Here is a 114,640-nt window from a genome sequence, read left to right on the forward strand (position 1 = left end):
GCCGCCGGCTACAACTTCCGCCGCCTCATCCGCTGGCTCAGTCTTTTGCTGTGCCTGATGCTGGCTGCCTTCAGCACTCAGCTTCGCCTCGTATCAACGTGAAATCGCAATAGTTCACGGTCGACTACATCGCTGCCTATCGATACTTCGTGGATGCGTGCCGAAAACTCGCGCCGCGGGCTCGCTTCGTCTGGTCGCCGAAAGGTGAAGACGGGCTCGCCGCCTATTATCCGGGTGACCGCTATGTCGACCTGGTCGGCGTGTCCGTCTGGGGCCTGGAGAGGTGGGACCGTGCGCAATACGGAAAGCCGCGAGGCTTCGCCAAGACCTTCGACCAGAAATATCGTCGTGTTGCGGATTTCGGTAAGCCGGTCATCATCGCGGAATTGGGGGTGGCAGGGCGGAAGCGATATCGTCAGAACTGGATGTCGGAGATTTCCGCTCTATCCAGAGGGCGCAACCCTTTCCCGCTGCTCGCAGGCATCGTCTACTTCTACGACAAGGAACCGTATCACTGGCCGGGCGGATACGGCTCGCCGGATTGGCGTTTAGCTGCGTCCGAACTTGCATTCTAAAGCATCGGACCGAAAAGTGCGAAGCGGTTTTCGGACGAATCCGATGCCTAAACAATGAGATAGAGGGGCGTGGCCATCCAATTTGAGCGCACGCCGCTCCAGCCTGTCTGCAATCGCAACCCCAGCCGCCATGTCCGAAGGTCATGGCGGCTGGGTGCCCCAACGCCCAAAGGGTCCGATTTCAAGAACCGGTTACCTGCTGGCCGACAGCCTCGATTGGATCTTCTTCAAGCTTGCGCTCACATAGTCGCCCGGCCGCAGCTTGCGATACTCGTCACCGGCTTTGATCGGTGCATTCTTGAAGGCGTACCATTCCCCATCCGGCTCGCGCTTCTGGAACACCACGCCGCCCTTCTTGCGATGGCTGAAGCAGGTCAGCGCGGGCGCCGAGCCACTTTTGGCGTGCCAGTCGGCCTTGAAGCAGAGCTTGCCGGGGTCGGTCAGGAACCAGCGTCCCACACCGTAGGAGCCCGCGCTGCCGCGCCCAGTCGCTGCGATGAATCGGCGCTGTTTCGAAAGAAAATAGCCCGCCCCGTCCTTCCAAAGCCAGGATCGGTTTGAGTAGAGCTGAAACAGCTCGTCGGTCGTCAGCGGCGTTGCCGATCGCGCGGCAATAGTCTCTTTGCTCTGGGGGGCCGCGGCAGCATATGACGCCATTCCCATCGAGCTGCCGATCGCAACGAGCGCCAGCAATGTCCTTAGTTTCCGCATTTTGTATTCTCCTGAATAACGAATATGTTCGGCTGGCCGCCTAATTCGTGACCTGTCCGGTGACCACCCGCCAATCGGGCCGGCCATAACCGCCAGGCCAGGGATAGATTTCCCGGTCGTTGAAGTAGATCACAGCGCTGAGGCTCGGGAATTCAGGATGCTTCTCGGCGACTGTTGCAGCCCAACTGCGCACATACGCCGCGTCGCCCTCATAGCCCAGCTCGGCAACCATGATGGGTTTGCCGAAGCGCTCGGCCAGCTGGTAACCGGGTTCGAGCGCCTCTACGAAAGTCCGGTCCTTGCCGAAATGGGCGAGGTCGTATGGCTGGTAGCCGAAGACGGAGAGGCCGACGATGTCGACATATCCGTCACCCGGATAGAAGTTGACCAGCTCCGGATTGCCCTTCGGCGACCACATGTATCTGGCGTTCTTCAGATGCTCGCGGCACACCGTCACCATGCGCTGATAGGCGGCGACATAGCCCTCTGGCTTCCAGTGCGCCCAGGTGAACTGGTTGTCGGTCTCGTCCATCTCCTGGGCCCAGCGAACGATCACGGGGCTCTTCAGGCTGGCGGCGGCCGTGCATACCGAGGCCATGTTGGCATCGTAACGACCGCTCAGGATGCCGCTAAGCAACTCGCCCGAGCTCACGCGCCAGTCGACGGACCACGACCAGGGTTCGATCGTGATCAGGAGCGATCGTCCCCGCTGCAGGGCATATTCATCGGCGATGGCCAAAGTCGACAGGTCGACGTCTTCCCAGGGGAGGAAGAGATGCTCGATCTTCACACTGGCATCGCTGCCGAAATCGCCATGCGGATCATAGGCTCCGAAATCGACGGACGTCTCGGTGATGACCGGTCGCTTGTCGGTCACCCGATCGCCGGTCTCAGTCCCGGCAGCAGGGATGCCGAGCGGCATCTGCGCCGCCAGGACGGCTCCCGAGAGAGCCAGCGTGGCAAGAGAGAGTGCAATCACTCTCGATGTATTCCTTAGAAAGGTCCTCATAGGGGTACTCCTAACGATATTCATTGGTTTGCATTGGAATTTGCATGGGAGGATTGCATTGGCGGCAGGAGCTCCGATCTGATCCGCTCCAGGTCGGTCGAGACGAGATCCTGGCCGACGAGCTTGCTGAACTCATCGCCGTCTTGAGGAGGGGCGTGTCTGAAGACATACCAGGCTCCCGACGGCTCTCTTTTCTGATAGACGGTGTCGCGGAGCTTCATGTGGCTGAAGCATGTCTTGTCGGGAGCGACCCCGGTCGATGAATGCCATTGTGCCTTCAGGCAGAGACGACCGTCGGTGATGATCCACCGGCCCTCTGCCCAACTGGCCTGCGCTCCGGAGCCTGCCCAGGCAGTGAAACGACGTCCGTCAGCTTGCATCCATCCGGCGCCGTCGGGCCATCGCCACGACTTGTCGCGATAGAGCATGAAGAGTTCTCCGCTGGTCATCGGGCGTGCATCCGGTGGGGGCAACGAGGCCGTGCTCGCCGCCTCGGCGACGCTCCCGAAAAGCACTGCGGCGAAAAGCAGTGATGTCGCCGCCAGCCTGCCGGAGATCACTGCCGCGCCCTTTTCGAACCGTGAGTTTTGCATAGCTTCAGTCCTCGCTCACAATGGCCTCTGGACGACAGATGCCGGGCTGAGCCCGTCGCCGGAGCTGGCAGCGGAACGCTGCGGCACAGGTCGGCCGATACTCGTTACTTGGAAACCGGCCGCCTGTGCCGCGCCCCGCCCAAACGCGTTGCGCAGATCGATGAGGATCGGAAAGCGCATCACCTGCCGAAGGCGTTGAAGCTCGATCAGGCGGATGCTTTCCCATTCGGTGACGACGATGACAGCGTCTGCACCGCAGGCGCATTCGTAGGGATCGTCGAAGAGGTCAACATTCTCGAGAATGCGTGCGGCATTCTCGAGCCCGACCGGGTCATGTGCGCGGATGTTGGCGCCGAACCGCTGCAGCGATTCGATCAGCGGCACGGACGGAGCATCCCGCATGTCGTCGGTATCAGGCTTGAACGTGAGGCCGAGGACCGCAATCGTAAGTCCCTCGACGTCGCCGCCGACCGCCTCGACGACCTTGAGCGCCATCTTGCGCTTGCGGGCTTCGTTGGCCGCGACTGTTTCCTCGATGATGCGCAGCGACACGCCGTAATCCTGCGCGGTGCGAAGCAGCGCCAGCGTATCCTTTGGGAAGCAGGAACCGCCGTAGCCCGGCCCAGCGTTCAGGAAGGCCTTGCCTATGCGATGGTCGAGACCGACGCCCAGCGCCAGCTCGCTGACATCGGTGCCGACCTCCTCGCAGAGATCGGCCAGCTCGTTGATGAAGGTGATCTTCGTCGCCAGGAATGCATTCGACGCGTATTTGATCAGCTCGGCAGCGCGTCGCCGGGTGGCGATGATGGGCGTATTCGCGTCGGCCAGCGGCGCATAGACAGCCAGCATCATCGTTCGTGCATATTCGTCCTCGGCCCCGAGGATGACCCGGTCGGGAAAAAGGAAGTCGTCGATCGCCGACCCTTCGCGCAGGAACTCGGGATTGGATACGACGGAAAAGCTTTGCTGCGGACGGACGGTGGCGATGATCTTTTCAACCACATCGCCCGTGCCGACCGGGACGGTCGACTTGACCGCCACAACCGCGTGGCCTTCGAGCGAGCAGGCAATCTCCTTGGCCGCCATGTAAACGAAGGAAAGATCGGCGTCGCCGAATCCGGGGCGAGGCGGAGTTCCGACCGCGATAAAGACGACGTCGGCTCCTTTCACTGCTGCGCCGAGCTCTGTCGTGAAGGAGAGCCTGCCAGCCGACCGGTTGCGCCGCACGAGCATCTCCAGGCCGGGCTCGTAGATCGGCAGCTTGCCCTGCTGGAGCTGTGCGATCTTTTCCGCGTTCTTGTCGACGCAGATCACCTCGTTTCCCCATTCGGCGAAGCATGTGCCGCTGACGAGGCCGACATATCCCGTTCCAACCATTGCGATTTTCATTTTCGGGAGCCCCTTGCGTCTAATTGGCGGAAGCCGGCCCTTGCGGGAGCCACTTTGGATTGAATGTCGTCCGGCTCAGGCCCTCTCCGCCGATCCCTGCGCCTGCGACGGAGTATTTGACTTCGAACAGGCTCAGGCGGCCGGTGCCCCAGGCGAGAGACTCGATGCCGTCCCTGCCGCGTTCGACTGTTGCGATCCCCGGGAGCAGGAAAAGCGCAAGCAGGCTGGTTGCCATGGCGGGCCGATAGGAGCGCCTGGGGGCCTTGACCTGGTTCTCGCGGCCATGCTGCACGAGGATGACGAGCAGCAGCAGCGCGTAGAGCACCGCATTGGCGATCGCAAAGATGTAGAAGCCGCGGGTCTCGCCGGCGTCGCCGATCACCAGCACGGGGAGGACCGACGCGATTGAAAGGAAGCCATACGGGGCAAGGATGCGCATAGGGAGCGGATCCACCTCGGAGCCTCCTTTAGGCGTGATGCGGAAGTCCACGAAGGAGTCCGTCAGCCAGTCGCGAACTGCGGCTATCGTACCCGCCAGGGCCCAGGGCCAGCGCGCGAAAAGAAAAAGCGTGCTTTCCCAACTGAGCACCTTTGCGTCGAAGGGTCGGAACGTGCCGGTCGCCCGCCACCGGTACGCCAGGGCGATGAGGACGAGTGAGAGCGGGGTGAAATGGGCGAGGAATTCGGGATAGCTGACGGCGACGAAATTCTCGCCGCGCATCAGCGCGATGATCGGCAGCGCAAACATCAAAGCCATGAACAGCGAGAAGAGCGGGTACCAGAGCTGCGAGAACACGAACTGGAATTTCAGCGTCGTCGTCGGCAGGCGCGGCACGAAGATCGGTGAATATTTGAGAAGGATCATCACCAGGCTGCGCGACCACTGAAACTCCTGGGTCACGAGATCCGCGAATGTGCGTGGTCCGTCGCCATGCGCGATTGCGTCGAGCGCATGGGCGCCCCGCCAGCCATAGGCGTTCATCATCAGCGTCGTGGAATGATCTTCGGCAAGTTCCGGCCCTAGCCCGCCGATTTCCTTCAGCGCTGTGCAGCGCACTCCGTAATGCGATCCTATGCAGAGCGGAGCGAGCCCCGCATTGTAGCCGGCCTGCAATGAGCCGTGCAGGCTGGCTTCGGCATGGAGTCGGCCGCGCGCCGACCAGCTTTCGGCTGCATTGCGGTCGCAGATGCTCGGCGCAGACACATAGCCCACATTCGGGTCCGCAAAGGGGCGCAGCATCTCGCGGAGATAGCCGGACTCGGGAACGTGGTCGGCATCGAGCTGGACCACGAAGTCGTAGCCTTCGTACCCGTAGTGATCATAGAAGAAGGCAAGATTGCCCTCCTTGCAGCGGGTGCGCCGCGGCCATGCTGAGCGATGATAGTCGCTTCTGCCCTTGCGCGTCGAAACCTGGACTCTGTTGCGCCTGCACCATTCCAGTGCTTGGGGGGAGGGGTCTTCATCGGCAAGCCAGGTATCGTGCGCCACGTCTTGAGCGAGCATCGCCTGCAACGTCTCCGCGACCACTGCGAAAGGTTCGGAAGGGGCCTTGGTCACCACCATGGCGACCCGGCTTCCTGCGGGCAGGCGCAATGGCCCGTCTGGTCTGCGGCTGCGATAGAAGATCGCCAGGAAATATCCCGGCAGCAACGTCACCCAGGCCAGCACCGCGGTGACGGTCAGAAACCCTGACAATCCAACAAAATGTGCGGGGTCGAACCACCAGATCCAGAAATTGACGAGCGCTGCCAGCCAGGCCAGCGCGCCGAGCAGGAATTCGACGCGATGGCGGCCGGTGAGGATGCGCACCATCAGCGGCGTCTCCGGCGGCTGGTCGCTCGCGGCGGCTAATTTGCTGATCGCCGTCCTCACGTCCGCCCCTCCAGCCCGAAAAAGGGCGCGGCCGTCCGCACGATTGTGTCGAGGTCGGAATAGCGCGGCGAGAATCCCAGTGCTTCGCGGGCGAGGGTGGGGTCGGCATAGAGCGCCGGTGGATCGCCGCGGCGTCTCGGATGCAACTCGATCGGCACTTCGCGCTGTGTGACGCGGGAAACGGCTTCCAGGATCTGGCGTATGGAGGATCCTCGGCCCGTACCGAGGTTGACCGCCAGGTTTTCGCCGCCGCGCACCAGATGGTGGAACGCAAGCACATGGGCATGCGCCAGGTCCGATACGTGGATGTAGTCGCGGATGCAGGTGCCGTCCGGGGTTTCGTAATCGTCACCGAAGACGGCCAGATGCGAAATCTTTCCCGCGGCAGCGAGCAAAGCTCTGGGAATGAGATGCGTTTCCGGGTCGTGCCATTCACCGAGCTCGCCGTCAGGATCGGCGCCGCAGGCGTTGAAGTAGCGCAACGCCACGTAGCGCAGGCCATAGGCTGCCGCGAAATCGCCGAGCATCTGTTCTGCGATCAGCTTCGTCCTGCCATAAGGATTGACGGGAAGCTGTGGCGTCGCTTCCTTGATGGGCAGGCCGGGCGGCACGCCGTAGGTCGCGCAGCTCGAGGAGAAGATGACCTTGTCGATCCCTGCTTCGCGGCATGCGTTCAGCAACGACAGCGTACCGGCGACATTGTTCCGGTAGTATTTGCTGGGGTCCTCGACGGATTCCCCGACATAGGCGGAAGCCGCGAAATGTATGACCGCGTTCGGCTCGTACCTGGTAAAGGTCTCTGCGAGGTGAGCCGTATCCAAAATGTCCCCCTGCACGAAGGGCCCCCAACGCACGGCCGATCGGTTGCCGGTCGTCAGATTGTCGAAGACGACAGGCTCCACATCGCTGCGGCTGAGCAACTTTGCCGTGTGGCTGCCGATGAAGCCGGCACCGCCTGTGACCAGGACCCTTTGCGGGGACATCATGCGGTCTCCGCAAGCTTGCGTGCTTCTGACGTCAGGAGACGATCGAAATAGGTGATCGTCTGCTCGAGGCCGCTGGAGAGCGGGATTTTCGGCAGCCAGCCCAACTCCCGCTTCGCGATTGAGATGTCGGGCCGCCGCTGGCGCGGGTCGTCAATGGGCAGTGGGAGGTGGACGATGCGTGAGGGCGAACCTGTCAGGCTTATGACCTGTTCCGCCAGCTCCCGAACCGTGAACTCTGCAGGGTTACCCAGATTGACGGGGCCGGTGAAGGATGGCGGCGAAGCCATCAGCCGCAGGAAACCGTCGATGAGGTCGTCGACAAAACAGAATGAACGGGTTTGCGAGCCGTCGCCGTAGATCGTTATGTCGTCGCCGCTCAGCGCCTGCACGATGAAGTTCGACACAACACGGCCGTCGTCGGGACGCATGTTCGGACCATATGTGTTGAAGATCCGCGCAACCTTGATCTCGACTCCGAACTGCTGGTGGAAATCGAAGAACATGGTTTCGGCGCAGCGCTTGCCCTCGTCGTAGCAGGAGCGCGGACCCACCGGATTCACATTACCCCAATAGGATTCGGGCTGAGGATGGACGTGCGGATCGCCGTAGATTTCCGAGGTCGATGCCTGGAAGATCTTCGCCTTTCGGGCCTTGGCCAATTCGAGAAGATTGAGCGCGCCAAGCACGCTGGTTTTCATCGTTTGTACGGGATCGGCCTGGTAGTGAGGCGGCGATGCGGGGCAGGCGAGATTATAGATTTCGTCGACATCGGCTGCCAGAGGAACGGTGACGTCGTGGCGGATGACCTTGAAGTGCGGCCTGCCTCTCAGGTGAGCAACATTGCGATGGCGGCCCGTCGTAAAATTGTCGGCACACAGAACCTGATGGCCTTGATTCAGCAACTTTTCGCAAAGATGGGATCCGAGGAAGCCGGCGCCTCCCGTGACGAGAATGCGTCTCGGGGCTGCACCCGCCCGTAGCAAGCGCAGGCTGTTAATGGCGTCTTCGGCAGATTGCTGGTTCGTTTGCTGTCCAGTTTTCATTGTCAGATCCACAAGTAATATTTCTGTTCACTTTTGGCATGCAATAGTTAGCGACAACGCGCAGAACGCTTGTTACGGCGCTGTGCGAGTTTAGTCTGCCTATGACGCAGTCTCTATTTATGAAAGGAGAGAAAGAGTTCTGAAAGTGACTATCCAGAACGTTCCCTACCGCCAGGGTCCGTTCTATGCAGGTGTCAGCGGATTGTCGTTAGCGCCGTATCCGGAAAGTTTTCACTGGATACATATTTGCAGGTCTCTTCAACCTGAACGCGCGGAATGGCCTCCTTGTCCGACTTGTCACCTGTCGGAGGGCGTTACATAATTAGAGTTGGCGGGGGGATTCGTCGGAATGAATACGCCAGTTGCCGATAGAACCGCCGAAGAACCAAGGGGCTACCTCGGAAGAGATGCCGGCGCTGGAGCGCGAGCGGCGTCGTTGGCCGCGGGAGCCTTCAGCGAGTGAGGGCCTGGGACCGGCAGGCCCGCCCGCGCTTACCCCATTGTCCTTTTCCACTCGCGGCCTGCCTAGCCAGGATCAGTTCGCCGCATGGCAGGCTCTTCTGGCGCCTCTTGTAGATATCCGGCTACCTGACGGCATCGGCCCGGAAGACGGGTTTCCGGCCGATCATACGGCTTGGAACCTGGGCAGCATGCTCGTCGTGCAGCAGCGCACGCCAGCACATAGCTATGCCCGCTCCGAAGCAAGGCTTCGGTCCAGTTCGATCGATCACTGGTATCTGGTGCGGCTGCGTACAGGCCTGAGCTGGACGGAGGTCGATGGCCGCGTTGCCGCCGGGAAGCCTGGCACGCTGGAGCTTCGGTCGCTTGCTCGTCCGTTTCGGGGACGTGCGACGGAATCCGAAGGTCTTTTCCTTTATCTGCCTCGTGAGAGTTTCGAGCACGCAGCACCGGCGCTCGAGTCCAGGAATAATTCGATACTCTCGGGCAACGTCGCCAATCTCCTGATCGACTATATCAACGGTATGGAGGCAAAGCTCCACACGCTCTCCGAAGAGGATCTTCCACGGGTGGTTCAAGCCACTCGCGATATGATCCTGAGCTGCCTCTCACCGTCGAAGGACCAGGCCCCGGCAGCCGAGCAAATGGCCGGCGTCGCTCTTATGGAAAGGGCCCGGCGATACGTGCAAAGCAATCTCGGCGCAGTCGATCTGACGCCTGAAGCCATGTGCCGGGCGCTCGGCATTTCCCGGACCCGCCTCTATGAGCTGTTCGAGCCAAGCGGAGGCGTCAATCATTACATCCAGCGGCGCCGCTTGCTTGCGGCTCATGCAGCCCTGACGGACCGCAATGATTCCCGCCGCATAATCGATATAGCTGAAGCGGTCGGCTTCAACTCCGCGGCTAACTTCAGCCGCGCCTTCAGCAAGGAATTCGGCTACAGCCCGCGCGAGGCGCGCAACGCCGTGCCTCACTTCGCTCATCCGGTTGGTGCTGCTGAGCGAAATAAGCCCTCGTCTTTCGAAGAATGGCTCAAGATGCTTGGCAATTGAGAGAGCTGAGATTCAGTCGATCAGGAACGTCAGCGCAGGATGTAATTTTTTGAGGTTTGGAAGCGACTTGGATTGCCACGGGACATCGGACGTCCCGCGTACGGTCAGTTTGATATTTGGATGCTTGCGGGTCTCGATTGTGAATTTCGCAAGCAGGTTGATTCCAGATGAATTAAGAAACTCCAAGCCTCTCAGGTCGATTGTAATAGAGTCTGGATTTGAATTAAGGATACCAGTCATCAAATCGAGAACTGGCACGTAATCTTTCGAGCTTGCCAGTCGCATTACCCCATCGAAATAAATATCGGTACCCTCGTTCCATACCCGGTATTCGTCAGTCTTGATTTCCATGGACAATTATCCCAGTTCGCTGAGCGCGTGTACGACCGGAATGGCGGCATAGGTTTCCACCCAGACGCAGTCTTCCTCCTTGGTCGGGCTAAAGATCCAAGCCAGACGCGCTCCATAATCATTCATTAGCGTGAGTAATCCAAGCCCGGATCCAGTCGCTTCGGCATCTGCCGCATTCGCTTCGATGCGCTTGATCAGCAGATCACCAGGATCCCCCACCGTTATCTCGGAGAGCAGGTTCTGAAACTCCGAAGCGATCTTGTCGGCCACCAGATTCGATACTTTCACCTTGAAAGTTTCCGAATCCATTGCCGCTTCGACCACGACCTCGCCCGGGGCGCGGAATTTGATCGCGTTTTCCACCAGTTCGTTGACCAGATATCCGATACTGTGCCGAACCTCCTTGTAGTCGTTGCGAGATGACCGAAAGCGCAAGGCGAAGAGGTCGGCGATGAAATCGGCGGTGGTGGCGCAATGATGCCAGCTGAGGTCGAGCGGCCCATCGAACAATCGCAGACGGCTTACATTGTCCTTCATACCGATCGCGATATCCATGGGCCCAAATAGTGTCGTCATTTGTTCACCTGTGCTTCATGACGAGGAGGGTGATGTCGTCGTGAATCTTACGGGTTCCGATGTGCGCCATCAGATCGTCTATGATTCCGGCCTTGATCTCTTCTGCCGTCCGGCTATGCCGCCGGCGCGCACTTTCGCAGAGGCGATCGAGGCCAAAGAGCTTTCCCTCCGGGCCCGTCGCCTCGGTTACGCCGTCCGTGTGAAGCACAATAACATCGCCGCTGTTGAACGGAATGTCGCGGGTCGCGACGAATGGCGAGATGTCGTGCTCGAGGCCAACAGGTAAACCGAGGTCGACCGTCTCGATGCGTTCGACGCCTCCGTCTGAACGAACCACGAGCACATCCTCATGCTGACCTGACAAGATCACTTGCCCGTTCTCGAAGTCGAGGAAGGCCAGGGTCAATGACTTGTTGGAATTCGTGCGTTCTATATTCTTGTAAATTGCGCGGTTGAGGCGTTCGAGGAACTGGCGCGGGTCGCCTTCACCCGTCTCGAGAAGCGCGCGCGCGACGGATTGGACCATCAGCATCAGCACGCCGCTCTCAAGCCCGTGGCCGGTCACGTCGCCGATGCCGATTTTGACGCGCGATCCATTCTGCAGCACGTCGTAATAGTCCCCGCCGACCTCGTCAGCGGGTCTCATATAGGCTGCAATGTCGACGGAAGGGATCGCCTCCAGTTCGCGAGGCTTCGGAAGAACCATCATCTGGATGTGTTTTGCGACATCAAGCTCCGCGCCGAGCCGTATGTTTTCGTCGCGCAGTTTGTCGTTGAGTTCCAGAATTTCCTGGTTTGCGTGTTCGAGGTCTTTCGTACGTTCGTCGACCAGTTGCTCGAGGTTTTCCGTGTGAAAGCTGATCTGCTCTGCCATTCGATTGAAGGCAGTGCCGACTTCACCGACCTCGTCGCGAGTCGGAATGGCTACCCGGACTGAATAGTCCTTGGACTGAAGGCGCCTTGCGGCGCCGGCAAGAGCGCTGAGGCCCGCGGTGATCCGCTTTGAGATCCCAAATACCGCTGCGAAGACGATCAGCAGGGAAATTATGACGGCCAGAAGCTGATAGAGAAGGATTCGGTTTGTGGCGTGAGAAATGCTCTTCTGGGCCGCAAACAGCGAGGCATATATCTCTCGCTCGGGAACGACCAGCCCGACCAGCATTCTCTCGGACCTCACTGGGTCTCCCGAACTCCATAGATTGGTCGGCTTAAGCCGCTTGAGCACGGTAATGTAGGGTACGCTCTCGCCGCCCTGATTGAGCTGGATGTGCTGGATCACTCCGTCATTGTTCTGGTCGAGCGGCAGTGACACGATCGCCGGCTGATTGCTCCGGTGCAGGGATCGGTCAAACACCGATGGGCTGGAGTTGCTGATACCCAGCGTCTTCTCGCCGTCGGGCGAGACAGCGAGGACATTGCCGTTCTGCATGGCAAGAAAGGCAAAGCCGGTATCGGCAATCTTCACGCTTTGGACGATATCGGCCATCTGGTCGAGCGTCAGGTCCGCCCCGACTATGCCGGCAATGTCCTTGCGATCCTTGGTCCAGACAGGATGCATGAAGCTGACGATCAGCTTGCCCGTCACGCCATCCATATAGGGTGAGAGGGTAGTAATGTCCTCGTCCACGGGCTTCAGCGTTGGATCCTTCAGCCAGGCCTGCCACTGTTCGTAAAGCTGGGGGAAAAAGAAATCCCACCAGTTCGTTTTGTTGTGGCCCGGATAGACGCTATCGAAGGTCACACCTTGATTGCTGTAAGGCGTCGAGCGCAGGATCGGTGCGCTCCTGGGTCCGATCCAATAAACCTGCAGCTTGCGTGCGCCGGTTGCCTGGACGCTTGGACCGAAAATATCGAAGGCCGTCGTATCGCGGACCTGGGCCGCAACTTCGGGGGGCAGCTTTCGGCTGGCGTCCAGAAGGTAGCCCCAGACAGTTACCGCAGAAGCCTCGCCTGGCTGGTTCTGCCACCAGTCACTTGCGGAATTGTAGGTGAGAGGGGTTGAAAAGGACGGGTCGTTGGCGATCGCGTCGCCGACCTTCTCCTTGAGCTGCGGGTGATCGGTAAGGGTTTGCATTGACCCGGCGAGAATTTTGACCTCGGTGTGCACATGGTCGATCAGGAGGTCTGCACGTTCTGCGGTCGTCTCGCTGTATTTCTGCAGATATTCGCCGGTGGCTTTGGTCAGACCGAGGCCGACCTGTTGCGTCGCATCCCTGGACAGGCGATTGACATTCCATAGAGCGATCCCGCCGCTGATCAACAGATCGAACAGAACCGCGCCACCTACCACCAGTACGAATTTCGCTCGAAACGAGCGCAGTCCGAACCGTGGTAACCGCTCGTCCTCACCCCTCATAGCGGCTTTTGTCCCGATGCGACCCAGATCGGCCAGCCCGCATAGCCCTTCGGATGAAGGGCCGCGAAAATGTGGTCCTGGAAACCCCGGCGGAACTGTTCCACGAATTCGGGACTATCACCGCGTTGCTGTGACATGTCGCCGGCAAACGTATTCTCCCACGATTGCACGACGTCTGCGAAGGCCTGCGAGTCATCGAGATTCGTCACCATGAATGACTCGGCTCGAATATTCTGGAAGCCAGCCTCGATCAGATAACGATGGTTCTTCGGCCCCATCTCAAGATCCATCTTGAAATGAGCAAATAGTTTTGAGAGTTCGTTGTAGGTCCACTGGATGGCTTCACCCCGCGGCTCGCCGAGGCAATGGGATATCTTCTCGTTGGTGATGTAAACTCGGCCCCCCGGCTTACATATCCTGTACATCTCCTTGAGAATGAGCGCAGGCCGGTTGAATATTTGGAGTGAGTGTCTGCATGTGACGAAGTCGAACTGGTCGTCTTCGAGGAGCATCTCCGATGCATCGCCGTAGGTGTATTCGATTCCGCGAACGTCGAATTCCTCTGCCACCTGCCGAGCATAGGCGAGGCTGGATTTGGAGTGGTCGAGGGCTACGATCCGCGACGGGTTGAATTCCTTCTGCACAAGCAACGCGAAGTCACCGATACCGCAGCAGATATCAGCCATTGCTATGCCGGGCCGCATGCCATGCCGAGGCAGGATTTCGCGCTCGTGTCGCCAGGTCATCTTTGTCTGTGTGCGCAGAATCGGAATGAAGCCGCCTTCTTCGAGAAAGCTCTGCCCAGGATAGAAGGCATTGTCGTATTGCTCGACCCTGATATTCGGCTCGACTTGGCTCAACCGATTGAACTTCCGCGTCGCCCACCCGACGACGCTCGAGGTGACGATGACGAACTGGAGGTCAGGTCGCGCGCGACAATTGTCGACGATAACCCTGGCGAATGCGTGGAACGCAGTGTTGTTCATCTGGGCGAGGCGCTTGACGTTTACATAGAGCACGCCGCGTACACGCTCGATGGATTCCTTCAAGAGTGTAAGGCTGGGCGCGAGCTCGTCGATCGTCTGAGGCCGCACGAGACCTGAAATGGAAAATTCCTGGTTGTTGGGATCGAAATGCGTCTTGAAACGCGTCCAAGGACCGTGCGCATAGAGGGTCAATTTTCGAGACCTCCGAGCGGAAGATCCACTGTCAACGTGATGGAATCGGCGTCAGTTGTCTCTAAGCTGAGTCCTGCATTGTAGTCGAGAGCGAGTTCTAAAAGCACTATGTCCCTGCTCGGCGCGACGTCTCCCGACAGCGACACGAGATATCGCTCCCGGGCGCTCGTGTCTTGAATCTGTGACACCGCGTACTGGTAAAACTGCCGCTCTTCTTCAGTGCAGGGGAACGTCAATTCTATCCTGTCCCTGTCTCCATCACGGGACAGTTTGCATGCGAGGACACCTGCCGGATGTCGCGTTCGAAACGCGACCTCCAGCAGCTCGTTGAAGGCCGAGGAATATAGATTCGAGTACAGCACCGAATCCGGTCGGTTATGGCTGATCGTCCGAGCCAGGTAGCTCGATATGTGATCGCAGTGCTGCCAATCCGAGATGAAAGATCGAAACTCGATGTCGAACTCGATCATAGGACGAAATGACCCCTCCTGGGCCGTGCTTTGCGAACCGACACTTTTGGACATCTTCTTCCTGTCTCCGTCCTCAAATTACTGAGCCCAGCCGCCCTCTCAGCCTGTGCCCCATGCCATTGGCGTTCATGAGCGGCGGGCTAAGCTTACAATGCTCGACCTTGCTGTTCTTTGACGCGCAATTTCGCCTGTGAATTCCGAATGAAATCGTGTGTCGCCTGCGCGCTCATGGGGCGACCGAGGTAGTTGCCCTGGAGGCAATCGCAGCCTTGCTGAGCGAGCCATCGCGCCTGGCCGGTGGTTTCGACTCCCTCGGCGGTGACACTGATGCCCAGCCCGTGCGCCAGCGCTATGATCGATCGAACAATTGCCTGGCTCTTTCGGTCGGTTTCGAGGTCGTTGATAAAATATTGGTCGATCTTCAAACTATCGAAAGGAAAATTCTTGAGATATGTAAGAGAAGAATAATGCGTCCCAAAATCATCGAGAGAAATCTTCACGCCGAGGACGTTAAGGGTATTGAGGGTATCGAGGTTGTCTACCGTTTTCTCAAGCAAGACGGTTTCGGTTATCTCTAACTCCAGCCGGTCTGGCTGAATGCCGACCGAATCAATAGCCTGAGCAAGTGCGTCCGTGAGAGAGCCGCTCAGAAACTGCGCGGGCGAAAGGTTTATCGCGATCGTCAGGGAAGGGGGCCATGTCATCGCTTGACGGCAGCCCTCCTCAAGCACCCAGCGGCCGATGTCGTCCATGAGGCCGTCGGATTCGGCGATCGAGATGAACGCGCTTGGTGGAATGACACCGATTTCCGGGTGATTCCATCTCAAGAGAGCCTCGAAGCCCACCAACGACAAATGCGGGCTAAAAAGCGGCTGATATTCGAGAAACAGTTCCCTGCGCTCGAGCGCTATTCGCAAGCTTCGTCTAAGGTTCTCGCGCTGCTCGATCAGAAGCAGCATTGAGCGATTGAATATTCGCGTACACCCGCGTCCGTCGCTTTTCGCCGAATAAAGGGCGATGTCCGCCGCCTTCATAAGTTCCTCGCTCTGGGTCCCATGCTCGGGTGCCAAGGCAATGCCGACGCTGGCTCCGAGGAAGAGCGGGATGCCGTTGATGACAAACGGGACTTTAAGCGTGTTGACCAAAGCCTCGGCCAGCTGTTCGGCCCCGGCAGGCTGGCGCTTCCCGGATTGGATCACGGCAAACTCGTCGCCCGCATACCGATAAGCGGAATCTCCTTCCGACAAGGTGTTCCTGATTCTGTCGGCCGCGAGTTGCAGCAGCACGTCGCCGGCACCATGGCCCAGCGTATCATTCACCGATTTGAAATTGTCGAGGTCAAGTTGCAGCAGTGCTGTCGTTCGTCCCGAGCGATCGAGCTCCGATAATGCTTGCTGCAGCCTCTCGCCGAAGCGTCGCCGGTTTTGCAGCCCTGTGAGTGCGTCATGCGTGGCTTGATGGATGAGCATGACGTGCTCCTGCATCTGAGCCGCAGTTTGCTCGCCAGCTTCCGCTTCTTTGACCTCAATGATGCCTATGCCGTCGCCGGCCCTGAAAATGAGGGCAGACAAGGGCGGGTCGCTCGGCAATCGGCGCAAATCGACCCTTGTCGGCGAGCCGCCCCCCAGCACGCGATGAATTTCATCGCGCCGCTCGGCTTTATGCAAGCCCGGATAGATGTCCCAAAGGGAAGCTCCCGCCGCCAGGACATTCCCACGAATGCTCTTCAGCCGGTTCCCACAATGAATGAGGCGAAGGTCTCGGTCGTAGAGCGATATCAGATCGGTCGTGTTCGACAGGATGTTTCTGAGGAGGGCGTCGATCTCGGAGGAAGTTTGTTGGGAGAAAGGCCCGGTCCCCTCCGGCTGTACGCCAGATGCTTTCGGACCAAGGAGCCTTCTCCAAAAGCCGTACAAATCCGCATCTCCTCGTCCTTATGAATAACATAGATAGAAAAATGGTTGCAAACGTCGCCGCATCTGGTTCCGTTTGCTTCAGTATTTTATCGGCCTGACCAAGTCCTTCTGGCGCGCTTTCATCGAAACCAAGGGAAGGCTCTCCTAGTCCTGAGGGTTTGGGTCGATCGTGGCCCTTACTGCTGCCAGCCCACGCTGTCCCTGTGGGTCGCCGGCGGCAGCAAGCGCCTCGAAGACCTGCCTGGCTTCGTTGATACGTCTTAGCGACAGGTAGGCGTATCCGCGCATGGCCATCAGATCGAGGCGCTCAGGTGCTATGCGTGCGCGTTGATCGAGTGCCAGGATAGTTTCTGCATAGCGCTTCTTCTCAAAGAATCCGGTGGCGCGAAGGCTGAGGATGGATGCTTCGAGATCCAGCGCCCGCTCCCTGCTTTGAGGGGTCTTGGCTGCTGCCACCGCCGCCTCGTTGGCCAGACCGGCTCGAATATAGGCAAGACTCTGGCCCCAAGCGGCATCGCGGCGCACCGCCTCAGAGTTGGTTTGCAACGCTGCCTCGAAAGCTGCGACGGCCTCCATTGGACGATCGATCTCCATGAGGCACCAACCCCGAGAGAGTGCCACCCGTCCTGTGGCTGGTGAATAGAGGTCGGTTTTGCTGCATCCTTGGAGATTGGGCTGTGTTGCAGCGCCCCGGCGGTTGTGGGGCGACGTTTCCGTCTGAACCGTTTCCTCGGGCATGACCATCTTACCGCCTTCCACGGTCGCAACAGCTTTCCTTCGTGCGGCAGCTGTTGCAGCCGTCTTAACCTGAGGTTCGGCAATGGTGGCGATACGTTCTGACCGGCTGGCCCATTGTCTTTGGAGTTCCGCGACACCTTGCTTGTCCCCTAACGCCATGCGCACTACGGCCAATCCATAGGCGGACGGTTCGTCATCCGCCTTCCATTGCAGAGCCGCAGAAAACCATTTGGCCGCTGTCTGGTCCTGATCGAATGCGTGAGCGTACCATCCCAGCTGTTGGGCTGCGGCAGCGTCTTTGGCCTTCGCCACCACTGGCACGATTCGCTGCAAAATTATCGGGTCGATTGGTGCGATCGGCTCGACCGCCAACAGGTTAGTCACCGCGGCGAGATAGGTGTTGCGTAGCTCGTCGGACGTATCCTGCCATTTGTAGAGAATGTTCTCGGCCTCTCCCGGCTTCTGGAGCGCTATCAAGGCCAGAGCCAATCCCTGCGAAGTCTCGGCGCTATCCTCGACCTGGCGAGCCTTGGCGAACCAGGTTTGGGCATTGGCAGCATCGTCGTGCCGCAGATAGTACCAGCCGAGTAGCAGCGCATCGGAAGCAAGTCCGCTGTTCTGTCCAAGCACTTCGAGCGCCTTCAGATCCGCTTCCGGAACAGGCGCGGGTGGTTCGGCTACGCCCGCCGCGACGCTGCGGCGTACCATGTCGGGTCGAACCTTCGCGAACTCGCCTTGTCCGTCCGCCCCCGGCCGTTCTGTCGCCAGCAATTCGTCGATGGCATCGCGTTGCAGCAGCGGCACCGCCTTCTGCACGGTCGCCACCCGCTCGCCCGGATTATCGCAGTTGCGCAGGATATAAAGATAGGCCTCTTTGGCGCGGTCGGGGCGGCTGGTCATCGCGAATGCCTCAGCGACGCGCCAGAGCGTATCGACCTCGCTGCAGGTAAGCAGGGCAGGGCTGTTCGCGGCAATGGTCACCACGGTTTCGTACTGCTTGAGCTCGGATGCGTTCACGAGCCTTTCGCGGGCCTCGGCGACAGCCAACCGGTCGAGCAAATCCTTTGGCGGTTGCCAGTTCGGCTCCCGCGTCTGCCGATCGGCGATGGCGCTACGCAGCTGGGCGTATTTGCCTTGCGAATAGAGCGTCCACAACACGTCCACCCGCGGGTCGGCTTGCGTTGGCGCCGCGAGGGGATCAGCCGGTGGCGTCCAGTTCGGATAAAGAGCGCGCAAACGTGCGATCTCTGCCTGGAGTCGTTTGGTGTCGCCCTGCCGGGCGAAATACCTCAAAGCGGTCTCATCTACGCTGCCGGCCTCGCTCGAAGTCGCTACCGGTGCTGGCGGCCGCTCGCGAGGTTCCGCCTGCGCGAGATTTGGCCTCGGAGCCTCAGGAGCCAGGCCATCTTCGACATGTTGTGTGCGATCGATTTCCCGTGTCGGCGGCGATCCCTGGCTTTCGCGGCCACCGACATTGGCGTCCTCGATTGATGAGAAGACCGTCTCGTCGTTGTCCTTGCCTAGCAGCCAGTAGGCCCCGACCGCGCTGACAACGAGTATCGTCAGCAGTATCGCCCTTGCAGGGGTCATCGACAGCCCCCTTGTCGCTCCGCGATATAAGCGAGACCGAGCAGATGCAGCGTCGAAGGATAATAGAGCGTCGGGGCAAAGGATTTGAGCGCGGCCGGTACGGGCGTACCCTTCGTCGCGCATGCCGCCAGTGCCGTTATGATCCTGTACCCCGGATCGGTCAGGGCCTGGCGGCCCTCGCCGGTCTCAACATCCGTGATGTCTACAGCGCCGGCCGCGTTCATTTCGGCGAAAGGATCGAGCAGGCCGGGATCGGTGACCCCGGAGCGCAGCAGATAGAGCGGCACCCTTAGGGCATTGTACCCGAATTCAGGAGGAAATCCTTTGGCGGGCTTAGAATCTGCCTTTAGCGAGAGCCAATCGGGCGGCAGCCTCTTCGGGCCAATCAGCGAGAGGGCGACAAGGTTCAGTCCGTCTCTTGCAATCCCGTCCCAGCCTGTCTGCGGGTCGAGTTCCGCAAAGACTGGGAAGGCTTCGAATATCCAGTAGGAGATGTTGATCACAGGACCGTCCTCGCGGTCCTTCGCGCTGAAGCCGGAAGCCCCGGGCAGGATCAGCCGGCGACCTTCATGCTGATAAACAACGTTCGCAGAAATCGCTTTGACTATCTCGGTCGCCGAGTCGACCAGGTCAGGCTCACCCCATTCCTTTCCGGCCCGTGCAAGCGCGTAGGCGATGAGGATGTCGCCATCGGCTGCGTTATTGACGTCAGTCACATGAGGGGAGGCGGCCGGGTCCCATTTCCAGACGGCAAGATGATCGTTTCTAAGGAGTAGCTCAGTTCGCGTGAACGACCATATCAATTCGAAATCCGATCGGTTTTCCGCAAGGTAGGCAAGCAGCAGACCGTATCCTTGTCCTTCCGAGTGGCTGATGTTGCCGTTGCCGTCGTCCACGATGCGACCGCTTGGATCCAGGAATTTCTGTTTGTATGCGTTCCAGTCGGCGGCAGCGATCAGCGGAGTCGCGGCTCCGGCCCGCACCGATGGATTGAAAACGATCCCCATCACGCAATAGAATGCACAGGCAAGAACGTGCCTCATTTGTGTCTCCCCAGTCCGGACAAGAAACCCGCCGTGGCCAGACCAAGAAGGCAACATGCAATGAAGAGTGCGCAGGCATAGGAGAGCGGGTTGGCCGACAGCCAGTTTGCCGCGATCAAGCGGTAGTTCGTCAGCGAGAAAGGTTGTGTTGGAATAAGCTCAACACGGCCGTTTGAGATCGTGCCCAGGTCATGAGCAACGTTCAAAGTGACGATCTGACCGGAAATGCGATTCCACACGTTTTCGGAGACAAGCGTGAACGTGGCGTCCCTGAGGGCAGTTGGATTGGGGGCTGTGACTGCCGTCCAAGTCCGTCCGCCTCCCGGGCTCGCCTTCTGAGCCATCACCATCCGTGTGTCGCGGCCCGGTGAGTAGGGCGGTGCGTCGCGCGGCAGGAGCCTGAATGAACCTACGGTGAGATCGAACGTTCGGCTGAACCAGTCCTGGAGCGCGCTCACCCTGCCATGCCAGCCGCGCCCAGACAGTTCCTCCCGCCAGCGGGCAAAAGTCGCATCCGTGTCGGGCTTGTCCTCCTGTCCAGTATTGTTCGTCCTGCCGTTGCCCCAGATGGCCTTTATTTCCTGCGAAACCCCCAGTTGCGAAAGGACCTGCCCTTGAATATCGCCGATCGATCCCACAAAGATCGCATTCCGATCCACAGCTGCTGACAACGGCATCGTTTCGATGGGGATTGGCCGGCCCGCGACGACGGACATGCGGGCTAGAAGCGTTGCCGCTGCCGACAAGGCCTCCGGCTGCGTGCTCTCGACGAATAGCGCAACCGGCTCTTCTGAGCGGTTATAGGGGAAGCCCGTCCCTGAAATGCCGGCAAGCTCGGGCCGTCGCGCGATGCGTGCGAAATTTGGCATTTCGAATTCCGAGGTGTCGAAGAGGACGAAGCGGGCGTCTTTGCGCGCAGTGGCTGCGGGGGCACATGCCGCATCTGCCTCAGTCATCAGCACCGCCTCGATGCCGATCACGTTTGCCCCGGGGCGGAAATGCCGCATCGTAACTCCCACCGGGAAATGGCGCAGGATGGCGCCTCCGGACTGAGTTATCGGAATGGTGGCCGCTATGTTCGAATTGACGTAAATATCGATATGGCTGCCCGGCAGCACTTCAGGGGAGTAGGCCGCATCGAGCAGCAGTGTGAATTCCCCATAATCATTGGCATAGAAGTCCGAAGGGACCCCAAATCCGAAATCGGTCTTGAACCGCCGCCCTGCAAACTCCTGCGTCGCGACACCGAACTCGGCAAGGGTCTTTCTGCTTCGCTCGCGGAAGATCGGGGCGTCCGGTGACCGCCAGCTGTGGGTGGACAGTGTGGGCCGGAGGACGGTGTCGGGTAGATTGAGGGGAGCGAATATGCCTGCGATCGCCGCGTCGACCGCCTGCCAGTTGGGGCCGCTTACGACGAGGATCGATCCGCCGGACGAGGCGTCGTCGACAAAGCTCGCTACTGGCGACGTCGCGGCCGCATCTGGAAGATTGGGAACCATCCCGGAAATTTCGGCGGCCGTTCCGAGCACGATGGTCATCCTGCCGGGGCCCGGCTCAAATGCTTTTTCCCGTGAGACGGTCACCGATTGGTTCGGCATGCCTGCCGCAATGGCCACGCCTTCGGCCAGTCTGACGATGGAGGTCGAGACCGCGGAGCGATCCAGCTCAGGCACGACGATGTTGAATTGCGTTGATCCTTGATCATCGACACCGATCGTAGCGAAATCCTCCAGCCGATGAATTCCTGAGCCTGGGTTTGCGAAGCTGAGATAGGTCCTGGCTGGAGCAATTTCGGTCCACAAGTCGTAGGTGGATTGGATGGAGCAATCGGTTCTGTGCCTTAGCGATGCCGCCACGGAGATGACGTTGTCGCCCGATCGTAGCAATCTGTCGGGAATTGGCACTTGCAGGTCCGATATCGTTTCGGAGGAGCGAACTGGCTCCTTGATGAGTGAAACGCCGTTGATCTCGATCTCCAGGGTGGAAGCCTCCGGCGCTACCACGACGGCATTCTGATAGCCGAGATGGAGGACGGTTTTGGAAACAGCCTGCTCGCCTGTCAGCTGGAACGACCAGCTGCGGCGATCGATCTCCCCTGACAGCACCAGTTTGTTGAACGGCACAAGGTTCCTTCGGGCGCTTGCTGTTGACGCCGCTGGGCTTGGCCCACTGCTGGAGGTGGGCTCCAGTGCCTGATCGCCTTGATCAAGTGTCTTCTCTGCTGCCGTCCCCCGGTCACCGCTAAAGGGACCGGGGGTTGGTGCGATTTGCTCGGACGGCTTTTCAACCGGCCTTTCGGGCGACATATCAAAGGGTTGCGTCTGAGCTGACGCTGCGCCGGCTGAAAAGGCGAGCAACATGAAGGCCGAGAGGATGCGCTTCATGTCGCCTCTTTGGGTTGTGCCTTCCTGGCCAGTGCGGCGGGCTCGCGCGACAGCATCCAGCGGCCAAAATAGACGCTTCCCCTATAGGTCTCGTAAATCGCGAGGCCAAGGAACCACAACGTACCTTTCGCCAGACCCGGATTGCCCCGGCGCGACAGCTGGAATTGCGTCCATTGATCCGAATTGGCGAAGATCAGATCGGCCACCAGACGGTGATGGAAAGGCGCATTGGGTGCATAGCTGACGCCGATCTCAATCGCTTCAGCTTGCTTCTGCGTATTTCTGATCGTCAATGGCAGGGTATGAAGCTCCCCGTCAAAGTAGGTCTTGAACCGCAGTGTGGCTGCGTCGCCTATGTTCAAGGGAAGAGGCTTTTCCGAGAAAAACCGCGCCCTCATGCCGTGGACGGATACGTCCTCGATGGTGCCCTGCACCCAGTTTTCACCTAGGCCTATCTCGCACCGCCGGCTGACCGTGACGCGGCGGGTCGAAGCCCGCTGCCCGCGCTCCGACACGACCCCAAGCGCGCAACCTGCGAAGATCAAGTTGATCAGATTCCACCCTCCGACGACCAGGGTGACGTCTGTTTTGAATGGCTCGGCGTAGACCTTGTAGACAGTCATGGCTACAGCAGCGAGCAGGATCCCGAAAATCAGAAAGAAGGGCAGCGCGATCTCGGAGAGGCGGCTGTACGCCACCGATTCATCCTTCGCCGTGACCTTGAAGGAAGGCTTGCGTGGATGAAGTATGACGGAAATCACTGCCGGCAGCAGATGGACCGTCTGGGCGTATTCATAGAGCTCCGAGATCCACGGCCATCGGAATGCACCGTAGAGATAGTTCTGCATCATCAGGTTCACGATCATGTAGCTCAGCGTGTAGGCGAGGAACTCGCCGCCCGACGCCGTGAAAATCTCGAGATCGAAAAACAGATAACAGAGCGGAGCGACCAAGAAGATCGCACGCGGAAACGGGAACAGCCAAAAGAGCGTGGACGACATGTAGCAGAGCCGCTGCGGTAGCGTCAGGCCGCGCTTCAGCAGGGGGAATCTGAAGCGCAGAATCTGCATCATGCCCTGCGCCCAGCGGCTGCGCTGACCGATGAAGCTGGCAAACGTCGCCGGCTGGAGGCCAGCAATCAGCGGCTTGTCGACATAGAGACTATTCCAGCCTTGCGCGTGCAGGGCGATTGCTGTCTCGCAATCCTCCGTGATGCTGATGCCGCTGAAGCCATTTGCGTGTTCGAGCGCCTTGCGGCTCAAAACCGCAGCTGACCCGCAGAAGAATGCAGCGTTCCACTTGTCGAGGCCCCTTTGGATGATGCCGTAGAACATCTCGTTCTCAGACGGCATCTTCTCGAACGTCCTCAGGTTGCGTTCAAGCGGGTCGGGATTGAGAAAGAAATGCGGCGTCTGGACGAGGAAAAGTTTCGGATCGTCACTGAAATAGCCGACAGTCTCCTTCAGGAAATCCCGCGCCGGGGCGTGGTCGGCATCGAATACGGCGATCAGATCACCACTGGACAGGGCTAGACCATTATTGAGATTGCCGGCCTTGGCATGCTCATTCTTCTCGCGCGTGAGATAGATCGCATCGAGATCTTGGCAAAGCTGTTTCAACCTAGCGTGGCGCTCTTCGGCCTCGCGGGCTTGATCCACCTTCGTTGCGTTTCGCTTTTGTACCGTCCCCCCATCATCAAGCAGCCAGACTTTGACCTTGTCCGTCGGATAATCGAGTGACTTCGCCGCCGCGATGGTGTTGGCCAGCAGCTCGGGTTCTTCATTGTAGGTCGGAATGAAGACGTCCACGCTCGGCCAGTCCTGCCCCGGCTTCTCGTTGAGGGCGCGCGAAGCGCGCGGAGGCAGAGGCATGGCCACCACGAAGAGGCTGAGCGCCAGCATCATGACGCTATACATTTCGGCGCAATAGAGCAGGAAGCCGGGGATGAAATCCTGCGGCTGGTTGATCGGCGGCAGCGTGCCGGTCGTGCGCCAGTATACGTAGCGCAGAACCACCGCCGTTCCGAACGAGAGCGCGATCAGCCGCCAGATGCCTTCCGACCGGACGAGCTTCAGCACCATCATCGCTGCAAGCACCGAAAGGCTCGCGATGAGCTGCGTCTGCAGGCTGATCGGCAGCGTGATCAGCGTGATGACGACAGCTGAAGCGATTGCCCACAGGGTAAGCACTCGGAGCTTTCGCATGCCGAACTCCCGCTCTCGATAAAATCAATCCATGACCAGCAGGCAACGAGAGGCGGCGTGTGCAGCCCGCTTTCCATGCCGGATGATATTCGGGGGAAACGCCCTTGGTTCCGTTTGATTTTCGTTATCGTAAAGAAACCCTGACCTCATCGTCTCGGCCTTAGTCGATGGGGGGCGGCGGTGGAACGACCGGTCCGCTTGCAGCTGGTGCCGGAGTAGCGGCCTGTTGCTCAGGGGGCGCTGCGGCGCCAGGCGGAGGAGGGACGAGCGGGCCGCTGGGCTTCGGCGGTTCGGGCGCCGCTGCAGCCTGACCCGCCACCGTTTTTGGTCGGTCCTTTTTCGCAATCGGCGAGGTCACCGGCACAGCTACCGTCTCGAACCGGGCGGCGCCGAGCGGATATATGTCAGGGCCGCGAGCACCAAGAGACTGCGGAGGCGGCGCGGGCGTTCCGTAGGGATTCCAGCTCCTGTCCGCAAAAAAAGCGTCGATAGTATAGCCGTACATCACTGAAAGAAGAGTCTGCTCCGTTGCGCCAGTCTCACAGAGCCGGACACGTATGTCGATAAAACCTTGGTTGGAGAGGAGGGTTGCATCACCCTTGATGCCCTGCCAGCCGTAGAGGCAAAGGTCCGGTCCGCTGCGGCCCACGCCATAACCAAACGGGCCATAGCGGTTCTGCACGTAGTAGGGCGACTTTCTCATTGCGATGCCGGGCAATGATGCCCGCATCTCCGCGATCGCCCGCAAGGGAGCTAGCGCGCCGTCGGCATGCTGTTTCAGCCGCACGTGAATGCTGTTCTGTCCCGGTGTCCTTGCATGGGTGGCGAGCATTATGTCCTGGCCGGTGCCACGCTGGACGACTGCCATGATAGCCGGTCCGCCGGGCGGCGGTTTCACGAATGCCTTTTCGGGAGGGACCGCTTCATGCGTAGCCGACGTCGAGATTTCCGGCGGACCGGCGCAGCCGGCGACAAGCATGGTTCCTGAGGCCCACAGTGCGATGCCCCACAACTTGCTTGGTAGTCTGACCAACCGCAGGCAAGATGCTGCCAACTGTTGCTCGCAAACAAACTTTGCACTTCGCTTCATCGTGACAGATGGGACGGTCAGCCTCGATAAACGGCATTGGCGAATCACGAATCCGGCAGGACTCACTTCGTGTCGAAGATGAGGAAGTGCTCCGCCCTGTCCAAGCTTGATCTGCTCGATCCACAGCTTTGTCGGACAACCGGCGGCAGGGAATTGAATTGCGCTTCAGTGAAGCGGATAGCTGATCATGGCCGCTGAAGCTGCGCTTCGATGGCTGCCTTGTCGATGATCGACCACACCTCTTTGATTTTCCGCGCGTCGAATTCGTAGAACACGTTTTCCGAGAACGAAACCTTGCGTCCATTGACCTCTAGCCCAAGGAAACTGCCCTTGGGCGTGCACTCGAACCTCAAGCGGCTCGCGATGCGCGGAGGCTCGCAAATCAGCAGCTCTATGTTGAAACGAAGGTCCGGGATTTGGTCAAAATCCCTCTCAAGCATTTCGCGGTAGCCGGACAAGCCGATTCGTTCGCCATTGTAGCGCACATCATCGTGCACGAATTTTTCCAGCGCTATCCAATCCTGTCTGTTGAGGCAGCGGATATACGCGCGGTAGGTGGTGGCGAGGCTGCTGTCGGTCAAAGCACTTGCCTGTGTCGGGGGGGGGGGAGCGGCGGGGCCCATTCCTTGCCACGTCGCGGGCGCGAATGGGGGAGCCTTCTCGATCCCTTATGAGCTCACTCCGCGGGCTGCAGGTGGGGCAAGTCTTCTGAGGTCGACGCGCGAAACAGCAGCCAGAGACCAAGTGCGAGCACAATCACCTCGATGAACGTCATGAAGACCAGAATCGCGAAGTTCAGTATGTCGCCAGCCGACACCCAAGTCGCTGGCCCCGAAGTGGTCTGGATGACGGGGACGCCGGCTTTCGGAACATTGAGAAAGTAGAGAAAGAGTTGGGTCACCTCGAACAGCATGATCACCATGGAGACGATGAGGCCTACCGTGCTCGCTCCAACGCCAATCCCTACGGTCCGCCGGACGTCAGATGCGGATGGGCAGCGGGCAGGGTCGGCAATCCGGCCCGCCAGCAGGATGTAGCGGAAAGACCAGAACGTGGTGAACGCCAGGATCAGCAAACTTATGATGGTCAGGTACTTCAGCACTCCAAGCTGGCCACGTGTTCCGATACCGGCATTGCGGTCGGCTATCAGGGCGTAAACTGCCAGCCCGATGCATATTAGGAGGATGGCAAGCTGTATCCAGAAGCCGACCCAGCCGGTTCGCCAAAATGCCTTGGCGAGGCGGTTGTCCGGCGCCGATCTCAACATTTCCGCAGCACCAAAGTCATCGTTCGTGAAACTCCTCCCTGCGACGCTTGGCGCCGGTACGACTGCGGCGATGCGCGGCGGCCGCGTCGGCCAACTTATACCGCACTTCCCCGTTGGTTAGACCTGCCGGGAATCTCTCCGGTATGCACGGAATCCCAAAATGTGCCGGCGACACGATTGTGGATGGTGAAGCGCGATGCGGCGAGCCGTCTATCTGAGAGCACGAAGTGCATTGAGAATGACCGCAATGTCGATGGCTTCCTGAACGAGCGCGCCAGCCACAGGCGGCAGGAACCCGAAGGCGGCGGCGACCATAGCAACGACGGAAAGGCCAAGCCCGGCAAGCACACTTTGCAACGCTATGCGACGCGTGCGATGAGCGATGTTCACGGCGACAGTCAGATTGTCGAGGCGATCGACCAGGAGCACGACATCGGCGCTCTCGGACGATGCGGCCGAGCCGCGTGCTCCCATCGCGACGCCGACATCGGCGCTCGCCAGAGCGGGCGCGTCGTTGACGCCGTCACCGACCATCATGGTGGGCGCTCGTTCCCGCTCTCGTACCACGATTTCGACCTTCTTGGCCGGATCAAGCTCGCCGAAGGCATCGGAGAGGCCAAGGCTGCCGGCTACCGAGTCGACCACATCCTGGCGGTCGCCGGAAGCGATCACGACCCTGTGGATTCCGGCCCCGCGCAGGGCCTCGAGCATGGCAGATGCGTCTGGCCGGACCTCGTCGATGAGCGTGATGATACCCGCAAGAGCTTCGTCGACCGCCACCGCGACGACGACATTGCCTTCCGGAATACCCGTGCGCAGCGCGTAGGGGTCGCCGCGTCGGGCTCGGTCGTGGACAAACCGGCTCCCTCCGACCACGACATGATGTCCATCCACCATGCCCGAGAGCCCGGTGCCGGCGACCTCGCTGATACCGGATGGCGAGGAAAGGGCAAGGCCGCGCTGGCGAGCGTCGACGACCAGCGCGTCAGCGATCACATGCCCGGACGCCTGGTCAAGGGAAGCGGCCAGCCGCAGTACCTCCTCTCCCGTCCAGCCCTCTACGGTCCTGACGTCGCCCACCTTGGCCTGGCCGAAAGTTAGCGTGCCTGTCTTGTCGAGTATCGCTGTCTGGATCTTCGCCAGCGCTTCCAGCGCGCCGCCGCTCTTGATGAGCACACCGGCCTTGGCTGCTCGCGACATACCCGAGATGATGGCCACCGGCAGTGCAAGGATCAAAGGGCAGGGCGTAGCAACCACAAGCACTGCGAGAGCCCTGATCCGATCGCCCGACAGCCACCAGGCTGCTCCGGCGATCAATAGCGTCGCCAGCAGGAACCAGATCGCATAGCGATCGGCAAGACGCTCGCTTGGCGCTTTGCTTTCCTGAGCCTGCTGAACGAGCCTTACGATATTGGCATAGGTGCTTTCGGCCGCCGCCCGTGCGGTCCTGAGCTGGAAGGCATCGCCTACATTGGTCGAGCCGCTGAGTATCTCGTCCCCTGAGTGCTTTTCGGCCGGCATGCTCTCGCCGGTCAGCGCGGATTGGTCGAGCAGTGCGGTTGCGGAAGCGAGCGATCCGTCGACAGGCACTACTTCGCCATGACGGACCAGGATTCGATCGCCAGGCATGAGAGTCTCGATCGGCGTCTCTTCCAGGAGGCCATCCAGGTAGCGCATCGCGGTATGCGCTACACGACCGAGCAGGGCCGTCATCTCCTGGCGCGCTCGACCTTCCGCATAGCTTTCAAGGAACTGGCCGCCCGCATACATGAGCGCTACGACATTGCCGGCCAGAGGAACGCCGAAGGCCAGAGCCGCAGACATCGAAAGGGCGGCTATCAGATCAAGGCCCACTTCGCCGCGGCGCAAGCTCGTGGCGATTTCCAGGACCAGGGCTGCCAGTATCGGAAGCGTGCCCGCCGTCCACGCCCATCCTGTCCAGGTCAGACCGAGAACCGAAGCGATCGCACCCGCAGCCAAGCCGGCCACTGCGACGCCTACGAGGAGCGCTCTGTAGGACAGCAAGTTGGATAATGGACCGTGCATCGCAAGTGACCTCGACTGCCCCTGAGAAATCAGGACGATTGCATTCGCTCTGAGAACCGGCCGACCACGTGTCGTCCAGCCTTCTACCGCATGGCGAAGAGTTCCTGGTGGAAGCGCTGCGTCACGGGAAAGCCCTGTGCGGCGAAGTCCCGTTTCAGCGCAGCGCCGAAGCCCACCGGACCGCAGAACCAGATGCTCGCCTCGCGCCATTGAGGCACCGCATCGCGTATACGAGCGCCTGTCAGAAAGCCGTCACGGGCGTCGATCAGAACATGCAGGCGGACGTTGGAGGATTTGGCATCCGCCGCGAGTCTGTCGAGAGCTTCCTCGTCCACATCGGCGGTGCTGTGGAAGAGATCGACCGTCTGCGACATCGGCCAGTCAGGCGCCTGCTGTTGCAACGCCATATGCTTCATGCGCGCAACAAATGGTGTGATCCCGATCCCGCCGCCCACCCAGATCTGATGGGGACAGTCGTCGTCGAAGGTGAAGCAGCCATAGGGACCCTCGACCTTTACCTTCTGGCCGACGCTCAGCTTCTCGCGCAGTCGGCTGGTGTGGTCGCCCAGTGCCTTGGTGATAAAGGTGATCCGCGGATTCTCGCGATGCCAGCCGGAGGCGATCGTGTAGGGGTGTGCTCCTTCCGAAGCGTCCGAGGTGCCGAAGGCGAACTGGCCTGGTCTATGGCCTGGCCAGCCGATAGGCACCTCGATCTCGGTCTCGAGCGCCTGTACGCCGGGATAATATTTCAGCGACGAGATTCTGCCTTCGACCTGCCGGCCGGCGCCGACTCGGCGCAACAGGACGACCGCCGCCGCGAATGTGCCACAGGCGAGCAGCAGCGCCATTACCCAGCCGAGAGGCGACGTCCAATAGCTGAACTTGATCAACACGACCGCGTGAACGACCAGCACCAGATAGGCAAGCGCGAGAAGCCGGTGCGTCTTATAGAACAGCCGGTAGGGGAAACATCGGATAAGAGCCAGCCCAATCAGCAGCACGGTGGCATAGAAGGCCCATTCCCCGACGCCTTCCGCGGAGCCGCGCAGACTCGCAAGAAACGCTTCGATTTGATTTTCAATCACAGGTCTTTCGCCGCGTGCCGGCCGTTCCAGGAAGCCCCAGCCCACCGCCCACTTCGGCCCCTGGGCCCAGAGCCAATGAATGATCGCAACGACAAGAGCGGCGATGCCCAACCATTTGTGCAGGCGGTACATCTTGTCCAGGCCGCCAAGCCAGCGCTCGGGCCAGCGCGGCCTGAGCGACAGGATCATCGCTACGCTCATCGCACCGATCGCGATCACGCCGCTATATTGCATCACTGTCGCACGAAGCGCGAAGAAGCCTGCCTGCTGGAACACCGTCGGTTCCGCCAGCAGCCATAGAGCGGTCAGCAGTGCGAACGTGCCCCAGAGGGCGTACTTGATATTCCGCATGGCGACTCTTTTCCGTCTCGAACGGGCAGTGGATTGCCGAAGACGCTCCTCCGGTGTTGAAAGTCGCTGCCGCTCGGAGTGTCCTTGACCTGCATCAAAGGGCGCCTCATAGGACAACCAAAGCTACCGCGCGGCGACAGCTTGGATTTTCGTGGGCGCCTTGCGCGCTTCACCCCGCAGAAGCAGCACCAGCGGAATGACGGCGAGCGCGGCGTACGCCATCAGAAGGAAGTTGTTGGAATAAGCGATCGCTGACGCCTGCTGCGTAACCTGCTGGTCCATCTGGGCGCGTCCGGCCGGATCAGCCAGGTCGAGGAGATCGGCGTAATTGCGCACCGCCAGGCTGAAGGGATTGACGTGCTCGACGAGGTTGCTGTGCATTATCGTCGTGTATCGGGTCAAAAGCATCGTGGTAACGGATATTCCGACACTCGACCCGAGATTGCGCATCAGGCTGTATAAGGCCGTTCCCTGAGTTCGAAACCTCGGCGCCAGCGTGGCGAAGGTTGCAGTGCTCAACGGCACGAAGACCAGGCCCAGCCCAAACCCTTGAACGATGCCGGTTTGAATGATTGCGCCCTGAGATACGTCGGGCGTGAACCCGGCCATCTCATGAAGTGCGTAAGCCGTCAGCAGGAGCCCGGCAATGATCGGCAGTCGCGGTCCTGTACGGCCGACGAGCTGGCCGACAAGCAACATGGACGCCATGGTTCCAAATCCGCGCGGCGCAAGCACCAATCCGGCCTGAAGCACCGGAAAGTTCATCAATCGTTCGAGGAAGGGCGTAAGCAGCGCAAGCGTTGCCAGCAAAATCGCGCCTATCGCGAAGATGAGCACCTGCCCCACGACGAAGTTCCGATCCCCGAACATTCGCACGTCCAGGAAAGCATTGTCGGTCGTAAACACGTGGACCAGGAACATGTAGAGGGCGAGCAAGGCAAGCCCAGCCTCGATCATGATCTCGGTGGACGCAAACCATTCGAGTTGTTCTCCCCTATCGAGGAAAAGCTGAAACGACCCGATTGCCAACGCAAGCCACGCAAAGCCGAAGACATCGAAGCGCTGCCTGTAACTTTGCGGCGGCTCGCGCAGAAAGACAAACAGGCCGGCCATGGTGATCAGGCCAATAGGCAGGTTCACATAGAACACCCAGCGCCAGTTGTAGTAGTCGGTGAGCCAGCCGCCGAGGCTCGGACCTATGATCGGGCCGAGCATGACGCCAAGCCCGAAAATAGCCATGGCAGAGCCTCGGCGCTCGGCAGGATATGTATCCAGCAGCACTGCCTGGGCGAGCGGTACCAGCGGGGCGCCGAACACCCCTTGCAACAGGCGGAACAGGATCATCTGGGTGAGTGTGCCCGCGATGCCGCAGAGCACCGAAGCCGCTATGAAGCCGCCGACCGCTCCGATGAATAGCCGCCGCCGGCCCAGCCGGTTTTCCAGGATCCCTGTTGCGGGAGTGACGATGGCGGCCGCCACTATGTACGACGTGAGGATCCAGTTCGCCTGCTCTGATGTGGCCGAAAGCGAACCCTGCATATGCGGCAGCGCGACATTGGCGATAGTGGAATCGAGCGCCTGCATGAGCGCTGCCAGCATGACACAGGCAGTCGTCGCAATCCTGTTGCTCGTTGCGGCCGGTGCAGGATTGCTGCCGTCCTGATTGCTGGAGCTGGCCATCAGAAGAATCCGACAATGTCCCGCCAGAGTGTCGAAAGCGTTCGCCGATGGCCGGTATCGATGGAAACCCAGGTGCTCATGCCGTTGCGCAGCACAGGGTCGCTCGGCCCGTGATCGATGGCGATGCGCACGGGAATGCGCTGCACCACCTTGACCCAATTGCCCGAAGCGTTCTGAGGGGGCAGCAGTGCGAACACGGCTCCACTCGCGGGATTGATCGTTTGCACATGTCCCTTGAAGACGACACCCGGATATGCATCGACCGACAATTCGACAGGGTTGCCCGGCCGTACATAGGTGAGGTCCGTTTCGCGGATATTGGCGTCGACCCAGACATCGGTGACCGACACCATGCTCATTGCTTGTTGCCCGGCCGTGACAAAACTCCCGACGGCGGCGGCATCGACATTGGTCACAATGCCGTCCCAGGGCGCTTTCACTTCGGTCAAGCGAAGGTTGCGCTCCGCTGTTTCCAAATTCGCCTTGGCGGCCAGGAATTTCGGTTGCTGCTCGACCGGAACGTCGCCGTTCCCGCCCAACTGCGCCAGCGTCGACTGCGCCACGGTTCGCGCAGACGCCAAGGTCGCGGCGGCCGATTGCTCGTCTCGACGAGCAGCATCGAGCTGCGACTGAGCTGCAATTCCCCTGGTAACCAATTGCTGTGAACGCTCTAGCTGCTGGTGGGCATAAGTCAGGTTTGCCTGAGCCTCGTCGGCCTGCTGTTTTTGGGCCTTGTAGGTCAGGAGCTGCGCGGAGAGTTCATCGCGTGTCATGCCGAGTTGGGAGCGGGCAGCGTCAACCGAGATGCGGTACGACTCGGGGTCGATTTCGATCAGGGTGGACTGAGCCTTCACCGGCTGGTTTTGCGTGACATTGACATGCGTAATCTGCCCGGAGACCTGCGCGGGCACGGATATGGTTTTAGCCCCGACATATGCGTTTTCTTCGCTCACATAACGGCCGCCGGCGAAGTAAATGCCCGCGGCGATCGCCAACGCCACAAGCGGGCCGAGCACGAAGAGCACGGTTCGCAAGGTGGAACGCCGAGGTGATGCTTGCTCGCGGGCCGGAACGGTCTCTGGCGGTGGCGTCTCCGTCTCTATTTCCGGCTTGGTTCGTCGCGCCTTCGGCGTCACCTTCGCCTGCGACATGACGGATTCCTCGTAGTTGCGATGTATTCAGGCCCGCTCGCAGAGGAGGCAAGCAGGGATGCCGAAACTGCGCAGCGCTCTAGGAACGTTTCAGCTGCGCAAAATGTTCGATCACCCCCTTCACGCCACGCACGCTTTCCGCGACCACGCGTGCTGCATTGCGGCAGTCCTGCGTATCGACATTTCCCCAGAGATGAACCGTGCCGTCTTCGACGGTCACCGTGATGTCCATGCCTTCAAGGCCGGTGTCTTCGTTCAACCGGGACATGATGCTGCGCCGGATCGCCTCGTCGCCGCTGGCGGTTCCATCCGGTCGGGCTGCGACTATGGTCCCTAGAAGATTAGCGCGGCTGACGATCCCAACCAACGCGTTTCCCCGCGTCACAGGAAGACGCTTGATGCCATGCCGGGTCATCAACGCCGCCACCCGCGACAGCGGCGTGTCCTCGTCCACGACGACCACGTCACGGCTCATAACGTCGGCAACTCGCCATGCATTGCTCTTGACGTAGCTCCGGGCGCGCTCGTCACTCGACTGAGGCGCTGCGTCGCGAGGCAGCATGGCTCCGGAGCCGAGCTCGGATCGGCGCAGGAGATCGCCTTCGCTGATGATGCCGATCAAATGTCCGTCGTCATCCACGACGGGGAGTCCGCTGACACTGTGAGCGAGCATGAGCTTGGCCGCCTGCCTGACGCCGTTGTCAGGCGATATGGTGATAACCTTGGCCGTCATTACGTCTTTGGCTTTCATGGCGATTGATCCCTATCTGAGAAATTGCCGGAAGCGCCGGAGCGAAAAGAAGAACAGCACCGAGCCGATCACCAGCAGGGCCAGAAGCTGTGGCCAAACGACATCCAGGCCGGCACCGCGGAACAGGATAGCCTGCGCCAGTATGACAAAATGCGTGTTCGGCGCTGCGAGCATGATGGTCTGGATGATCTCGGGCATGCTCTCGCGCGGCGTCATGCCCCCCGACAGCATCTGCAGGGGGAGCAGAATGAGCATGAGCAACAGTCCGAACTGCGGCATCGACCCGGCAATGGTCGCCAGGAAGATGCCCATGCAGGTCGTCGCGAAGAGTTGGAGAGCCGTGCCTAACATGAACAGGGGGATCGAGCCTGCGATCGGAACTGAGAGGAGCCACTGCACGACAACGACCAACGAGAAGGCGGCGGCGAGAAGGACGACCAGCCCCATCGATAGAACCTTGCTCAGCATGATCTCGACAGGCGTTACCGGCATGACGAGGAGGTGCTCGATCGTGCCGTGCTCTCGCTCGCGGATGAGGGCGGCGCCGGTCAACACGATGGACAGCATGGTGATGGAGGAGATGATGTTGTTGATGGCTCCGAACCAGCCCTTGTTGAGTTGCTGATTGAAGCGCGCGCGCAAAGTCAGGTCGACGGGCACGGCGGCTGCACCCCGATAGCGGTTCAGGAATTCGCTGACTTCGACGGATACGATGGACTGGATGTAGCCGCTCCCCGTGAAGGCCTGTGTCATCCGGGTTGCGTCGACATTGAGCTGGATCGTCGGCGATCTTCCGGCGAGAAGATCTCGCTGGAAATTCGGCGGGATGTTGATTGCGAAGGTATCGAGGCCGGCATCCATGCGGCTGTCCATCTCGTATGGTGAGATGAGCCGCGGAACCACGAAATAGGGCGGATAGAAGGCGGTGATGATGCGCGAGGAGACCGGCGACTGGTCCTCGTCTACGATCGCGATGGCTGCGCGATTGAGCGTCTCCGGCACGGCCTTTGCGCCGGTGTAGATCGAAAGCGTGAAGGCGTAGACGACCAGGATGAGTAGCATCGGGTCGCGAGCCAGCCCGCGCAGTTCCTTTATGCCGAGCTGGAGGACGTTGGCTGCGCGCATGTTCAACCCTCCTGCTTTTTCAGGAGAAGCGCGCTCAGGCCAAGCAGCACCGGAATCGCAATCAGCAACGGCAGAAATTCACGCGACAAGTCGCTGAAATCGAGCGCCTTCGAGAAGGTGCCGCGCGCGATCGTCACGAAGTAGGTCGTCGGATAGATCTTGCCGAAAAGTGCGCCCGCGCCCTGCAGGGAAGAAACCGGATCGATGATTCCCGAATACTGGACGGCGGGGATGAGGGTGATGAGCGCAGTGCCGAAGATTGCGGCGATCTGGCTGCTCATGAATGTCGACAAGAGCAGCCCAATGCCCGTCGTGGCAATGACGTAGAGAAACGCTGCTGCGGAGAGCGTGAGAAAGCTGCCGGTGAACGGCACGCGGAAGATGAAGACAGCGATGGCCACCATCGTGAAAAAGTTCAGCATCGCGAGCGCAACATAGGGAAGCTGCTTGCCGAGCAGGAATTCAAGGCGGGTGACCGGGGTCACGTAGAAATTGGTGATCGATCCCAGCTCCTTCTCGCGGACGACGCTCAGAACCGCGAGCATGGCCGGGATCATCAACAGGAGCAGCGGGATGACTGCCGGCACCATTGCCACGAGGCTTTGGACATCCGGATTGTAGCGAAAGCGGGTTTCGAGCTGGAAATCCCCGACGGTTGCGGCGTTGCCGTAGAGCTGGCGCGCCTTCTGCGTCAGCCAGGCGGCATGCATCCCTTGTACGTAGCCTCGTACGGTCTCTGCGCGGCTGGGCATGGCGCCGTCTATCCACGCGCCGATCTCGACGCTATGGCCGCGGAAGACGTCCCGCCCGAAACCCGGTGGAATCTCGATGGCAAGCGAAAGCTCGCCGCTCCGCATGCGCCGGTCGAGGTCGGCATAGTCGATGATTGGCGCCTTTTCTGTGAAATAGCGCGAGCCGGCGATCTGGAGCGCGTAGTCGCGACTGATCGTCGTGTCATCGCGGTCGAGAACCGCGAAGGAGAGGTTCTCGACGTCCATGTTGATGCCGTAGCCGATGACGAACATCAAAATGACGCTGCCGACGATGGCAAGGGTTGCGCGGATAGGGTCCCTCTGCAGCTCCAGTGCCTCCCGAAGCGAATAGGCGGACATCCGGCGAAAGAAGCCTCTGACCTTGCTCTGCGTGACGGCTTGTGGCCCAGGCTGGGCAAATTCGATCGGAGGTTTCGGCTCTATGATCGATGTCTTGCCGCCTTGCCCGATGGCGTCCTCCAGATAGGCGATGAAAGCCTCTTCGAGCGTGGCGGCGGAACGCTTGGCCATGATTGCGGGGGGCGTATCGCTGACGAGCACCTTGCCTGCATGCATGAGCGAAATGCGGTCGCAAAGCTCCGCCTCGTTCATGAAGTGTGTTGAGACGAAGATCGTCACATTGTCCTTGCGGGAGAGGTCTGACAGAAATTGCCAGAACCCGTCACGCGCGACGGGATCGACCCCCGACGTCGGCTCGTCGAGAATGAGAATGTCAGGCGAATGGATCACTGCCACCGCGAGTGACAGGCGCTGCCGGATACCAAGCGGCAGGGCGTCCGGGAGCACATCCATCACGCCGGCAAGATCAAATCGTCGAGCCATTTCTTCGACGCGTGGGGGGATTGCTTCGGAATCCATCCGGAACAAACGGGCGTGAAGCTCAAGGTTCTGACGCACCGTCAATTCCGTATATAGCGAGAAGGCCTGCGACATGTATCCAACCCGCCGTCGTACATCGATGTCGTTAGGGTCCACCTCCCGGCCGAACAGGCGCGCCGTGCCTTCGCTCGCGGGCAGAAGACCGGTCAGCATCTTCATGGTGGTCGTCTTGCCGCAGCCATTCGAGCCGAGGAAGCCGAATATCTCACCCCGGCCGATGCGAAAGCTCACATGATCGACGGCGGTGAAGTCGCCAAACCGCATGGTGAGATGTTCGGCCTCGATGGCGACCTCGCCCTGATCTGCCGACAGGCGAGGGGGGATGACAACTTCGGTGTGGCCCTCACGCTTTTCTTCGGGAAGCAGTTCTATGAAGGCGGCGTCGAGGGTGGGCGCTCCTGTCTTTTCCCGCAAGCTTGCGGGCGAGCCAGTTGCGAGCACTCGGCCCGCATCCATTGCCACCAGCCAGTCAAAGCGCTCTGCTTCCTCCATATAGGCGGTGGCCACGATGACGCTCATGCCTGTGCGATTGCCGCGGATCTCGTCGATCAACTCCCAAAATTGGCGTCGCGACAGCGGATCGACGCCGGTTGTAGGCTCATCGAGGATCAGGAGATCGGGATCGTGGATCAGGGAGCAGCACAGGCCGAGCTTCTGCTTCATCCCTCCCGAGAGCTTGCCGGCCGGCCGGTCCACAAAGGGAGCAAGCCCCGTGCTTTCTACGAGCTCGGCGATGCGCCGTTTGCGCTCTCGCGCGTCATGCCCGAACAGGCGCCCGAAGAAGTCGATGTTCTCGAATACGGATAGCGTCGGATAGAGGTTCTTGCCCAGCCCCTGCGGCATGTAGGCGATTTTTGGGTAGATAAGGTTTCGGTGCATGCTGTCGGCACTGTCACCGCCGAGCACCTCGATTTGCCCCTCCTGGACGATGTGCGCTCCGGCAATCAGCGACAACAGGCTGGACTTGCCCACGCCGTCAGGGCCGATCAGGCCGACCATGCAGCCCGAGGGCATGTCGAGGGTGAGCCCGTCCAGCGCCCGTGTTCTCCCATAGGAGAGCCCCACTGCGTTCAGGCGCACCACGGGCGCAGAAGTGACGGACCGGCCCTCGGTGGGACGGTCGTTCATTGCACGAGCGTCCCCTGGAGGTTCGCCGGCCATTCGGCATTGGGATCAATCCGGACATAGGCCATGCCCGGCAGGCCGGTCTTGACCTGCTCGATGTGTTTGCGCAGCAGCTCGGGAGCTATCTGCGCCTTGACCCTGAACATGAGCTTCTGGCGCTCTTCCTCGGTCTCGACGGTCTTCGGCGTAAACTGGGCGACGTCGGAGACAAAGGTCACCTTGGCGGGAACGACATATTGCGGGGCCGCGTCGAGCACGAGGCGGACTTCGGACCCGATCGCGACGCGGCCCGCCTGCGCAGTAGGAAGGAAGAACGTCATGTAGACTTCCTCGAGATTGACCAGGTTCAGAACCCGCCCTCCTGCAGCCAGAACCTCGCCGGGCTGCGCAACGCGATATTGAACGCGACCGTTCCGCGGCGATCTCAAGGTGCTGTCGTTGATATCAGCCTTGATGCTTTCTATGGCTGCCCTGGCTGCGTCGACCGCTGCTTGCGCGTCGACGACCTGGGCCTGCGCGGTGCTGATCGCCGCGTCTGCCGCGGCGAGCTGAGCCTGGGCAGCCCCGACAGCCGCGGTGGCGGACGCGGCGCTTGCCCGATCATCATCAAGTACCTGTTGCGATATTGTCCTGGCCGCCGCGAGTTGCTGGGAGCGCGCGAGCCTTCTGGTAGCGGCATCGAGCGTTGCTTCATTTTGCGTGACGACGGCGGCAGCCGCTGTTCGTTCGGCCTCCCTCTGCTTCACAAGGCTTTTGTTGGCATCGACGTTGATGAGTGCCCGTTGCAGTTCCGCTTCAGCTTGGCGGGCCTTTGCCTCCAGCTGCTCGGTATCCATCTGGGCAATCACCTGGCCGGCCGTGACGAAGTCGCCTTCATTGACCAGGATGTCGCGAATCCTCCCTGCGACCTTCGTGGAGATGTCGATCTCGACAGCCTCGATACGGCCATTTCCGCTGGTAAACCCGGCCGGCAGACCGCCACGGCCATAGGCTTGCCATGCAATATAGCCGGCAATGGCTATGATTGCGGCGAGAGCAGCGAGTAACCATCCTCTACGGCGCGAAGTCATTGTCGCGAGTTCCTTCAAGCCTGCAGGCGTCGCAGCAACGCGCCCAGGCGCTCGCCAGGGTGTATCGATCTCAGATCGTCACGGCTCCGGTTCGGCGGTCGGTCCGTGACGCTTGCTCGAATCTCGGTTGGGCTGCGGCCGAATTCACGTCGAAATGCGCGGCTGAATTCCGCCCCGTCGGTGAACCCGTGTTCCTCGGCGATATCGCAAATCCGCCGATGTTCACTTGGATCGGCGAGAACCGCGTAGGCATGCAGAAGCCGACGGTGCTGGATGTAATGCGTGACGCCGCCGGATGCTTCGAACAGCCGGTAGAGCCGTGAGCGCGATACTCTCAACTCCGTAAGCAATGCTGCCACGCCAAGATCAGGGTCGAACAGGCGATCCTGGACGAAGCGCCGCGCCCGCTCGAGCAGCACAGTCGCAAACGGTTCACGGGCTTCGTCAGCCGTGTCGGTAGACGGTGCGGCGCAGGCAAGTATCATGGCACGCGTAGCGCTCGCCATTCTGGGGACGTCGGTGCTGTCGAGCATAGGCAGCCGCCGAGCAAGGCTGACCATATAATCCGCGAAAAGCTGGCCCATTTGATGGTCGAGAACGGAAAACTCGATGGCATCAAGGATATGGATCGCATCGCGGAAGAAGTCGCGCGGCACAAAGAGCAGCAACAGCTCGGCGTCGGTAACAAATCCGTCGAAGGATCTGCCGAGCGTATGGACCTGCGCGGATCCGGCCGTGCAGTCGAATATGCTATAAGGGCCGACCGTCGTGACTTGCCCTTTCACAACAAGGCTCAAAACCCAGTGATCGATCGGCTGCCGCTGGACCGGAGCTGTGACACTGGCGAAGCCAAAGCCGTCGGTCCTGATCCGCGCGAAAGCGAGGTCGCCTAGATCCCACACATGCTGAATGGCGGCGAAACCTCCCTGCCGGTCGCGAGGCTCGATCACGCGCAGGATCGGCGCAAGACTGTTGCTCCAGGCCGTGAATTGCTCGCGGCGAGGGAGCTCAAGCGTCGAAAATTGAAAGGCTGGGATTGGCGATTTTTCGGGGCTTTTCGGCGGCGAATGGAGAGCCGCGCTGCGGCGCGGCCGGACGACCACACGCTCAATGGCCGTGACGGGCGACGTGGCTGACTGCGACGCTGGCAGCGACATCACTTCCTCAAGTGCCGACCCGCGCCCCCCTTAAATGCTAAACAAGCCAAAGATAGTTTCAAGTACCTCAACATCGAAGCGATCTGCGCTCAGTCCGCGTCGTCCACTTCTCGTTGTGATGTTCGCTGATCCGCTCCTTGGGCGTTTATCTTCGAAATAGAAACGCAGCGCATAGTCTTGGGATTCGCTGCTAAACTCATTCGCAAAGCTGCGCTGTAGACTTGTCCGTCAGGCGATGTGCCGGCTCGAAGCAAAACGCCGGGGGCATTGCTGTGCTGGATGCGGAGGTTTGTTATGGCGGCAAACGACGAAATTCCCCGCCCTCTGGTCAATAAGCTGAGCGGTCTCATTCTGATCATCGTAGGCTTTCTGCTGGCGACAGCGGGCTACAGATACGGGCATTCCTGGTACATCGGCGGCGGAATCGTTGCTCTCGTGGTGGGCCTGGTCCTGGTGGTGCGCAAGATCATGGAGCGCAATCGAAGCAGCGAGTTTCGATGAAGCGCCAATGCCGACAGGCCATCAGCCGTGGCTGTGGTTCCCGCACCACTTCTGAAGCCTGGTGAGCTTCCGGCACGCTGTCTATCACAGAAGAACGTTCCCTTGCCGGTCCGCAACCGTGTCCGGCAAGGAGGCGTCTGCTCCTCCGCGGGAAGGTCCATGCCAGTCCCGCGGCTTCTCCATCATGCTGCTACCTCCTGCTGCACCGCGCTTCGAAAACGCGGCCGTGCCGATCTCGGTAGAGACAATAGCCCGGGTGATCGCTCGCCGAGCCGATCAAGGTCCCGGCGACTGCGCCTGCAGTGCCGCCGATGATCGCATTTCGCACGTCGTTGCCGCCCGCCAGCGTTCCAAGCGCAGCGCCGCCGGCGCCGCCGATCACGGCGCCTTTCTCCGCGCCTGTGCACCCCGTCAGGACTGCAACGGTCGAAAGTGCAAAGATCAGCTTTTTCATTAAGTTCTCCTGGTAAATTTCAGTTCTGATGAAGGCTCGCCAGCTGCCAAGTTTGGGCCGGAGCAGGCAGTGGCCAATTCAGCGGCAGCGCCCGATATGGACGAGGCGGAACCCGTGCGCTCGCGCCAGGCAAGAATTGTCGAACGTAAGCGAGAGGTTGCCGCGCCGGGCGCAGACCGGGGCGAATTCGCGCGTGCAGGCAATCGGTTGGTTGGGGAGCGGTCCAACGCTTGCTCTGCACTGGCCGCGGTGCACGACCTGGAACCCCGACGCCCGAGCCAGGCAGGGATTGTCGAAGGTTCTCTGCTGGCCGCCGCGCCGGGCGCAGACCGGGGCGAATTCGCGTGTGCAGGCGACCGGAGGGCCGGGGACCGGCCTGCCGCTTACACTGCACTGTCCGCGATACATAAGCTGAAATCCTGACGCCCGAGCGAGGCATGAGTTGGTGAAGGTCCGCAGTTCGCTTCCCCGCCGGGCGCAGACGGGAGCGAACTCGTTGGTGCAGGCGTGCGCCCGCGCCGGGACCGGATGCTGCTCCACGGCCACCGTACATGCCGACGCGGTCACTAGGACCAAAACGAAAGCGAGGACCCGATGGACATCGCTCGACATCGAGTCACCTTCGCCTTTCCGGTGTCAATCTCAGGCTCGTATGAGCGTTCTTGCAACCCGGCCAGCAATACAAGGATGAGGCCGCCTAAAAGCCCTACCACTATGCTGCCGATGAGGATGGCTGGCGTCAGACCGACAACATTCCCGACAGGGCCGATGAATCGTCCCAGGCCCAGAACGCGTGTCGTGGGCCATTCAAGAATGAGGCCTCCGATGCCGCCGACCAAAGCGTTGATGACCCAGCCGAAGCTGTAGCTGCGGACCCAGCGGCCAAGCGCAATTCCGGCGACGGCACCAGACAGGAATTCGATGATCAGCAGCATGCCGCCGGCATGCCCGTCATGGCGCCTGGGTCGCTTCGTGCGTCGGTTCCTGCGTGGATGCCCGGCTGAGCGCCTCGCGCAGAACCTGTTCCTTGCTTTCGTCCAGCGACGTCTTCAGCACCGTGCCGCCATAGCCCTCGATCTCCTTCAGGACCTTGTCTGCCGTCATGTCCTGGATAAGCAGGAACAGCGCCCCTTTTCCCGGGTCGAGGTTGGCCGCCAGCTCCTTCATGAATGCATCGTTGATGCCAGCGTCGGTCAGCGCCCCAGCGATGGCGCCGGACGCGGCTCCCATGGCGACGCCGAGCAATGGATTGAGAAACAGAAGGCCGATGAGCAGCCCCCAGAAGCTGCCCTGCGCGGCGCCTGCTGCGGTGGTGTTGACGACCTGGTTGAGCTTGATCTTGCCGGCTTCGGTCTTGGTCGCGATCACGGCATCGCCGAGCTTGATAAGATACTCCTTCTGCAGGTCGAACAGCTTGCTCCGCACCTCTTCCGCTTTGGCCTCAGTGGGATAGACAATGACGATGAGACTGGACATGAACACCATCCGTGCCGAGTTGTCACGGCACTCTATCCTCCCATTCGCTGGAAGAAATTAGCTGAGAATCCCGTGGCCATGCTCTGCATCTCTTTGTGCGAGCAAAGCTGACCGCGGCGGCACGGGTGCTACCGTCCAGATCACCACGAGCCGAGCGAGTTCGTGGTGATCCGATGCGACAGGCAGAGGCCCCTCAGGGAAACGGGCTCGTGCCGGATGTTCAAATCCGTAGCTATTTCGCAAGTCCGCTCTTGATCTTGTCGACCTCAGCAGCGCTCATCTCGCCGACCGTCGTGACCTGGCCGTCCTTGATGCGCCAGAGCCGGAACGGGCCGGTGATGTCGCCGAACTGGTCGAAGCTGACCGGGCCGATCACCCCTTCATACTTGATCGGCTTGCCTTCCCCAATGAGGGCGAGCGCCTTCGCAAACTCGTCCTTGCCGGCGTAGATCTTTTCGCCGCCTTCGGCCACGACCTGAGGGATAGCCGCCTTGATCGCGCCTGCGTCGCCCTTGCCGGCCTTGGCCGTTGCCAGCGCAACGATTGCACCGGCATCATAGGAGCGGTCGGCGGCGGGCGCGTCCGGCTTGATGCCGGAGAAGGCTTCGTAGTTGGCGTTGAAATATTCGGTCGATTTCGTCGACGTCGTGCCGGACGACGTGCCGAAAGCGTCATTGAGATATTGCGGGCCGACAGCATCGATGAAGTCGGACGAGTTCATCCCGTCGTTGAGCAGGAACTTGGCCGGCCCGCCGCCCGAAATCCAGGCACGCGCGATGGTCGCGCCGTCGACGGGGTAGCTGACGAGGTAGAGAGCTTCCGGCTCGCCGGCCATGGCGGCGCTCGCCTCTGCAGAGTAGCTAGCCTGCTTCTCGTTGTAAGGCGTGGTCGAGGTGATGGTGCCACCGAGCTTGGTGTAGGCGGCTGCAAACTCCTTGACCATGTTAACGCCGAAGTCGTTGTTGACGTGGATGATGGCGATCTTCTTCATCCCCTGGTCGATGGCGTATTTGGCGGCGGCCGTGCCCTGCAGCGCGTCGGATGTGATGGTGCGGAAGAACACGCCGTTCGTCTTGCCCTGGCGGCCAAGCTCGGTGAGGGTAGGCGACGACGAGGCGGGCGAGACCTGCACCACGCCGGCGGGTGCGGTCACGGAGGTGAGGATCGGGATCGACACCGACGAGATGATGCCGCCGATGATCACCGGCACCTTCTTTATGTTGACGAGTTGCGTAGCCTGGTCGACTGCGACATTGCCCTGGCTCTGGCTGTCGCGCGTGTCGGTGACGAGCTTGCAGCCATTAGCGCCTCCGGCTTCGTTGAAATCGCGGAATGCCATCTCGACCGATTTCGCGCCGGCCTGCCCATAGGCGCCGGCGGGACCAGTCAGCTCCATGACGAGGCCGATCGTGATGTCGCAATCGGCAGCAAGCACCGGAGTGGCCGACAGGCCGACGATGCTGAAAAGCGTAGTGGCAAGCAGAAACTGTTTCATGACTGTTACTCCCCTTCTGGATTGGGCCGCTGCCGCGGCCATTGGCTACTCGACTTGCAAGCTGTCTCCCACAACGCGATGGGCTCAGGCTGCTCCCTTGTTGAGATTGTATTTCATGATCGAGCCGTGACGCCCCGTGCGGTCGCGCTCCAGCGCATATACATCGCCGTCCAGCTCGTTGGCTTCCTTCAGCGCGGCAGCAATCTCAGCTTCATCCTCTGCCGTGAGGGCCACGTTGGCTATCGCGAGGTTCGCGGCGAGGTGTGAACGGCTACGCGCTCCGACGATCACGGCCGCCACGCTCGGCCGCGTCAGCATGGCGGCGCTGGCGATTGTGGCGATATCGACGCCGTGCCGGTCGGCGACCCTGCGCAGCGCACCGAGCAACGACTGGAAGAGATCCCAGCCGCCGAGATCGTCGATGATGAGCTTGTATTTGACCAGCGAGCGGTTCTCCAAAGCACCGATCGGCTCCGGCGCACCGAGCCACTTGTCGCCGAGGAAACCGCCCGCCACGGTGCCGTAGCAGAGCAGCGCAATGTTATTCTCGGCCGCGGCCTGAGCCATACGCTTCTCGGGGCGGCGGTCGAGCAGCGAATATTGCACCTGCAGGGAGGTGAGCGGCACGCCCGCCTTAACGATCTCGATCACGTGATCGGTATCGAAATTGGTGCCGCTCACCTTGTCGATCTTGCCGGAACGGCGCAGGTCGTCGAGCCACTGGGCCGTCTCGAGCCAGCGTGGCACCTCGTAATCCCACCAGTGGAATTGCACGAGATCGAGCCGCTCCATGTGCAGTCGCCTGAGCGACTGGTCGATGACGCTTTCGACGTGAGCTTTGCTGATGCGCGCCAGCACCTCGAGGTCTGGCACGAATTTGGTGTGCACCTTGATCTTGCCGAGAGCTTCACTGCCGCGCAGCCCGGCATAATGCTGCCGGAAGCGACCGATCAGCTCCTCGACGCCGGTATAGATATCTGCGCAGTCGAAGGTGGTGATGCCTGCGTCCGCAAAGACCACCATATCGGCGACAGGGTCGCTGCTGGCAAGCGTGCCATGCCCGCTCGCCATCTGCCAGCCGCCGCGTATGACGCGCGAGATTTCGTAGTCGGGAGCGAGCCGGATTCGCTGCATTGTGGTTTCAGTCTCCATCGAGCGGCACTGCCGTGGTCTGCGCATGGCTGAAGCGGCGCAGACCGAGCCGTGTAATGCGCAGGCGCGAGGAGCAGTTGGGATCGGGACAGGCGACCTCGGCATCCGTGGTCATCCAGTCGTTCCTGTGTGTCGGCCGCTGCTTGGCGGCGAGCAGCGGCAGCACAGAGGCCAGCGAGTATATCGAGATACCCTGGCCCGGTGGAAGATGGAGCATCTCCCCGCGCAGCTCGAAGTAGTCGCCCACCTTCGCCCCGCAATAGATCGGGCCGCCTTCGGGTGCGACGACTTCCGCGCGCAGGTCGAAGAGTTCGAAACTGTCGTCCTTCTTCTCAACCATAGGCTGCCGTCCTTTCGCCAGCGTCCTCAGCGTCGAGCTGTCCTCGGATAAGGTTGAAGGAACGGGCGATATCATCGGTCAGCGCCTTGACCGAAGCGGCCCCGTCGCCGCGCTCGAGCGCTTCGATCAACGCCCAATGATAGTGAGTGGCTGGAATGTCCCTTGCCTCGTCGTGCAGGCGAGCAGCGGCGCGAACATAGGGACCCGACTGCAGCCAAAGGCTCTCGACGATGGGGATCAGAACCGCCGAACGTGCGGCGCGATAGATATGGAAATGGAAGTCGTGGTTGAGCTCGGAGGCGCGCAGCGCGCGATCGGCTCGGCCGCCGAAGGCTGCGTCATATTCCTTCGTAAGCCGCCGCAACCGCTCGAAATCGCCTGGGGTCAGATTGGGAAGCGCGAGCATGACGATCTGGCCTTCGATCAGCCGGCGGGCGCGGGCGAGATCCTCGAGCCGCTCGCGCGTGATCAGCGGCACGCGCACCGAACGGTTAGGCAGCGCTTCCAGCGCCTGCTCGGAGACGAGCCGTCCGAGTGCCTCTCGCACCGGCATGGTACTAGTCTGCAAAGTTTCCGCCATCTCCTGGATGCGCAACGTCTCGCCGGCGTCGAACAGGCCATGGATGAGCGACCGGCGAAGCTCCGTATAGACGAGCCCGTGCAACGTCTCGCGCACCACCGGCGAGAGCACGCGGCGGCTCACGCCGTATGCTCCCGGCCAGACGCAATAAGCGCAGGGTTCAGTCTACTTTTTTCGCCCACGACGACTCTCCGTTGCCGCGACCGTTCTGCGAAAAAAAGTAACCTGTTCCCGGGAGCTCTTCCGTACTAGGAAGCATCGATGGCCACCTCCGAGCTTCAATTTTCTAGTTGCATTCGCTAAAGCTGTAAAGTTTGATCAAACATCACGTATCACCAGTCGGCAGGAGCCGGATGCAGCCTGCTGCAGAAACGCCGAACGGTTTGACGAGCGAGCCATTTCCGCTCATCGAGGCCCGCGAAGTCACTCGCGAGTTCGGCGGCCTGCGAGCCGTGGACGGCATGTCGATCGCGCTCAACCGCGGTGAGATGCTGGGCCTGATCGGCCCCAACGGGGCCGGCAAGACGACGCTCTTCAACCTTATTGCCGGCAGCCTCCGGCCGACGGCCGGCATGATCCGGGTCGCTGGACATGACCTGTCGCGTCATGGGCCGGAAAAGCGGATTGCGCTCGGCGTCGGGCGCACCTTTCAGATCCCGCGACCATTTCCGGAAATGACGGTGCTGGAAAATGTGCTAACCGGCGGCCAGCGTCAGGCGGGCGAACGCATCTGGCTGAATTTCCTTGCGCCCGGCCGCGTGGCGGCGGAGGAAAGGGCGGCGCTCGAAAAGGCGCGCGCGCTGCTTGATTTCGTGACCTTGTCGCGCCTCGAACATGAGCCTGCGCGGGTTTTGTCGGGCGGCCAGCGCAAGCTGCTCGAGCTTGCGCGCATCCTGATGGCCGATCCCGAGGTGATCCTGCTCGACGAGCCGGCCGCGGGCGTCAATCCGACTTTGCTGGAGCTGATCATCGATCGCATTCTCGAACTTCACGCGAAGGGCAAGTCGATCCTGCTCATCGAGCACAATATGGAGATGGTGTCGCGGCTCTGCGGCCGCGTCGTCGTCATGGCGGCCGGACGCTATCTCACCGAGGGCGCGCCGGCGGAGGTGGCCCGAAATCCGGCTGTGATCGACGCCTATCTCGGCGGGGCGGCGTGATGGCTGATCCAAGCAGCAATGTTCTTTCCGTGCGGGCGCTCGTCGCCGGCTACGAGCGTGACCTGCCGATCGTGCGCGGCGTCGATTTTTCCGTGTCGAGCGGCGAGTTTGTCGTCATCCTTGGCCCGAACGGCGCCGGCAAGTCGACCTTCGTCAAGGCAATCGCCGGGCTGGTGCCGATCCATTCGGGCTCGGCAGCGCTCGGAAGCTTCGACATCACCAATGTCGCGGCGCATGACAAGATACGGCACGGCCTCGCCTTCGTGCCGCAGACCGAGAACATTTTCGCTACCCTCTCGATCAGCGACAATTTGCAGCTCGCGGCCGACATTCTGCCCAGAGGGCGACGCGGTACGCGCATTGCCGAGATCTACTCGATGTTCCCCGATCTCGCAGCGCGGCCTTCGCTGAGGGCGGGCCAGCTTTCCGGCGGCCAGCGCCAGATGCTGGCCGTGGCCCGGGCATTGGTCGTCGACCCATCCGTCCTGATCCTCGACGAGCCGTCGGCCGGACTGTCGCCGAAGATCGTGTCAGAAGTGTTCTCCAGGTTGAAGGCGATCAATCAGGCGAACGTGACCGTGGTCCTTGTCGAGCAGAATGTGAAGGCCGCACTCGCCATTGCAGACCGCGCCGTCATCCTGGTCGAGGGACGCGTGCGTCACGAGGGGCCGGCCGCGTCGCTTGCCGATGATCCGGTCGTTGCCGAGCTCTATCTCGGCGCCCGTCGCGAGGGGGAGGGGGCAAGGCCATGACCGCGCAGGTCATCATGGATGGCCTCGTCACCGGCTCGATGATCGGGCTCGGTGCGATCGGCGTCACGCTCACCTATTCGATCCTGCGCTTCGCCAATTTCGCGCATGGCGAATTCATCTCATGGGGCGCCTATTTCGCGCTCGCTGTCGTCGGTTTGCTCGGCGGGCTTTCAGGCGCATTGCTTGCGCCTATCGGGCCCTTCTCGTTCGGTTGGGCTCTGCCGATCGGGACAGTCGCGGCCGTGCTCCTTGCCGGTGCACTTGCGCTCGTGGTGGATGCACTGCTGTTCGGCCGGCTGCGCGCCAACCGCAGCACCGTCATCATCATGGTGATGGCGAGTTTCGGGGCTGCATTGTCGCTGCGCAGCCTGCTTGAATTCATCTTCACGTCGAAGCCGGTCTATTACACGAAGGCGCTGCAGATCGCGCTGCCGCTCGGCGGGGGCATCAGGGCGACGCCAGACCAGCTCCTGTCGCTGGCCGTATCTGCCGTGCTGGTCCTTGCCGTGCACATGCTGCTCACGCGAACCGCGATCGGCAGATCGATGCGGGCGGTCAGCGAAAATCCCGCTCTTGCCGGTGTGGTCGGTGTCGAGGTGCGCAAGGTGATCCGCACAGTCTGGCTCCTCGGCGCAGGGCTTGCCGCGATCGCCGGTGTGAGCGCCGGAGTGCTCGTGCAGATCAGGCCGCAGATGGGTCTGGATCTGCTCCTGCCTCTGTTCGCCTCCGCGATCCTCGGGGGTATCGGCAGCGTTCCGGGCGCCATGCTTGCAGGCCTGATCGTCGGACTCGCCGAAGCGATTGCGGTGCAGGCAATTGGCGCGGAATGGCGGGCAGCGGTCGCCTTCGCCATACTGGTCCTGGTGCTGCTCGTCCGCCCGCAGGGCCTGTTCGGGAGGGCGGAATGAGCGTCGAGCTGATCGCCTATGTCGCTTTCTTCCTGACCATGGCGCTGACCTACGCGATCATGTGCCTCGGCCTCAACGTGCAGTGGGGGCAGACCGGGCTCTTCAATGTCGGCGTCGCCGGCTTCGTGGCGATCGGCGCCTATGTCTCGGCGCTGCTCACCACGCCCGACACGCCAGACCGGCTAGGCGGCTTCGACATGCCGATCATGGTGGGCTGGCTCGGCGGCGCTCTCGCAGCGGCGCTTGTCTCCTTCCTGATCGGCGCGTTAACCGTGAGGCTCAGGGCGGATTATCTCGCCATCGCCACCTTCGGCGTGGCCGTGACGGTTCAGCTCGCCGCACTGAACCTCCAGTCTGTGACCGGCGGGCCATTCGGCATCGGCTTCATCCCCCGGCCATTCGCCGGGTCGGCCGGAAACCCTTTGGTCTTCAGCCTTGCCAATCTCGGCCTGCTCGTCGCCACCGTGGCAGTGCTATACCTTGGGCTTGAGCGGCTGCTGCGTAGCCCCTGGGGCAGGGTCCTGCGCGCCATCCGCGAGGACGAAGCCGCGGCCCGTGCGCTCGGCAAGAATGCGACAAAGTTCCGCCTGCAGGCCTTCGCGATCGGCGGCGGCATCATGGGGCTTGCGGGTGCCGCGCAGGCGCATTTCATCGGCTTCATCGCGCCGGACAATTACCTCCCGATGCTCACCTTCCAGGTCTGGGCGATGCTGATCGTCGGCGGCTCGGGTAACAATCGCGGCGCCATACTTGGCGCAGTTCTGGTCTGGGGCATCTGGGCCGCCTCTGCCGCCGCGATCTCGGCGCTGTTCCCGCCCGCCGAGCAGGCGCGCGCCGCTGCTCTGCAGATCGTCACGATCGGAGTCGCGCTCTGCGCAATCCTGCTGTTGCGCCCGCGCGGGATACTCGGAGAAGAGCGCGTGGTTTCGCGCCATATTGGCGGGGTGCCGATGAAGTCGGGCGCTGAACAGGAAATCAGTGAGGAGACCTCCCGTGCCGGAAACGCCTGATCGCATCGAACTCGCCGAAGGACTTTCGATCAGCCGCCTGGTCTCAGGCCTGTGGCAGGTGGCCGATATGGAGAAGGGCGGCACGAGGCTCGATCCCGAGCGAGGCGCGGATGCACTGCAGGACTATGCACGAGCAGGCTTCGACACATTCGACATGGCCGACCACTACGGCAGCGCCGAACTGATCACGGGGCGGTTGCTCGCGCGCCATGGGGGAGGGGGCAGACGACCGGTCGCCTTCACCAAATGGTGCCCGGAGCCCGGGCCGATGACGGCCGAGGTGGTGCGCAGGGGCGTCCGCGAGCGGCTCGAACGCCTTGGCGTCGAGAGAATCGATCTCCTGCAGTTCCACTGGTGGACCTTCGAGCACCCGGCCTGGCTCGACGCCCTGCATGAGATGAAGCGTCTGAAGGAAGAAGGGCTGATCGGCGCGATCGGAGTGACCAACTTCGACGCCGCGCATTTGCGCGTTGCGATAGCCGACGGGGTTCCGGTCCTGACCAACCAGGTCTCGTTCTCGCTGGTCGACCGCCGTGCGGCCGGTGACCTCTCGGCGCTCTGCCGCGAGACCGGCGTCAGGCTGCTGGCTTACGGAACGCTCTCAGGCGGCTTCCTTGCCGACAAATGGCTGGGCGCGCCCGAGCCCGCCGCGATCTCCGACTGGAGCCGCTCGAAATACAAGCGCTTCATCGACACCGCCGGCGGTTGGCAGGCATTTCAGGGCATATTGCGGGCAGCGGCCGAAATTGCGCGCAAGCACGGCGTTTCCATCTCCAATGTCGCGACGCGCTGGGTGCTGGAGCACGAGGCCGTCGCGGCCACGATCATTGGCGCCCGGCTCGGGGAGAGCGAGCATCGAAACGACAATCTCAAGGTCTTCGGCTTTGCACTCGATGTGGAGGACAAGGCGCGGCTCGACGAAGCTTTCGCGGCAACGAAGCCGATTCCCGGCGACTGCGGCGACGAGTATCGTCGCCCGCCTTATCTCACCGCCTCGGGCGACCTCAGCCACCACCTCGAGGCGATTCCGCCGGTCTTCAGGGCCGAGCCAGTGCCCGGCCGGCCCGACCGGTGGAGGGTTTCGTCGGGAAGCGTGTGGGAGCCGATTGCCGGCTATAGCCGCGCGGTGCGGGTCAAGGATACGATCCGCGTCTCCGGCACGACCGCGACACATGGGGGCGACCGTTGCGTCGCGCCCGGAGATGCAGGCGCGCAGACCACCTACATCCTCGACAAGATCGCAGCCTCCATCGCCGCGCTTGGCGGTTCTGTCGCGGATGTCGTGCGTACGCGCATCTATCTCGGCGACGCTTCGAAATGGGAACCCGTGTCGCGGGCGCATGGCCGCATGTTCGGCGACATCAAGCCGGCCAATACGCTGGTAGAGATCGGAAACCTGATCGGCGACTACGAGGTCGAGATCGAGGCCGAAGCGGTGGTGTCGTAAGGCATTCTGTCCTTAGGTTGGCGCTGCCCCTCACCCTCACCCTTACCCTTACCCCGCACGAACAGGACGATCGCGCATGGAGCGCGACGCCGACGACCCCCTCCCCACAAGGGGGAGGGGGGCACCGGCGCCGCGCCATATGCACGGAACAGCATAAGCGTGAGGGGCGGCGTCAACCAAAGGGATTAGAGCGACTACCGCCGCCGCTCCCGGCTACTTAGTTCGCTCTCAGCCACTGCCGGCCAATACCGGCTGCGGCCATCGTTGCAGCGCTTCGCGACCAGCATCGGTCAGCTCGTAAATGCCGCGGTCGACACGCGCGAACCAGCCATAGACATTGTGCAGCAGTATCTTGGGAGCGTTTGGTCTGCCCTGCTTCAGGTCGCGCGGCCGCCGCGGACCGCCCAAGAGTGCCGCAGCACAGGACAGCGCCTCCTGGCGATAGGCCGTCATGATCGGAGCCCGCGAGCCGCCGCCCGCGACCGGATCTCCCTGTCTGCGGCGATGCTCGTCGATCAGTCGCGAGCGCCGGCGCGGATCCCTGCGCGGCGCCAATGCAGTGGGGCTGAGGAGGACGTGAACCTGACCGTCTCCCGAAATGCCGAGCAGACCAAATCCCAGCCGACGGCAGAGGTTGCGGAAGCGCGCGTCGCTTTCGCGGCCTTTGCCGCGCGTCGACATGCTGGCCGCCAGCCAGACCTCGTCGCTGGCAGCCATCCGATCGACACCTTGCAGGACAAGCTCGAAATTGAATTTCAGCTTCAGCTCGCAGATCACGACGACAGGCGGGGAATCGTCGCTCAGCGCGAGCAGATCGCACCCGCCGATCTCGCCTTTGACGGCAAAGCCCAGCTTCTCGAGGAAGGTTTTGACGGGGTTGTAGAGGGAGGTTTCGAGCATCTTCCGCGCCCTGGCAGCGAATCTGGCAAGCTGTCCGACATATTCGCTGCCTTGCGTTGAACGACTGGTAAACACAGCCGTTTCACGCGCGGACCGGCAGCAACGCCTCGACAACGCGCCACAATCCGGCCCAAACATCGCGCATAGCTGAAGTACTGTTCTCTGGAGGGTGCTCCATGTCTTCTCAGCTGCGGGACGGCGTCTCCGCCCTTGATCTGACCATGCGCCTCACGCTCGGTGTGCTGGCGCTGGCCTCCGGCGTCTACACCTATCTCGGCGTCCGCGACCTGCTGGACGGCTCGACCGTGCTGACCTTCTTCGCGGCGCTCATCTATTCGTCGGCGGTCTCCGTCGCGATCTATGCCTTCTGGTCCTTCCTGCTGCGCTTCATGCCGCATGTGCGCGACGTCACAAGTCGCGTCTGGCTTACGCTTGCCATGGCTCTCGGCTCGCTCATGATCGTGGCCATGTCGTCCTGGCTGAATGCTGCCGCGCTCGCGGGCTCCGCCGCGATCGAGCAGCATCTCGCGGTGACCCTACAGGCCTATACGCGAGATCTCGAAACAGCGCATAACCGCGCGCTCGGCGCGCAGAGCCTGCTTCCGGATATCCAGCTCGCTTCGACGCGATTTGCCCGCCTCGCTGAGGCCGAACGCAGCGGTGCGCTGACGGGCACCGGCGGGTCAGGTACGGTCGTCCAGCCTCTCGCCCAAATGTCCAGCCAGCTCGACGCGCTTGGCCAGCAGGTCGCCGACAGCGGCGAACGCGTCAAGGCGCTCTATGGCGACGGCAGCACTCAGATCGGCCGCATGCGCGAACTCGTCTCCGGCCAGGGTGACATCAAAGCCCGCAGCGATGCTTTTGGGGCAGAGGCGCTGAAGTTGATCGGCACCATCGCCTCGCTCGAACAGACATCCATGGCGCCTGCGGTGAAGCGGGCCGCCGAGGATCTGGGCAAGGGCTTCATTGCCCCGGCTGCGGACGGCCACACCGAGGATCTCGTCGGCCGCCAGAATGCGGTGGTCGACAATGTCGAGAAGGCGGTCGCCACCCAGGCGAATGCGCTGTCGCAGGCGGCTCAGGCCATCATCGGCGACGGGCCGGTCGAGCCGGCCCGTTTCCAGCCGCTTTCCAGCGCCGAGGCGGTCCTGCGCTATGCGAGCGACTTCATGCCGAGCTGGGCGGGCGCTATCTCGATCGATCTCTTGCCCGCCGTCCTTGTCCTCATCCTTTGCGTGGTCCACGCCGCCATCAGGAGCGAAGCCGATCCCGCAGATGCTGAAACGATGACGGCCGCACAGATGATGACGGCCATGCGGCTTCTGCGCGAATTCGACGGCGAAAGGCTCGCACCGGCCGGCGGCGTGCCGCTGGAGGACCGCAGTGCCGTCGGACCAACGTCCGAGGCGACGGTCACACCGCTCACTTCAGCCCGAAGCGTGAAGAAGGAATGAGCTCGGGCGACCAAGCACCTCTCTCGTTCTGGCGGCGCTTTTTCGGAGCACGGCCGGACGAGGCGGTTCTGCGCGCCGTGTTCGCGTCGCTCGTAGCTCTTACGCTGGCTGTGCTCGGCGACGACTTGCTTGCGCGCTTGAACGAACCTCCTCCGGAGATGAACTGGCTGCCCGGCGAGACCACCGAAGTGAAGCCATATCTGCCCTCAGTGCGTTCGGACGTTGCCGTCCCGGATGAGAGCCGCCCTGACGGTGCACCGAAGGCCGAGCTGGGGCAGCCGATGGTGATCGAGCTCGTCTCGGGAGGACGTCTCGAGGCGACAGGCGCGATCACGCCTGGAACAGCCGAGCGTTTCAAAACCGAAATCGAGAGGCGCGGAGACTACGTCAAAACCGTTGTCCTGAATTCGCCGGGCGGCTCGGTCCAGGACGCCCTGGAAATGGGGAGGCTGATCCGCGAGAAGGGGCTCGGGACGCTCGTCGAAAAGGGCGGATATTGCGCCTCCTCCTGTCCACTCGTCTTTGCGGGCGGGGCCACGCGGACAGCCCAGAAGGGCGCCTTCGTCGGCGTGCATCAAGTGATCGCGCTGCCGGTCACAGGCGCTGCGCTGGCCAATGCTGACGATCGCGCCAGCTTCGACCTTGCACAAAAGATCTCAGCCGAATGCCAGCGTCATCTCGTCGAGATGGGCGTCGATCCACGCGTCTGGATCCATGCCATGGAGACGCCGCCCGACAAGATCTTCTACTTCACCAGCGACGAACTCGAGCAATTAAGGCTTGTGACCATTTCCCATGCCCGCAAGTCATGATTGGCGCGGGAGGGGGTATCCTGACGGCCAGCGAGATGCCTGTCGCATGCAGGGCGCTGTTGCGCGTCGGCGTGCCCTCAATTCAGCCCGTTTCTCGGCTGCGCCCCAGCTGGTTGCACCTCGTCTTGGAAATTCTCATAAAGCGCCATCAGATCTGCCAGGGCTGGAATGTCTTCGATTTCCGACAGATTGACCTGCCCGACGATCCTGCCTCGAGACAAGACAACGACCTCGTCGGCGGCGTCGAATATCTCCTGGACTTCGGTGCAGAACATCACGACTGATCGGCCTTCGGCGGCGTAGCTGCGCAACAATGCATAGATATCTGCCTTGCTTGAGATATCCACGCCGCGGGTCGGTTCTTCGATGACGATGATATCGCAACCCTGCTCCATGGCAGCGCCGAGCACGACCTTCTGCTGATTACCGCCGCTAAGGGAGGTGATCGGAGAGGAGAGGCTGCCCGTCTTCACGCGATACTGCTGCACCGATCGGCGCCCGAGCTCTTCGATTTGCCTGAGACTAAGGAAGCCGGACCGGCCGCACAGCGAATGCCGACCCAGCCGCGCAACCAGGTTTTCGCCCACTGTCAGATTGCGGAAGACCGTGTCGCGCCGACTGGCGGCGAGGTAGGCGACCGAGGCCATTCTGTCGGTCGATGCACGTTGCTCGCCCCTGCTCAGCTCGCGATAGCGGCCAATGGCTTGCGCCAGTTCGCGGGCACCGGATCCTTCCACGCCGGCCAGGGCAACAACTCTTCCAGGCATGAGCTTGAGAGAAATGTCGGAAAAGGCTCCCGCGTGGTCTTTGCAGCCGTCCAGATTCAGGAGCGGCGCACCATGACAACCCCGTGCTCTCTCTCGACGGCTGGAAGCGGCGCCATCCGCCCTTGCCGCCTGCGTGCTCAGCTCAGCGGCGATCGCTTGTTCGGTAACCGCTTCACTCGAAAGATCGCCGGTGATCCTGCCATCCCGCAAGACCATCACGCGCCTGCAACAGCGAACAAAGTCGTTGAGCCGGTGAGTGATCAGCAGAACGATTTTGCCGTCGGCTGCCAATTGCTCCATCGTTGCAAATAGCGCCTGCGACTCCTGTTCCGTCAGGGCCGAATTCGGCTCGTCGAACAGATAGACGTCCGCCTGCCGCAGCATGGCCCGCGCGATCTCGACGCGTTGCTGGACGGCGAGGGAAAGGTCGCAGAGCTCGTGGTCCCGATAGTGCAGGATGCCGAGACGGGAGAGCACTGCTTCGACGGACTGCGGGTCGATCCCGATCCGGCCGAACCAGTGGGACTCGCGTCCAACGGCCAGGTTTTGCTCGACCGTCATGTTCGGCCAGATGTGCGGCTCCTGATGAACGACCGCAACGCGCCGCCAGACCTCGTCGACCTGACCACTGGCCGTCGTCAAAATTATCTCGCCGCTGTCGGCCTCTTCCTCGCCTGCCAGCACGCGCATCAGCGTGCTTTTGCCGGCGCCGTTCGGTCCGGCTATGCCGACAACCTCGCCGGAGCGAAGCTCCATCGAGAGACCATCAAGGGCGCGCGTTGCGCCATATCGCTTGGCAACGCTGCGGCAGCTCAGCTGGATCATGCGTTGCCTTCCGAGCCAAGGCGTGCCGCCCGCTGACCCGCGCTGCGGATCAGCTTCTGCGAGATCAGGTCAAGCCAGACAGCGCCGATCGTCACGAGCCCGATGAACAGCAGCTGCACGAAGGAGCTCACGCCGAGGAGCGCGAGGCCGTTGTTGAGCAGGGCCAAAAGGATGACGCCGAGCAAGGTGCCGACGATGGTGCCGCGCCCGCCGGTCAGGCTTGCGCCGCCGATCACGACAGCCGCGATCACCTGGAATGACAGTGAGCTGGACTGCATGGGGCCGATAGAACCCACATAGGAGAAATCGAGAATTCCCGCCAAACCCGCCATCAAACCGCTCAGCATGAAAACCGCATATTTGTATTTTCGGAGGGGGAGGCGGGCCACCACGGCCGCTTCGGGATTGCCGCCCATCGCGACCAGTCGGAAGCCGAAGACGGTCCTGTGCCGCAACACCCAGAAAACGATGAACGCTGCGACGAGCCACAAAACCTCGACGGGAATGTTCCACGGCAGCAGCGCGCCGCCAAGATTATGGAAGAATGCGAGTTCCCATTCAGGCGGAAGCGGTTCGTTATAGGCCGGCGTGAAGGTGGTGGCGTTGCTCACCATCAGAGAAAGACCATCGGTGGCGTTCAGCACGCCCAACGTCGCGATGAAGGACGGCAAACCAGCCTTGACCGTGAGAAAACCGTTCAGAAAGCCGGCGACTAACGCGACGCCAAGTCCGGCCAAAAGTGCTGGAAGAAGCGCTGTGGTGAAGGGCAGATTTCCGCCGCCCAACCACAGAGTTGCGGTCACCGTTCCGGCAAGCGTGTATATGGCGCCGACCGAAAGATCGATCTCGCCAAGTAGGATGACCAGCATCTGCGCGAAGGCGACGATGCCGAGCGCGACCATGGAGCGGGCCAGGGTCAGCAGGTTCTCAGGCGTCAAGAAGGCCGCACGCTGCGAATAGACGATCGCGGCAATCAATAGGATCGCCAGCGCCAGTCCGATCGTCCTGAGACTGGTCAGAACCTTCTGCTTGCCGAGTAGTACGGATAGGGACTGGCGCATGGAATTCCCGAATTGGATATACAAAAAGCGATGACGCCGGTCGGAGCCGACGCCATCGCGCAATCTCTCAGTTCGATGCGGACTTCAAACGGTCGCGTCCGGCATCGACCGTGATCTGCCCATCGCCGCCAGCTTTGGTTATGACGATCGGCGAAAGATATTGGAGCGGATCCTCAGGCGCTTCGCCCTTGGCCAGGAAGCGGGCGCATTGTTCAACCGGCGCCTGGGCCTGGTTGTCGAAGCCTTGGTCGATAGTCACCAGCGTTGTTTCGTCAGCGATGGCGTCCAGGATAGGCCCGCTGACATTGAAGCCGGACGTGAACACCTTGCCGTTGAGCTTCAGATTGCGGATGACGTTGCCTACGCCCTCCACACCCTGGTCGGTGTGAAAGAACAAAGTGACATCCGGGTTGGCCGTAAGGAACGGCGTTACGGAATTTAGCACCTCCTGGGTGGTGAAGTTCTTGCCCGTCGGAATGCCGCTCTTTGCATCGTTAAAGAATTTGGCATCCGGCAAGACAGACTTGTAGCCCGCCATGAAGCCTTCCATCCGCGCTTGCGCCCAGGGCTGGTCCGGTGCACCGCTGCCCATAGCGATCTGCTTGACCTCGATGCCCTTGGCCTTGACGACATTCGCGGTCGCCTCGCCGTTGATTTTGCCCGCCTGCATTTCGTTCAAGGCGTAGTAGGCGAAACGCTTTGCCTTCGGTGCATCGATGTTGATGGCAAAGACCGGGATACCGGCATCCGCATACTTGTTGATGATGCCGGTGAACTGGCTGGGCAGAGGCGGCTGAAGCGCCAGGCAATCGACCTGACCGGAGTTCAGCAACGTCTCGAGTTCCGATAGCTGCTTGGATGTATCGGGATTCACCGGGCCGACCATCCGGCACTCGGCAGGAAGTTCTTTGTTGGCCGCCTCGCAGCCGCGCGCCATTCCGATGCGCATCTCGGCGCCCTGGATAGGAATGCCGGTGCCCTCGATCCCAACGACGATGTTCGCCTTCTCGCCGGCCGCGAGCTTGTCGACGATCCGTGGCGCCAGCTTGAACTCTCCCCACGGCATCTGACGCGACTTCGCCGAGTCCGGAACGGTAATACCTCCGGCAATGGCGGGAACATGCGTCGCCACACCTGCCGATAACGCGACACCGGCTGCGAGAAGCAGGTGGCCTCTATTGTGCATTTTCATGGATCAGTCTCCCATTGTTCTGCTATACAGAATTGTGTTTTGTAATGCGGGAACAATATCGGAGAGCCGCGGCTTGTCAAGCCGGAACCGAATTTCGATTTTGGCGGTGATTGAGTCGGTGCGCGCCGGCGGCGCGCTTGCGAGCCGTTGAGGGGCTAAGCGACAGGCTCGAGTGCGGCGTGCGCGGGGCCGCCAAGAAGCTGGCTGATGCGATCGGCGTAGGAGCGGACGACGAAACCCAGTTGATGCATGTCGTCTTCGCTGCGGCCAAGCTTCATCGTTGTGACGCTCAGGGCCGCTGCTGCTTCCCCGGTTCGATCGTAAATAGCTGCGCCGATGCAGATCACTCCGACATTGTCCTCTTCATTGTCGAAAGCGTAACCGCGGACGGCGGCAAGACGCAGATCTGCAATCAATTCCGCCTGGGAGGTGATCGTTTGCTCGGTCCGCCGCGGCATGCCGAGACGCGTAAGAATGGCCATGATCTTTTCTTCGGGAAGGCGCATCATCAATGACTTGCCTACAGCCGAGCAATGGGGGAGCTCCCTGCGTCCGAGCGATCCGGACATGCGGAACGGCCCAGGTGCATCGACCCTGCTGATTGCCACCGCGTAACCGTCGTCGAGCACGGCGAGGCGGGATGTCAATTGCGTGGTGTCGGTCAATTGCTGCAGGACGGGCGTGGCGATCTGGGTAATGCCCAGTCCTGCGGCTGCCTGGTCGCCGAGATGAACCAATGCAAGACCAAGCCGGTAGAGGCGCGCTCCTCCCAGGCGATTGTCGGAGACAAATCCCCGCGCAACCAAGGTCTGCAAAAGGCTGAAGGCAGTCGAACGCGAGACGCCGATCGCATCCGCGACCTCGCCAACGCTCATTCCCATACCGCTGGCCGAGCCAAGCGCCTGCAGAACGTCGAGCGCCCGGCCCAAGCTGCGCAGGGTGTATTTGTCATCGGAATTTGCTGCCTCTGTCATGGTTCCGGCTCTCCTTTTTACCTGACGCATTCTTGATTTCTCAGCAGGCCGTTGACAACGCCACTGATCTGCTCATACTGCCCGCATTGCCGAACTGTGTTCGGTATAGCAGAATACATCGAGGCTTTGGCGCAATCAATGGCAAAGACAAAAAGACTGCGGTCGCAGGCCTGGTTTGGCGGAAACAGCAAGGATGCCTTCATGCATCGCAGCTGGATGAAGAATCAGGGCATGCCCGCTGACAGCTTCGATGGCCGGCCGGTGATCGGCATCTGCAACACATGGTCCGAACTCACCCCTTGCAACGCGCATCTGCGCGCGCTCGCCGAGCGCGTGAAGCGCGGCGTGTTGGAAGCAGGCGGCTTTCCGGTTGAGTTCCCGGTGATGTCGCTCGGCGAATCCAATATGCGTCCGACCGCGATGCTTTATCGGAACCTCGCATCGATGGATGTCGAGGAATCGATCAGGGCCAATCCGCTGGATGGCGTCGTGCTGCTGGTCGGCTGCGACAAGACAACGCCTGCGCTCGTGATGGGCGCGGCGTCGTGCGACCTGCCAACCATCGTGCTCTCAGGGGGGCCGATGCTCAACGGCAATTTCCGAGGCGAACAGATCGGTTCCGGAACTGCTGTCTGGCGTTACAGCGAGGACGTGAAGGCCGGTCGCATGAAGGTCGATGACTTCATGGCGGCAGAGGCCGCAATGAGTCGGTCCGCCGGAAGCTGCATGACCATGGGCACAGCCTCGACCATGGCCAGCATGGTCGAGGCGCTTGGTTTGGCGCTGCCGCAGAACGCGGCAACCCCGGCAGTGGACGCTCGACGCAATGTGCTGGCGCAGTTGACCGGCCGTCGCATCGTAGAGATGGTTCACGAGGACCTGACGCTGTCACGCATCGTAAGGCCCGAAGCCTTCCACAACGCCATCCGCGTCAACGGCGCTATCGGCGGGTCGACGAATGCCGTTCTCCATCTGCTCGCCATCGCGCGGCGCATCGGGGTAGATCTGTCGTTGGACGACTGGGATCGCTTTGGTCGCGACATACCGACCCTCGTCGACCTGCAGCCCTCCGGCCGGTTCCTGATGGAGGAGTTCTTTTACGCCGGCGGTCTGCCGGTGGTGATGCGCAGCCTCGGCGAGCGCGGGCTGCTTGAGCGCGACGCAATAACTGTCACTGGACGGACTATCTGGGAAAATGTTGAGGACGCCGAAAACTTCAACACCGAGGTCATCCGCGACTGGGACAACCCGTTGGCCAGGCAAGGCGGCATTGCCGTCTTGCGTGGCAATCTCGCGCCAAAGGGTGCGGTGCTGAAACCATCGGCGGCGACGCCGGCCTTGATGACGCATCGCGGTCGCGCCGTCGTCTTCGAAACGATCGAGGATTACAAGCGACGCATCGTTGATCCTGATCTGGATATCGATCCGTCCTGCGTCATGGTGCTGAAGAATTGCGGACCTCGCGGGTATCCGGGAATGGCCGAGGTCGGCAATATGGGATTGCCGCCGAAGTTGCTGGCGCAAGGCGTCACTGACATGGTTCGAATTTCGGATGCCCGCATGTCAGGCACTGCTTACGGGACGGTCGTTCTGCATGTCGCGCCCGAAGCGGCAGCGGGCGGCCCGTTGGCACTCGTGCGCGAAGGCGACATGATCGATCTCGATGTGCCGAACCGCCGGCTTCAGCTGGACGTTTCCGAGGCCGAACTCGAAGCTCGCCGGCGCGAGTGGGCGCCGCCGGACCCACCCGGGTCAGGCTACCAGAGCCTGTATGTTCACAATGTTCTGCAAGCCGATGAGGGCGCCGATTTCGGCTTTCTTGGCGGCATGCGCGGCGCTGGAATACCCAGAAACTCTCACTAGCACCTTCCACCAGGCCCCAATTCTTCGAGACTATTGGAGACTTTCATGCGCCTCGTCCAATTCCTTTCCCGCTCCGGCGGCCGCAAGGTCGGCATTTCGGAGGGCGGCGGCGACATCATCCCGCTAGCCGGCACCAACACGGTGTACGACCTCGCCGTCAAAGCCGTCGAGAGCGGCGCAAGTCTCAAGAAGATTGTCGCAGAAGCGGCCAGAGAGGCGCCGGTCAGTTACGACGAGTTGCTTGCGGAGAGGCGTCTGCTTGCGCCGCTCGATCATCCGGAGCCGGCGCGCTTCTGGGTCACGGGAACAGGCTTGACCCATATCGGCAGCGCCGACGCGCGCGACAAAATGCACGACCTGGCACATGGAGAAGGCGGTGAATTGACCGATTCCATGAAGATCTTCCGGATGGGACTGGAAGGCGGCAAGCCAGCGCCGGGCGAGGTCGGCGTGCAGCCGGAATGGTTCTTCAAGGGGGTCGGCACATGCATTGTCGGACCCGAAGCGGATCTGCCGATGCCCGATTTCGCCTTGGCCGGAGGCGAGGAAGCGGAAATTGTAGGCCTCTACTTGATCGGGCCCGACGGCAATCCGTGGAGGATCGGCTTCACCCTCGGTAATGAGTTCTCGGACCAGGTCACCGAAGCTCTGAACTATCTCTATCTCGCCCATTCCAAGCTGCGCGCTTGTTCGATGGGCCCTGAGCTGCTGGTCGACGATCTCCCCGCCGACACACGCGGCAAGGTGCGCGTGAAGCGCGGCGGGGAGGCGATCTGGGAAGGCGATTTCCTGAGCGGCGAAGACAACATGTCCCACTCGATCCGTAACCTCGAGCACTACCATTTTCGATATGACATGTTCCGGCGTCCGGGCGACCTGCACGCCTATTTTTTCGGCGCTGCGATTCTGAGCTGCGCAAACGGTGTCGAAACGCAATCCGGTGATGTTTTCGAGATCGACGTGCCAGATTTCGGCCGGCCGCTTCGCAACGCCATGGTGGCCGCCCCGAAACCTTCCTTCACCGTCCGTTCGCTTTGACGCGCCTGGATTATTGACGCCCCGAGAATTGTAGGACCTTGCCCATGGGCCTCCGCTTTGCTGTCGATACCGGCGGCACCTTCACAGACCTGATGGTCGCAGACGAGGACAACGTGCTGAGCATGCACAAAGCCTCGACGACGCCGTCGGACCCGATCGCCGGGGTTATCGATAGCCTGAAAGTCGCGTCGGAAGCTGCCGGCCAAAGCCTTGCTGACTTTCTCGGCAGGGGCGACGTGCTCGTGCATGGCACGACACACGCGATCAACGCGATTGTGACCGGGTCGACCGCCAGTACGGCGTTCCTCACCACCGAGGGGCATCCGGACACGTTGGTGTTTCGGGAAGGGGGGCGCATCGAGCCCTTCAATTTCACTGTCCCCTACATGGAGCCCTATGTCCCGAAGGCGCTGACCTTCGAAGTGCCCGAGCGCATCATGGCATCGGGGTCGATCAAGAAGCCCCTCGACGAGGCTGCAGTTGTCGCAATCCTGGATGGCCTCAAAGAGCGCAATGTCGAAGCGATTGCGGTTTGCTTTCTATGGTCGGTCGTGAATCCGGTCCACGAGTTGGCTGTCGGCGCATTGATCGAAAAGCACTGCCCTGGCATCCCTTACACGCTCTCGCATCGCATCAATCCCTCGATCCGCGAGTACCGCCGTGCCTCGTCGACCTGCATCGACGCATCGCTGAAGCCATTGATGGGCGCCTATATGAGGGGTCTCGAACAGCGGCTGCGCGATGCCGGCTTCAACGGCCGTGTTCTCGTCGTGACGTCTCAGGGCGGCGTGATGGATGCCGGCCAGGTAGCGGAAGCGCCGGTGCATCTGATCAATTCGGGGCCAAGCATGGCTCCGCTCGCGGCCAAAATCTACGGTGGCGCCGAACGGGACGAAACGCTGATCGTCGGTGATACCGGCGGTACGACCTTCGACGTCTCGCTGGTCCGACGCGGACGTGTTCCCCGCAGCCGCGAAGCCTGGCTCGGCCAACCCTTCCGAAGCCATATGACCGGCATGCCGTCGGTGGACGTGAAGAGCATCGGCGCCGGCGGTGGGTCCATTGCCTGGGTTGACGCCGGTGGGCTGCTCCATGTGGGCCCGAAGAGCGCGGGCGCGGTGCCGGGGCCCGTCTGTTACGGCCGCGGCGGCACCAGGCCGACCCTGACAGACGCAGCCCTTGTTCTTGGTTTCATCGACGAGGCCTTCTTTCTCGGCGGCCGGATGGCTCTCGACAAGGCAGGCGCGATCGAGGCTATTCGCAGCCAGGTGGCGGAACCGCTGGGAAAGAGCGTCGAGGCCGCGGCAGTCGATATCGTCGGGCTCGCCACGGAGCACATGGTCCAGGCGATCATGGACATCACCGTCAACCAGGGCATCGACCAGACGCAGGCGACCTTCGTCGCCGGCGGCGGGGCTGCCGGTTTGAACTGCGTGGCGATTGCCAAGAGGCTCGGTTGCCGACGGGTGCTCGTCACCGAAGCGGGCGCCGCCTTGTCGGCGTCCGGTGCGCTGATCTCTGACCTGACAGCGCATTACCAGGCGATGTTCCACACCCGCAGCGACAGCTTTGATCTTGAGGGCGTCAACGGCGTCCTGGCCGATCTGATGCGTGCGTGTCAGACGTTCGCCGATGGTCCTGGATCGGGCGCCGGACTTGTCGAGGTCGATTGGGCGACCGAAGCTCGGTACGTCGATCAGGCTTGGGAAATCGAAGTTCCACTGCGAACCGATCGTTTCACCGGGAAGGACGAGGTCGCGGCGCTCGTCTCGGACTTCCATCAAATGCACAAGGACATCTTCGCCGTCAGCGATCCCGCGGCTGAAATCGAGACGGTCGGCTGGAATGCCGAGGTCCGCTGCCGGTTGGGATCCGGCGTTCCCGGTCGCCTCGCGCGTGACGAACACCCGGTGCGGCTGCCGTCCCGGCGAGTGCACTTTCTGGACGGCGACTGGGTCGAGACGGATGTCTGGCGATTTGAGTCGATCCTGGAAGGCCAAGAGGTGACGGGGCCGGCCATAGTGGAGTCGGACTTCACTTCAATCGTCATCGATCCGAAAGCTGTCGCTCGTCGTGACGCACGCGGCAATCTGGTTATCTCGATCTGAGGATGGAGCCAATGCGCGAAGATACATCAATGGCTCCAGGACCGGCCGGCCAGTCGAAGGTGCCGATGGATGGGTCAGCACTGGCCGTTCTCACGGCGCGATTCGAGGGCATCGCCCGAAAGATGGCGAACACGCTGCATCGCACCGGGCGCTCCGGCATCTTGACCATCGCGCGCGATTTCAGCTGCGTTGTGATGACGGCAAAGCACGAACTGCTGGCGACGGCGGAAAGTCTGCCAAACCATGTGCTGCGTGGCCCGGAAATCATGGCGCGAACCATGGCAGAGAACCATCCGGTTCTACGCCGCGGCGATGCCTTTCTGCACAACTCGCCATATCACGGCTGCACGCATCCGGCCGACCATTCGATCCTGGTTCCGATCATCGACGACGAGGGTAGGCACCGCTTCACCGTCATGGCCAAGGCGCATCAGGCTGACTGCGGCAATTCCTTGCCGACCACCTATATGGGCTCGGCGGTCGACGTCTATAATGAAGGCGCACTGATCTTTCCGGCGGTGAAGATCCAGGACAACTACGAGCACGTGATGGACATCATCCGCATGTGCCAGTTGCGCATACGCGTGCCGGAACAATGGTGGGGAGACTACCTGGCGACGCTCGGAGCGGCGCGTGTCGGCGAACGCGAGATCATGGCGCTGGGTGCCGAAATCGGCTGGGACCGCCTCGAAACATACGCGGAGCAATGGTTCGACTATAGCGAGCGGCGCATGATCGACGTGATCCGCGCCTTGCCCGCAGGCCGCGTGACCCGAACGAGCACACACGATCCGTTTCCCGGCACGCCTGCCGAAGGCGTGGTGATCAAGGCGACGGTCGAGGTGAAGCCCGACGAGGCGGTGATCGAGGTCGATATGACAGACAACCCCGATTCGATGCCGAACGGGCTCAACCTGTCCGAGGCTTGCGCGCTGTCGACGCCGATGATCGGCATCTTCAACTCGATCGACCACACGGTGCCGAAGAATGAAGGCAGCTTTCGGCGGATCAAAATCCATCTTCGGGATGGCTGTATCGTCGGCAGGTCGCGTCATCCCACTTCCTGCTCCGTGGCAACGACAAATATTGCCGACAGGGTCGCGAATCCCGTGCAGGCGGCCATGGCCGAACTGGCGGATGGACTGGGCCAAGCCGAGACGGGCGCGCTCATCCCGCCCTCGTGCGGTGTATTGTCCGGCGTTCACGACGGTAAGCCTTTCGTCAACGAGGTCTATCTCGGCTGTACGGGTGGAGCGGGGACACCTTGGACGGACGGCTGGTTGACGATCCTGCACGTCGGCAATGCCGGCATGTGCTATCAGGACTCGATCGAAGTGGATGAACTACGGCATCCGGTCTTCGTGCACAGTCGCCGTCTCATTCCCGACTCGGAGGGGGCGGGACGATTCCGCGGGGCGCTCGGCGCCTATTCCGAGTTCGGGCCGGTCGATTGCAGCATGACGGTTGCATATGTCAGCGACGGCAACATAAACCCAGCCGCCGGTGCGCGGGGTGGGTTGCCGGGCTCCCCCTCCGCCCAATTCCGTCGCAGGGCCGACGGCTCGCTCGAACCCGTACCGGCCTGCGCTGAGGTGCTGATCGCGGCGGATGAGCGGATGGTGTCCATCAGCGGCGGCGGCGGCGGATATGGCCATCCGTTTGAACGCGATCCGATGCGGGTGTGGCATGATATCCAGGAGGGCTGGATCAGTCGCGAGCGAGCCGAGCAGGTCTACGGAGTGATATTGACGGCCGAGGGTGCCGTGGACAGCCAGGCAACGGCGCAGCGTCGGCGAGCCCCCGGATAAGGGGGCGCCCGATGTCTGGCCAAGAGGAATTTGAGCAGAATCGCCGCGGGCTATGTTCCTCTGTCTAGCCTGCGGCGCACTGCCCTCAGGCCCACGAGGTCACTGAGTATCGGCGTGCGTCGTCAATTCAGCCCGCCTCTCGGCCGCGACGACTGCAAGGTCGAGCACCTTCTGCAACTCGGCGGCGTGCCGGAAGGATGGTTCAGCCGGCACGCCGCTGCGGACCGCATCGACGAAACGCTGATAGTTGGTCGGCACGGATCCGGAATCGAGCGTTTTCCAAAGGGCGTCTTCGATATTCCCGCCAATGCAGACTTTCAGCTCCGACCCCTTCAGATTATGCACGACTTCAATCCCGCCTCGATCGCCAAAAATGCGCAACCGCAACTCGTTCAGATGGCCGGTTGCCCATCGGCTGGCGTGGACGACGCCTAGCGCGCCGTTGGTGAAGTCCAGCGCCATGGTGAAACTGTCGTTGGCGTCGAGTTCATATTCGCCGATCCTGTTGTCGGGCGCCTTGTCGAAGGTCTTGAGCCTGCAGAACACATGCTCGATGTCGAGCCCCGCGCCATAACTGGCGAAATCTAGGATATGGATCCCGACATCACCCAGCACGCCATTGGATCCGTGGCCGCGCGACAGGCGCCAGAGCCATTTCGGATCTGTCCGCCAATCGCCCCAGAACTTCGAAACGAGCCAGCTCTGAAGATAGGACGCTTCGACATGCTTGACCGCGCCGATCTCGCCGGCAAGCACCATTTCACGGGCCTTTTGCAGCGGGGCAACGTTGCGATAGGTTAGATTGACCATATTGATGATGCCGGCCCGCTCGGCGGCGTCCGCCATCTCGCTGGCCTTGACGTAGTTCTCGGCCAGCGGCTTTTCGCACAAGACCGGCTTGCCCGCCGCGATCAGCTTCATGGTGGTTGGATGGTGAATGCGATCCGGCGTGATGTTGGCCGCGGCGTCAAATTTGCCCCATGTCAGGGCGTCCTCCAGCGACGTGAAGCGATTGGGAATGCCGTAGGTGTCCGACAACTCGTCGACACGGCTCGGCTCGATGTCGACGGCGCCGGCCAGTTCGACGCCCTCGATATTCCCGAACTGCCGCGCATGCTGCTGGGCCATCCAGCCGGTTCCGAGTATTAGAAGACGCATCCTGTTTCACCTCTCACTCTGCAATTGATGGCGTCGAGCGCCTCTCGAGGCACATTCGGGACCTTGCATCACTGGATACGCCCAGACCGGCGATGCTCAGCACGTTTTGAACGATGGCTACGACTTCGAAAGTTTGTGACAGCAACCTGGAACTGTATCAGAATGGCCCGTATTGAGGCCGGCAACTACACGGTCGAGGCATGGGATGGGAGTAGGGCTTTCCGACAAGGGTAGGCGGGCTAGCCTTTAGCCGCGTCCGCGATCAGCTCGGCCAGCAACGTGGTGAAACGCTCGGCAGATTCGTCCGCTATGACGCCTGCATCCTTTGAAACGATTCCAGGCGCGCAGACTGAAACTCCGCCATCTACCTGAACGGCAACCGTGTACGTCTTCGATGCCAGATGCTTCTCGTCTCCCTTTGGCGTCCGGTAGAGTCGGAACTGAATAGAAGGCGTCATGCTTTCGGCACGGACCGCCGCGGTGTCTATGTCGATAGTCACTTCGTCTGCCACATCTGCCTTGGCGGCCTGCAATGACGCGATGGCAATGTTCTCTAGCCAAGCCTTGGCCCGGACGTTGAACTCTTTGGCGCTCGCATCACGCCCAGCCTTGTCCCTGCGCGTCTGCTGATCTCGCCCCCGACCAGCTTCCCTTTTTGCTCGCTCAACGGCATCCTTGAACTTGGACATCTCTCATGCCCTCCGACTGTCGCCGTTTCGATAGAAGCGGCTCCTCACATCGGCTGCGCGCGATCTACCCGAGTAGAACGCACGCGACTGCCATACGTTGCCTTGAGCTCGACTGCACGGCGTTCGCTGGGAAGCAGTGGGAGCTCGGGAGGCGGAACTTCGGTGTTAACGGCGCCGGAGGATAAGCCGTCCGGAGCTCAGACATGGGCTCACGGAGCGCAACTCAATACCAGCGGCTGCGGCGACCGTCGGCTTGCCCCATGAGCATCCCAAGAATGAAACCTATCAGTCCGCCAACCAACATCGCGGATGAGATGGTTCCGGGATTTTCCTTCACAGCTTCTGAGACGGAATGTGCCTGTGTCCTCATGGCTTCGGTGGCGCGCGAAGCTCGATCGGTTGCGGCATCATACCAGCCGCTGGCCCGTTCGCTCATTTCTTTTGCGCGCTCGGCCAGGCTTCGATTGAGGTTGCTTACCTCTTGCTTAAGTTGGGCGATCTGCGCTTCGAGGGCCTCCTGCCTTTCGCGCTGGGTCGTACGCGAGGCTTCGCTTTCATCGGGCATCGTTGTCCTCCTGGCTGATTATTCGACGAATAGTTGTTGAGATAGTTCCCGATGCCGAAAAGGCCAGACTGACGTGAGCAGCATCGCAACTCGGCTCTACAGCCACCATCTAGCGGGAATGGTGTCGCCCAAGTCAAAACAACTGCAGCTCGAATTCGGGGGCGAGGACGCGCTCTTCGAACCAGCACGTGCGCTGCCGTCCGGATTCCGCTATCAGCCTGACCTCATAGGCCGCGACGAGGAAACGGAGCTTGTCAGCCGGCTTGAAACGCTGCCATTCGCTCCCTTCAATTTTCATGGTCACCTCGCCAACCGGCGTGTTGTCGGATTTGGATTCCGCTACGACTACGAAAATCGCCGACTGATCGAAGCTGCGGAGATTCCCGGCTTCCTGTTGGGCTTGCGCGAAAAAGTGGCGGCCCTTGCAGATCTGCCGGCAGAGGACTTCATCCAGATTCTGATCAACGAATATCGGCCGGGCGCCGGGATCGGCTGGCATCGCGACAAGCCGCAGTTCGAAGTCGTGGCAGGCGTCTCGCTGCTTGCGCCTTGCAGCTTTCGGCTGCGCAGGAAAAACGGCACCAAATGGGAGCGCGAGACGATCACCGTTGAGCCGCGATCAGCCTATCTCATGACGGGTCCTGCGCGGCACGAATGGGAGCACAGCATTCCGCCCGTCTCCGAGCATCGCTACTCGATCACCCTGCGCACGCTTCGTTCAGCGCCGTGATCATGTCGCGCAGACGATGAACTATGAGGAGAGACTGACCTGGCTGCTGTTCTATAGCTCGATCTTCAAATCGCGGAAGTTGCCGATGGTCGATGTCGTCGACCCGGGCGGTCTGGTGCACAGCCAAGTGGTGGAAAGCGATGGTGGGCGCTGCGATTGACCCTGAACGGGGGCGGGAGCCGCAAGACGCCGGCAGGCCATTTCATCGCCAAGAGCTTCGGCTCCGGCGTCCAGCACATAGCCTTTTCGAGCGCTGATGTATTTGCCTCGGCTGCCGCGCTCAAAGCGTTTGGCTTTCATCCGTTGCAAATTTCCCCGAACTACTATGATCAGCTCGAGGCTCGCTTCGCATTGGACCGAGAGCTGACCGACCGGTTGCGGGCGGAGAATATTCTCTACGACCGGGACCGCGCCGGAGAGTATTTCCAGCTCTACGGCCGGACCTACGGAGAAGGCCTCTTTTTGGAGATCGTCGAGCGCCGCAATGGCTACACGGGTTATGGCGCTGCCAACGCGGCTTTCCGCATCGCGGCACAGAAGGTTTCGCTGCGGCCCAAGGAGATGCCGCGATGAACAGACTTAGTTGCTCCCGTCTAGAAGCCGGCGGCGGCGACGGTCCAGATATCGCATTACCGGTGTTACCGTCATGCCGTGCAGTATTATCGAAATCAGGATCGTCAAGCTTGTCACCGACCAGAGGTAGTCGGGTCGGGAGAATGAGCCGTGATTGAGTGCGTAGCTTAGATAATATGCAGAGCCTACCCCACGTATTCCATAGAACGCCATTACCGCGCGCTCGTCCCACGGCCGGGGAAAGCCGATAAAAGCCAAAGCGCCCGCGACCGGCCTGATCAGCAAGATGGCTGCCGCCGTAAACAGAATAGCAGGTCGATCGAGCTCAGCCAGAACGCCATCCACGAGCGCAGCCCCGAACAATAGGAGAAGCACCATCATGATCAGGCGCTCCATCTGTTCGGCAAAATCGTGCAGCCGTTCATGATAATCGTGCCGGCGTTCCACGGCACGAAGGCTGAGCCCGGAAACGAAGACCGTGACGAACCCGTAGCCACCGATGGTTTCTGTCAGTCCATAAGTCAGACACGTGATGCCGAGCGCGACGAAGCCATCGCCGCTGCGCGCCAATCTCGCCCGATTTGGAATCCGGAAGACAAGCCATCCAAGCAGACGACCAGTGACAAAGCCGGCCCCAACGCCGCACGCGATCTTCCAGACGACATCGATGGCGAACCATTGAAGCATCAGATTGTCGAGCTGATCGACTGTCGTCAGACCTGCCAGCAGGATCGCCAGATGGACAAAAGGGAAAGCAAAACCATCATTGAGGCCGGCTTCCGAGGTGAGGGCGAACCGCACCTCGTCCTCTTTCCCGGAATTAGGGGGGCCAACTTCTACGTCGCTTGCGAGCACTGGATCGGTTGGAGACAAGAGTGCCGCCAACAGCAGAGCCGTCGCGGCATCCAGATCGAGCAGCACCATGGCGGCGGCAGCCAGGCCGGCTACCGACAGCAGCATGGTTATGCTCAGCAGCCGCCAGGTCGCTGCCCATCGCCGCCAGCTAAATGGCCGGTCGAGCTTCAACCCGGCGCCCATCAGCGCAACGATGAGCACAAGCTCAGTCGCTTTCTCGACGAAGAGGCCGTGTTTGATCGGATTTGAATCGGGTCCGGCTACCGGCAACCAAAACATGAGGACCGCTCCAAGTCCCACAAAGATGATCGGAAGCGAGAGGGGCAATTCCTTGAGGAGCAATGGAAGCCATGCCGCGAGCAGCACGACTGCTCCGAAACCGGCGAGTGTGGTTATGTACGGATCCAGCTCGAGCTGCACGGTCATCCTTGAAACGCTTGCAATCCGCGACGCGGCAGACACGTCACGTGACTAGGAGAACGAAGTAACACGCTGCTTGGCGCATGGTTCAGCGTTCGATGTTCGCGTGATGGTTGCCTGCGGTTTTCGCGACCGGCTTGACGATCGTTCGATACCCCCTCGGTCGTGTCGCTTCCGAGGGGGGCGGACGCGGGGGAACATTCCTTTGCCGTAGCCATTCGGTCGAAGCATTTGGACTGTCGACATGGCCATACTCGGCTGGATTCTTGGGCGAAGACTGGCGAACCGCGAGCAGCAGGACCGCAAGATCGGCACCTTCGAAGGCGTGCCGGCGATGGGCTTGGACGGACTGGGCTCGTCAGCTTATGGGCCCGAGGCCGCACTGACCATCCTGATCCCGCTCGGCGCAGCCGGACTTGCCTATATCGGACCCATCATGGCGGCCATCGTCGGCCTCCTCTTGATCCTTTATCTTTCATACCGGCAGACGATCGCCGCCTATCCGAATAATGGCGGCTCCTACATCGTCTCGAGAGAAAACCTGGGCCGCAATATCAGCCTTCTCGCCGCGGCAGGCCTGATGGTGGACTACGTGCTCAACGTAGCGGTGGGAATCTCGGCGGGGGTCGGCGCGCTGGTCTCCGCAGTGCCCTCGCTGCACCCCTACATACTGCCGCTTTGCCTTGGCATCCTCGTGCTGGTCACAATCGCGAACCTGCGCGGCACGATGGATGCCGGCCGGCTGTTTGCCCTGCCAACCTACCTGTTCGTGGCGAGCTTCATGCTGATCCTCGGGATCGGGGTTTGGAGAACGGTCGCTTCGGGCGGCCAGCCGGTGCCGGTGATTTCGCCGCCGCCATTGCCCGCAGTTGCCGGAACGGCTGGCCTGTGGCTGCTCATGCACTCCTTTGCGAGTGGATGCACCGCCATGACCGGAGTAGAGGCCGTCAGCAACGGGATGAGCGCCTTCAAGGAGCCCACCCTGAGATACGGCCGACGCACCCTCGCGGCAATTTGCCTGATCCTCGGGCTGCTGCTCGGCGGCATCGCCTTCCTCGCCCAACACTACCGCATCCTTGCGATGAACCAGGAAAAGGAAGGCTATCAAAGCGTGCTGTCGCAACTTGCGCAGGCTGTCGTAGGCGATGGCGTCTTTTACTACATCGCCATGGCAAGCCTGTTGTGCGTGCTCGCTCTTTCTGCAAACACCAGCTTCGTCGATTTCCCAAGGCTTTGCCGGATGGTGGCGGAAGATGGCTTCCTCCCCCGTCCGTTTGCGGTGGTCGGTCGCCGGCTGGTTTTCTCGGTCGGCATTCTCTACCTCGCAGTCACCGCAGGCATTCTGTTCATCGTCTTCGGCGGCATAACCGACCGCTTGATTCCGCTCTTCGCGATAGGCGCATTCCTTACATTCACCCTGTCTCAGACGGGCATGGTCGTGCACTGGGTCAAAGCACTGCGCTCGGCTAAGGACACCAGGACCCGCGCGGCCCATCAGGCTCACCTCGCGGTCAACGCCGCGGGGGCAACAATTACCGGGCTCGCCCTGATCGTCATCGTTGCGGCGAAATTCAAGGAGGGAGCCTGGATTACGGTGATCGTCATCCCAACGGTGATCGTGCTCCTGCACCAGGTGCGGCGCTACTACGACCGGCTCGACGCAACGCTGCGCGAGGCTGGGCCGATCAGCCTTGACCGCATGGAAGCGCCTGTCGTTCTTGTCGTTACGGAACGATGGAACAAACTCACCGACAAGGCCCTGAGCTTCGCCTTTCGGTTGTCACCCGATATCATAGCCGTGCACGTCACCAGGTTGGCCGGAGAGGAAGGCGAGGAGGAAGAGCGGGCGATCCGCGGCATGTGGGCGAAGGACGTCGAGGCGCCTGCGAGAGCTGCCGGCGTCAAGCCGCCCAGGTTGCTTCTTCTCAGTGCCGACTACAGGCTGATGCACGGGCCGCTTCTGAAGCTCATCAAGGAGTTGGAAGACGAGTTCGCCGACCGCACCATCGCGGTGTTGTTGCCCGAAATCGTGAAGACAAGCTGGTGGCAATCTCTCATGCACACGCATCGCGCCCGTCGGCTGCACTCGAAGCTGTTGCAGTTCGGAGGATCCAACGTGGTTGTGATATCGATGCCTTGGTATCTGAAGGAGCCGAAGATCGAGGACGCGATCATCACCGAGCCGTCGGAAGTGAGGGCCGGCTCGACAAGATCCGAGCCTTCCTCAGTCAGCGGTTTGCATGGCGCCACTGACCAGGTACGGCAGGCGATCTCTTCCTGCTCAAGCGACCACGACAACTAGCAGCCATGCGGGGAGGGGAAAGGCGCCGTCGAAGCTCTCTGTACCAGCGAGACCGGCAGGACCATGTTCTCGATCTCCGACTTCGGTTCGTCCAAGCGGCGGATCAGGAGGTCGACCGCGCGTCGGCCGAGCTCGGCCAGCGGCTGCCGGATCGTCGTAAGACCGATCAGCGGCCATGCCGACCACTGCATATCATCGAAGCCGATGACGGAAACTTCGCTCGGAACGTCGATGCCCTCCTTGCGAAGCACGCTGAGCGCCGAGATCGCGACAAGGTCGTTGACGCAGGCGATCAGGCTCACCTTCCTGCGAGCAATGGCTCGCGTGGCCTCCCGCGGCAATGTGGAAAGCAGCGGAACATGGATGTCCCAGACGATGTCCAGCCTGCCTCGCGCGCCCTCGAGGAAGCCGTCACGGCGCTCGCGGCTGCTGGCAAGATCCTGCTCGCCCGACAGCAATCCGATCTTGCGGTGACCGAGCGCGAAGGCATGCTCGGCCATGAGCCGGCCGCCGGTGTGGTGGTCAGCCTGAACGCTGTCGAGCCCAACAATCTGGCGGTCGATTGCGACGAGTGGAAACAGAGGCGGGTCGGTGATGCTGGAATGGGTGCTGAGCACGGCAACCGCGCCGTCGACGCCGTGCGTGAAGAGCGTGCGCGCAGCCTGGGCTTCGCGTTGGACGCCGCCGCCGGAGTCGATCACGAACGTGGCGAAGCCATGCTCCTCAGCGCGCAGCTGCACGGCTTGGGTGATCTCTGGAAAAACGGGGCTCACCAGCGATGGCACGATGCAGCCGATGGCGTGGCTGCGTCCCGTCTTCAGTGCGGTCGCGGCCCGGTTTCGCTGATATCCCAGTTCGCGCGCGATGCGGCGAACATGGGCATCGACTTCCGGCGTGACCTTGTTAAGGTTGTTGAGCACGTAGGAAACCGTCGCCGACGAAACGCCGGCGGCCTCAGCGACATCCTTGATGGTCGGGCTCCGCAGCCGTTTTTCGTAACTCATCGCGCCAAAGGCCAAGCAGTGGAAAGTTGCAGTTCGTTTATACGTTTAAACGAATTTGCTTGACAGAGCGAGGTGCGAACTGATTTGAGTTTACACGATTAAATCGGCTGTGCGTCGCTTCGATGCGCCGGGGTAGGGCCGGCCACGCGCGATCGACTGTGCAGCCTTCTCGCGAGGGAGGGAATAAAATGAGTCAGTTCACCAGGCGCTCGGTTTTACATCTTTCCGCCGGGCTGGCGGCTTCGGCTCTCGTGCTTTGCGCCGCCGCCTCGCAGGCGTCAGCAGCCGACAAGATCCTGCTGATCATCAACGGCGCGCTCGGCGACAAGTCCTTCTTCGATTCCGCCAATCGCGGCATCGAAATGATCAAGCAGAAATATGGCGACAAAGTCGAGACGCGGGTCCTGGAGATCGGCGATGATCCCACCAAATGGGAGCCTGCCCTGCTCGATGCCTCCGAGAAGGACTGGAACCTGATCATCGCCGGGACCTACTCGATCTCCGAGACGCTCGGCGAGGTCGCCAAGCAATATCCTGATAAGAAATACATCCTCTACGATGCCACCGTGCCTTACCAGGAGGGCGGCTTCGATAATGTCTATTCGATCCAATACAAGCAGAACGAGGGCTCCTATCTCGGCGGCGTGCTTGCTGCATCGCTTCTGAAATCGGGCAAGCTGCCCGCTGATGCCGGCACGGCGCTCGGCTTCCTCGGTGGCATGGATATCCCGGTCATCAATGACTTTCTGGTCGGCTACATCGCCGGCGCGCAATCGGTCAGCCCGGATGTGAAGGTCGCGGTCTCCTATGCCGGCTCCTTCACTGATGCCGCCAAGGGAAAAGAGCTTGGCCTCGCGCAATACCGCTCGGGCGTCGGCATCGGCTTCACCGCGGCTTCGCAGGCCGGACTGGGTCAGCTCTCGGCGGCCAAGGAAACCGGCAAGTTCGTGCTCGGTGTCGATTCCGATCAGGAGGCGATCTTTGCCGAGAGCGATCCGGCGATCGCTTCGCAGGTGATCAGCTCGGTCCTGAAGAATGTGGATGTCAGCCTGCTGCAGGCCTATGACCTTTACGCCGAGGGCAAGCTGCCATTCGGCTCGGGCAAGGCGGTCGGCTTGAGCGAAGGCGCCGTCGGACTGGTCGAGAGCGGCAATATGGCCAAGCTCGCCACGCCTGACGTGCTTGCCGCGGTCAAATCTGCAAAGGAGAAAATCGCGAGCGGCGAGATCAGGGTGCCGACCGCCTTCGGCATGTCGACCGAGCAGGTCGCCAAGCTCCGCGAGAGCGTGCGGCCCTGATCTGATGCGTGATGCCGGCCCCGACATTGCGGACGAGGTGCCGGCCGTCGCCTTCAATGGCGTCTCAAAGACGTACCCGAACGGCACGGTCGCGCTGAGCGACGTCTCGTTCGCGATCCGGAAGGGCTCGATCCACGCCGTCTGCGGCGAGAACGGCGCCGGCAAGTCGACGCTGATGAAAATCCTGTTCGGCTTGCTCGAGCCGACGGCGGGCGCGGTCCTGCTCGACGGCAGGCCAGTTGCCACCGGGGCCGCCGATTTCGCCGGCCAGCACGGCATGGGGATGGTGCACCAGCATTTCTCGCTGATCCCGACCCTGACGGTGACCGAGAACATCATCCTTGGCCATGAACCGCGAAAAGGCCTGGTGATCGATCGTGCCAAAGCCAAGCAGCTGGTCAGGACGCTCAGCCAGCAATACGACCTCTCCGTCGATCCCGATGCAGTGACGGGCCGCCTCTCCGTGGCGGCGCAGCAGAAGGTCGAGATCCTCAAGGCGCTATCGCGCGATACGCGCATACTGATCCTGGACGAGCCGACGGCGGTGTTGTCTCCGCCCGAAATCGAGGAGCTGTTCCACCGCCTGCGCGATCTGCGCGACCGGGGGATGACCATCATCTTCATTTCGCACAAGCTGAACGAGGTGCGTGCGCTGGCCGAAAGCGTCACCGTGCTGCGCGGCGGCCAGCTGGCCGGCACATCGAAGCTCGCGGATGTGCCGGACGATGCGATCATGCAGATGGTGATGGGCCGCGCAGTCGAGGTCGCCCGGCGCGTTCCTGCCCAGGCGGCCGGTCCTGCGGTACTGGTCGTCGAAAACGTCTCGACGGACGCGCGCAACGCCGCCGACCGGATCAAGGAGATTTCCCTCACGCTTCGCGCCGGCGAGATCGTCGGGGTCGCGGGCGTGGAAGGCAGTGGCCAGCGCGGCCTCGTATCGGTGCTCAGTGGCCTTATGAAGCCCGTTTCCGGTAGGATCATTTTCAATGGCCACGACATGACGGTGGCCGACCGCCTGACATGGCGCAGGGCAGGGCTCGCGAACCTGCCAGCCGACAGGTTCGGGCAGGGCGGTGCGCCGGCCCTGAGCTTGGTCGAAAACGGGATCGCCGGCACGGATGGCGACGAGGAGCTGCAGCGCGGACCGTTCCTGCGACGCAACGCCATTGCGGCGCGCGTCCGCGGGATGATCGCTGACTATTCTGTACGCAACCCCGGCATCCATGAACGACTGGATTCGCTGTCGGGCGGCAATGCCCAGAAGCTGATCGCCGCACGCGAGCTTGCGACGCGGCCGAAATTCCTGATCGCCGACGAGCCGACGCGCGGCATCGACGTGGCAGCCGCCGCGTTCCTGCACAGACGACTGGATGAGGTCGCGCGGAGCGGCTCAGCCATCCTGCTCGTAACGGCCGATCTGGACGAGCTGCTGCGTCTGTCGGATCGCGTGATCGTGCTGTTTGCCGGGCGCATCGCCGCAGAGTTCCGCAACGGAGCCGAACTCACACCCGACCGGCTAGGGCCCTTCATGCTTGGGCTGAAGGCGGCATCATGAACCGCAGCATTCTCGCGGGCCTTATCCAGCTCGTCGTCACTGCCGTCGTGGCTGCAGCGGTCGTTCTGATCGTGCTTATCCCCTTTGCACTGTTGCAGCCCGCACCGCTCGCTGTGCTGACGAGCTTCCTCATCGGTCCGCTCGACAGCGTTCGCCATATCGGGAACATCGCCGAGGTCGCCACACCGATCGCGCTGACCGGCCTTGCCGCGACTGTGATCTTCAGGTCCGGCCTGTTCAATCTCGGCACCGAGGGTGGCTTCTTTCTCGGGGGGCTTGCCGCAACGGCGGCGGTGCTGCTCTTGCCGCTACCCGGTTTTGCCGCGCCGCTGCTGGCTGTGGCGATCGGAGCCGCTGTCGGCAGTCTTGCCTGCATCGTCCCCGGCTATTTGCGCATCCGGCACGATGCCTCGGAAATGGTGACCTCGCTGGTCCTCAACTATGCGATCCTGTTCGCAGGCATCTTCGTGCTGAACTATGTGCTGCGCGATCCTGCCGCGGGGGCAATGATGTCGTACCGCATTCCGGCGGAGGCCCGGCTGGAGCGGCTCCTGCCCGGGACGCGACTGAACAGTGGTGCGATCATCGCGGTGGTAGCGTGCCTCGCCGCGGGCGTGTGGCTCTTCATGACACGGCCAGGCCTCAACCTCAGGATCATCGGCGCGAGCCCGGGCTTTGCCACCCATCTCGGTCTCCCGGCCGGACGGATCGTGATGGCAGCGCAGGTAGCCGGCGGCCTAATCGCCGGCATGGCGGGCGCGATCGAAGTGCTCGGCCTCTACCCGCGTTTCTCCTGGACGCAGCTCCCAGGCCTCGGCTGGACCGGCATCGTCGTCGCCATCCTGGCGCGCGAGAACCCGTTCCTTGTCCTGCCCGCTGCGCTCTTCCTTGGCTACCTGCAGGTCGGCGGCAACATCCTTTCCCAGGAAGTTGGAATCCCGACGGAAGTGGTGGGCCTGATCACGGCCGCTATCATGCTCACCGTCACGGCGAGTGCCATCTTCCAGAACCCGAAGCTGCTCAGGCTGATAAGAAGGTTCCGTCGCGCCGAGGTGCAGCCGTCATGACCTCCATGCTCGAGCTGCTCACGGATCCCGCGCTGTTCGCGACCGTGCTGAGAGTGATGACGCCGCTGCTGCTGGCGGCTCTCGGCGTCCTGATCTCCGATCGCGCGGGCGTATTCAACATCGGCATGGAAGGCATGATGCTGTCGGGCGCGCTGTCCGGCGTGTTGGTCAGCGCCTGGATCGGCAGCGCCTGGCTCGGCCTGCTCGCCGCAGTTCTGCTCTGCGCCGCCATCGGCGCCCTGATGGCAATCATCGTCAACAAGCTGGGCGCGCATCTCATCATAACCGGTATCGCGCTGAACCTCGCGGCATCGGCCGCCACCACGCTCGGCCTCTTTTTCGCGACAGGCGACAAGGGCATGTCAGGCTCGCTGAAGAGCGGCGTGCTCCCCAGCATAAGGCTGCCGGTCATTGACCAAATCCCGGTACTCGGGACTCTCCTGTCCGGACATCACGTTCTCACTTACCTCGCATTGCTGGCTGTACCGGTCGTGAGCCTGCTTGTCTGGCGCACGCCGTTCGGCCTGCATCTGCGCGCCGTCGGGGTCGACGCGAAATCGGCCGCGGCCGCAGGCATCCGGGTCGCTCGGGTGCAGATGCTGGCGTTGATGCTCTCCGGCGTGTTCGGCGGCTTGGCAGGAGCTTACCTTTCAATGGGTTACGTCAGCTGGTTCGCGCAGAACATGACGGCCGGTCGCGGCTTCATCGCGATCGCGGTCGAGGTGATGGGAGCAGCCAGCGCCTGGGGCACCCTGGCGGCTGCGGTCGTGATCGCGATCGCCGAGACGCTTGCCATCACGATGCAGAGCCTCGGCCTGCCCAATGAGCTGATGCAGATGATCCCCTATGTCGTGCCGATCGTCGTTCTGACGTTCTGGGCGAGCCGTCGCCGCGCTCTCGCACGCATTGCGCAACTCTCATAGCGAAAGACAGGAAGAACCATGAAGGCATGGGAACTCACCCGCGACCTCTTGCGCAACACCGAGCCGGTCGTCCGTTCGGCCGAGGAGCAGACCTGGGACGCCAGCGCGCACATGAACGCGCAGGACTTCGCGATGTCGCTGTTTTGGAAGAGCAAGGTGCCTGGTTCGGCCGCTCCCGAGAACCTCATGGCGGGCGCGCTGCAGTCCCTCGAGAGCAAGGGCTTTGTGCTGGCACCCTATGAGGTATTGCTGCGGGAGGGCATTGCCGTGGTCGAAAAGGGTGACTTCGAGCGGCTCTATACGCTGGACATGCGGTTGCGCGTGCTGATGCGCGCCGCGCGCCCCGACCCGCAACATCCCTCGCAAAAGACCGTCCGCTACCGCTCATGGGACGAGTTCGACGCGACGGTGACCTGGCCGGCCGACGCCGCAATTGACGTCGGCAGCGAGGACTTCGCAGATCGCATCCGTGGGGGCTGGCTGGCGCAGCTCGTAGGCGCGGCGGCAGGCACGGCGCTTGAAGGCTATTCGGCCGAAAACATCATGAAGGTGTTCGGGCCGATCAGGGGCTACGTGCGCGAGCCCAACACCTACAATGACGACATCACCTTCGAGATCGCCTTCCTCGAGGCCTTTGCCGAGAAGGGGCATGCGGTAACGGGCGTGGATATCTCCGAGAGATGGACATCGCTCATCCCGATGGCGTGGTCGGCCGAGGCGGTTGCGCTGGCCAACATAAGGCGAGGCCTGGTGCCGCCGGAAACCGCGACGACAGACAATCCGTTCGACGAGTGGATTGGCGCGCAGATGCGCGGCACCATCTGCGGCATGGTGGCGCCCGGCCTGCCACGCGAAGCGGCCCGGCTCGCCTGGATCGACGGCGAAATCTCGCATGCGGCGAACGGCATCCTGGGCGAAGTGTTCAACGCGGTGCTCGCCGCCCGCGCGTTCAGCGAGCCCGACGCGAACCGGCTGCTGGAATCGACGATAGCCCTGTTTTCGACCGAATCCGAATACGGCCAGGTTCTCGCTTTCGCGCTCGATGCCTGCCGCACTTCGCCGGACTGGCAGTCGGCCTGGTCTCGCTGCGACGAACGCTACGTCGAATATAACTGGATCCACGTCTACCCCAACGCCGCCGCGCAAGTCGTGGCGCTGTGGTTCGGCAAAGGTGATTTCGACCGAACGCTCGAAATTGTCTGCGGCATCGGCCATGACGTCGACTGCAATGCCGCGCAGATCCTGTGCGTGCTGGCGATCCAGCAGGGCAGCGGCATCATCGACCAGCGCTGGTCAGCGCCGCTGCTGGCCGGCGACATCGTCACCTATATGCGTCGCCCGGCGACGATTCCCTTCGGGAACCTGGTGGCGCAGACGGTCGACGCTGTCCGCAAATGGCATTGGTAGTTGTTCCTGCTGGATGTCTGATCTCGCGAGGCGGTTGCCGAACCGCGGTGTCGATCGCAGCGGCAACCAAGTCCTCGGCCTAGTCCCTCGATCGAAGGAACTGGCCACGCTCGAAGCCGAGGACGACGAGCAGAGCAACCGCCAATGGAATGAGCAGATAGAGCAGGCGGAAGACGAGAAGCGCTGCCAGCACGTCCTCTGGCGCCATTTCGGGCAAGCCGATGATGAAGACCAGCTCGAGAACCCCCAAGCCACCTGGGGCGTGCGACAGCAGCGCCGCACAAAATGAGGTGAGAAAGATGCCCAGCACCACGACGAAGCCAGGATTTCCGGTCTCCGGAAGTGTGAAGTAGATGATCGCAGCCGCCCCGATGAGTTCGATCGGGCCGACCACGAGCTGGCGCAACACTATCTCGGGACGGGGATATTCGAGCTTCAGTGAGCCCAGTTTCAGCGGAGGGAGCTTCAGAAAGCTGCCCAACATGTAGAGCGCCACACCGAGCAGCAGAAGCACGCCCATGAAGGTCGAAACCTGCAGCGGCAGCAGATCTGCAAATCGCTCGGTGAACTCTGGCTCCAGGATCAGGACGGCCCCCATCAGGATCACTGCCCCCAGCGCAAAGGTGACGGAGCATAGGGCGACCAGTATCCCCACCTCGCTGCCGGAAAGGCCGCGCGACTTATAGGCGCGATAGCGCACGAGCCCACCTGAAAAGACAGATGCTCCGATGTTGTGCGAGAGGGCATAGGTGGTGAAGGAGCACACAGTGACAAAGCGCCAGTCGACGTGCCGCCGCAGGTGCAGCAATGCGACGTGGTCGTATCCGGCAAGGGCGGCATAGGCGAGGAGCGTCCCAGCTATGGCAAGCAGCCAATCGCGTAGGGAGATGGCCGTGAGGCTGTCCCAAAGGTCATCAAGCGACATGTTGCGCAACTCCCCATAGAGCAACCATGCCGAAAACAGGACCGCGACGAGGCCGACGACTGGCCACACATGCTTTCCGACCTCCAAAGACACCTCCTTCTTTTGCCAACAGCTCGCGGTTGGCTCGCCAATCCCATAGTACGGAAAGGAGCACATGTTGCGAATGATTGCACAGAAGCCACTCCCTTCCCCTATCCATCCGGTTCTCAGGCGCCTGCGGTAAGAGGTCGCGTCCGACCTGATCTATGGCAGGCAAAGCGGCGTGCATCCGGGGCACGGAGTTCGCTGAAACCTTCCCGCTCGTCGCTGGAGGGCAGCCGGCAGCAAGTCCCAGCAGGGAGGTGCAATTTGTGATTATCGGCGGGGGCGTAGCAATTCGGCACTCGTCACTATCGAGGTGATCAATATTATGAACTGCGTCGAAGTCTCCTTCATTCCTGACGGGTGAATGAAGAACGATTCGCTCCAGACCGTTGGTGAAGACTGCCTTGATCTCTGAGATCCTCGCCGTAGCGGCTGCGCTCTGCGCTGCCCTGAGCTCGATGTTCATCAGCGAGCTGAAAGGACGTGTGCCGCTTCTTCAACTCGCCCGTTGGCAGATGACGGCGGCCTTCGTCATGACAGGGCTCATCTCGCTCTCGATCGGTGGATGGCGGTCGGTCGGTCTGTGGCAGTTCGGATTTCTGGCTGCCTCCAGCTTTTTTGGGATCGCGATAGCCAGTACCACCTATTTCGCAGCCATCTATTCTGTCGGCCCACGCATCACCGCGCTGCTCTTCTCCTTGACCTCGCCGTTTGCACTGACGATGGGCTACATCGCGCTTGGCGAAACGATCACGTTCCAGCAGGCGCTGGGCGTCGCTTTTGTCCTGTGCGGCATCGTGCTTGCCATCGGCACGCCTCGGCGCTTCATCACCCGTGGATCATCCGCGCCTGCGATGCCGGTTATAACCCCATCCAGCATTCCGGTGACGGTCGCTCCAAAGCCGCCTCTGAAAGGGCCGCTCTTTCCCGGTGTGGTGTTGGGTGTGGTGACCGCTTTCGGTCAGGCGCTTGGAACGCTGTTCGCTCGCCCTGCAATGGCTTCAGGCGTTGAGCCTTTCACCGCGATGGCCGTGCGCTCAGGTTTGGCAGCGCTGTTCTTTCTCGCGATCCTGGCTCTGCCTATCGGCCGCGCCGGCCGGGCAGCATTCCAGCCCGGCGCGCTGGGCCTCGCCATCGGTTCCGCCTTCTTCGGGATGGTGCTTGGGATGTCATTGCTGATGGCCGCGTTGCACGAAGGCGAGGCAGGCATCGTTGCCACCCTTTCGTCCATTACTCCGGTGCTGATCCTTCCAATGGTTTGGATCAGAAGTAGAGAACCACCCTCTCGACGCGCATGGTTCGGCGCTGGTCTCGCCGTTCTGGGAACTGCGCTTATCAGCATCTGAGAACCGTAGCTCTTCATGCTCGGAGGTCGGCTCTGGTTTGCACGCAGGCGCCGGAACCTCGCCTTGTGTCACTCGTTGCGACGAATTGACTCGTATGTTGACATAAAGATGTCTTTATATGCTATGCTTTGTCGCATCGGGAATGAAGAGTGTCGCTTATGTCCTCAGTTGCTGAACTCTTCGGGCCGGTCGCAGCCAAGCCGGACGGTTCCGAAATCCTAGCTGCCCTCGAAGCGGCGGCACGTGAGCGTATTCTGATCCTTGACGGCGCGATGGGTACGCAGATTCAGGGGCTGGGATTTCATGAGGACCAATTCCGCGGCGACAGGTTCGTCGGTTGCGCCTGCCATCAGCAGGGCAACAACGACCTTCTGATCCTCACCCAACCGAAAGCGATCGAGGATATCCATTACGCCTACGCCAAGGCCGGCGCGGATATCATCGAGACGAACACCTTCTCCTCCACGCGCATCGCGCAGGCCGACTACGGCATGGAGGACATGGTTTATGAGCTCAACCGCGATGGCGCGCGGCTGGTGCGCCGTGCCGCGATCCGTGCCGAACAGGAGGACGGGAAACGTCGCTTCGTCGCCGGCGCGCTCGGTCCGACCAACCGTACGGCGTCGATCTCGCCGGACGTGAACAATCCCGGCTTTCGGGCCGTCACCTTCGACGACCTCAGGATCGCCTATGGCGAGCAGCTTCGCGGCCTGATCGACGGCGGCGCCGACATCATCCTGATCGAGACGATCTTCGACACGCTGAACGCCAAAGCGGCGATCTTCGCAGCGGAGGAGATCTTCGCAGAGAAGGGCGTTCGCCTGCCGGTGATGATCTCCGGCACGATCACCGACCTCTCCGGCCGCACGCTCTCCGGACAGACGCCGACCGCGTTCTGGCATTCGGTGCGGCATGCGAGACCTTTCACGATAGGGCTGAACTGCGCATTGGGAGCGGCCGCCATGCGGCCGCACCTCACCGAGCTGTCGGATGCGGCCGATACCTTCATCTGCGCTTATCCGAATGCCGGCTTGCCGAACGCCTTCGGCCAGTATGACGAGAGCCCTGACTTCATGGCGAGCCAGGTCGAAGAGTTCGCACGCGAAGGGCTCGTCAACGTGGTGGGAGGCTGCTGTGGCTCGACGCCCGAGCACATCGCGGCGATCAGGGAGGCCGTGTCGAGGCACGCGCCACGCAGTGTCCCGAAACATTCACCGCTTATGCGCCTGTCCGGACTGGAGCCGTTCACCCTCACCAAGAACATTCCGTTCGTGAATGTCGGCGAGCGAACCAACGTTACCGGCTCGGCGAAGTTCAGGAAGCTGATCACCGCCGGCGACTACGCGGTCGCTCTCGACGTGGCGCGCGACCAGGTGGCGAACGGCGCGCAGGTCATCGACGTCAACATGGACGAGGGCCTGATCGACTCCAGGAAGGCGATGGTCGAGTACCTCAACCTTGTCGCTGCCGAGCCGGACATCGCACGTGTGCCGGTGATGATCGACAGCTCCAAATGGGAGGTGATCGAGGCCGGCCTGAAATGCGTGCAGGGCAAACCGATCGTCAACTCCATTTCGATGAAGGAAGGCGAGGAGCCGTTCCTTCATCACGCCAGGCTTTGTCGGATGTACGGCGCGGCCGTCGTCGTGATGGCCTTCGACGAGGCGGGTCAGGCCGACACCAAGGCACGGAAAGTCGAGATCTGCACGCGCGCCTATCATCTGCTGACAGAGCAGGCCGGCTTCGCGCCGGAAGACATCATCTTCGATCCGAACATCTTCGCGATCGCGACCGGCATCGAGGAGCACGACAATTATGGGGTCGACTTCATCGAGGCAACGGGCGAGATCACGGCCAAGCTGCCGCATGCGCACGTGTCCGGCGGTGTTTCGAACCTTTCCTTCTCTTTCCGCGGCAATGAGCCGGTACGCGAGGCCATGCACGCCGTGTTCCTCTACCATGCCATCCAGCGCGGCATGGATATGGGCATCGTCAATGCCGGGCAGCTCGCGGTCTACGAGTCCATCGGCCCCGAGCTGCGCGAGGCTTGCGAGGATGTGGTGCTCAACCGCAAGCCGAAGGCCGGCGGCACGGCGACCGAGCGCATGCTGGAGATCGCCGAGCGCTACAAAGGAGCCGGCGCGAAGGAGGCCAAGGAGAAGGATCTTGCCTGGCGCGAATGGCCGGTCGAGAAGCGCCTCGAACACGCCCTGGTCAACGGCATTACCGAGTTCATTGAACAGGATACGGAAGAAGCGCGGCAAAATGCCGAGCGCCCGCTCCATGTCATCGAAGGCCCTCTGATGGCCGGCATGAACGTGGTGGGCGACCTGTTCGGCGCGGGCAAGATGTTCCTGCCGCAGGTGGTGAAATCGGCTCGCGTCATGAAGCAGGCTGTGGCTGTCCTGCTGCCCTACATGGAGGCCGAAAAGGCCGCCAATGGCGGGGCAGATCGTGAGAGCGCTGGAAAGATCGTTATGGCGACGGTCAAGGGCGACGTTCACGATATCGGCAAGAACATCGTCGGTGTCGTGCTCGCCTGCAACAATTACGAGATCATCGATCTCGGCGTCATGGTTCCGGCGACGAAGATCCTACAGGTGGCCCGCGACGAGAAGGCCGACATCATCGGCCTGTCCGGCTTGATTACGCCGTCGCTCGACGAAATGGCCCATGTCGCCTCCGAGATGGAGCGGGAGGGCTTCGATATACCGCTGCTGATTGGCGGCGCGACGACCAGCCGCGTGCATACCGCCGTGAAGATCCATCCGCGCTACGAGCGCGGGCAGGCCGTCTATGTGACGGATGCCAGCCGCGCGGTCGGGGTGGTCTCGAGCCTGCTGTCATCGGAAACGAGGCCAGGCTACATCGAGAATGTGCGCGCCGAATACAAGAAGGTGACGGAGGCGCACGAGCGCTCGGAGCGCGACAAGCAGCGCCTGCCGCTGACCAAGGCGCGCGCCAATTCGCACAGGATCGACTGGGCGAGCTATGACCCGCCGAAGCCGTCATTCCTAGGCACGAAGGCGTTCGAGACCTGGGACCTCGCCGAGCTTGCCCGCTACATCGACTGGACGCCGTTCTTTCAGACCTGGGAGCTCAAGGGCCGCTATCCCAAGATCCTCGAGGACGAGAAGCAGGGCCCGGCGGCCCGCCAGCTCTTCGAGGACGCGCAGGATATGCTGAAGAAGATCATTGACGAGAAATGGTTCGCGCCAAGGGCCGTCATGGGCTTCTGGCCTGCCAATACCGTCGGCGACGATATCAGGCTGTTCACGGACGAGAGCAGGGCGCAGGAGCTCGCCACCTTCTTCACCCTGCGCCAGCAGCTCACCAAGCGCGACGGCAGGCCCAACGTCGCGCTCTCGGATTTCGTCGCGCCGCTCGAGAGCGGCAAGTCGGATTATGTCGGCGGCTTCGTGGTGACGGCCGGCATCGAGGAAGTGGCCATTGCAGAGCGGTTCGAACGAGCCAATGACGACTACAGCTCGATCCTGGTCAAGGCGCTCGCCGACCGTTTCGCTGAGGCTTTTGCGGAGCGCCTGCATGAGCGCGTGCGCAAGGAGTTCTGGGGCTATGCGCCGGACGAGGTTTTTGCACCGGACGACCTGATAGGCGAACCCTATCGGGGGATCCGCCCCGCGCCCGGCTATCCCGCACAACCCGACCACACCGAGAAGGTGACGCTGTTCAAGCTGCTCGACGCCGAGCAGAACGCCGGCGTCGCCTTGACCGAAAGCATGGCAATGTGGCCTGGCTCATCTGTCTCGGGAATCTATCTGTCGCATCCCGAAAGCTATTATTTCGGTGTCGCTAAGGTCGAGCGCGACCAGGTCGAGGACTACGCGCGGCGAAAGAACATGGGTGTGGCGCAAGTCGAACGCTGGCTCGGGCCGATCCTCAACTATGCGCATAAACCTTTTGCGGAAGCGGCCGAGTAATTTAGCGCCTGGTCGCAATGATCGCGCGAGCGTGAGAAGCGACCGAAGCGTGCTGTGGAACATTTTGCCGACGTAGCTTCTTAGGATCGTCATCGACGGGGCTGACGGCAGGGAGCATGTTGCGATCTCTGCGGCCGGCCATCGCTTCATGAGGACGCTCGTGGGCGACTGTCGGCGTCCCTTGATGTTGCCGCACGACTGGTGGTTGGACAGCACGAGTAAGCGATGACCCGGAGCACACCTCCTCGCAACGGGCATGCAGTCTGAGCGTCTGTTGTTTGCCTCAGCTTCCCGAATGCTCGCCGGGAGGAACATACCTCGACGCGAGCTGTTGTTAGGAGACCGGAAGTCCCAGAGGGCAGCTCATGCCGCAGATCTTTACGGCATCCGCCGACACGCGGCTGAGAACAGCGCTCCTTGTTTTCGTGCTGGTCCTATGTGGCTCGGTGCTGTTCGTCGGCGGCTACATGGATTCAAGCTACGCGACGCTGGTCGGCTGGGTGCGCGATCAGCCGGTTCCCTTCAGCCATGAGCATCACGTCGGCGGCCTCGGCATCGACTGCCGTTATTGCCACACCACTGTCGAGGTGAGCGCAAGGGCCGGCTTCCCGGCGACGCATATCTGCATGACTTGCCACTCCGAGCTTTGGACGGGTGCCCCCATGCTGGCGCCCATCCGGGAGAGCCTCGCCTCCGACAGGCCGATTGTCTGGCAGCGCGTCTCGAAGCTGCCGGACTACGTTTACTTCAACCACTCGATACATATCGCGCGGGGTGTGCCTTGCGTCGCCTGCCACGGCCGGGTCGATGAGATGCCGCTGATGGCGCGCGCTCAGCCCTTCCAGATGCGGTTCTGCCTGGATTGTCATCGCAATCCGGCGCCTCGTCTGCGCCCACCGGACCAGGTCACGCGGATGGACTGGTCCGACTGGGACAACCATCCCGAGGAGCACAAGCTCTATGGCGAGCTGATGGTGAAAGCCTACGGGATCCAGCCATCGAAGCTCGATAATTGCAACATCTGCCACAGGTGACAGGATGGCAGGCGAGAACCGAAACGACCCAATCGCGGCGATGCGCTCGCACTTGCGCGGGAAGACAGGCCGCGCGTTCTGGCGCAGCCTGGACGAGCTTGCGGACACTGCGGCGTTCCGCACTTTTCTGGAAGCGGAGTTCCCACCCCTCTCAGGGCCTTCCGACATCGACCGGCGCTCGATGCTGAAGGTCATGGCGGCTTCGCTCGCCTTGGCCGGCCTGACCGGGTGCGGCGGGAGCCCGGACCAGACGGCGCTGCCATACGTCGAAGCTCCGGAGTTCGTCGTTCCAGGCAAGCCGAAATGGTACGCAACGGCCGTCACGCTCGGCGGCTTCGTCCTGCCGGCTTTGGGGAAGACCCATGTCGGCAGGCCGGTCAAACTGGAAGGCAATCGGGACCACCCTGCAAGCGGCGGGGCGACCGATGCTTTCCTGCAGGCCTCGCTGCTCGGCCTCTACGATCCCGACCGCTCGCAGTCGCCTCGCATTCTGGGGCGGCCGACATCGTGGAGCTCTTTCGACGCGGCGATCACTGCCGGAGCGGCTGAGCTCGACCGCAGGCAAGGCGAAGGCTTTCGCCTGCTGACCGGTTCAGTCACATCGCCGACGATGTTGCGTCAGATCGAGGCTTTGCTCAGCCGCTGGGCGCAGGCGCGTTGGCACGTGCTCGAGCCTATCAATGACGACTTGGCCCTCGAGGCTGCGCGTCGCGTTTTCGCTCGTCCGCTCGACAGGCATCTGATGCTCGATGTGGCCGAGGTCGTCATCAGTCTCGACGATGACTTCCTTGGTCCTGGGCCGAGGCAGTCCGTACAGGCAAGACGTTGGTCGACACGCCGGCTCGCCTTCCAGGAGCGCCGGGGCGACAGCCGTCTTTTCGTCGCCGAGCCGACGCCAAGCCTCACAGGCGCCATGGCCGAGGACCGGCTCATCGCTTCACCTTCGAGGGTCGAGGCGCTGGGATACGCGATCGCAGCAGCTCTAGGGGTGGACGGGGCGAGCGCACCCGAGCTTGCCGACGAGGAGCGGCGTTGGGTCGATCGAGCCGTGGCAGCGCTGCGGAAAACTCCCGGCAAGACGCTCCTCACGGTCGGTCCCCAGCACTCGGCCGAACTCCAGGCACTTGGCCTGCTCTGCAACGAGCGCATCGGAGCCCTGGGCGCCACGCTGCGCTTCACCGATCCGATTGCCGCCATTCCGCCGGATGGCATTCGCTCCCTGGATATGCTTGCACAGGATATGGCCGCCGGACGCGTGACCACGCTTGCAGTCGTCGGTGCCAACCCGGCCTACACGGCGCCGGTGGCTCCCGATTTCAGGGCGGCCATGGAGAAGGTGCCGCTGAGGCTTCATGTGGGGCTTCATTACGACGAAACTGCCAGCCTCAGCCATTGGCATGTACCGCTCGCGCATGAACTCGAGTCCTGGAGCGACGCCCGCGCTGTGGACGGGACAGCGAGCATCCAGCAGCCTTTGATAAGGCCATTCTACGACGTGCGGCCGCTGCATGTCGTGATGGACAATCTCGTCGGCAGCCTGGGCGGCTCCGATCGCGACAGAGTCCAGGAGACGTGGCGTGCGTCATGGGGCGAAAGCTTCGACGGGCGCTGGCGCAATGCGCTCGTCCGCGGCTTCGTGGAAGCGAGTGCCGCCCCCTTCGTGGCGTCAGCCGTCGCGGATCGCAGCGTGCCACCGCATCGGGACGTCCAGAGGACAGGGCTGACGGTGGTCTTCCGGCCCGACCCGACGATCTGGGACGGCCGATTTGCCAGTAATCCATGGCTGCAAGAGACGCCGAAGCAACTGACCAAAATCACCTGGGGAAACGTCATCCTGGTGAGCCCTGCGCTCGCCAAAGAGCGCCGATTGCAGAACGGCGACGTGCTGCAGCTCGAAGCGGGCGGGCGGACGCTCACCGGCCCCGCCTGGATCATGCCCGGCCAGGAGGCAAACACCGTTACGGTGACGCTCGGCTATGGCCGTACCCATGCGGGGCGCGTCGGCAGCAATCTCGGTTATGACGCTTTCGCCATTCGCACCAGTGACTCGGCTTGGCGGATCGAGGGGGCAGCGCTGAGCTCGACCGGCAAGAAGGAGATCATCGCCACCACCCAGGCTCACCAGGCTCTGGATGGATTCGACTTCGTCCGCACGGTCGGCCAGCCCGACGCTGCAGGCTCAAGGCCGGACACGGTGCCTGGGCCGAATGCGGCTGGCGAGCAAAACAGCCAGCCGCCGAGTTTTTATCCCACTCGCGAATGGGACAGCCCATCCTGGGGAATGGCGATCGACCTCGATCTCTGCATTGGCTGCAATGCCTGCGTGGTTGCCTGCATGGCCGAGAACAACGTGCCGGTCGTCGGCAAGGAACTGGTGGCGGAAGGCCGCCAGATGCACTGGCTGCGCATCGACCAATATTACGAGGGCGATCCGGCCCAGCCGAAATCCTATTTCCAGCCGGTGCCGTGCATGCATTGCGAGCAGGCACCTTGCGAGATGGGATGCCCGGTGAATGCCGCGGTCCATAGCTTCGACGGGCTGAACCTGCAGGTCTACAATCGTTGCGTCGGAACACGCACCTGTTCCTCCTTCTGCCCCTACAAGGTGCGCCGCTTCAACTGGTTCGACTATACGGGCGACGACCCCGAGGAGCTCCGTGCTGCCCGCAACCCGGATGTCACGATACGCAGCCGCGGCGTGATGGAGAAATGCACCTACTGCGTGCAGCGCATCAGTGAGGCGCGTATCGCCGCCAAGATCGAGGGTAGGGCGATCCGCGACGGGGACGTTGTGACAGCCTGTCAGCAGGCCTGCCCGACCCGGGCCATCACCTTCGGCGATGTCATCGATCCGGAAACCCAGGTGAGCCGTCGCAAGGCCAGCCCGCGCAACTACAGCCTGCTCGAAGAGGCGAACACACGGCCGCGCACCACCTATCTCGCGCGTATCGAAAGCACAGGAGGGGGCGCAGAGGACGGAACTGGATGACCCATATCGCGGCAGAGCCTGGCGATCGATATGCGGCGGTCACGGAGGAGATCGCGCAAATTCCGCTGCACTATCCGGATCCGGTGGCCTGGCGGATCTGCTTCGGCTTCGCGCTACTTCTGCTCCTCAGTTTCTTCATCTCTGCCGGTGTGCTCTTCGCCAACGGCGTTGGGGTCTGGGGCAACAATATCCCCGTGAATTGGGGGTTAGCTATTGCCAACTACATCTGGTTTCTCGGCATAGGCCACGCCGGCACGCTGATCTCGGCGATGTTGCTGCTGCTCGAGGCACACTGGCGCAATTCGCTCAATCGCTTCGCCGAGGCGATGACGCTGTTCGCCGTCATCTGCGCGGGGCTCTATCCGATCCTGCATCTGGGGCGGCCCTGGTACTTCTACTGGATCGCACCCTATCCCAACACGATGAGCATATGGCCGCAGTTCAAGAGCCCGCTCACCTGGGACTTCTTCGCGGTGCTCACCTACCTCACCGTCTCGGTGCTGTTCTGGTACGTCGGCATCGTGCCGGATCTGGCCGCCGTACGCGATCGGGCAAAGAAGCGTCGTCAGCAGGTCTTCTACGGCCTCGTTTCGCTGGGCTGGCGCGGCTCTGCCCGCCATTGGGCGCGCTGGCGACAATCCTACCGGCTCACCGCCGCAATCGCCGTGCCGCTCGTCGTTTCGGTCCATTCCGAAGTCTCCCTGCTGTTCGCGGCCGGACCCATTCCCGGTTGGACCTCGACGGTCTTCCCGCCCTATTTCGTGCTCGGCGCGGCGTTCTCCGGCTTCGCTGTCGTCTCCATGATCGCGGTCGTGCTGCGCCATACGCTCGGCCTTACAAACCTTGTCGGCGAGCGGCATTTGGACCTGCTCGGCAAGTTCGTGCTCGCGACCGGGCTTATGACCGCCTATGGTTATTGGGCCGAGGTCTTCGACGCATTCTATTCCGGCGACAGGCAGGACATCGGGACCTTGATGGACCGGCTCGCCGGCGACTACGCCTGGAGCTACTGGGGCGCGGTCGTCCTCAATTTCCTACCGCTTCAGCTCCTGTGGTGGCGCGCCATCAGGACCAATCCGGTGCTCCTCTTGCTCATCAGTCTCTCGGTGACCATCGGAATGTGGTTCGAGCGTTATATGCTGCTCGTCACCACACTCTATCGCGACTGGCTCGTATCGTCCTGGGGCGCCTATCACCCGAGCTTTTGGGAATGGTCGCTCTTTGCCGGCATGCTCGGTGTCTTCCTGGTCCCGTTCCTGCTTTTCGTGCGCTTCCTGCCCGTCATCTCTTCCTTCGAGATCAAGGAGGCCGCCTTCGAGGAGCAGCATGATGCGTGAGCCGTCCAGCTCGAGCGGCCTCTTCGGCCTGCTCGCCGAATTTGATCGTCCCGAGCGGCTCGTCGACGGCGTCCGCCATGCGCGCGAGGCCGGCTTCCGGCAAGTGGATGCCTATTCGCCTTTCCCGATCGAGGGTCTGGCTGAGGAACTCGGCTTCCGCGACCAGCGTGTGCCCTGGTTGACACTGATCGGCGGCATGTTCGGCGCGGCTCTCGGCTACGGCATGCAGGTCTACACGAACGAAAGTTTTCAGATCGATATCGGGGGCAGGCCGCTCATCGCCAACCCCGCTTTCATGTTGATCACCTTCGAGCTGATGGTGCTTTTTGCCGTGCTGTTCTCGATCGGAGGAATGCTGGCGCTCAACCATCTGCCGCGCCTCAATCATCCGCTATTCGGTGTCGAAGCCTTCCATCTAACGAGCAAGGACAAGTTCTTCCTCGTCATCCTCAGCAACGATCGGAAATTCGACCGCGAGAAGACGCGAAGCTTCCTCGAGGGCCTCGACCCGGTCCGGGTGAATGCGGTCGGGTACTCGGAGGAACCCGTATGACACGAGCGCTCATCGCGCTGATGCTCCTGCTCCCGGTCTCAGCCTGCGACCAGATGAGCCATCAGCCCCGCTACGATTCCTACGAGCCAAGCAGCCTGTTCGCGGATGGCAAGTCCATGCAGGCGCCGCCGGATGGCGCGATCGCGCGCGACGACCCGGAGCGGCTCGCCGCATTGCAGCAGAAACCTGCAATGAGCCTCGGCCTCATCGAGCGCGGTCGCGAGCGCTTCGACATCTACTGCACACCCTGTCACGATCATGCCGGATACGGCCAGGGCGCAGTGCCGGCCCGCGGTTTTCCGCACCCGCCGAGCTTTCACATCGCGCGCCTGCGCGAGGCGCCATCCTCCTATTTTGTGGATGTCATCACGCAAGGCCATGGCGTCATGTATTCCTATGCCGATCGCGTGATGCCCGCCGATCGCTGGGCGATCGCCGCCTATATCCGCGCCTTACAGCTCAGCCAGGATCCACCTGTCGCCGCCCTGTCACCTGACGAACGCGCGAAGCTGGGGGAGGGCGGTTCGTGAACGGCGCGCGACACAGCTCCGAACGTTGGCAACGCCTCGCAGCGCTCGCAGGCGCGATGGGCATCGCCCTGGCGCTTTTCCTTTCATATGCAGCGCCGGGTGCACTCGGCGGCTGGCTTGCGGCCTTCTTTTTCTGGTCGAGCTTGCCGATCGGCGCGCTCTGTCTGGCCGCAATGATGGGGCTGATCCCCGGCGTATGGCGAGCGGAACTCCAGGCCCAGGCGGGCGCCGCGCTCTTGCTCTTGCCGCTTGCCGCCCTTTCCGTCATTCCCGTACTGGTCGGTCTTGCCGGCCTCTATAGCTGGGCGAGCGCCCCAGGCAGCGAGGGCTTCCGCGGCATCTATCTCTCGCCGCTCTTCTTCATCGGCCGTACAGTGATCTTTTTCGCCGCAACAGGTGCGATCGCGCTTCTCCTCTTGTTGCGGCCACGATCGACGGCAATCGCCGCAGCCGGCCTGATCGTTTTCGTCCTTCTCGACACCACCATCGCCGTCGACTGGCTGATGTCCCTCGAACCCGACTTCCACTCCTCGGGCTTTGGGCTCTACGTGCTTTCCATTCAGGCCACGATCGCGCTCGCTTTCCTGATCTTGTCGAGCCTGTTCGCCGGCAACCCGGGCGCACGTACCGAAGTTCTTGGCGGGCTCCTGCTCACGGCCTTGCTGCTGTGGGCCTATCTCGCCTTCATGCAGTATGTCATCAGCTGGTCGGACAATCTTCCGGCCAGCGTCTCCTGGTATCAGCAGCGCGGCCGAGGCGTCTGGTCGCTTTTCGAGTATGCGATCGCCATGCTCGGCTTGGCGCCTCTATTGCTGCTCCTCTTTCCGCCCGTCCGTTGCAGCCGCACCTGGCTGATCGCGCTGTGTTTCGCGGTGCTCGCAGGTAAGGCGCTGGAGGCCGTTTGGCTTGTGCTGCCGGTGGCCGCGGGTCGTCCGGGGCTCACCGCGGCGGCGACGCTGCTTGCCTTCGCGGGGATCGGCGCGCTGAACCTGGCAGCCTTCCCGACGTCGATGCGGCTTCGGCCTCGCATCAGCGGATCGTGGCGCGAACGAGCGGAGTCCTTGCCGTGAGCGCTGTCGAACGACACAGCCAGGAGTCCTTGAAGCGATCGAAGCGGAAAGGCTTCGAGCCGAGTGACGCACCGGCGCGTGGGGTCGCCTATGCGGTGCTTGGCCTCTTCGCCGGCATTGGCCTTTCATTGGCTTTCGTCGCGGGGATGTTCGCCCTGTTTGGCCATTCGCATGGGCCGAGTGCGCCAAGCTCGCTCGAGGCGGCGCCTCCGGCCCGCGCCGGGCCGCGCCTTGAGATTTCCCCCGAAATCGACCGTGCGGCGATCGAGGCCGCTGCGCGCACGAAGCTGGAAGGCTACGCCTGGACTGACCGCAAGGCCGGACGAGCCCATATTCCCATAGACCGGGCAATGGAGCTGCTGGCCAGGCAGGGCTGGCCTGATGGGCCCAACGCTGGAGCGCCGCAGCCATGAAGCGGCTCGTCCTAATTCTCATCGTCATTCTTGCCGCTTGGCCGGCATTTGCTTTCAATCCGTTCGTAGAGGCGGGAATAGATCAGCACCCCGGCGCTCAGGTGCCGTTCGACATCGTCTTTCGAGACGAGCAGGGCCATCCGGTGACCTTGCGTTCGCTCGGCCAGGGCAGGCCGATCGTGCTTGCCCCGGTGCTGCACAACTGCCCGAACATATGCGGCATCACGCTTTCGGGGCTCGTTCAGGCGGTGCAGACCCAAAGCTTCTTGCCTGGACGAGATTTCGTCATTGTCTCTTTCGGCATCGATCCAAAAGAGGGGCCGACCGAAGCGCGAAAGTCCATGGCCGACCTGGAAAAGGCTTTTCCGAGCTTGCCGACGGATGGAATCCGGGCGCTGACCGGCGCGGCGCCAGATATCAAGGCGGTCACGCAAGTGCTGGGGTACCGCTATGCCTGGGATGAAGGCATCGGCCAGTACGCCCACATCGCCGCCGTCGCGGTGCTTACGCCCGATGGCCGTCTCGCACGCTGGCTCTACGGAGTTGCGCCCGAGCCGGCAGACTTGAAGCTGGCGCTCACCGAAGCCGGCGAGGGGCGGCTCGGCACCTGGGGCGACCAGCTCCTGCTGCTCTGCTACCACTACGATGCTCGGACGGGTCGCTACGACTCGATGGTGAACTGGCTGCTGCGGATCGGCGGTGGCGTGACCGTGGCACTTGGCGCCGGCCTGATCGGGATTGCGCTCCTGCGCGAGCGGCGGAGGGGGAGCCCCCCGTGATCGACCAGCTCCTGCCCTGGGCGAGCCAGGCGTCGACACACGCGTCCGAGGTGGACCTGCTCGCTTTTACATTCCTCCTGCTGATCGCCCTGCTTGCCGCGCCGGTCTTCATTCTGATCGTTGTCTTCGCGGTGAAGTATCGCCGCGGCAGGCCGGCCGACCGCTCCGATCCGGTCAACCGCAGCATCTGGATCGAGACTTCCTGGGCAATGATCCCCTTCATCCTGACGCTCGCCTTCTTCGTTTGGGCGACACACCTCTATGCGGACTTGTACTATCCGCCAGCGGACGCACTCGAGGTCGACGTCGTCGCCAAGCAGTGGATGTGGAAGTTCGAGCACCCCGGCGGGCAGCGGGAAATCAACGAACTGCATGTGCCGGTGAATGAGCCGGTGAAGCTCATCATGGCATCGCAGGACGTGATCCATAGCCTGTTCATCCCGGCCCTGCGGATAAAGCGCGACGTCGTACCCGGGCGTTACACGACGATGTGGTTCACAGCCGACAAGCCTGGCATCTACCACCTGACCTGCTCCCAGTTCTGCGGCACGGACCACTCCCTCATGGGTGGCCGTTTCGTGGTGATGACGAAAGCCGACTACACGCGCTGGCTCGAAGAATCCGGTGTCGACCAATCGCTTGTCGACCGGGGCGCGGCTCTCTTCCGCAGCAAGGGATGCAGCGGCTGCCACGGTCCTTCCTCGACAGTACACGCCCCGCCGCTGGAGGGGCTTTTCGGCAGCCCTGTGCCGCTGCAGAGCGGAGAGGTCGTAACCGCCGACGAGCGCTACATCCGCGACAGTATCCTCTTGCCTCACTCCCAGGTTGCGGCCGGCTATCCGGACATCATGCCGACCTTCCAGAACATCCTGGACGAAGAACAGGTGATGGAGCTGGTCGCCTACATCAAATCGCTGCGAACAGCACCCCGGAAGGAAACGCGATGACCGAGACGCTCGCACGCGAACCCGGCCCCGACCGGACCAACCTCAATGATCGGGGCCTATCGGAAACCCAGAGCGAGCGGCAAAGCTACCTCCGTGCCGGCCACACTCTCAGATCCTGGTTGCTGACGACGGATCACAAACGCATCGCGATCCTTTATCTCATCTCTGTCACGCTGTTCTTCTTCATCGGCGGCGCGGCGGCGGCGTTGATCCGTCTCGACCTCTTGACGCCGCAGGGCGACCTCCTCTCGAACGAGGGCTACAACCGCGCCTTCACGCTGCACGGCGTGATCATGGTGTGGTTCTTCCTCATTCCGTCGATCCCCAACACCTTCGGCAATTTCCTTATTCCGCTGATGATCGGCGCCCGCGACCTGGCGTTCCCGCGGCTCAACCTGCTCAGCTGGTATATCTACCTGCTGGGCGGGCTCTTCACCCTCTTTGTGCTGATCGGAGGCGGCGTCGACACCGGCTGGACCTTCTACACGCCGCTGTCATCGATGTTCGCCAACGGGCATGTCGTGCTCGTCGCGGCTGCCGTCTTCATCGTCGGTTTCTCATCCATCCTGACCGGCCTCAACTTTATCGTGACGGTGCATAAGCTGCGCGCGCCGGGCATGACATGGGGGCGCCTCCGCCTGTTCGTGTGGTCACACTACGCGACCTCGCTCATCCTCGTGCTGGCTACTCCGGTACTGTCCATCACGCTTGCGCTGATGGCGGCCGAACGGCTCTTCGGGCTCGGCATCTTCGACCCGAAGCTTGGCGGGGACCCGCTGCTCTTCCAGCATCTGTTCTGGTTCTACAGCCATCCGGCCGTCTACATCATGGTGCTGCCGGCCATGGGCGTCGTCAGCGAACTCGTGGCAGCCGCGGCGCGGAAGCCGGTCTTCGGCTACTGGTTCGTGGCCGGCTCCTCGATCGCGATCGCAGTCATCGGGTTCCTGGTCTGGGGCCACCACATGTTCGTGGCGGGCCAGTCCATGTATGCGAGCGCGGTCTTCTCGTTCCTGAGCTTGGCGGTCGCGGTGCCTTCCGCGATCAAGGTCTACAACTGGACGGCGACCCTGCAAAAAGGCCAGATCGCACTCGACCCGCCCTTCTTCTTCGCGATGAGCTTCATCGGGCTGTTTGTCATCGGGGGGCTGACCGGCCTCATACTGTCCATGCTGGCGATCGACGTCCACGTGCATGACACCTATTTCGTGATCGCGCATTTCCACTACATCATGGTCGGCGGCACGGTTTCCGCCTATTTCGGGGCGTTGCACTTTTGGTGGCCGAAGATGGTCGGTCGTACCTATTCTTTTGTCTGGGGCAGGCTCTCGGCGATCTTCATCTTCTTCGGTTTCAACCTGACCTTCTTCCCGCAGTTCATTTTGGGCTACCTCGGCATGCCGCGGCGCTACCATGTCTACGATCCGGCGTTCCAGGTATTCCACGTGCTCTCGTCCGCCGGCGCCTCGATCCTCGCCATCGCCTATGTCATGCCGTTTGCCTATCTGCTCTGGTCGATGCGCTACGGAGATGCCGCAGGCCCCAATCCTTGGGGCGCGACCGGCCTCGAATGGACCGTTCCGTCGCCGCCGCCCAAGCACAATTTCCACACGATCCCGGTCGTGACGGAGCAGCCTTACAACTTCCCGCTCGAGAGGAAAGAAGATGGCTGACCGGGTGGACGTCAGCGAGCCCTTTCAGGCCCCGGCGCAGCAGCGCGAGGCGGCCATGATGGGCATGTTTGTCTTTCTCGGTACAGAGATCATGCTCTTCGGCGGCATTTTCACAGCGATCTTCGTCGCTCGCCTGCTGCACACCGAACAGGTGGTCGAGGCCTCGAAGCGGATGCACGTCTTCATCGGTGGCATCAACACCGCCGTCCTGTTGACCTCGAGCCTCGCGGTCGCGCTCGCCGTCCACTCGGCGCGGGCTCGAAAGGCGCGCCGTTCAGCGGCTCTGCTCGCCGGCGCCGCGCTTCTCGGCCTCGCTTTTCTTGGTCTCAAGGCCTTCGAATATTGGGAGGAGTATCGGGATGGCCTATTGCCGATCTTCAGCGATCCCCCGCGCTTCTCAACGCCGGCTGAGCACCTATTCATGAACCTCTATTTTCTCGGTACCGGACTGCACGCCGTTCATGTCACGATCGGGATCGTACTGCTCACCGGTGTTGCGGTCAGGCTTGTTCTCAATTCGCTGCGCCTGCCGGACCGGACCGTCGTGGTCGAGGCCAGTGGACTCTATTGGCACCTTGTCGACGTGATCTGGGTGTTCCTCTATCCCGCTCTTTATCTTGCGCGGTGAGGGCCATGACTGCCTTTCGCCAGCTGATCTTCGTTTGGGCTATTCTGCAGGGATTGCTGCTCGTTACCGTGGCAGGAAGCTTCCTGCTGAGCGGCTTCCCGAGCGTGGCTCTGAGTTTCGGCGTCGCGTTCGCAAAGGCTGCGCTGATCTTCTGGTTCTTCATGCACCTCAGGGAGGAGAGTGGTCTGTTGCGGCTGGCGGCGATCGGTGCCGGTGCCTGGCTGCTGATCCTGCTTATCCTGTCGGGAGCTGATTATGCGACCCGGGCGATGAGCGGGTAGAGCCCGTCGGAAACGGAATCGTGAGAAACTTGCCGGCTCGCCTGGATACGGCGGCGCGCGGCCTATCGGTTGCGCAGCCGCCGCCCGCTCGACCTGCCGGCGAGCCAGCCTCCAACCGCGAAAACGGCGAGGCCGAGCATCGCGATCCCGATACGCACCGCCTGACCTGGCAGAGCAGGCGCGTAGGCATGCGCCTCCGCCCCGAACGAACCGCGCGTCCGGTGCAGGCTGCTGACCGGTGTTTCCAGATTGTCGCGGCGGTCGGCGGGCAGGGGCTGCCCCGTTTCCTGTGCGCTGTAGCCCAGCCGCGCCAAATAATGGTCCACAAAACCTGGAACGGCCATGTTGCCGAGTATGACCTGCACCGTGCTGGCGCCGACCCACAACTCGCGTTGCCGCTGCCGAGCAGCCTTCACAATGGCATGGGCCGCTGCCTCTGGCTGAAACACCGGGGGAACCGGACGCGGTTCGCGATCGAGATGGGTGCGGGCCCAGTCGAATTGTGGTGTGTTCACGGCCGGCAGCTGTACCATCGCCAACTCGATGCCGCTTTTCTCGTGGAGAAGCTCGGCGCGGAGCGAGTCGGTAAAACCGCGGATGGCGTGCTTGGCCCCGCAATAGGCGGACTGAAGCGGAATGCCGCGATAGGCGAGAGCGGATCCGACCTGAACGATAACCCCTCGGTTCCGCGGGCGCATGTGTTTGAGAGCCGCCATGGTCCCGTGCACATAGCCGAGATAGGTCACCTCGGTTACGCGTCGAAATTCCTCGGGCGTCATCTCGCAGAGCGGCGAGAAGACCGTCACCATGGCGTTGTTCACCCAGACGTCGATCGAACCGAACTTGGACTCGACCGTGTCTGCCGCAGCGAATACGGCTTCGGCATTGGCCACGTCGGCGGGGATGGCCAACGCCCTTCCGCCGACTGCTCGCATCTCCGCCTCGGTCTCTTGCAGGGCGGCGGCATCCCTTGCGATCAGGGCCACGGTAGCACCGGCGCGGGCCAAGCGGCGCGCCGTCGCGCGGCCAACGCCAGCGGATGCGCCTGTGACTACCGCCACCTTGCCGTTGAAATCGCCTCCGTCCGCGCGCTGCGTGAGCGCGGCCTGGGCATGTGCGAATTGCTGGAAGGGCCATCTCATCGTGTGAACGCAGTCATGGGGGAAGGGCATTGCGCAGTGCGCGAGCATACAGCCTTGTGGGCTGACCCACGGGAGGTGTTGTTGAGATATCGACCGAGCCGCGGCCGCGGAAGTGTAGCGGAGCCATGCCTCACTCCTGCAGCTTGATCAGCGCGAGCCCCGAGCGGGGATCGTGCCGCTTGCGCAGGTGTTCGGGCGATTCAGTCAGAATGATTTCAAGGGTCGGGCGCACATGCGCCTCGGCCAGATGGCCGGCGAGCGCCGTGCCGTCGCGTCGGCCGAGCACCGCATGCATATGCAGCGAGCGCCCACCGTCAGGCGCGAGCGCCACGTCTCCAATCAGCGACGCTACCTCGACCTGCTCTGTCACCGGAATCCTGAGGTATTCCTTCTTTTCCCAGTCGAAGTAATTGAGCACCGCGTCACTGAACGCGCCGATCGCAGAAAATTGAGCGGCCGACACCTTTTCGCGATCCACGAAATCCTGAAGGGACGACATCACCTCGTCGCCCGTATCGAGGATCAATGCGAACGACTTCTGACCTGCTGAATCGGCAAGGAGTCTGCTCTGCACGACTCGTCTCCCGTCCGGAGCCATCGATGAGGGCCATATCGGACCGGACGGCCAGACGGCTTCCGGTCGAACTTGTGCTTTGGCAACGTCGCGTGGCGGCTAATGTTCCACTCTCATTGTCTTGCGCGGCCCCTGCGGAACAGTTGCTCGCCTGGGCAGTTACGTCGCCGAGAGCCACCGGCAACCTAATGTTTTCCGGCACCACACATCCTGGAGATTCGCAATGGCCGCAAGAACCGCTGGCGACGCGCTGGTCGACGCTCTGATCGACTGGAATGTGGACACGATATTCGGCATCCCGGGGGACGGCATCAATGGCGTCATCGAGGCGCTACGAAGGAAGCAGGACGAGATCAGGTTCATTCAGGTACGGCATGAGGAGGCCGCTGCCTTTGCCGCCTGTGCGCATGCCAAATGGACCGGCAAACTCGGCGTCTGCATCGCTACGTCAGGCCCTGGCGGGATCCACCTGCTGAACGGCCTCTACGACGCCAAGCTCGATCACCAGCCGGTGCTCGCTATTACCGGACTGCAGTTCCACGATCTCCTGCACACCTATACTCAGCAGGATGTGGAGCTCGACAAGCTGTATATGGATGTCTGCGCCTATAACGCGCGTATCATGGGGCCGGCTCACGTCGAGAACACGGTCGAGCTCGCATGCCGCACGGCACTCGCCTATCGCGGCGTAGCGCACGTCACGATTCCGGTCGACGTTCAGTCGCAGGAGGTCGACGCAGGCCATCGCTCCGATCGCAATATACCCAAGCACGTCTCCGAACTTCCGGCCGCCTCAGCCCAATTGCCCAGCGATGAGCAGCTTGCGCGCGCGGCTTCGATTCTGAATGCCGGAACGAAGATAGCGATTCTGGCCGGCCAGGGTGCGCTTCGGGCGCGTGAAGAGGTAGCCGCCATTGCCGAGAGGCTAGGCGCCCCCGTCATCAAGGCCCTCCTCGGAAAGGCCGTCCTGCCCGACGACAGCCCCTATTCGACGGGGGGCATCGGCCTGCTCGGGACGAAGCCGTCGCAGGAGGCTTTGGAGGAATGCGACACGCTGCTCATTGCCGGCAGCAACTTCCCTTATATCGAATATTACCCGAAGCCCGGTCAGGCGCGCGCCGTACAGATCGAGCTGGATCCGCAACGCGTCGGCCTGCGCTATCCAGTGGAGGCGGTGCTGGTCGGAGACACGGCCAAGGTGCTCAGGGAGTTGCTGCCGCGGCTCAACTACCATGAAGATCGCTCGTTTCTCGAAACAGCGCAGGCCGGAATGAACGAGTGGACCGACCTGATCACCGACCGCGGAACGCGGCAGGACAAGCCCATGAAGCCGCAGGTGGTCGCGCACGAACTCAACAAGCTTCTCGACGACAACGCTATCGTCACGACCGATTCCGGTACAATCACCACCTGGGCGGCGCGTCACCTGATGATCCGCGGTGACATGAAGTTTTCTTGCTCGGGCAATCTCGCCACGATGGCGTGCAGTCTGCCTTACGCGGTCGCCGCCGCTGTCGCATATCCCGAGCGCCAGGTCGTCTGTTTCGTCGGCGATGGGGGCCTCACCATGTTGATGGGCGAACTCGCCACCTGCGTGAAGTACGGCCTCGGCGTGAAGATCGTCGTCATCAAGAACAACACGCTCGGCCAGATCAAATGGGAGCAGATGGTCTTCCTCGGCAACCCCGAATATGTCTGCGACCTGCAGCCCATCGATTTCGCCACTGTGGCCAGCGGCTTCGGCCTGAAGAGCTTCCGTGTCGACGATCCGGCCAACTGCGCAGAGATCCTGCGCGAGGCTTTTGCCGTAGCCGGTCCGGTGCTTGTCGAAGCGGTCGTCGATCCAAACGAGCCGCCCATGCCGCCGAAGGCGACGCTGAGGCAGACAGCGCATCTCGCAGAGGCGCTTGCCCGCGGCACGCCCTCACGGGGCAAGATCGCGCTCACCATCGCTTCGGACACCGTGCGGGAGCTTATTTGACGAGCCAACCGGTATCTCACTCGAACATTCCGCTTGCGCGGCCCAAGACTCGCGCGTTCCGGATTCCGACCGATGAGCCGGAAGCTGACGGCACCATCGACTGGAATGCCACGACGCTGGTCGTTGTCGAACTGGACGCTGGCGGCGAGAGCGGGCTCGGTTATGGTTATGCCATCACCGCCGCATGCGAGGTGATCGACGAGACTTTAGGCGATGTGATCGAGGGCGAGGAAGCTTTCGACATCCCTGATCTCTGGACGGCGAACAGGGCAGCGGGAAGCCCACGTTGCAGGTAGCCGAATTGTTGGCGAGGTCGCTTCCGCAGGGAAGCGACCTTATTGACTTCGGTATACAGTATGCGTAAGCGTTCACCTTGACCGGGTGATCAAGCCCGAAACTTCCTTGCTGGGAGAATTAGCGCATGGAAACCGAGGTCGACAAACAAGTCGCTGACGCGGCCGCCGCCTCGACCCGCCCATCGACGCCGCACAGCATACATCCTTTGCCACCGCTCTCGCCCATCGAGCGAAACCGAACGACGGCCGACGAGGTTGAAGATCGGTTGATATTGGCGATCGCCAGGGGCGATATTGCGCCTGGCAAGCGAATAACCGAGGCCGAAATAGCTGCGGCGCTCAATGTAAGTCGCGTGCCGGCGCGGGAGGCGATGCAAAAGCTTCTCCTGCGGGGCATATTGGTCGGCGGTGCCCAGCGCGGCCTTCGTGTCGCCGACTACGGCAAGGAACGCATAGCCGAGCTGTTCGAACTCCGCTTTGCGATCGAACGGATCTTCTTTCAGCATGTCATGCGCTCCGAGCGTAGCCGCGCGGGGCTGATTGCAGAGCTTAAATCGATCGTCGGTCGAATGCGCGAGCTGTCGGGCTCGGGTGATCCAATCCTGCTCAGTGCCGTCGATCTTGACTTTCATCGCGCGGTGGCCCGGCACTCCGGGAACGTGCTGGCCGCACAGATCTGGGAAGGTCTGGCGCAGCACATGTTCATCGTCTTCTGCCGCGATTGGTCGAGCGCAGCCGATCGAACCGGCGAGGTGCGGCTGCACGAGCGGCTGGTGGAATTCCTGCGGACGGGGTCGCCTGACGAAATCGACGACGTGCTGAGGAAGCATTTTTCGGATCCTTCCACCCGAAGCGCAGCGCGCAAGCGCCGCTAGCTTAGCTGCATCACTGCTTTTCAGGATCATGCGGGGTGGGGGCATAGATGAAAATCCAATCCATCGAAAGCGTTGGTTTGTTCGGGAAATCCCCTAAGGGAGGCTGGAGCAACGAGATCCGCCCCGAAGACTCGATTCACGCACTGGTCGCCGTTCGCACTGACGAAGGTCATCTCGGCATAGGTTCCGTATTCACCGACGCCAGGCTTGTCGAAGCCGCGCTGGCGGTGTTGCGTCCCTTGGTCATCGGGGAGAGCGCCATCGAGCCGATGCGGGTCAGTGAAAAGCTGAACCAGAACACGTTCTGGATGGGCCGTGGCGGCAGCATCACACATGCGATCTCCGGCATCGACATCGCACTGTGGGACATATTCGGCCAGGTCACGGGCCAGCCCATCGGACGTCTGCTTGGCGGCTGCTACCGTACGAAGGTCAAAGCCTATGCCTCGATACTGATGGAAATGCCGGAACTGATGCGCGAGCGTACGGCGTTTTATCGGGAGCAGGGGTTTCGGGCGATCAAGATCGGCTGGGGTCCGTTCGGACGCCGCGAGGACCGCAGGCTCGACGAGGCAATCGTGCGGGCCGCCCGAGCCGGTGCGGGTGACGATTGCCTGCTGATGGTCGACGCTGGCGCCAGCGACGCTTTCTGGCCGAACGGTCTGAGCTGGGCCGTCGGGACCGCAGAGATGCTCAAAGATTACGACGTCTATTGGTTCGAAGAGGCTCTACCGCCCGACGCATTGGACGACTTCAAGACGCTGCGCGACCGCAGCCCGGTGCCGATCGCGACCGGCGAATGCCTCACCCGTCGGCAAAGCTATCTGCCGTGGTTCGAGAGACGCGCTCTCGACATCGTGCAGCCTGACGTGACCAAGGTCGGTGGCATCTCCGAGCAGATACGCATTGCGCGCATGGCCAACGAGTTTGGCATTCGCTACATCGGCCACGGCTGGAACACCGCGGTCGGGCTGGCGGCCGACCTGCAACTTTCCGCTGCGATCCCGGGCGCTGATCTCGTCGAGTATATCGGCGGCTCCCCTTACATCGACATCACCGTCGGCGGCTGGAAGCTCGACGCCGAAGGCATGCTGTCCATCCCCACTTCGCCCGGACTTGGCATCAAGCTCGACCTCGACGCCCTGCGGGAGGTGACGACGAACGCCGGGGCTCTGCGCCCCTAGACCAGCGCAGGCGATATGCCTCAATTTCCGCTTGATTGACGCCGGCAGACGTGCATTCATATACGGTATACCGTACGCAGACGTGCGCAGCGCCGATGAGGGGGACGCGACATGGCCGGGCTTCAGCTTGAACCGACTCGGATAAGGAACCCGATCGATTTCGACAAAGCCGGCCGCCAGGCCGGCGTGTTGCGCGCGCCGCTGTCACGCAACGATTCGGGCTGGGGCGTCGTAGAGATCCCGATCGTGTCTGTGAAGAACGGCAGCGGCCCGACGGTCCTTTTCACGGGCGGGATACATGGCGACGAGTATGAAGGGCAGATCGCCATATCGCGCCTCGCCCAGACCCTCGATCCCGCAAGCGTGCAAGGCCGCGTAATCATGATCCCGGCCTACAACATGCCTGCAGTGCTGAACGATACTCGGCTCAGTCCGGTAGACGACCGCGACATGAACCGTTGCTTTCCGGGCAATGCGCGCGGCACCTTTTCGGAGATGCTGGCGCATTTCCTCGACAGCAACGTGCTGCCTTTCGTCGATGTGTCTGTGGACATCCACACCGCTGGCCATTCCTTCGACTCCGCCCTTTCCACCAACATGCACTACCTTCCGGATGCGGATCGCCGCCGAAGGACGATGGCTGCAGCCGCTGCATTCGGTGCACCTTACAACACGGTCTTCTGGGGGGTGGACGAAGGTGCTACCTTCACGTCCTGCGTAGAGCGCCGGGGCGCGATCTCACTTGGGACGGAACTCGGCGGCTGGGGACGCGTCAACGTCGAGGGTGTGCGCATCGCTCGCCGCGGCGTCGACAACATCCTTAAGCATTTCGGCTTGATGGAAGGGACGCCGGAAACCGGCCAGCAAAACGGGTCGGCCGGTACGCGCCACATGATGGTGCGCGACCAGGCCTGCTATTCCTTCTCGCCGGCAAGTGCCCTTTTCGAACCAGCCAATCTGACGGGGGAGTCCGTCAAGGCGGGCCAGCCCGCCGGCTGGCTGCATTTCATAGAGGACGTGGATCGCCCGCCGCTCGAACTGCGGTACGAGCGCGACGGCGTGCTCTGGATGTCGGCAGGACCAGGCCGTATCACGCGCGGCGACGTCGTCGCGGTCGTCATGGCCGACTACGACGATGTCCTGGCGGCGGGCTGAGCGCGTTCTGTCGGAGTACAAGCGATGCGTGTGCTGATCGCGGAATGCATGCAGGAGATATCCTCCTTCAATCCGCTTCCGTCAAAATATGAGGACTTCGCCATCGAACATGGCGATGAACTCTACAAGCAACGCGGACTGAACACCGCCATTGGCGGCGCGCTCGCTGTGTTCGAAGCTCGACCAGATGTCGAACTTGTTCCGGCCATGGCCGCGCGGGCGGGCAGCGCCGGTATCCTTGCACGGGCCGGCTGGCTCCGGCTGCGCAGTGAGCTGCTCGATGCGGCGCGTCCGCATGTAGGCAAGGTCGACGCGCTTTTCGTCTCACTGCACGGTGCCATGGGCGCGGAGGGTGAGGCCGACCCCGAGGGCGAATTGCTGGACGCGTTACGCGGCATGTTCGGCGCGGACCTTCCCATGGTCATTTCGCTCGATCTGCACGGAATCCTGACTGACCGGATGCTTCGCCAAATTGATGGGCTGGCGATCTATCGCACCTACCCACATGTCGATTTCGCGGATACGGGTCGTCGAGCCGCGCAACTGCTGCTCAATATCGTGGACCGCGGCGCCCGGCCGATCACCGCCCGCGTGACGGTGCCGATGCTGGCGCGTGGCGACGAGTGCATCACCCGTACCGGCCTTTACGGCGACGTGCTTGCCGATGCCCGCCTGATGGAGCGGGACGGCAGGGCACTCGCGGCGGGGGTGATGATCGGCAACCCCTTCACGGATGCGCCAGAGCTCTGCACCCAAGCAATCGTGATCTCCGAGAACGCTGAAACGGCTGCCGCCTGCGCGAGCGCGCTTGCCGCTTCCATCTGGGCGGGCCGGCATCGACTGGTTGGCAAGCTGGTTCCGGTAGAGAAGGCTGTCTCTCTCGCATCGATGATTGAAGGTCCGGTGGCCTTCACGGATGCGGCCGACGCCACTTCGTCCGGCGCCAGCGGCGATTCCAATTGCCTCATCAAGGCGCTGCGCGAGGGCGGCTACGCACGCCGCGTGCTCGCGCAGATCGTCGATCCGGACGCGGCGCGCGCAGCTCACGCAGCGGGTGTGGGCACCACGATCACCGTGCCGATCGGCGGCACCTATGACCGGCGGCGCTTCGAGCCCCTGACCGTCACGGCGATGGTGGAGAGCCTCTCGCGGGGGCGGGCCAGGCTCGAGACGATGGGCCTGCCGCTCGATGCAGGCCCGACCGCGGTCTTGAGCTTCGAAAACTTCACCGTCGTGGTGATGAGCAGGGCAGTGCATCTCTTCGATCGCGCCATGTATTACGCAAACGGGCTCGATCCGCACAACTTTGACCTGACGATCGTGAAGTCGCCGCATACCGAGTTCCACATGTATGACGGCTGGGTCGAGAAGAACTTCAACGTCGACGCGCCCGGCTCCACCTCGGCCAATCTCGCCAGCCTGGGTCATCGGCTGTGCCGCCGGCCGATCTATCCGCTGGAACCTGATACCACCTTCGAACCGCAGCCGGTGCTCTATGACCGCGGCGTAGTTCCCGAAACAGCTTCACCCATCGCAACGCCGGCAGGCAAAGGAACCCCATGAAGATCGACAGCGTGGACTTCTTCTACGTGGCAATGCCGGAGGTCACGACGGCGGCCGACGGCAGCCAGGATGCGCTGGTGGTTCGGGTCTCGGCGGGCGGGCACGTCGGCTGGGGCGAATGCGAGGCCGCGCCGCTGCCTTCGATTGCCGCCTTCGTCTGCCCCATGTCGCATGGCGCATGTCGTCCGGTATCGGCGTCTGTGCTCGGCGCCAAGCTCGACAGCCCGGACGACATTCGCAGGATGGCCGCAACCGTCGCTTACGACAGCATGGATCTGCTGCAGGCGGCCCACACCTGGTCCGGCATCGAAATGGCGCTATGGGACATCCTGGGCAAGGCCAGAGGCGTGCCTGCCTGGAAGCTGCTCGGATATGAGCGGGCCTATCCCAAGCTGCCTTATGCGTCGGTGCTCTTCGGCGGCTCGCCTCAGCAGACGCTAGACCGCGCAAAAGAGATTCGTAGCCGCGGCTTTCGCGCAGCCAAATTCGGCTGGGCGCCGTTCGGCGAGTCGCTGGCCGGCGATATTGCCCAACTGGATGCCGCCCGAGAGGGACTCGGGCCGGACGGTATACTGCTGATCGACGCCGGCCAGATCTTCGGCGAGGACGTCGAAGCGGCCGCCGCGCGGCTCGACGCCATGGAGCGTAACCGCGTAACATTCTTCGAGGAGCCGTTCCACGGCTCTGCCTACGGCGCTTATGCCGGCTTGGCTGAGCGACTGAGGACCGTACGCAGTGCCGGAGGAGAAGCTGCCCACAGCCGGCACATGGCCGAGCATCTCATCGATTACGGCAGGGTCGGCTACATCCAGATCGATTGCGGTCGGATCGGTGGGCTGTGGCCTGCCAAACAGGTCGCCGACTATGCTGTCCAACGCGGTGTGACCTACATCAATCACACCTTTACATCGAACCTGGCGCTCAGCGCATCGCTGCAGCCCTTCGCCGGGCTCGAAGAGCACCGCATATGCGAGTTCCCAACCGGGCTGCAGCAGCTTGCGGTCGACCTGACCCTGGATCACATTGTCCCGGACGAGAATGGCGAGATCAACGCACCCGACGCCCCTGGCCTCGGCATCGAAGTCGATCCTGCCGCGCTCGCCAAATACAGGGTGGACGTGGAGATCACCATCGGCGGTCGAACCGTTTTCGCGACACCGACGCCTTAGGAGCGCAGCGATGAAGGAGTCCCTCGTCGATGTTCGCCACCTCACCGTCCATCTTTCGATGGCGCAGGCTGACGTGACGCTCGTCGAGGATGTCTCGTTCTCCGTAGCGCCGGGCGAAGTGCTGTGCGTGGTCGGTGAATCGGGCTGCGGGAAAACGGTGACGGCACGGTCCATCATCGGGCTGAACCGGCACAATCCCAACTTCCGGCTGGATGGAGAAATCCTGTTCGATGGCCGCGATCTGATGCAACTCGGCGATGCGGAAATGCGCAAGGTGCGCGGCGCGAGCATCGCAATGATCTTCCAGGATCCTATGTCTTCGCTGAACCCGCTGCATCGCATCGGCCGCCAGATCGGCGAGGCGTTGAGACTGCATACAGATCTGTCGCGCGGGGCAATCCGACAGCGCACGCTCGATCTGCTCAAGCAGGTCGGCATTCCCAATCCGCAGGTGCGGATCGATGACTATCCGCACCAATTCTCCGGCGGCATGCGCCAGCGCGCGATGATCGCGCTCGCGCTCGCGTGCTCGCCAAAGCTGCTCATCGCCGACGAGCCGACGACCGCGCTGGACGTGACGACCCAGAAGCAGATCCTGACCCTTCTCGCGCGGCTGAAGGACGAATACGGGATGGCGTTGATCCTGATTACCCACGATCTCGGCATCGTCGCCGAAATCGCCGATCGGGTGATGGTCATGTATGCCGGCCAATGCGTCGAGATCGGCGAGGTGCGATCGGTATTCCGTTCGCCACAACATCCCTATACGGCTGGCTTGCTCGCCTCCATGCCTGCGGCCAACCGCGCACGGTCGACACGATTGCCCTCGATCCGAGGCACGCCGCCGGTTCTGGCCTTGGGCCGAGCTACCGGCTGCGCATTCCTGCCGCGCTGCGATTTCGCCTTTGAGCGCTGCCGCTCGGCTCCGTCGTTGGAAGGCAAGGTCGCGGATGTCGGCCATCTCGATCGCTGCTGGCTTCCGACCGGCGTCGAGGCCGCCCGGCGGGGAGCGGCCCCGGGAATAGCCCCATGAGCAGTGCGCCGCTTGTCCGCCTCGAGGGGCTGCGGAAGTATTTTCCTGCGCGTGGCGGATGGTTGCGCGGCAAGCGCATGTGGGTGCGTGCCGTCGACGACGTATCGTTCGACGTCGTCGCCGGCGAAACGCTTGGCTTGGTCGGGGAATCCGGCTGTGGGAAGTCGACCCTCGCACGCTGCATCGTAAGGCTAACCGAGCCAACGGCCGGACGTCTCGAATTCGCCGGGGAAGACATCACCCATCGTTCGATGCGCGAGCTCAAGCCGCTGCGGCGCGACGTACAGTTGATCTTCCAGGATCCGCTTACCAGCCTCAATCCGCGGAAGCGGGTTCGGCAGATCCTGGGCGATGCGCTGGCTATCAGGCATCCGGGCGCTGGGCGGAGTGCTCTCGACATCGAAGCCGAAAGCCTGCTCCGGCGCGTCGGCCTGCCCTCGCAATTCATGGAGCGGCTTCCACGTGAACTGTCGGGTGGACAGCGGCAGCGGGTTGGTATCGCGCGTGCCGTGGCCGTAGGACCCAAGTTGATCGTGGCCGATGAGCCGGTCTCGGCGCTGGACGTTTCCGTGCAGGCCGACATCCTCAATCTGATCAAGGATCTGCAGGCGGAGTTCGGATTGACGATCGTGTTTATCTCGCATGATCTCGGCGTCATCCGCCATGTCTCGGATCGGGTTGGCGTTATGTATCTCGGGCGCCTGGTCGAGATGGCGCCGTCGGAGATCTTTTACGCCGCCCCGCTCCATCCTTACTCCGAGGCGTTGCTGTCAGCGATCCCGACCCCGGATCCCGACGCTCGCCTGATACGCAACGAGATCGTGCTCAAAGGCGACGTCCCCAATCCACTGTCGCCGCCGCGAGGCTGCCGCTTCCATACGCGCTGTCCATACGCACGCGAGATCTGCGCTGCCGTGGAGCCGCGGCTGACGGCCGCCTCCGGTGGCGCCGAAAGGCTCGTGGCCTGCCATTTTCCATTAAGACAAGAGGAGTCGTCGCCGCACTAATTCGGACAAGGTCCGCTTGACGGGCAAGGTTGTCGTACATCAAAATACGGTATACAGAATACATAACAGAAAAAAGGGGAATGGAAATGACCGCATCGAATTCGGAGCAGCCCCTCGGGGGACTTGTATTGAACCGCGCGCAATTCCTGCGGCTGCTGGGAGGCGCGGCGGCCTTGGGTGCAACGTCAGGAAGTTTGGGCTTTGCATCCCGGGCCATCGCGCAGGAGGGCGGAGACCTGGTTGTCGGCATTTCGAGCGACATCAAGACGCTCGACCCGCAGATGTCACCCCTGGACGTCTTCCGTCATACGATCCGCTCGACGGTCTTCGAAGCGCTCGTATTCATCAATCCGGAGACGCTGAAGGCTGACCCGTTGCTGGCGGACTCCTGGAAGACGTCTGCCGATGGTCTGACCTGGACCTTCGCCCTTAAATCCGGCGTCACATGGCACAACGGCTCACCGTTCACAGCTGCCGACGTGGTTTATTCGATCAAAAGGGTTCAGGATCCGAAGGTCGGCAGCCCCTTCTCGCCGCAACTCGTCGCGGTATCGAAGGTCGAGGCCCCGGACGACAAGACCGTAGTGATGACTCTCGCCAATACCGTTCCCGGCCTGCTTGCCAATCTGGCCGTGATCCAGATCGTCAACGAGGCCAGCATCGGCACCATCACCACGGCGCCAGTCGGCACCGGGCCGTTCAAATTTGCCGCCTGGGCGCCAGGCGACCACATCCGCGTCGAGAAATATGACGGCCACCGCGAACCGGCCAAAATTGGCGCAATCGAATGGCGGATCGTGCCGGATTCGCAAGCGCGTCTGGCCGGGCTGCAGGATGGGACGCTGCAGATGGTCGCACTCGTCGAGGGCAAGGACGTCGTGCAGGCCCAATCCGTGGCCGGTATCGAGGTGATCCAGACCAAGCCCTACGTGCTTTACGAGAACTTCAATATCAACACAAAGCGCGCGCCCTTCGACGACAAGCGGGTACGACAGGCACTTGCCTATGCCTTCGACCGGGAAGCCTACACCAAGACGATCTGGTTCGGCCTGGCCCGACCGACCATCAACCCGGTTCCGCCGGAAATGGCCACCTATCTGCCTGATTCAGCCAGCCAGTATCCATTCGACCTCGACAAGGCGGCCGCGCTTCTGGCAGAGGCCGGCTTCACCAAGGACAAGCCGCTGGCCATGGAGATTTTGACGCCGACCGGCTTCGACTCGCTGAAGTCGATGGCTCTGCTCCTGCAGGATAACCTCAACCGCATCGGCCACAAGGTAACCATCCGCGAGTTGGAGATCACCGTCTGGATCGACCGCATCCTGACCAAGCCGGACTACGATCTCACGACCAACAACTACAACACGGGTCCCGAAGATCCGGCGAGCATGTTCAACTCGCCTAATCTTGCGCCGGCCGCGAATGTCAGCCTTTGGAATCCTGCCGGCTATGCCGATTTGGTCGCCAGGGCGGCGGCCGAGATCGACCCCGAGAAGCACATCGCTCTCTATCGGCAGCTGCAGACGCTATTGCTCGAGGAGATGCCGCAGATCACGGTCGATCACCTGCCGCTCTTTTTCCTTGGCACGGAGGCGGCGAAGTCGCTGATCATTGGGCCGAGCGGCATCGACGACTACAAACAGATCGCGCTTTAGGCTGGCGCCACTTCGACCTAGACTGCTGCGGCGGCCTTCCAGGGCCGCCGCGCGTTTCCGGAAACGACGTCATGGCGATCTATCTCGTAGGGCGGGTGCTGGGCGGTCTGATTACGCTGTTCTGCGTCAGCGCGCTCGCCTTCTTCGCCACCGCCCTGGCTCCCGGCAATCCAGCGGCGGTACTGCTCGGCAATCTGGCAACACCGGAACGCATTGCGGTCGTCACGCATGAAATGGGGCTCGATAAGCCGCTACCGGTCCGCTACGGCATATGGCTGCAGCAGACGCTGAAGGGCAACCTCGGCACGTCCAATCTGAGCTTCAAGCCCGTTAACGAGCTGCTGGCGGCTGCGCTTCCGCCGACGCTTGAACTCGCTATCCTCAGCCTGGCCCTTGCGATCGTCATCGCTATCCCGATGGGCCTCCTGCTTGCCGAAAAGCGGGACAGATGGTGGGCCCGGCCAATCGCCGGCCTGATCACCTTGGGCATTTCCGTCCCTGGCTTCTGGGTCGGCCTGTTGCTGATCATCCTGTTTTCCGTGACTTTCAAGCTTCTTCCGTCAGGCGGCTACGTCTCCATCTCACGCAGCCCCACAGGGAATCTTCGGGCAATGATCCTGCCGGTCCTGACCCTCGCAATCTATCTGATACCGTCGCTGGTCCGCTTCGTCCGCGTGACCGCCGCGAACGTGCTTCGCGAAGACTACATCGACACGGCCCGCGCTAAGGGAGTCGGTAATGCCCGCATCCTCCTGCAGCATGTCGCGCCAAACACTCTCATCACGACCGTCACCTACATCGGCCTTCAGCTTGGCGTGCTCATTTCCGGCGCGATCATCGTGGAGATCATCTTCTCGATCCCAGGTCTCGGACGGCTCGGGATGAACGCCGTGCTGAACCGGGACTACCCTGTCATCCAGGGCGTGGTGCTGCTCGCCGCGACGGGATATGTCGTGGTCAACCTCGCCATTGACCTGGTCTATTCGCTGATTGATCCGCGGATTCGCACACGATGACGGCAATGTCTGCGGAAACGCCGGCCGGCGGGGCCTCCCGATCCTTCGGCAGGCGCAGCGGCCACATTGCCAGCTACCTCATGCGCCGCTCGCCAGTGGCTGTGACGCTGGTGACGATTTTTATCCTCGCCGCGATTTTCGGGCCTTGGCTTACCCCCCATTCGATGACCGACACCAATCTTGGCGAGGCACTGCAACTTCCCAGCCTCACCTACTGGCTCGGCACCGACCCGCTCGGCCGAGACGTCCTTAGCCGGCTGCTCGGGTCCGCACGTGTCGCGGCACAGGCGTTCCTGATCGTGGTCCTCATCGGCGGCATATTCGGCACGCTGCTGGGGCTCGTTGCCGGAGGTCTCGGCGGCCTCATCGACCTTGTCATCTCCCGCGTGATAGAGATCCTGCAGGGCTTTCCGACCGTGCTGGTTGCTATCGTCATCGTGGCGTTGCTCAATCCTTCGCTCACCAACGCAATGATCGCTGTCGGGCTCGCGGCTATCCCTGATTTCGCGCGGGTGTCCCGGGGCGTCGCTATTCAACTGCGGGACCGCGAGTTCGTCGAGGCTGCCCGCGGACTAGGGGCAAGCGAGATACGCATCCTGCTCCACGAGGTTCTTCCCAACATGGTCGGTCCGCTGATCATAGTCGCCAGCTTCGACGGGGCTCAGGCGATCATGTGGGAGGCTGCGCTGTCGTTTCTGGGGCTAGGAGTGCAGCCCCCCGCGCCATCGTTTGGCTCCATGCTGCGCGAGGCGCAGAACTATCTGGCAATCCAGCCGTCGCTCGCGATAACAGTG

General features: G+C 62.0%; 97 protein-coding genes and 2 pseudogenes (1 of these 99 cut by a window edge). 48 read left to right on the forward strand and 51 right to left on the reverse strand.

Annotation, left to right across the window (positions count from 1 at the left end; all coding sequences use genetic code 11):
- Window positions 1-149: 149 nt before the first annotated feature.
- On the forward strand, window positions 150-575 hold the full coding sequence (locus SAZ10_RS17115) for a glycosyl hydrolase (RefSeq protein ID WP_318610535.1): 426 nt from the start codon (window positions 150-152) through the stop codon (window positions 573-575).
- A 192-nt stretch (window positions 576-767) separates the two neighbouring features.
- On the opposite strand, the gene SAZ10_RS17120 is transcribed toward SAZ10_RS17115, so the two are convergent.
- From SAZ10_RS17120 to SAZ10_RS17150, 7 genes are read right to left on the reverse strand one after another with little or no spacing between them, the layout of a single operon-like run.
- Window positions 768-1,286, reverse strand: coding sequence for a DUF995 domain-containing protein (locus SAZ10_RS17120; RefSeq protein ID WP_318610536.1), 519 nt, complete (start codon window positions 1,284-1,286; stop codon window positions 768-770).
- 40 nt (window positions 1,287-1,326) lie between these two features.
- A complete protein-coding gene (locus SAZ10_RS17125; RefSeq protein ID WP_318610537.1) occupies window positions 1,327-2,295 on the reverse strand; it encodes a glycoside hydrolase family 26 protein in 969 nt (322 codons plus the stop codon).
- Window positions 2,296-2,315: 20 nt separating this feature from the next.
- Window positions 2,316-2,888: a DUF995 domain-containing protein gene (locus tag SAZ10_RS17130; protein WP_318610538.1), complete on the reverse strand. Its 573-nt coding sequence runs from the start codon at window positions 2,886-2,888 to the stop codon at window positions 2,316-2,318.
- A 15-nt stretch (window positions 2,889-2,903) separates the two neighbouring features.
- Complete coding sequence (locus tag SAZ10_RS17135; protein WP_318610539.1) at window positions 2,904-4,277, reverse strand: UDP-glucose/GDP-mannose dehydrogenase family protein; 1,374 nt, start codon at window positions 4,275-4,277, stop codon at window positions 2,904-2,906.
- Window positions 4,278-4,296: 19 nt separating this feature from the next.
- A complete protein-coding gene (locus tag SAZ10_RS17140; RefSeq protein WP_318610820.1) occupies window positions 4,297-6,090 on the reverse strand; it encodes a glycosyltransferase family 2 protein in 1,794 nt (597 codons plus the stop codon).
- A 56-nt stretch (window positions 6,091-6,146) separates the two neighbouring features.
- Window positions 6,147-7,133 carry a UDP-glucose 4-epimerase GalE gene (gene galE, locus SAZ10_RS17145; protein WP_318610821.1) on the reverse strand — a complete coding sequence of 329 codons (987 nt, stop codon included), beginning with the start codon at window positions 7,131-7,133 and terminating at the stop codon, window positions 6,147-6,149.
- The gene (locus SAZ10_RS17150; protein WP_318610540.1) at window positions 7,133-8,179 is read right to left on the reverse strand and encodes a UDP-glucuronic acid decarboxylase family protein; all 1,047 of its coding nucleotides are present in this window, start codon (window positions 8,177-8,179) and stop codon (window positions 7,133-7,135) included. Before SAZ10_RS17150 ends, galE begins: the two co-directional genes overlap by 1 nt.
- 407 nt (window positions 8,180-8,586) lie before the next feature.
- On the opposite strand from SAZ10_RS17150, the gene SAZ10_RS17155 reads away from it, so the two are divergent.
- Window positions 8,587-9,690, forward strand: a complete 1,104-nt coding sequence (locus SAZ10_RS17155; RefSeq protein ID WP_412535239.1) for a helix-turn-helix domain-containing protein — start codon at window positions 8,587-8,589, stop codon at window positions 9,688-9,690.
- Window positions 9,691-9,702: 12 nt separating this feature from the next.
- Here SAZ10_RS17155 and SAZ10_RS17160 read toward each other — a convergent pair whose 3' ends face one another.
- The 22 genes from SAZ10_RS17160 to SAZ10_RS17265 form a co-directional block, all read right to left on the reverse strand.
- Window positions 9,703-10,041, reverse strand: a complete 339-nt coding sequence (locus tag SAZ10_RS17160; RefSeq protein ID WP_318610543.1) for a slr1659 superfamily regulator — start codon at window positions 10,039-10,041, stop codon at window positions 9,703-9,705.
- A 6-nt stretch (window positions 10,042-10,047) separates the two neighbouring features.
- Window positions 10,048-10,617 carry a slr1658 superfamily regulator gene (locus tag SAZ10_RS17165; protein ID WP_318610545.1) on the reverse strand — a complete coding sequence of 190 codons (570 nt, stop codon included), beginning with the start codon at window positions 10,615-10,617 and terminating at the stop codon, window positions 10,048-10,050.
- Between the two features lie 4 nt (window positions 10,618-10,621).
- Window positions 10,622-12,973: a SpoIIE family protein phosphatase gene (locus SAZ10_RS17170; protein WP_318610546.1), complete on the reverse strand. Its 2,352-nt coding sequence runs from the start codon at window positions 12,971-12,973 to the stop codon at window positions 10,622-10,624.
- Window positions 12,970-14,151 carry a methyltransferase domain-containing protein gene (locus tag SAZ10_RS17175; protein ID WP_318610548.1) on the reverse strand — a complete coding sequence of 394 codons (1,182 nt, stop codon included), beginning with the start codon at window positions 14,149-14,151 and terminating at the stop codon, window positions 12,970-12,972. The genes SAZ10_RS17170 and SAZ10_RS17175 overlap by 4 nt, the downstream gene beginning before the upstream one ends.
- Window positions 14,148-14,621, reverse strand: a complete 474-nt coding sequence (locus tag SAZ10_RS17180) for a ubiquinone biosynthesis methyltransferase UbiE (RefSeq protein ID WP_318610550.1) — start codon at window positions 14,619-14,621, stop codon at window positions 14,148-14,150. The genes SAZ10_RS17175 and SAZ10_RS17180 overlap by 4 nt, the downstream gene beginning before the upstream one ends.
- Before the next feature lie 146 nt (window positions 14,622-14,767).
- Window positions 14,768-16,444 carry a putative bifunctional diguanylate cyclase/phosphodiesterase gene (locus tag SAZ10_RS17185; protein ID WP_412535240.1) on the reverse strand — a complete coding sequence of 559 codons (1,677 nt, stop codon included), beginning with the start codon at window positions 16,442-16,444 and terminating at the stop codon, window positions 14,768-14,770.
- A 237-nt stretch (window positions 16,445-16,681) separates the two neighbouring features.
- A complete protein-coding gene (locus SAZ10_RS17190; RefSeq protein ID WP_318610552.1) occupies window positions 16,682-18,865 on the reverse strand; it encodes a cellulose synthase in 2,184 nt (727 codons plus the stop codon).
- Window positions 18,862-19,908, reverse strand: a complete 1,047-nt coding sequence (locus SAZ10_RS17195; protein ID WP_318610554.1) for a glycosyl hydrolase family 8 — start codon at window positions 19,906-19,908, stop codon at window positions 18,862-18,864. The genes SAZ10_RS17190 and SAZ10_RS17195 overlap by 4 nt, the downstream gene beginning before the upstream one ends.
- On the reverse strand, window positions 19,905-22,031 hold the full coding sequence (locus tag SAZ10_RS17200) for a cellulose biosynthesis cyclic di-GMP-binding regulatory protein BcsB (protein ID WP_318610556.1): 2,127 nt from the start codon (window positions 22,029-22,031) through the stop codon (window positions 19,905-19,907). The genes SAZ10_RS17195 and SAZ10_RS17200 overlap by 4 nt, the downstream gene beginning before the upstream one ends.
- 257 nt (window positions 22,032-22,288) lie before the next feature.
- Complete coding sequence (gene bcsA, locus SAZ10_RS17205) at window positions 22,289-24,496, reverse strand: UDP-forming cellulose synthase catalytic subunit (protein ID WP_318610557.1); 2,208 nt, start codon at window positions 24,494-24,496, stop codon at window positions 22,289-22,291.
- A 160-nt stretch (window positions 24,497-24,656) separates the two neighbouring features.
- The gene (bcsN, locus tag SAZ10_RS17210; protein ID WP_318610558.1) at window positions 24,657-25,586 is read right to left on the reverse strand and encodes a cellulose biosynthesis protein BcsN; all 930 of its coding nucleotides are present in this window, start codon (window positions 25,584-25,586) and stop codon (window positions 24,657-24,659) included.
- A gap of 185 nt (window positions 25,587-25,771) precedes the next feature.
- Window positions 25,772-26,167: an ester cyclase gene (locus SAZ10_RS17215; protein WP_318610559.1), complete on the reverse strand. Its 396-nt coding sequence runs from the start codon at window positions 26,165-26,167 to the stop codon at window positions 25,772-25,774.
- Window positions 26,168-26,262: 95 nt separating this feature from the next.
- Complete coding sequence (locus SAZ10_RS17220; protein WP_318610560.1) at window positions 26,263-26,853, reverse strand: DUF3611 family protein; 591 nt, start codon at window positions 26,851-26,853, stop codon at window positions 26,263-26,265.
- A gap of 210 nt (window positions 26,854-27,063) precedes the next feature.
- Window positions 27,064-28,899, reverse strand: coding sequence for a heavy metal translocating P-type ATPase (locus tag SAZ10_RS17225; protein ID WP_318610561.1), 1,836 nt, complete (start codon window positions 28,897-28,899; stop codon window positions 27,064-27,066).
- A gap of 83 nt (window positions 28,900-28,982) precedes the next feature.
- Complete coding sequence (locus tag SAZ10_RS17230) at window positions 28,983-30,335, reverse strand: ferric reductase-like transmembrane domain-containing protein (protein ID WP_318610562.1); 1,353 nt, start codon at window positions 30,333-30,335, stop codon at window positions 28,983-28,985.
- 123 nt (window positions 30,336-30,458) lie between these two features.
- Window positions 30,459-32,015 carry a DHA2 family efflux MFS transporter permease subunit gene (locus SAZ10_RS17235; protein ID WP_318610564.1) on the reverse strand — a complete coding sequence of 519 codons (1,557 nt, stop codon included), beginning with the start codon at window positions 32,013-32,015 and terminating at the stop codon, window positions 30,459-30,461.
- Window positions 32,015-33,166, reverse strand: a complete 1,152-nt coding sequence (locus tag SAZ10_RS17240) for an HlyD family secretion protein (protein ID WP_318610566.1) — start codon at window positions 33,164-33,166, stop codon at window positions 32,015-32,017. The genes SAZ10_RS17235 and SAZ10_RS17240 overlap by 1 nt, the downstream gene beginning before the upstream one ends.
- Window positions 33,167-33,245: 79 nt before the next feature.
- Window positions 33,246-33,917: a CBS domain-containing protein gene (locus SAZ10_RS17245; protein ID WP_318610567.1), complete on the reverse strand. Its 672-nt coding sequence runs from the start codon at window positions 33,915-33,917 to the stop codon at window positions 33,246-33,248.
- A gap of 12 nt (window positions 33,918-33,929) precedes the next feature.
- Window positions 33,930-35,042, reverse strand: coding sequence for an ABC transporter permease (locus SAZ10_RS17250; RefSeq protein ID WP_318610568.1), 1,113 nt, complete (start codon window positions 35,040-35,042; stop codon window positions 33,930-33,932).
- A 2-nt stretch (window positions 35,043-35,044) separates the two neighbouring features.
- The gene (gene rbbA / locus SAZ10_RS17255; protein WP_318610569.1) at window positions 35,045-37,822 is read right to left on the reverse strand and encodes a ribosome-associated ATPase/putative transporter RbbA; all 2,778 of its coding nucleotides are present in this window, start codon (window positions 37,820-37,822) and stop codon (window positions 35,045-35,047) included.
- On the reverse strand, window positions 37,819-38,889 hold the full coding sequence (locus SAZ10_RS17260) for an HlyD family secretion protein (protein WP_318610570.1): 1,071 nt from the start codon (window positions 38,887-38,889) through the stop codon (window positions 37,819-37,821). Before SAZ10_RS17260 ends, rbbA begins: the two co-directional genes overlap by 4 nt.
- A gap of 14 nt (window positions 38,890-38,903) precedes the next feature.
- Window positions 38,904-40,046 carry an AraC family transcriptional regulator gene (locus tag SAZ10_RS17265; protein ID WP_318610572.1) on the reverse strand — a complete coding sequence of 381 codons (1,143 nt, stop codon included), beginning with the start codon at window positions 40,044-40,046 and terminating at the stop codon, window positions 38,904-38,906.
- Between the two features lie 294 nt (window positions 40,047-40,340).
- Between SAZ10_RS17265 and SAZ10_RS17270 the strand changes: the two genes are divergently transcribed.
- Entirely contained in the window at window positions 40,341-40,547 is a 207-nt protein-coding gene (locus tag SAZ10_RS17270) for a hypothetical protein (RefSeq protein ID WP_318610573.1), read from the forward strand.
- A gap of 190 nt (window positions 40,548-40,737) precedes the next feature.
- Here SAZ10_RS17270 and SAZ10_RS17275 read toward each other — a convergent pair whose 3' ends face one another.
- From SAZ10_RS17275 to SAZ10_RS17310, 8 genes are all read right to left on the reverse strand, one after another.
- Complete coding sequence (locus SAZ10_RS17275) at window positions 40,738-41,001, reverse strand: membrane lipoprotein lipid attachment site-containing protein (RefSeq protein WP_318610574.1); 264 nt, start codon at window positions 40,999-41,001, stop codon at window positions 40,738-40,740.
- A gap of 78 nt (window positions 41,002-41,079) precedes the next feature.
- The gene (locus SAZ10_RS17280) at window positions 41,080-41,613 is read right to left on the reverse strand and encodes a Kazal-type serine protease inhibitor domain-containing protein (protein ID WP_318610575.1); all 534 of its coding nucleotides are present in this window, start codon (window positions 41,611-41,613) and stop codon (window positions 41,080-41,082) included.
- Complete coding sequence (locus SAZ10_RS17285; protein ID WP_318610577.1) at window positions 41,568-41,936, reverse strand: hypothetical protein; 369 nt, start codon at window positions 41,934-41,936, stop codon at window positions 41,568-41,570. Before SAZ10_RS17285 ends, SAZ10_RS17280 begins: the two co-directional genes overlap by 46 nt.
- Window positions 41,937-41,952: 16 nt before the next feature.
- The gene (locus tag SAZ10_RS17290; RefSeq protein ID WP_318610579.1) at window positions 41,953-42,477 is read right to left on the reverse strand and encodes a DUF1269 domain-containing protein; all 525 of its coding nucleotides are present in this window, start codon (window positions 42,475-42,477) and stop codon (window positions 41,953-41,955) included.
- 232 nt (window positions 42,478-42,709) lie between these two features.
- On the reverse strand, window positions 42,710-43,972 hold the full coding sequence (locus SAZ10_RS17295) for an ABC transporter substrate-binding protein (RefSeq protein ID WP_318610580.1): 1,263 nt from the start codon (window positions 43,970-43,972) through the stop codon (window positions 42,710-42,712).
- A gap of 84 nt (window positions 43,973-44,056) precedes the next feature.
- Entirely contained in the window at window positions 44,057-45,106 is a 1,050-nt protein-coding gene (locus SAZ10_RS17300; RefSeq protein WP_318610581.1) for an aldo/keto reductase, read from the reverse strand.
- A gap of 7 nt (window positions 45,107-45,113) precedes the next feature.
- Window positions 45,114-45,464: a TIGR04076 family protein gene (locus SAZ10_RS17305; protein ID WP_318610582.1), complete on the reverse strand. Its 351-nt coding sequence runs from the start codon at window positions 45,462-45,464 to the stop codon at window positions 45,114-45,116.
- A complete protein-coding gene (locus tag SAZ10_RS17310; RefSeq protein ID WP_318610583.1) occupies window positions 45,457-46,167 on the reverse strand; it encodes a GntR family transcriptional regulator in 711 nt (236 codons plus the stop codon). Before SAZ10_RS17310 ends, SAZ10_RS17305 begins: the two co-directional genes overlap by 8 nt.
- A 230-nt stretch (window positions 46,168-46,397) precedes the next feature.
- On the opposite strand from SAZ10_RS17310, the gene SAZ10_RS17315 reads away from it, so the two are divergent.
- Genes SAZ10_RS17315 through SAZ10_RS17335 form a run of 5 tightly spaced genes read left to right on the forward strand, consistent with a single transcriptional unit; the run spans window position 46,398 to window position 51,321 of the window.
- On the forward strand, window positions 46,398-47,204 hold the full coding sequence (locus SAZ10_RS17315; RefSeq protein ID WP_318610584.1) for an ABC transporter ATP-binding protein: 807 nt from the start codon (window positions 46,398-46,400) through the stop codon (window positions 47,202-47,204).
- Entirely contained in the window at window positions 47,204-47,956 is a 753-nt protein-coding gene (locus SAZ10_RS17320) for an ABC transporter ATP-binding protein (protein ID WP_318610585.1), read from the forward strand. Before SAZ10_RS17315 ends, SAZ10_RS17320 begins: the two co-directional genes overlap by 1 nt.
- On the forward strand, window positions 47,953-48,864 hold the full coding sequence (locus tag SAZ10_RS17325; protein ID WP_318610586.1) for a branched-chain amino acid ABC transporter permease: 912 nt from the start codon (window positions 47,953-47,955) through the stop codon (window positions 48,862-48,864). The genes SAZ10_RS17320 and SAZ10_RS17325 overlap by 4 nt, the downstream gene beginning before the upstream one ends.
- Window positions 48,861-49,874, forward strand: a complete 1,014-nt coding sequence (locus SAZ10_RS17330) for a branched-chain amino acid ABC transporter permease (RefSeq protein ID WP_318610588.1) — start codon at window positions 48,861-48,863, stop codon at window positions 49,872-49,874. The genes SAZ10_RS17325 and SAZ10_RS17330 overlap by 4 nt, the downstream gene beginning before the upstream one ends.
- Window positions 49,858-51,321: an aldo/keto reductase gene (locus SAZ10_RS17335; protein WP_318610589.1), complete on the forward strand. Its 1,464-nt coding sequence runs from the start codon at window positions 49,858-49,860 to the stop codon at window positions 51,319-51,321. Before SAZ10_RS17330 ends, SAZ10_RS17335 begins: the two co-directional genes overlap by 17 nt.
- Window positions 51,322-51,549: 228 nt before the next feature.
- Here the strand turns inward: SAZ10_RS17335 and SAZ10_RS17340 are convergent, their stop codons facing one another.
- Complete coding sequence (locus SAZ10_RS17340; RefSeq protein ID WP_318610590.1) at window positions 51,550-52,221, reverse strand: DUF2161 domain-containing phosphodiesterase; 672 nt, start codon at window positions 52,219-52,221, stop codon at window positions 51,550-51,552.
- A 176-nt stretch (window positions 52,222-52,397) separates the two neighbouring features.
- Between SAZ10_RS17340 and SAZ10_RS17345 the strand changes: the two genes are divergently transcribed.
- Window positions 52,398-53,675, forward strand: coding sequence for a hypothetical protein (locus SAZ10_RS17345; protein ID WP_318610591.1), 1,278 nt, complete (start codon window positions 52,398-52,400; stop codon window positions 53,673-53,675).
- Window positions 53,672-54,487 carry a hypothetical protein gene (locus SAZ10_RS17350; RefSeq protein ID WP_318610593.1) on the forward strand — a complete coding sequence of 272 codons (816 nt, stop codon included), beginning with the start codon at window positions 53,672-53,674 and terminating at the stop codon, window positions 54,485-54,487. The genes SAZ10_RS17345 and SAZ10_RS17350 overlap by 4 nt, the downstream gene beginning before the upstream one ends.
- A 77-nt stretch (window positions 54,488-54,564) precedes the next feature.
- On the opposite strand, the gene SAZ10_RS17355 is transcribed toward SAZ10_RS17350, so the two are convergent.
- From SAZ10_RS17355 to SAZ10_RS17375, 5 genes and pseudogenes are all read right to left on the reverse strand, one after another.
- Complete coding sequence (locus SAZ10_RS17355; RefSeq protein ID WP_318610595.1) at window positions 54,565-55,638, reverse strand: ATP-binding cassette domain-containing protein; 1,074 nt, start codon at window positions 55,636-55,638, stop codon at window positions 54,565-54,567.
- 18 nt (window positions 55,639-55,656) lie between these two features.
- Window positions 55,657-56,079, reverse strand: a pseudogene (locus tag SAZ10_RS33630) (ATP-binding cassette domain-containing protein); the annotation flags it as partial.
- Window positions 56,076-57,140: an ABC transporter permease gene (locus SAZ10_RS17365; protein ID WP_318610599.1), complete on the reverse strand. Its 1,065-nt coding sequence runs from the start codon at window positions 57,138-57,140 to the stop codon at window positions 56,076-56,078. The gene SAZ10_RS17365 and the pseudogene SAZ10_RS33630, both read right to left, overlap by 4 nt.
- A gap of 67 nt (window positions 57,141-57,207) precedes the next feature.
- Window positions 57,208-58,332: a sugar ABC transporter substrate-binding protein gene (locus SAZ10_RS17370; protein WP_318610600.1), complete on the reverse strand. Its 1,125-nt coding sequence runs from the start codon at window positions 58,330-58,332 to the stop codon at window positions 57,208-57,210.
- 155 nt (window positions 58,333-58,487) lie between these two features.
- Window positions 58,488-59,306: an IclR family transcriptional regulator gene (locus SAZ10_RS17375; protein WP_318610601.1), complete on the reverse strand. Its 819-nt coding sequence runs from the start codon at window positions 59,304-59,306 to the stop codon at window positions 58,488-58,490.
- Window positions 59,307-59,444: 138 nt separating this feature from the next.
- Here SAZ10_RS17375 and SAZ10_RS17380 point away from each other — a divergent pair, with 138 nt between their 5' ends.
- The 4 genes from SAZ10_RS17380 to SAZ10_RS17395 are packed head-to-tail and all read left to right on the forward strand — an operon-like array spanning window position 59,445 to window position 66,123.
- The gene (locus SAZ10_RS17380; RefSeq protein WP_318610602.1) at window positions 59,445-61,169 is read left to right on the forward strand and encodes an IlvD/Edd family dehydratase; all 1,725 of its coding nucleotides are present in this window, start codon (window positions 59,445-59,447) and stop codon (window positions 61,167-61,169) included.
- Window positions 61,170-61,214: 45 nt separating this feature from the next.
- A complete protein-coding gene (araD1, locus tag SAZ10_RS17385; RefSeq protein WP_318610603.1) occupies window positions 61,215-62,207 on the forward strand; it encodes an AraD1 family protein in 993 nt (330 codons plus the stop codon).
- Window positions 62,208-62,251: 44 nt separating this feature from the next.
- Window positions 62,252-64,315, forward strand: a complete 2,064-nt coding sequence (locus SAZ10_RS17390; protein WP_318610604.1) for a hydantoinase/oxoprolinase family protein — start codon at window positions 62,252-62,254, stop codon at window positions 64,313-64,315.
- A gap of 29 nt (window positions 64,316-64,344) precedes the next feature.
- Window positions 64,345-66,123: a hydantoinase B/oxoprolinase family protein gene (locus tag SAZ10_RS17395; RefSeq protein ID WP_318610606.1), complete on the forward strand. Its 1,779-nt coding sequence runs from the start codon at window positions 64,345-64,347 to the stop codon at window positions 66,121-66,123.
- A 99-nt stretch (window positions 66,124-66,222) separates the two neighbouring features.
- On the opposite strand, the gene SAZ10_RS17400 is transcribed toward SAZ10_RS17395, so the two are convergent.
- From SAZ10_RS17400 to SAZ10_RS17410, 3 genes are all read right to left on the reverse strand, one after another.
- Window positions 66,223-67,281: a Gfo/Idh/MocA family oxidoreductase gene (locus SAZ10_RS17400; RefSeq protein WP_318610608.1), complete on the reverse strand. Its 1,059-nt coding sequence runs from the start codon at window positions 67,279-67,281 to the stop codon at window positions 66,223-66,225.
- 239 nt (window positions 67,282-67,520) lie between these two features.
- A complete protein-coding gene (locus tag SAZ10_RS17405; protein ID WP_318610610.1) occupies window positions 67,521-67,970 on the reverse strand; it encodes a hypothetical protein in 450 nt (149 codons plus the stop codon).
- 223 nt (window positions 67,971-68,193) lie between these two features.
- Complete coding sequence (locus SAZ10_RS17410) at window positions 68,194-68,535, reverse strand: hypothetical protein (protein WP_318610612.1); 342 nt, start codon at window positions 68,533-68,535, stop codon at window positions 68,194-68,196.
- Between the two features lie 118 nt (window positions 68,536-68,653).
- Between SAZ10_RS17410 and SAZ10_RS17415 the strand changes: the two genes are divergently transcribed.
- Both SAZ10_RS17415 and SAZ10_RS17420 read left to right on the forward strand, forming a co-directional pair.
- Window positions 68,654-69,265, forward strand: coding sequence for an alpha-ketoglutarate-dependent dioxygenase AlkB (locus SAZ10_RS17415; protein WP_412535241.1), 612 nt, complete (start codon window positions 68,654-68,656; stop codon window positions 69,263-69,265).
- A pseudogene (locus SAZ10_RS17420) lies at window positions 69,258-69,838 on the forward strand (3-keto-5-aminohexanoate cleavage protein); the annotation flags it as partial. The gene SAZ10_RS17415 and the pseudogene SAZ10_RS17420, both read left to right, overlap by 8 nt.
- A 6-nt stretch (window positions 69,839-69,844) precedes the next feature.
- On the opposite strand, the gene SAZ10_RS17425 reads toward SAZ10_RS17420, so the two are convergent.
- Window positions 69,845-71,059: a cation:proton antiporter gene (locus tag SAZ10_RS17425; protein WP_318610616.1), complete on the reverse strand. Its 1,215-nt coding sequence runs from the start codon at window positions 71,057-71,059 to the stop codon at window positions 69,845-69,847.
- A 298-nt stretch (window positions 71,060-71,357) separates the two neighbouring features.
- Between SAZ10_RS17425 and SAZ10_RS17430 the strand changes: the two genes are divergently transcribed.
- Window positions 71,358-73,415: an APC family permease gene (locus SAZ10_RS17430; RefSeq protein WP_318610618.1), complete on the forward strand. Its 2,058-nt coding sequence runs from the start codon at window positions 71,358-71,360 to the stop codon at window positions 73,413-73,415.
- On the opposite strand, the gene SAZ10_RS17435 is transcribed toward SAZ10_RS17430, so the two are convergent.
- Entirely contained in the window at window positions 73,412-74,419 is a 1,008-nt protein-coding gene (locus SAZ10_RS17435) for a LacI family DNA-binding transcriptional regulator (protein ID WP_318610619.1), read from the reverse strand. The two genes, SAZ10_RS17430 and SAZ10_RS17435, sit on opposite strands and share 4 nt — an antisense overlap.
- Before the next feature lie 188 nt (window positions 74,420-74,607).
- Between SAZ10_RS17435 and SAZ10_RS17440 the strand changes: the two genes are divergently transcribed.
- From SAZ10_RS17440 to SAZ10_RS17460, 5 genes are read left to right on the forward strand one after another with little or no spacing between them, the layout of a single operon-like run.
- Complete coding sequence (locus tag SAZ10_RS17440) at window positions 74,608-75,717, forward strand: BMP family ABC transporter substrate-binding protein (protein WP_318610621.1); 1,110 nt, start codon at window positions 74,608-74,610, stop codon at window positions 75,715-75,717.
- Between the two features lie 4 nt (window positions 75,718-75,721).
- The gene (locus SAZ10_RS17445; RefSeq protein WP_318610623.1) at window positions 75,722-77,272 is read left to right on the forward strand and encodes an ABC transporter ATP-binding protein; all 1,551 of its coding nucleotides are present in this window, start codon (window positions 75,722-75,724) and stop codon (window positions 77,270-77,272) included.
- Window positions 77,269-78,339, forward strand: a complete 1,071-nt coding sequence (locus SAZ10_RS17450; RefSeq protein WP_318610624.1) for an ABC transporter permease — start codon at window positions 77,269-77,271, stop codon at window positions 78,337-78,339. Before SAZ10_RS17445 ends, SAZ10_RS17450 begins: the two co-directional genes overlap by 4 nt.
- The gene (locus tag SAZ10_RS17455) at window positions 78,336-79,262 is read left to right on the forward strand and encodes an ABC transporter permease (protein ID WP_318610626.1); all 927 of its coding nucleotides are present in this window, start codon (window positions 78,336-78,338) and stop codon (window positions 79,260-79,262) included. Before SAZ10_RS17450 ends, SAZ10_RS17455 begins: the two co-directional genes overlap by 4 nt.
- Before the next feature lie 18 nt (window positions 79,263-79,280).
- On the forward strand, window positions 79,281-80,669 hold the full coding sequence (locus SAZ10_RS17460; protein WP_318610627.1) for an ADP-ribosylglycohydrolase family protein: 1,389 nt from the start codon (window positions 79,281-79,283) through the stop codon (window positions 80,667-80,669).
- Window positions 80,670-80,748: 79 nt separating this feature from the next.
- On the opposite strand, the gene SAZ10_RS17465 is transcribed toward SAZ10_RS17460, so the two are convergent.
- Entirely contained in the window at window positions 80,749-81,681 is a 933-nt protein-coding gene (locus SAZ10_RS17465) for a YbhN family protein (protein WP_318610629.1), read from the reverse strand.
- A 401-nt stretch (window positions 81,682-82,082) separates the two neighbouring features.
- On the opposite strand from SAZ10_RS17465, the gene SAZ10_RS17470 reads away from it, so the two are divergent.
- The 14 genes from SAZ10_RS17470 (at window position 82,083) to SAZ10_RS17535 (ending at window position 99,196) form a co-directional block, all read left to right on the forward strand.
- The gene (locus SAZ10_RS17470) at window positions 82,083-83,024 is read left to right on the forward strand and encodes a DMT family transporter (protein WP_318610630.1); all 942 of its coding nucleotides are present in this window, start codon (window positions 82,083-82,085) and stop codon (window positions 83,022-83,024) included.
- A 158-nt stretch (window positions 83,025-83,182) separates the two neighbouring features.
- Window positions 83,183-86,965, forward strand: a complete 3,783-nt coding sequence (metH, locus tag SAZ10_RS17475; RefSeq protein WP_318610631.1) for a methionine synthase — start codon at window positions 83,183-83,185, stop codon at window positions 86,963-86,965.
- A gap of 365 nt (window positions 86,966-87,330) precedes the next feature.
- Window positions 87,331-87,999 carry a cytochrome c3 family protein gene (locus SAZ10_RS17480; protein WP_318610632.1) on the forward strand — a complete coding sequence of 223 codons (669 nt, stop codon included), beginning with the start codon at window positions 87,331-87,333 and terminating at the stop codon, window positions 87,997-87,999.
- A gap of 4 nt (window positions 88,000-88,003) precedes the next feature.
- Complete coding sequence (locus SAZ10_RS17485) at window positions 88,004-90,988, forward strand: TAT-variant-translocated molybdopterin oxidoreductase (protein ID WP_318610633.1); 2,985 nt, start codon at window positions 88,004-88,006, stop codon at window positions 90,986-90,988.
- A complete protein-coding gene (gene nrfD, locus SAZ10_RS17490; RefSeq protein ID WP_318610635.1) occupies window positions 90,985-92,325 on the forward strand; it encodes an NrfD/PsrC family molybdoenzyme membrane anchor subunit in 1,341 nt (446 codons plus the stop codon). Before SAZ10_RS17485 ends, nrfD begins: the two co-directional genes overlap by 4 nt.
- Window positions 92,315-92,878 carry a DUF3341 domain-containing protein gene (locus tag SAZ10_RS17495; protein ID WP_318610637.1) on the forward strand — a complete coding sequence of 188 codons (564 nt, stop codon included), beginning with the start codon at window positions 92,315-92,317 and terminating at the stop codon, window positions 92,876-92,878. Before nrfD ends, SAZ10_RS17495 begins: the two co-directional genes overlap by 11 nt.
- A complete protein-coding gene (locus SAZ10_RS17500; RefSeq protein WP_318610638.1) occupies window positions 92,875-93,408 on the forward strand; it encodes a cytochrome c in 534 nt (177 codons plus the stop codon). The genes SAZ10_RS17495 and SAZ10_RS17500 overlap by 4 nt, the downstream gene beginning before the upstream one ends.
- Entirely contained in the window at window positions 93,405-94,478 is a 1,074-nt protein-coding gene (locus SAZ10_RS17505; RefSeq protein WP_318610639.1) for a hypothetical protein, read from the forward strand. Before SAZ10_RS17500 ends, SAZ10_RS17505 begins: the two co-directional genes overlap by 4 nt.
- A complete protein-coding gene (locus tag SAZ10_RS17510; RefSeq protein ID WP_318610640.1) occupies window positions 94,475-94,891 on the forward strand; it encodes a hypothetical protein in 417 nt (138 codons plus the stop codon). Before SAZ10_RS17505 ends, SAZ10_RS17510 begins: the two co-directional genes overlap by 4 nt.
- The gene (locus tag SAZ10_RS17515; protein ID WP_318610641.1) at window positions 94,888-95,670 is read left to right on the forward strand and encodes an SCO family protein; all 783 of its coding nucleotides are present in this window, start codon (window positions 94,888-94,890) and stop codon (window positions 95,668-95,670) included. Before SAZ10_RS17510 ends, SAZ10_RS17515 begins: the two co-directional genes overlap by 4 nt.
- Window positions 95,667-96,617: a cytochrome c oxidase subunit II gene (coxB, locus tag SAZ10_RS17520; RefSeq protein ID WP_318610642.1), complete on the forward strand. Its 951-nt coding sequence runs from the start codon at window positions 95,667-95,669 to the stop codon at window positions 96,615-96,617. Before SAZ10_RS17515 ends, coxB begins: the two co-directional genes overlap by 4 nt.
- Window positions 96,614-98,287, forward strand: coding sequence for a cbb3-type cytochrome c oxidase subunit I (locus SAZ10_RS17525; RefSeq protein ID WP_318610643.1), 1,674 nt, complete (start codon window positions 96,614-96,616; stop codon window positions 98,285-98,287). The genes coxB and SAZ10_RS17525 overlap by 4 nt, the downstream gene beginning before the upstream one ends.
- Entirely contained in the window at window positions 98,280-98,915 is a 636-nt protein-coding gene (locus SAZ10_RS17530; RefSeq protein WP_318610644.1) for a cytochrome c oxidase subunit 3, read from the forward strand. Before SAZ10_RS17525 ends, SAZ10_RS17530 begins: the two co-directional genes overlap by 8 nt.
- A 5-nt stretch (window positions 98,916-98,920) precedes the next feature.
- Window positions 98,921-99,196, forward strand: coding sequence for a cytochrome C oxidase subunit IV family protein (locus tag SAZ10_RS17535; RefSeq protein ID WP_318610645.1), 276 nt, complete (start codon window positions 98,921-98,923; stop codon window positions 99,194-99,196).
- A gap of 62 nt (window positions 99,197-99,258) precedes the next feature.
- On the opposite strand, the gene SAZ10_RS17540 is transcribed toward SAZ10_RS17535, so the two are convergent.
- Window positions 99,259-100,338 (reverse strand): SDR family oxidoreductase, encoded by a 1,080-nt coding sequence (locus SAZ10_RS17540; protein ID WP_318610646.1) that lies wholly within the window; start codon window positions 100,336-100,338, stop codon window positions 99,259-99,261.
- A 130-nt stretch (window positions 100,339-100,468) separates the two neighbouring features.
- Window positions 100,469-100,912 carry a PPC domain-containing DNA-binding protein gene (locus tag SAZ10_RS17545; RefSeq protein WP_318610647.1) on the reverse strand — a complete coding sequence of 148 codons (444 nt, stop codon included), beginning with the start codon at window positions 100,910-100,912 and terminating at the stop codon, window positions 100,469-100,471.
- A 223-nt stretch (window positions 100,913-101,135) separates the two neighbouring features.
- Between SAZ10_RS17545 and SAZ10_RS17550 the strand changes: the two genes are divergently transcribed.
- The 12 genes from SAZ10_RS17550 to SAZ10_RS17605 all read left to right on the forward strand — a co-directional run.
- Window positions 101,136-102,893 (forward strand): thiamine pyrophosphate-dependent enzyme, encoded by a 1,758-nt coding sequence (locus SAZ10_RS17550; RefSeq protein WP_318610648.1) that lies wholly within the window; start codon window positions 101,136-101,138, stop codon window positions 102,891-102,893.
- Complete coding sequence (locus SAZ10_RS17555) at window positions 102,890-103,189, forward strand: hypothetical protein (RefSeq protein ID WP_318610649.1); 300 nt, start codon at window positions 102,890-102,892, stop codon at window positions 103,187-103,189. Before SAZ10_RS17550 ends, SAZ10_RS17555 begins: the two co-directional genes overlap by 4 nt.
- A 125-nt stretch (window positions 103,190-103,314) precedes the next feature.
- Complete coding sequence (locus tag SAZ10_RS17560; protein WP_318610650.1) at window positions 103,315-104,064, forward strand: GntR family transcriptional regulator; 750 nt, start codon at window positions 103,315-103,317, stop codon at window positions 104,062-104,064.
- A gap of 47 nt (window positions 104,065-104,111) precedes the next feature.
- On the forward strand, window positions 104,112-105,248 hold the full coding sequence (locus SAZ10_RS17565) for a mandelate racemase/muconate lactonizing enzyme family protein (protein ID WP_318610651.1): 1,137 nt from the start codon (window positions 104,112-104,114) through the stop codon (window positions 105,246-105,248).
- Window positions 105,249-105,359: 111 nt separating this feature from the next.
- A complete protein-coding gene (locus SAZ10_RS17570) occupies window positions 105,360-106,403 on the forward strand; it encodes a succinylglutamate desuccinylase/aspartoacylase family protein (RefSeq protein ID WP_318610652.1) in 1,044 nt (347 codons plus the stop codon).
- A gap of 24 nt (window positions 106,404-106,427) precedes the next feature.
- Window positions 106,428-107,966 (forward strand): M81 family metallopeptidase, encoded by a 1,539-nt coding sequence (locus SAZ10_RS17575; protein WP_318610653.1) that lies wholly within the window; start codon window positions 106,428-106,430, stop codon window positions 107,964-107,966.
- Complete coding sequence (locus SAZ10_RS17580) at window positions 107,963-109,135, forward strand: mandelate racemase/muconate lactonizing enzyme family protein (RefSeq protein ID WP_318610654.1); 1,173 nt, start codon at window positions 107,963-107,965, stop codon at window positions 109,133-109,135. Before SAZ10_RS17575 ends, SAZ10_RS17580 begins: the two co-directional genes overlap by 4 nt.
- A 10-nt stretch (window positions 109,136-109,145) precedes the next feature.
- On the forward strand, window positions 109,146-110,168 hold the full coding sequence (locus tag SAZ10_RS17585) for an ABC transporter ATP-binding protein (protein ID WP_318610655.1): 1,023 nt from the start codon (window positions 109,146-109,148) through the stop codon (window positions 110,166-110,168).
- Window positions 110,165-111,175: an oligopeptide/dipeptide ABC transporter ATP-binding protein gene (locus SAZ10_RS17590; RefSeq protein WP_318610656.1), complete on the forward strand. Its 1,011-nt coding sequence runs from the start codon at window positions 110,165-110,167 to the stop codon at window positions 111,173-111,175. The genes SAZ10_RS17585 and SAZ10_RS17590 overlap by 4 nt, the downstream gene beginning before the upstream one ends.
- 86 nt (window positions 111,176-111,261) lie before the next feature.
- Window positions 111,262-112,830, forward strand: a complete 1,569-nt coding sequence (locus SAZ10_RS17595) for an ABC transporter substrate-binding protein (RefSeq protein WP_318610657.1) — start codon at window positions 111,262-111,264, stop codon at window positions 112,828-112,830.
- Window positions 112,831-112,901: 71 nt separating this feature from the next.
- The gene (locus SAZ10_RS17600; protein WP_318610658.1) at window positions 112,902-113,846 is read left to right on the forward strand and encodes an ABC transporter permease; all 945 of its coding nucleotides are present in this window, start codon (window positions 112,902-112,904) and stop codon (window positions 113,844-113,846) included.
- A 5-nt stretch (window positions 113,847-113,851) separates the two neighbouring features.
- A protein-coding gene (locus SAZ10_RS17605; RefSeq protein ID WP_318610659.1) for an ABC transporter permease crosses the window boundary here: on the forward strand, window positions 113,852-114,640 show its 5' portion. It continues 84 nt past the right edge of the window; only the first 789 of its 873 coding nucleotides appear in the window; it begins with the start codon at window positions 113,852-113,854; its stop codon lies beyond the right edge, outside the window.

Origin of the sequence: Mesorhizobium sp. BAC0120 (genome assembly GCF_033542235.1) — a bacterium.
Lineage (GTDB): Bacteria > Pseudomonadota > Alphaproteobacteria > Rhizobiales > Rhizobiaceae > JAWRCU01.

What these genes read in the sequence shown, in the direction of transcription:
- SAZ10_RS17230 (WP_318610562.1), bottom strand. Translation starts at nt 30,335, where the DNA reads ATGCGGAATATCAAGTACGCCCTCTGGGGCACGTTCGCACTGCTGACC.
- SAZ10_RS17575 (WP_318610653.1), top strand. Translation starts at nt 106,428, where the DNA reads ATGCGTGTGCTGATCGCGGAATGCATGCAGGAGATATCCTCCTTCAAT.
- SAZ10_RS17525 (WP_318610643.1), top strand. Translation starts at nt 96,614, where the DNA reads ATGACCGAGACGCTCGCACGCGAACCCGGCCCCGACCGGACCAACCTC.
- SAZ10_RS17290 (WP_318610579.1), bottom strand. Translation starts at nt 42,477, where the DNA reads ATGTCCAGTCTCATCGTCATTGTCTATCCCACTGAGGCCAAAGCGGAA.
- SAZ10_RS17535 (WP_318610645.1), top strand. Translation starts at nt 98,921, where the DNA reads ATGACTGCCTTTCGCCAGCTGATCTTCGTTTGGGCTATTCTGCAGGGA.
- SAZ10_RS17160 (WP_318610543.1), bottom strand. Translation starts at nt 10,041, where the DNA reads ATGGAAATCAAGACTGACGAATACCGGGTATGGAACGAGGGTACCGAT.
- SAZ10_RS17170 (WP_318610546.1), bottom strand. Translation starts at nt 12,973, where the DNA reads ATGAGGGGTGAGGACGAGCGGTTACCACGGTTCGGACTGCGCTCGTTT.
- SAZ10_RS17225 (WP_318610561.1), bottom strand. Translation starts at nt 28,899, where the DNA reads ATGCACGGTCCATTATCCAACTTGCTGTCCTACAGAGCGCTCCTCGTA.
- SAZ10_RS17220 (WP_318610560.1), bottom strand. Translation starts at nt 26,853, where the DNA reads ATGTTGAGATCGGCGCCGGACAACCGCCTCGCCAAGGCATTTTGGCGA.
- SAZ10_RS17300 (WP_318610581.1), bottom strand. Translation starts at nt 45,106, where the DNA reads ATGCAGCGAATCCGGCTCGCTCCCGACTACGAAATCTCGCGCGTCATA.
- SAZ10_RS17440 (WP_318610621.1), top strand. Translation starts at nt 74,608, where the DNA reads ATGAGTCAGTTCACCAGGCGCTCGGTTTTACATCTTTCCGCCGGGCTG.
- SAZ10_RS17430 (WP_318610618.1), top strand. Translation starts at nt 71,358, where the DNA reads ATGGCCATACTCGGCTGGATTCTTGGGCGAAGACTGGCGAACCGCGAG.
- SAZ10_RS17235 (WP_318610564.1), bottom strand. Translation starts at nt 32,015, where the DNA reads ATGGCCAGCTCCAGCAATCAGGACGGCAGCAATCCTGCACCGGCCGCA.
- SAZ10_RS17130 (WP_318610538.1), bottom strand. Translation starts at nt 2,888, where the DNA reads ATGCAAAACTCACGGTTCGAAAAGGGCGCGGCAGTGATCTCCGGCAGG.
- SAZ10_RS17435 (WP_318610619.1), bottom strand. Translation starts at nt 74,419, where the DNA reads ATGAGTTACGAAAAACGGCTGCGGAGCCCGACCATCAAGGATGTCGCT.
- SAZ10_RS17375 (WP_318610601.1), bottom strand. Translation starts at nt 59,306, where the DNA reads ATGACAGAGGCAGCAAATTCCGATGACAAATACACCCTGCGCAGCTTG.
- SAZ10_RS17165 (WP_318610545.1), bottom strand. Translation starts at nt 10,617, where the DNA reads ATGACGACACTATTTGGGCCCATGGATATCGCGATCGGTATGAAGGAC.
- SAZ10_RS17305 (WP_318610582.1), bottom strand. Translation starts at nt 45,464, where the DNA reads ATGGTTGAGAAGAAGGACGACAGTTTCGAACTCTTCGACCTGCGCGCG.
- SAZ10_RS17190 (WP_318610552.1), bottom strand. Translation starts at nt 18,865, where the DNA reads ATGACCCCTGCAAGGGCGATACTGCTGACGATACTCGTTGTCAGCGCG.
- SAZ10_RS17380 (WP_318610602.1), top strand. Translation starts at nt 59,445, where the DNA reads ATGGCAAAGACAAAAAGACTGCGGTCGCAGGCCTGGTTTGGCGGAAAC.
- SAZ10_RS17400 (WP_318610608.1), bottom strand. Translation starts at nt 67,281, where the DNA reads ATGCGTCTTCTAATACTCGGAACCGGCTGGATGGCCCAGCAGCATGCG.
- SAZ10_RS17455 (WP_318610626.1), top strand. Translation starts at nt 78,336, where the DNA reads ATGACCTCCATGCTCGAGCTGCTCACGGATCCCGCGCTGTTCGCGACC.
- SAZ10_RS17135 (WP_318610539.1), bottom strand. Translation starts at nt 4,277, where the DNA reads ATGAAAATCGCAATGGTTGGAACGGGATATGTCGGCCTCGTCAGCGGC.
- SAZ10_RS17565 (WP_318610651.1), top strand. Translation starts at nt 104,112, where the DNA reads ATGAAAATCCAATCCATCGAAAGCGTTGGTTTGTTCGGGAAATCCCCT.
- SAZ10_RS17350 (WP_318610593.1), top strand. Translation starts at nt 53,672, where the DNA reads ATGAGCTCGGGCGACCAAGCACCTCTCTCGTTCTGGCGGCGCTTTTTC.
- nrfD (WP_318610635.1), top strand. Translation starts at nt 90,985, where the DNA reads ATGACCCATATCGCGGCAGAGCCTGGCGATCGATATGCGGCGGTCACG.
- SAZ10_RS17500 (WP_318610638.1), top strand. Translation starts at nt 92,875, where the DNA reads ATGACACGAGCGCTCATCGCGCTGATGCTCCTGCTCCCGGTCTCAGCC.
- SAZ10_RS17585 (WP_318610655.1), top strand. Translation starts at nt 109,146, where the DNA reads ATGAAGGAGTCCCTCGTCGATGTTCGCCACCTCACCGTCCATCTTTCG.
- SAZ10_RS17590 (WP_318610656.1), top strand. Translation starts at nt 110,165, where the DNA reads ATGAGCAGTGCGCCGCTTGTCCGCCTCGAGGGGCTGCGGAAGTATTTT.
- SAZ10_RS17445 (WP_318610623.1), top strand. Translation starts at nt 75,722, where the DNA reads ATGCGTGATGCCGGCCCCGACATTGCGGACGAGGTGCCGGCCGTCGCC.
- SAZ10_RS17595 (WP_318610657.1), top strand. Translation starts at nt 111,262, where the DNA reads ATGACCGCATCGAATTCGGAGCAGCCCCTCGGGGGACTTGTATTGAAC.
- SAZ10_RS17390 (WP_318610604.1), top strand. Translation starts at nt 62,252, where the DNA reads ATGGGCCTCCGCTTTGCTGTCGATACCGGCGGCACCTTCACAGACCTG.
- SAZ10_RS17120 (WP_318610536.1), bottom strand. Translation starts at nt 1,286, where the DNA reads ATGCGGAAACTAAGGACATTGCTGGCGCTCGTTGCGATCGGCAGCTCG.
- SAZ10_RS17530 (WP_318610644.1), top strand. Translation starts at nt 98,280, where the DNA reads ATGGCTGACCGGGTGGACGTCAGCGAGCCCTTTCAGGCCCCGGCGCAG.
- bcsN (WP_318610558.1), bottom strand. Translation starts at nt 25,586, where the DNA reads ATGAAGCGAAGTGCAAAGTTTGTTTGCGAGCAACAGTTGGCAGCATCT.
- SAZ10_RS17285 (WP_318610577.1), bottom strand. Translation starts at nt 41,936, where the DNA reads ATGCTGCTGATCATCGAATTCCTGTCTGGTGCCGTCGCCGGAATTGCG.
- SAZ10_RS17450 (WP_318610624.1), top strand. Translation starts at nt 77,269, where the DNA reads ATGAACCGCAGCATTCTCGCGGGCCTTATCCAGCTCGTCGTCACTGCC.
- SAZ10_RS17485 (WP_318610633.1), top strand. Translation starts at nt 88,004, where the DNA reads ATGGCAGGCGAGAACCGAAACGACCCAATCGCGGCGATGCGCTCGCAC.
- SAZ10_RS17540 (WP_318610646.1), bottom strand. Translation starts at nt 100,338, where the DNA reads ATGAGATGGCCCTTCCAGCAATTCGCACATGCCCAGGCCGCGCTCACG.
- SAZ10_RS17155 (WP_412535239.1), top strand. Translation starts at nt 8,587, where the DNA reads ATGCCGGCGCTGGAGCGCGAGCGGCGTCGTTGGCCGCGGGAGCCTTCA.
- metH (WP_318610631.1), top strand. Translation starts at nt 83,183, where the DNA reads ATGTCCTCAGTTGCTGAACTCTTCGGGCCGGTCGCAGCCAAGCCGGAC.
- SAZ10_RS17560 (WP_318610650.1), top strand. Translation starts at nt 103,315, where the DNA reads ATGGAAACCGAGGTCGACAAACAAGTCGCTGACGCGGCCGCCGCCTCG.
- galE (WP_318610821.1), bottom strand. Translation starts at nt 7,133, where the DNA reads ATGTCCCCGCAAAGGGTCCTGGTCACAGGCGGTGCCGGCTTCATCGGC.
- SAZ10_RS17265 (WP_318610572.1), bottom strand. Translation starts at nt 40,046, where the DNA reads ATGTCGCTGCCAGCGTCGCAGTCAGCCACGTCGCCCGTCACGGCCATT.
- SAZ10_RS17515 (WP_318610641.1), top strand. Translation starts at nt 94,888, where the DNA reads ATGAAGCGGCTCGTCCTAATTCTCATCGTCATTCTTGCCGCTTGGCCG.
- SAZ10_RS17460 (WP_318610627.1), top strand. Translation starts at nt 79,281, where the DNA reads ATGAAGGCATGGGAACTCACCCGCGACCTCTTGCGCAACACCGAGCCG.
- SAZ10_RS17150 (WP_318610540.1), bottom strand. Translation starts at nt 8,179, where the DNA reads ATGAAAACTGGACAGCAAACGAACCAGCAATCTGCCGAAGACGCCATT.
- SAZ10_RS17140 (WP_318610820.1), bottom strand. Translation starts at nt 6,090, where the DNA reads ATGGTGCGCATCCTCACCGGCCGCCATCGCGTCGAATTCCTGCTCGGC.
- SAZ10_RS17395 (WP_318610606.1), top strand. Translation starts at nt 64,345, where the DNA reads ATGGCTCCAGGACCGGCCGGCCAGTCGAAGGTGCCGATGGATGGGTCA.
- SAZ10_RS17495 (WP_318610637.1), top strand. Translation starts at nt 92,315, where the DNA reads ATGATGCGTGAGCCGTCCAGCTCGAGCGGCCTCTTCGGCCTGCTCGCC.
- araD1 (WP_318610603.1), top strand. Translation starts at nt 61,215, where the DNA reads ATGCGCCTCGTCCAATTCCTTTCCCGCTCCGGCGGCCGCAAGGTCGGC.
- SAZ10_RS17125 (WP_318610537.1), bottom strand. Translation starts at nt 2,295, where the DNA reads ATGAGGACCTTTCTAAGGAATACATCGAGAGTGATTGCACTCTCTCTT.
- SAZ10_RS17325 (WP_318610586.1), top strand. Translation starts at nt 47,953, where the DNA reads ATGACCGCGCAGGTCATCATGGATGGCCTCGTCACCGGCTCGATGATC.
- SAZ10_RS17250 (WP_318610568.1), bottom strand. Translation starts at nt 35,042, where the DNA reads ATGCGCGCAGCCAACGTCCTCCAGCTCGGCATAAAGGAACTGCGCGGG.
- SAZ10_RS17260 (WP_318610570.1), bottom strand. Translation starts at nt 38,889, where the DNA reads ATGACTTCGCGCCGTAGAGGATGGTTACTCGCTGCTCTCGCCGCAATC.
- SAZ10_RS17245 (WP_318610567.1), bottom strand. Translation starts at nt 33,917, where the DNA reads ATGAAAGCCAAAGACGTAATGACGGCCAAGGTTATCACCATATCGCCT.
- SAZ10_RS17600 (WP_318610658.1), top strand. Translation starts at nt 112,902, where the DNA reads ATGGCGATCTATCTCGTAGGGCGGGTGCTGGGCGGTCTGATTACGCTG.
- SAZ10_RS17550 (WP_318610648.1), top strand. Translation starts at nt 101,136, where the DNA reads ATGGCCGCAAGAACCGCTGGCGACGCGCTGGTCGACGCTCTGATCGAC.
- SAZ10_RS17275 (WP_318610574.1), bottom strand. Translation starts at nt 41,001, where the DNA reads ATGAAAAAGCTGATCTTTGCACTTTCGACCGTTGCAGTCCTGACGGGG.
- SAZ10_RS17315 (WP_318610584.1), top strand. Translation starts at nt 46,398, where the DNA reads ATGCAGCCTGCTGCAGAAACGCCGAACGGTTTGACGAGCGAGCCATTT.
- SAZ10_RS17320 (WP_318610585.1), top strand. Translation starts at nt 47,204, where the DNA reads ATGGCTGATCCAAGCAGCAATGTTCTTTCCGTGCGGGCGCTCGTCGCC.
- SAZ10_RS17370 (WP_318610600.1), bottom strand. Translation starts at nt 58,332, where the DNA reads ATGAAAATGCACAATAGAGGCCACCTGCTTCTCGCAGCCGGTGTCGCG.
- SAZ10_RS17410 (WP_318610612.1), bottom strand. Translation starts at nt 68,535, where the DNA reads ATGCCCGATGAAAGCGAAGCCTCGCGTACGACCCAGCGCGAAAGGCAG.
- SAZ10_RS17280 (WP_318610575.1), bottom strand. Translation starts at nt 41,613, where the DNA reads ATGTCGAGCGATGTCCATCGGGTCCTCGCTTTCGTTTTGGTCCTAGTG.
- SAZ10_RS17340 (WP_318610590.1), bottom strand. Translation starts at nt 52,221, where the DNA reads ATGCTCGAAACCTCCCTCTACAACCCCGTCAAAACCTTCCTCGAGAAG.
- bcsA (WP_318610557.1), bottom strand. Translation starts at nt 24,496, where the DNA reads ATGCGAAAGCTCCGAGTGCTTACCCTGTGGGCAATCGCTTCAGCTGTC.
- SAZ10_RS17405 (WP_318610610.1), bottom strand. Translation starts at nt 67,970, where the DNA reads ATGTCCAAGTTCAAGGATGCCGTTGAGCGAGCAAAAAGGGAAGCTGGT.
- SAZ10_RS17195 (WP_318610554.1), bottom strand. Translation starts at nt 19,908, where the DNA reads ATGAGGCACGTTCTTGCCTGTGCATTCTATTGCGTGATGGGGATCGTT.
- SAZ10_RS17270 (WP_318610573.1), top strand. Translation starts at nt 40,341, where the DNA reads ATGGCGGCAAACGACGAAATTCCCCGCCCTCTGGTCAATAAGCTGAGC.
- SAZ10_RS17180 (WP_318610550.1), bottom strand. Translation starts at nt 14,621, where the DNA reads ATGATCGAGTTCGACATCGAGTTTCGATCTTTCATCTCGGATTGGCAG.
- SAZ10_RS17240 (WP_318610566.1), bottom strand. Translation starts at nt 33,166, where the DNA reads ATGTCGCAGGCGAAGGTGACGCCGAAGGCGCGACGAACCAAGCCGGAA.
- SAZ10_RS17330 (WP_318610588.1), top strand. Translation starts at nt 48,861, where the DNA reads ATGAGCGTCGAGCTGATCGCCTATGTCGCTTTCTTCCTGACCATGGCG.
- SAZ10_RS17580 (WP_318610654.1), top strand. Translation starts at nt 107,963, where the DNA reads ATGAAGATCGACAGCGTGGACTTCTTCTACGTGGCAATGCCGGAGGTC.
- SAZ10_RS17480 (WP_318610632.1), top strand. Translation starts at nt 87,331, where the DNA reads ATGCCGCAGATCTTTACGGCATCCGCCGACACGCGGCTGAGAACAGCG.
- rbbA (WP_318610569.1), bottom strand. Translation starts at nt 37,822, where the DNA reads ATGAACGACCGTCCCACCGAGGGCCGGTCCGTCACTTCTGCGCCCGTG.
- SAZ10_RS17345 (WP_318610591.1), top strand. Translation starts at nt 52,398, where the DNA reads ATGTCTTCTCAGCTGCGGGACGGCGTCTCCGCCCTTGATCTGACCATG.
- SAZ10_RS17355 (WP_318610595.1), bottom strand. Translation starts at nt 55,638, where the DNA reads ATGCTGCGGCAGGCGGACGTCTATCTGTTCGACGAGCCGAATTCGGCC.
- SAZ10_RS17415 (WP_412535241.1), top strand. Translation starts at nt 68,654, where the DNA reads ATGGTGTCGCCCAAGTCAAAACAACTGCAGCTCGAATTCGGGGGCGAG.
- SAZ10_RS17570 (WP_318610652.1), top strand. Translation starts at nt 105,360, where the DNA reads ATGGCCGGGCTTCAGCTTGAACCGACTCGGATAAGGAACCCGATCGAT.
- SAZ10_RS17295 (WP_318610580.1), bottom strand. Translation starts at nt 43,972, where the DNA reads ATGAAACAGTTTCTGCTTGCCACTACGCTTTTCAGCATCGTCGGCCTG.
- SAZ10_RS17365 (WP_318610599.1), bottom strand. Translation starts at nt 57,140, where the DNA reads ATGCGCCAGTCCCTATCCGTACTACTCGGCAAGCAGAAGGTTCTGACC.